Source organism: Clostridium beijerinckii, assembly GCA_003129525.1.
In the GTDB taxonomy this organism is placed as follows: domain Bacteria; phylum Bacillota; class Clostridia; order Clostridiales; family Clostridiaceae; genus Clostridium; species Clostridium beijerinckii_D.
Genome location: CP029329.1, coordinates 3700687 through 3816029 on the forward strand (window position 1 = coordinate 3700687; position 115343 = coordinate 3816029).

The 115343-nt window shown below is 28.9% G+C and carries 104 protein-coding genes, 8 pseudogenes and 1 riboswitch (2 of these 113 only partly in view); of the genes and pseudogenes, 25 read left to right on the forward strand and 87 right to left on the reverse strand.

The window, feature by feature from the left end; translation table 11 throughout:
• The 3 genes from DIC82_16640 to DIC82_16650 form a co-directional block, all read right to left on the reverse strand.
• On the reverse strand, positions 1–939 hold the start of the coding sequence (locus tag DIC82_16640; GenBank protein AWK52524.1) for a phosphoenolpyruvate synthase. The gene continues 1707 nt to the left of window position 1, outside the view; the window shows 939 of its 2646 coding nt (coding positions 1–939); it begins with the start codon at positions 937–939; its stop codon lies beyond the left edge, outside the window.
• Between the two features lie 61 nt (positions 940–1000).
• A complete protein-coding gene (locus DIC82_16645) occupies positions 1001–1615 on the reverse strand; it encodes a TetR/AcrR family transcriptional regulator (protein AWK52525.1) in 615 nt (204 codons plus the stop codon).
• A gap of 438 nt (positions 1616–2053) precedes the next feature.
• Positions 2054–2239: a hypothetical protein gene (locus DIC82_16650; GenBank protein AWK52526.1), complete on the reverse strand. Its 186-nt coding sequence runs from the start codon at positions 2237–2239 to the stop codon at positions 2054–2056.
• Between the two features lie 139 nt (positions 2240–2378).
• Here DIC82_16650 and DIC82_16655 point away from each other — a divergent pair, with 139 nt between their 5' ends.
• Both DIC82_16655 and DIC82_16660 read left to right on the forward strand, forming a co-directional pair.
• Entirely contained in the window at positions 2379–2603 is a 225-nt protein-coding gene (locus DIC82_16655; protein AWK52527.1) for a hypothetical protein, read from the forward strand.
• 139 nt (positions 2604–2742) lie between these two features.
• On the forward strand, positions 2743–2961 hold the full coding sequence (locus DIC82_16660) for a DUF2922 domain-containing protein (GenBank protein AWK52528.1): 219 nt from the start codon (positions 2743–2745) through the stop codon (positions 2959–2961).
• A gap of 79 nt (positions 2962–3040) precedes the next feature.
• On the opposite strand, the pseudogene DIC82_16665 reads toward DIC82_16660, so the two are convergent.
• The 6 genes and pseudogenes from DIC82_16665 to DIC82_16690 form a co-directional block, all read right to left on the reverse strand.
• Positions 3041–3796: pseudogene (locus DIC82_16665) on the reverse strand (phage antirepressor Ant).
• A 200-nt stretch (positions 3797–3996) separates the two neighbouring features.
• On the reverse strand, positions 3997–4248 hold the full coding sequence (locus DIC82_16670) for an AbrB family transcriptional regulator (GenBank protein AWK52529.1): 252 nt from the start codon (positions 4246–4248) through the stop codon (positions 3997–3999).
• A gap of 51 nt (positions 4249–4299) precedes the next feature.
• A complete protein-coding gene (locus DIC82_16675) occupies positions 4300–4926 on the reverse strand; it encodes an AAA family ATPase (protein AWK53116.1) in 627 nt (208 codons plus the stop codon).
• Positions 4927–4975: 49 nt separating this feature from the next.
• Positions 4976–6130 (reverse strand): phage replisome organizer, encoded by a 1155-nt coding sequence (locus DIC82_16680; GenBank protein ID AWK52530.1) that lies wholly within the window; start codon positions 6128–6130, stop codon positions 4976–4978.
• Between the two features lie 211 nt (positions 6131–6341).
• Positions 6342–6548: an excisionase gene (locus DIC82_16685; protein ID AWK52531.1), complete on the reverse strand. Its 207-nt coding sequence runs from the start codon at positions 6546–6548 to the stop codon at positions 6342–6344.
• A 135-nt stretch (positions 6549–6683) separates the two neighbouring features.
• Entirely contained in the window at positions 6684–6884 is a 201-nt protein-coding gene (locus DIC82_16690) for an XRE family transcriptional regulator (protein ID AWK52532.1), read from the reverse strand.
• A gap of 151 nt (positions 6885–7035) precedes the next feature.
• Between DIC82_16690 and DIC82_16695 the strand changes: the two genes are divergently transcribed.
• Positions 7036–7617, forward strand: coding sequence for an XRE family transcriptional regulator (locus tag DIC82_16695; GenBank protein ID AWK52533.1), 582 nt, complete (start codon positions 7036–7038; stop codon positions 7615–7617).
• Between the two features lie 72 nt (positions 7618–7689).
• A complete protein-coding gene (locus DIC82_16700) occupies positions 7690–8868 on the forward strand; it encodes a site-specific integrase (GenBank protein AWK52534.1) in 1179 nt (392 codons plus the stop codon).
• Positions 8869–9029: 161 nt separating this feature from the next.
• Here DIC82_16700 and DIC82_16705 read toward each other — a convergent pair whose 3' ends face one another.
• The 6 genes from DIC82_16705 to DIC82_16730 form a co-directional block, all read right to left on the reverse strand.
• Positions 9030–9230, reverse strand: coding sequence for a hypothetical protein (locus DIC82_16705; protein AWK52535.1), 201 nt, complete (start codon positions 9228–9230; stop codon positions 9030–9032).
• A gap of 1 nt (position 9231) precedes the next feature.
• On the reverse strand, positions 9232–9729 hold the full coding sequence (locus DIC82_16710; protein AWK52536.1) for a sortase: 498 nt from the start codon (positions 9727–9729) through the stop codon (positions 9232–9234).
• Entirely contained in the window at positions 9726–9962 is a 237-nt protein-coding gene (locus DIC82_16715; protein AWK52537.1) for a transcriptional regulator, read from the reverse strand. The genes DIC82_16710 and DIC82_16715 overlap by 4 nt, the downstream gene beginning before the upstream one ends.
• A 632-nt stretch (positions 9963–10594) precedes the next feature.
• Positions 10595–10831 (reverse strand): hypothetical protein, encoded by a 237-nt coding sequence (locus DIC82_16720; protein AWK52538.1) that lies wholly within the window; start codon positions 10829–10831, stop codon positions 10595–10597.
• Positions 10809–11318, reverse strand: a complete 510-nt coding sequence (locus DIC82_16725) for a hypothetical protein (protein AWK52539.1) — start codon at positions 11316–11318, stop codon at positions 10809–10811. Before DIC82_16725 ends, DIC82_16720 begins: the two co-directional genes overlap by 23 nt.
• Positions 11305–11529, reverse strand: coding sequence for a hypothetical protein (locus tag DIC82_16730; GenBank protein ID AWK52540.1), 225 nt, complete (start codon positions 11527–11529; stop codon positions 11305–11307). The genes DIC82_16725 and DIC82_16730 overlap by 14 nt, the downstream gene beginning before the upstream one ends.
• A 307-nt stretch (positions 11530–11836) precedes the next feature.
• Here DIC82_16730 and DIC82_16735 point away from each other — a divergent pair, with 307 nt between their 5' ends.
• Positions 11837–14236 (forward strand): restriction endonuclease subunit R, encoded by a 2400-nt coding sequence (locus tag DIC82_16735; GenBank protein ID AWK52541.1) that lies wholly within the window; start codon positions 11837–11839, stop codon positions 14234–14236.
• 111 nt (positions 14237–14347) lie between these two features.
• On the opposite strand, the gene DIC82_16740 is transcribed toward DIC82_16735, so the two are convergent.
• The 8 genes and pseudogenes from DIC82_16740 to DIC82_16775 all read right to left on the reverse strand — a co-directional run bounded on the left by DIC82_16740 (position 14348) and on the right by DIC82_16775 (position 21638).
• Positions 14348–14803 carry a hypothetical protein gene (locus tag DIC82_16740; protein AWK52542.1) on the reverse strand — a complete coding sequence of 152 codons (456 nt, stop codon included), beginning with the start codon at positions 14801–14803 and terminating at the stop codon, positions 14348–14350.
• 96 nt (positions 14804–14899) lie between these two features.
• Positions 14900–15462, reverse strand: a pseudogene (locus tag DIC82_16745) (ATPase).
• On the reverse strand, positions 15462–15635 hold the full coding sequence (locus DIC82_16750; protein ID AWK52543.1) for a hypothetical protein: 174 nt from the start codon (positions 15633–15635) through the stop codon (positions 15462–15464). The pseudogene DIC82_16745 and the gene DIC82_16750 overlap by 1 nt, the downstream one beginning before the upstream one ends.
• A gap of 1199 nt (positions 15636–16834) precedes the next feature.
• Positions 16835–17935, reverse strand: coding sequence for an IS4 family transposase (locus DIC82_16755; GenBank protein AWK52544.1), 1101 nt, complete (start codon positions 17933–17935; stop codon positions 16835–16837).
• Between the two features lie 537 nt (positions 17936–18472).
• Positions 18473–19003 (reverse strand): annotated as a pseudogene (locus DIC82_16760) (cell filamentation protein Fic).
• Between the two features lie 355 nt (positions 19004–19358).
• Positions 19359–20027, reverse strand: coding sequence for a nucleotidyltransferase domain-containing protein (locus DIC82_16765; GenBank protein AWK52545.1), 669 nt, complete (start codon positions 20025–20027; stop codon positions 19359–19361).
• Between the two features lie 422 nt (positions 20028–20449).
• A pseudogene (locus DIC82_16770) lies at positions 20450–20593 on the reverse strand (galactose ABC transporter substrate-binding protein).
• Positions 20594–20606: 13 nt separating this feature from the next.
• Complete coding sequence (locus DIC82_16775) at positions 20607–21638, reverse strand: putative sulfate exporter family transporter (protein AWK52546.1); 1032 nt, start codon at positions 21636–21638, stop codon at positions 20607–20609.
• Between the two features lie 151 nt (positions 21639–21789).
• Between DIC82_16775 and DIC82_16780 the strand changes: the two genes are divergently transcribed.
• Entirely contained in the window at positions 21790–22683 is an 894-nt protein-coding gene (locus tag DIC82_16780) for a LysR family transcriptional regulator (GenBank protein ID AWK52547.1), read from the forward strand.
• 182 nt (positions 22684–22865) lie between these two features.
• On the opposite strand, the pseudogene DIC82_16785 reads toward DIC82_16780, so the two are convergent.
• The 13 genes and pseudogenes from DIC82_16785 to DIC82_16845 all read right to left on the reverse strand — a co-directional run bounded on the left by DIC82_16785 (position 22866) and on the right by DIC82_16845 (position 36098).
• Positions 22866–25344: pseudogene (locus tag DIC82_16785) on the reverse strand (CoA-disulfide reductase).
• Positions 25345–25748: 404 nt separating this feature from the next.
• Positions 25749–26066, reverse strand: a complete 318-nt coding sequence (trxA, locus tag DIC82_16790) for a thioredoxin (GenBank protein ID AWK52548.1) — start codon at positions 26064–26066, stop codon at positions 25749–25751.
• 159 nt (positions 26067–26225) lie between these two features.
• Positions 26226–27926: a pyridine nucleotide-disulfide oxidoreductase gene (locus DIC82_16795; GenBank protein AWK52549.1), complete on the reverse strand. Its 1701-nt coding sequence runs from the start codon at positions 27924–27926 to the stop codon at positions 26226–26228.
• Between the two features lie 51 nt (positions 27927–27977).
• Positions 27978–28298 (reverse strand): rhodanese-like domain-containing protein, encoded by a 321-nt coding sequence (locus DIC82_16800; GenBank protein ID AWK52550.1) that lies wholly within the window; start codon positions 28296–28298, stop codon positions 27978–27980.
• A gap of 52 nt (positions 28299–28350) precedes the next feature.
• On the reverse strand, positions 28351–29037 hold the full coding sequence (locus tag DIC82_16805) for a Crp/Fnr family transcriptional regulator (protein ID AWK52551.1): 687 nt from the start codon (positions 29035–29037) through the stop codon (positions 28351–28353).
• 141 nt (positions 29038–29178) lie between these two features.
• On the reverse strand, positions 29179–29835 hold the full coding sequence (locus DIC82_16810; protein AWK52552.1) for a 4Fe-4S binding protein: 657 nt from the start codon (positions 29833–29835) through the stop codon (positions 29179–29181).
• 181 nt (positions 29836–30016) lie between these two features.
• Positions 30017–30535, reverse strand: coding sequence for a chromate transporter (locus tag DIC82_16815; protein AWK53117.1), 519 nt, complete (start codon positions 30533–30535; stop codon positions 30017–30019).
• Positions 30525–31073, reverse strand: a complete 549-nt coding sequence (locus tag DIC82_16820) for a chromate transporter (GenBank protein ID AWK52553.1) — start codon at positions 31071–31073, stop codon at positions 30525–30527. The genes DIC82_16815 and DIC82_16820 overlap by 11 nt, the downstream gene beginning before the upstream one ends.
• Entirely contained in the window at positions 31070–31840 is a 771-nt protein-coding gene (locus DIC82_16825) for a prolipoprotein diacylglyceryl transferase (protein ID AWK52554.1), read from the reverse strand. Before DIC82_16825 ends, DIC82_16820 begins: the two co-directional genes overlap by 4 nt.
• Positions 31841–31858: 18 nt before the next feature.
• On the reverse strand, positions 31859–32992 hold the full coding sequence (locus DIC82_16830; protein AWK52555.1) for a sugar kinase: 1134 nt from the start codon (positions 32990–32992) through the stop codon (positions 31859–31861).
• A gap of 220 nt (positions 32993–33212) precedes the next feature.
• Complete coding sequence (locus DIC82_16835) at positions 33213–33608, reverse strand: hypothetical protein (GenBank protein AWK53118.1); 396 nt, start codon at positions 33606–33608, stop codon at positions 33213–33215.
• Positions 33608–35413 (reverse strand): two-component sensor histidine kinase, encoded by a 1806-nt coding sequence (locus DIC82_16840; GenBank protein AWK52556.1) that lies wholly within the window; start codon positions 35411–35413, stop codon positions 33608–33610. The genes DIC82_16835 and DIC82_16840 overlap by 1 nt, the downstream gene beginning before the upstream one ends.
• Entirely contained in the window at positions 35406–36098 is a 693-nt protein-coding gene (locus tag DIC82_16845) for a DNA-binding response regulator (protein AWK52557.1), read from the reverse strand. Before DIC82_16845 ends, DIC82_16840 begins: the two co-directional genes overlap by 8 nt.
• A 164-nt stretch (positions 36099–36262) precedes the next feature.
• On the opposite strand from DIC82_16845, the gene DIC82_16850 reads away from it, so the two are divergent.
• Positions 36263–36781, forward strand: a complete 519-nt coding sequence (locus tag DIC82_16850; protein ID AWK52558.1) for a hypothetical protein — start codon at positions 36263–36265, stop codon at positions 36779–36781.
• Between the two features lie 136 nt (positions 36782–36917).
• Here the strand turns inward: DIC82_16850 and DIC82_16855 are convergent, their stop codons facing one another.
• The 3 genes and pseudogenes from DIC82_16855 to DIC82_16865 all read right to left on the reverse strand — a co-directional run bounded on the left by DIC82_16855 (position 36918) and on the right by DIC82_16865 (position 38967).
• Positions 36918–37679, reverse strand: coding sequence for a nitroreductase (locus DIC82_16855; protein ID AWK52559.1), 762 nt, complete (start codon positions 37677–37679; stop codon positions 36918–36920).
• Between the two features lie 446 nt (positions 37680–38125).
• Positions 38126–38260, reverse strand: a pseudogene (locus DIC82_16860) (sortase).
• A gap of 62 nt (positions 38261–38322) precedes the next feature.
• A complete protein-coding gene (locus DIC82_16865) occupies positions 38323–38967 on the reverse strand; it encodes a hypothetical protein (GenBank protein AWK52560.1) in 645 nt (214 codons plus the stop codon).
• A 545-nt stretch (positions 38968–39512) separates the two neighbouring features.
• Here DIC82_16865 and DIC82_16870 point away from each other — a divergent pair.
• Entirely contained in the window at positions 39513–41126 is a 1614-nt protein-coding gene (locus DIC82_16870; GenBank protein AWK52561.1) for an IS1182 family transposase, read from the forward strand.
• A gap of 342 nt (positions 41127–41468) precedes the next feature.
• Here DIC82_16870 and DIC82_16875 read toward each other — a convergent pair whose 3' ends face one another.
• The 8 genes from DIC82_16875 to DIC82_16910 form a co-directional block, all read right to left on the reverse strand.
• The gene (locus tag DIC82_16875) at positions 41469–42707 is read right to left on the reverse strand and encodes a cell wall-binding repeat 2 family protein (GenBank protein AWK52562.1); all 1239 of its coding nucleotides are present in this window, start codon (positions 42705–42707) and stop codon (positions 41469–41471) included.
• A gap of 332 nt (positions 42708–43039) precedes the next feature.
• Complete coding sequence (locus DIC82_16880; GenBank protein AWK52563.1) at positions 43040–43246, reverse strand: heavy metal transport/detoxification protein; 207 nt, start codon at positions 43244–43246, stop codon at positions 43040–43042.
• A 115-nt stretch (positions 43247–43361) separates the two neighbouring features.
• Entirely contained in the window at positions 43362–45791 is a 2430-nt protein-coding gene (locus DIC82_16885; protein AWK52564.1) for a heavy metal translocating P-type ATPase, read from the reverse strand.
• A gap of 52 nt (positions 45792–45843) precedes the next feature.
• On the reverse strand, positions 45844–46023 hold the full coding sequence (locus tag DIC82_16890; GenBank protein AWK52565.1) for a (2Fe-2S)-binding protein: 180 nt from the start codon (positions 46021–46023) through the stop codon (positions 45844–45846).
• 57 nt (positions 46024–46080) lie between these two features.
• Entirely contained in the window at positions 46081–46347 is a 267-nt protein-coding gene (locus DIC82_16895; GenBank protein AWK52566.1) for a transcriptional regulator, read from the reverse strand.
• A 172-nt stretch (positions 46348–46519) separates the two neighbouring features.
• On the reverse strand, positions 46520–48214 hold the full coding sequence (locus tag DIC82_16900) for a DDE transposase (GenBank protein ID AWK52567.1): 1695 nt from the start codon (positions 48212–48214) through the stop codon (positions 46520–46522).
• A 408-nt stretch (positions 48215–48622) separates the two neighbouring features.
• The gene (locus DIC82_16905) at positions 48623–49723 is read right to left on the reverse strand and encodes an IS4 family transposase (protein ID AWK52568.1); all 1101 of its coding nucleotides are present in this window, start codon (positions 49721–49723) and stop codon (positions 48623–48625) included.
• Positions 49724–49859: 136 nt separating this feature from the next.
• Positions 49860–50963: a glycoside hydrolase gene (locus DIC82_16910; GenBank protein AWK52569.1), complete on the reverse strand. Its 1104-nt coding sequence runs from the start codon at positions 50961–50963 to the stop codon at positions 49860–49862.
• Between the two features lie 370 nt (positions 50964–51333).
• Here DIC82_16910 and ftsE point away from each other — a divergent pair, with 370 nt between their 5' ends.
• Together ftsE and DIC82_16920 are read left to right on the forward strand one after the other, a co-directional pair.
• A complete protein-coding gene (gene ftsE / locus DIC82_16915; GenBank protein AWK52570.1) occupies positions 51334–52020 on the forward strand; it encodes a cell division ATP-binding protein FtsE in 687 nt (228 codons plus the stop codon).
• Positions 52010–52903, forward strand: coding sequence for an ABC transporter permease (locus DIC82_16920; protein AWK52571.1), 894 nt, complete (start codon positions 52010–52012; stop codon positions 52901–52903). Before ftsE ends, DIC82_16920 begins: the two co-directional genes overlap by 11 nt.
• 301 nt (positions 52904–53204) lie before the next feature.
• Here the strand turns inward: DIC82_16920 and DIC82_16925 are convergent, their stop codons facing one another.
• The 3 genes from DIC82_16925 to DIC82_16935 all read right to left on the reverse strand — a co-directional run bounded on the left by DIC82_16925 (position 53205) and on the right by DIC82_16935 (position 56030).
• Positions 53205–54596: a two-component sensor histidine kinase gene (locus tag DIC82_16925; protein AWK52572.1), complete on the reverse strand. Its 1392-nt coding sequence runs from the start codon at positions 54594–54596 to the stop codon at positions 53205–53207.
• Positions 54593–55276 carry a DNA-binding response regulator gene (locus tag DIC82_16930; GenBank protein AWK52573.1) on the reverse strand — a complete coding sequence of 228 codons (684 nt, stop codon included), beginning with the start codon at positions 55274–55276 and terminating at the stop codon, positions 54593–54595. The genes DIC82_16925 and DIC82_16930 overlap by 4 nt, the downstream gene beginning before the upstream one ends.
• A 265-nt stretch (positions 55277–55541) precedes the next feature.
• The gene (locus DIC82_16935; protein ID AWK52574.1) at positions 55542–56030 is read right to left on the reverse strand and encodes a permease; all 489 of its coding nucleotides are present in this window, start codon (positions 56028–56030) and stop codon (positions 55542–55544) included.
• A gap of 465 nt (positions 56031–56495) precedes the next feature.
• Between DIC82_16935 and DIC82_16940 the strand changes: the two genes are divergently transcribed.
• Positions 56496–56768, forward strand: a complete 273-nt coding sequence (locus DIC82_16940) for a Fis family transcriptional regulator (GenBank protein AWK53119.1) — start codon at positions 56496–56498, stop codon at positions 56766–56768.
• A gap of 128 nt (positions 56769–56896) precedes the next feature.
• On the opposite strand, the gene ric is transcribed toward DIC82_16940, so the two are convergent.
• The 12 genes and pseudogenes from ric to DIC82_17000 all read right to left on the reverse strand — a co-directional run bounded on the left by ric (position 56897) and on the right by DIC82_17000 (position 73190).
• Positions 56897–57607 (reverse strand): iron-sulfur cluster repair di-iron protein, encoded by a 711-nt coding sequence (gene ric / locus DIC82_16945; protein ID AWK52575.1) that lies wholly within the window; start codon positions 57605–57607, stop codon positions 56897–56899.
• A 142-nt stretch (positions 57608–57749) separates the two neighbouring features.
• Positions 57750–58166 carry a flavodoxin gene (locus DIC82_16950; protein ID AWK52576.1) on the reverse strand — a complete coding sequence of 139 codons (417 nt, stop codon included), beginning with the start codon at positions 58164–58166 and terminating at the stop codon, positions 57750–57752.
• A 437-nt stretch (positions 58167–58603) separates the two neighbouring features.
• A complete protein-coding gene (locus tag DIC82_16955) occupies positions 58604–59317 on the reverse strand; it encodes a Crp/Fnr family transcriptional regulator (GenBank protein AWK52577.1) in 714 nt (237 codons plus the stop codon).
• 301 nt (positions 59318–59618) lie between these two features.
• A complete protein-coding gene (locus tag DIC82_16960; protein AWK52578.1) occupies positions 59619–61322 on the reverse strand; it encodes a hydroxylamine reductase in 1704 nt (567 codons plus the stop codon).
• Between the two features lie 410 nt (positions 61323–61732).
• Positions 61733–64294, reverse strand: coding sequence for a Ryanodine receptor Ryr (locus DIC82_16965; GenBank protein AWK52579.1), 2562 nt, complete (start codon positions 64292–64294; stop codon positions 61733–61735).
• Positions 64295–64332: 38 nt separating this feature from the next.
• On the reverse strand, positions 64333–64578 hold the full coding sequence (locus DIC82_16970; GenBank protein ID AWK52580.1) for a hemerythrin: 246 nt from the start codon (positions 64576–64578) through the stop codon (positions 64333–64335).
• A 138-nt stretch (positions 64579–64716) separates the two neighbouring features.
• Positions 64717–64848, reverse strand: a pseudogene (locus tag DIC82_16975) (oxidoreductase).
• 117 nt (positions 64849–64965) lie between these two features.
• Positions 64966–66624, reverse strand: coding sequence for a hydroxylamine reductase (locus DIC82_16980; GenBank protein ID AWK52581.1), 1659 nt, complete (start codon positions 66622–66624; stop codon positions 64966–64968).
• 287 nt (positions 66625–66911) lie between these two features.
• The gene (locus tag DIC82_16985; GenBank protein AWK52582.1) at positions 66912–68615 is read right to left on the reverse strand and encodes a hydroxylamine reductase; all 1704 of its coding nucleotides are present in this window, start codon (positions 68613–68615) and stop codon (positions 66912–66914) included.
• Positions 68616–68912: 297 nt separating this feature from the next.
• A complete protein-coding gene (locus DIC82_16990; protein ID AWK52583.1) occupies positions 68913–70517 on the reverse strand; it encodes a ferredoxin--nitrite reductase in 1605 nt (534 codons plus the stop codon).
• Positions 70518–70893: 376 nt separating this feature from the next.
• Complete coding sequence (locus DIC82_16995) at positions 70894–72360, reverse strand: NADP-dependent glyceraldehyde-3-phosphate dehydrogenase (protein AWK52584.1); 1467 nt, start codon at positions 72358–72360, stop codon at positions 70894–70896.
• 56 nt (positions 72361–72416) lie between these two features.
• A complete protein-coding gene (locus DIC82_17000; protein AWK52585.1) occupies positions 72417–73190 on the reverse strand; it encodes an oxidoreductase in 774 nt (257 codons plus the stop codon).
• Between the two features lie 239 nt (positions 73191–73429).
• Between DIC82_17000 and DIC82_17005 the strand changes: the two genes are divergently transcribed.
• The gene (locus tag DIC82_17005) at positions 73430–74662 is read left to right on the forward strand and encodes an FprA family A-type flavoprotein (GenBank protein AWK52586.1); all 1233 of its coding nucleotides are present in this window, start codon (positions 73430–73432) and stop codon (positions 74660–74662) included.
• A gap of 337 nt (positions 74663–74999) precedes the next feature.
• On the opposite strand, the gene DIC82_17010 is transcribed toward DIC82_17005, so the two are convergent.
• From DIC82_17010 to DIC82_17050, 9 genes and pseudogenes are all read right to left on the reverse strand, one after another.
• On the reverse strand, positions 75000–75161 hold the full coding sequence (locus tag DIC82_17010) for a rubredoxin (protein AWK52587.1): 162 nt from the start codon (positions 75159–75161) through the stop codon (positions 75000–75002).
• A 76-nt stretch (positions 75162–75237) separates the two neighbouring features.
• Positions 75238–75675 (reverse strand): annotated as a pseudogene (locus DIC82_17015) (MBL fold hydrolase).
• Positions 75676–75700: 25 nt separating this feature from the next.
• Positions 75701–76921, reverse strand: a complete 1221-nt coding sequence (locus tag DIC82_17020; protein ID AWK52588.1) for an NAD(P)/FAD-dependent oxidoreductase — start codon at positions 76919–76921, stop codon at positions 75701–75703.
• 273 nt (positions 76922–77194) lie between these two features.
• Positions 77195–77833 carry an MBL fold metallo-hydrolase gene (locus tag DIC82_17025; protein ID AWK52589.1) on the reverse strand — a complete coding sequence of 213 codons (639 nt, stop codon included), beginning with the start codon at positions 77831–77833 and terminating at the stop codon, positions 77195–77197.
• 50 nt (positions 77834–77883) lie between these two features.
• Positions 77884–78066: a disulfide oxidoreductase gene (locus tag DIC82_17030; GenBank protein AWK52590.1), complete on the reverse strand. Its 183-nt coding sequence runs from the start codon at positions 78064–78066 to the stop codon at positions 77884–77886.
• Positions 78067–78205: 139 nt separating this feature from the next.
• Entirely contained in the window at positions 78206–78961 is a 756-nt protein-coding gene (locus tag DIC82_17035) for a DUF438 domain-containing protein (protein AWK52591.1), read from the reverse strand.
• A 315-nt stretch (positions 78962–79276) separates the two neighbouring features.
• On the reverse strand, positions 79277–80221 hold the full coding sequence (locus DIC82_17040; protein ID AWK52592.1) for a chemotaxis protein: 945 nt from the start codon (positions 80219–80221) through the stop codon (positions 79277–79279).
• A gap of 581 nt (positions 80222–80802) precedes the next feature.
• A complete protein-coding gene (locus tag DIC82_17045; protein AWK52593.1) occupies positions 80803–82497 on the reverse strand; it encodes a DDE transposase in 1695 nt (564 codons plus the stop codon).
• 141 nt (positions 82498–82638) lie between these two features.
• Positions 82639–83556 (reverse strand): phosphate ABC transporter substrate-binding protein, encoded by a 918-nt coding sequence (locus DIC82_17050; GenBank protein ID AWK52594.1) that lies wholly within the window; start codon positions 83554–83556, stop codon positions 82639–82641.
• Between the two features lie 547 nt (positions 83557–84103).
• On the opposite strand from DIC82_17050, the gene DIC82_17055 reads away from it, so the two are divergent.
• The gene (locus DIC82_17055) at positions 84104–85444 is read left to right on the forward strand and encodes an MATE family efflux transporter (GenBank protein ID AWK52595.1); all 1341 of its coding nucleotides are present in this window, start codon (positions 84104–84106) and stop codon (positions 85442–85444) included.
• A 510-nt stretch (positions 85445–85954) separates the two neighbouring features.
• Here the strand turns inward: DIC82_17055 and DIC82_17060 are convergent.
• Entirely contained in the window at positions 85955–87322 is a 1368-nt protein-coding gene (locus tag DIC82_17060; GenBank protein ID AWK52596.1) for an MATE family efflux transporter, read from the reverse strand.
• 386 nt (positions 87323–87708) lie between these two features.
• Between DIC82_17060 and DIC82_17065 the strand changes: the two genes are divergently transcribed.
• Positions 87709–88359 carry a hypothetical protein gene (locus tag DIC82_17065; protein AWK52597.1) on the forward strand — a complete coding sequence of 217 codons (651 nt, stop codon included), beginning with the start codon at positions 87709–87711 and terminating at the stop codon, positions 88357–88359.
• Positions 88360–88620: 261 nt separating this feature from the next.
• Here the strand turns inward: DIC82_17065 and DIC82_17070 are convergent, their stop codons facing one another.
• A complete protein-coding gene (locus DIC82_17070; GenBank protein AWK52598.1) occupies positions 88621–89163 on the reverse strand; it encodes a reverse rubrerythrin in 543 nt (180 codons plus the stop codon).
• A 621-nt stretch (positions 89164–89784) separates the two neighbouring features.
• On the opposite strand from DIC82_17070, the gene DIC82_17075 reads away from it, so the two are divergent.
• From DIC82_17075 to DIC82_17085, 3 genes are read left to right on the forward strand one after another with little or no spacing between them, the layout of a single operon-like run.
• Entirely contained in the window at positions 89785–90690 is a 906-nt protein-coding gene (locus tag DIC82_17075) for a hypothetical protein (GenBank protein ID AWK52599.1), read from the forward strand.
• Positions 90690–91292, forward strand: a complete 603-nt coding sequence (locus tag DIC82_17080) for a molecular chaperone DnaJ (protein AWK52600.1) — start codon at positions 90690–90692, stop codon at positions 91290–91292. The genes DIC82_17075 and DIC82_17080 overlap by 1 nt, the downstream gene beginning before the upstream one ends.
• Before the next feature lie 50 nt (positions 91293–91342).
• Positions 91343–91837 carry a hypothetical protein gene (locus tag DIC82_17085; protein AWK52601.1) on the forward strand — a complete coding sequence of 165 codons (495 nt, stop codon included), beginning with the start codon at positions 91343–91345 and terminating at the stop codon, positions 91835–91837.
• A gap of 87 nt (positions 91838–91924) precedes the next feature.
• Here DIC82_17085 and DIC82_17090 read toward each other — a convergent pair whose 3' ends face one another.
• The gene (locus tag DIC82_17090) at positions 91925–92947 is read right to left on the reverse strand and encodes a pyruvate kinase (GenBank protein AWK52602.1); all 1023 of its coding nucleotides are present in this window, start codon (positions 92945–92947) and stop codon (positions 91925–91927) included.
• 200 nt (positions 92948–93147) lie between these two features.
• Here DIC82_17090 and DIC82_17095 point away from each other — a divergent pair, with 200 nt between their 5' ends.
• Positions 93148–93627 (forward strand): hypothetical protein, encoded by a 480-nt coding sequence (locus DIC82_17095; GenBank protein ID AWK52603.1) that lies wholly within the window; start codon positions 93148–93150, stop codon positions 93625–93627.
• A gap of 566 nt (positions 93628–94193) precedes the next feature.
• Complete coding sequence (locus tag DIC82_17100; GenBank protein ID AWK52604.1) at positions 94194–95783, forward strand: asparagine synthetase B; 1590 nt, start codon at positions 94194–94196, stop codon at positions 95781–95783.
• A 268-nt stretch (positions 95784–96051) separates the two neighbouring features.
• On the opposite strand, the gene DIC82_17105 is transcribed toward DIC82_17100, so the two are convergent.
• Positions 96052–97017, reverse strand: a complete 966-nt coding sequence (locus DIC82_17105) for an excisionase (GenBank protein ID AWK52605.1) — start codon at positions 97015–97017, stop codon at positions 96052–96054.
• A gap of 227 nt (positions 97018–97244) precedes the next feature.
• Between DIC82_17105 and modA the strand changes: the two genes are divergently transcribed.
• The 4 genes from modA (at position 97245) to DIC82_17125 (ending at position 101129) form a co-directional block, all read left to right on the forward strand.
• Positions 97245–98051 carry a molybdate ABC transporter substrate-binding protein gene (gene modA, locus DIC82_17110; GenBank protein AWK52606.1) on the forward strand — a complete coding sequence of 269 codons (807 nt, stop codon included), beginning with the start codon at positions 97245–97247 and terminating at the stop codon, positions 98049–98051.
• A gap of 276 nt (positions 98052–98327) precedes the next feature.
• Positions 98328–99005 carry a molybdate ABC transporter permease subunit gene (gene modB / locus DIC82_17115; protein AWK52607.1) on the forward strand — a complete coding sequence of 226 codons (678 nt, stop codon included), beginning with the start codon at positions 98328–98330 and terminating at the stop codon, positions 99003–99005.
• Positions 99005–100051 carry an ABC transporter gene (locus DIC82_17120; GenBank protein AWK52608.1) on the forward strand — a complete coding sequence of 349 codons (1047 nt, stop codon included), beginning with the start codon at positions 99005–99007 and terminating at the stop codon, positions 100049–100051. The genes modB and DIC82_17120 overlap by 1 nt, the downstream gene beginning before the upstream one ends.
• Positions 100052–100274: 223 nt before the next feature.
• A complete protein-coding gene (locus tag DIC82_17125) occupies positions 100275–101129 on the forward strand; it encodes a phosphatase (GenBank protein AWK52609.1) in 855 nt (284 codons plus the stop codon).
• A gap of 145 nt (positions 101130–101274) precedes the next feature.
• Here DIC82_17125 and DIC82_17130 read toward each other — a convergent pair whose 3' ends face one another.
• From DIC82_17130 to DIC82_17140, 3 genes are read right to left on the reverse strand one after another with little or no spacing between them, the layout of a single operon-like run.
• Positions 101275–102672, reverse strand: a complete 1398-nt coding sequence (locus tag DIC82_17130) for an aminopeptidase (protein AWK52610.1) — start codon at positions 102670–102672, stop codon at positions 101275–101277.
• Between the two features lie 27 nt (positions 102673–102699).
• Entirely contained in the window at positions 102700–103611 is a 912-nt protein-coding gene (locus tag DIC82_17135; GenBank protein ID AWK52611.1) for an HPr kinase/phosphorylase, read from the reverse strand.
• A gap of 20 nt (positions 103612–103631) precedes the next feature.
• Entirely contained in the window at positions 103632–103817 is a 186-nt protein-coding gene (locus tag DIC82_17140; protein ID AWK52612.1) for a DUF896 family protein, read from the reverse strand.
• Between the two features lie 313 nt (positions 103818–104130).
• Here DIC82_17140 and DIC82_17145 point away from each other — a divergent pair, with 313 nt between their 5' ends.
• Positions 104131–104346 carry a hypothetical protein gene (locus DIC82_17145; protein AWK52613.1) on the forward strand — a complete coding sequence of 72 codons (216 nt, stop codon included), beginning with the start codon at positions 104131–104133 and terminating at the stop codon, positions 104344–104346.
• 438 nt (positions 104347–104784) lie between these two features.
• Here DIC82_17145 and DIC82_17150 read toward each other — a convergent pair whose 3' ends face one another.
• The 3 genes from DIC82_17150 to DIC82_17160 form a co-directional block, all read right to left on the reverse strand.
• A complete protein-coding gene (locus DIC82_17150) occupies positions 104785–105183 on the reverse strand; it encodes a hypothetical protein (GenBank protein AWK52614.1) in 399 nt (132 codons plus the stop codon).
• Between the two features lie 15 nt (positions 105184–105198).
• Entirely contained in the window at positions 105199–105444 is a 246-nt protein-coding gene (locus DIC82_17155) for a hypothetical protein (GenBank protein AWK52615.1), read from the reverse strand.
• A gap of 219 nt (positions 105445–105663) precedes the next feature.
• Positions 105664–106197: an ECF transporter S component gene (locus DIC82_17160; GenBank protein ID AWK52616.1), complete on the reverse strand. Its 534-nt coding sequence runs from the start codon at positions 106195–106197 to the stop codon at positions 105664–105666.
• Between the two features lie 279 nt (positions 106198–106476).
• Here DIC82_17160 and DIC82_17165 point away from each other — a divergent pair, with 279 nt between their 5' ends.
• Positions 106477–107283: an MBL fold metallo-hydrolase gene (locus tag DIC82_17165; protein ID AWK52617.1), complete on the forward strand. Its 807-nt coding sequence runs from the start codon at positions 106477–106479 to the stop codon at positions 107281–107283.
• A 264-nt stretch (positions 107284–107547) separates the two neighbouring features.
• Here DIC82_17165 and DIC82_17170 read toward each other — a convergent pair whose 3' ends face one another.
• From DIC82_17170 to DIC82_17195, 6 genes are all read right to left on the reverse strand, one after another.
• Positions 107548–109956: a homocysteine methyltransferase gene (locus DIC82_17170; GenBank protein ID AWK52618.1), complete on the reverse strand. Its 2409-nt coding sequence runs from the start codon at positions 109954–109956 to the stop codon at positions 107548–107550.
• A complete protein-coding gene (locus tag DIC82_17175) occupies positions 109946–110629 on the reverse strand; it encodes a methionine synthase (GenBank protein AWK52619.1) in 684 nt (227 codons plus the stop codon). The genes DIC82_17170 and DIC82_17175 overlap by 11 nt, the downstream gene beginning before the upstream one ends.
• Before the next feature lie 223 nt (positions 110630–110852).
• Positions 110853–110964: riboswitch (SAM riboswitch) on the reverse strand.
• Between the two features lie 244 nt (positions 110965–111208).
• Entirely contained in the window at positions 111209–112159 is a 951-nt protein-coding gene (locus DIC82_17180; GenBank protein AWK52620.1) for an undecaprenyl-phosphate alpha-N-acetylglucosaminyl 1-phosphate transferase, read from the reverse strand.
• Between the two features lie 208 nt (positions 112160–112367).
• Entirely contained in the window at positions 112368–113009 is a 642-nt protein-coding gene (locus DIC82_17185) for a V-type ATP synthase subunit D (GenBank protein ID AWK52621.1), read from the reverse strand.
• Positions 113010–113012: 3 nt separating this feature from the next.
• Positions 113013–114392, reverse strand: a complete 1380-nt coding sequence (locus tag DIC82_17190) for a V-type ATP synthase subunit B (GenBank protein ID AWK52622.1) — start codon at positions 114390–114392, stop codon at positions 113013–113015.
• Positions 114385–115343, reverse strand: the 3' portion of a protein-coding gene (locus DIC82_17195) for a V-type ATP synthase subunit A (GenBank protein ID AWK52623.1). It continues 820 nt past the right edge of the window; 959 of the gene's 1779 nt are visible here — the last part of the coding sequence; the start codon falls outside the window, past its right edge; the stop codon is at positions 114385–114387. The genes DIC82_17190 and DIC82_17195 overlap by 8 nt, the downstream gene beginning before the upstream one ends.

Sequence of the window (115343 nt, forward strand, 5' to 3'; positions counted from 1 at the left end):
AGTAATAGGACGACTTTGAACAATATATATCTTATCTTCATAGAGACACCATTCTATATCCTGTGGGCGACCAAAATACTTTTCTATTTTTCTTCCAGTTTGTTCAAGCTGTAAAATCTGCTGATCTGTTAGAGTTTGAGTATTCTGACGATCAGCATCAATGTTTCTTTGCTCAGTCCCACCTTGAGGAATTCCATAAATGGCTATCTTCTTAGTAGATATCTTTTTATCTATAATCTTGCCTTCCTTCACTATATATATATCTACATTCACAAGGCCTGACACTAGAGCTTCTCCAAGGCCGTAGCTTGCATCTATAGAGAGAACCTTTCTATTGGCGCTTATAGGATCTGCTGTAAACATAATTCCTGAAGCCACTGGGAAAACCATCTTTTGGATAACTACAGAAAGATATACCTTACGGTGGTCAAAGTTATTCTGCATACGATAGATTACCGCTCTATCTGTAAATAATGATGCCCAGCACATGCTTACATGATGAAGGATAGCATCTTTTCCTATTATATTTAAATAAGTGTCCTGTTGTCCTGCAAAGGAAGCCAGAGGTAAATCCTCAGCAGTAGCACTGGAACGAACCGCATAAGCATTCTTTTCACCAAACTTTTTAATAAATGCTACTATCCCTTCATCTATATCTTTTGGAATAGTGATATCTTCGATTAGTCTGCGGATTTTTCCACTGATTTCACCTATTTTTTCTCTATCTTCTACCTTAAGCTGAGATAATTCTTCTAAAAGCCTATTAAACTCATTATTATTCTCAATTATTTTTTTATAGGCTTCAGTAGTAACACAAAAACCTTCAGGAACCTGTATCCCTTCAATTTTTGAAAGCTCTCCAAGATTAGCGCCTTTTCCTCCTACTACTGGAAGCTGTGATTTATCAATGTCTTTAAAGCTCAATAAATATGAATTCATAACTATTCTCCTCTTAAATATTATTTATTGAAAGTAATTTTACATTCCCTACTAACAGTTTCTACAAATATTCTTCTCTGTAAAAGTTGCTTTTAAGCATATCCAAACATCTATTAAATTCATCCAGCATATTATCAAAATTAATTTCTTCTTTATTAGACATTTCTTTTGTATACCCTTCTGCCATCCACAAGAGCATTTTCATAAGAAGCCTAAGATCTACCCCCTCTTTAAACATGGAGGTATCCATGCCATCAAAAGCTATTTTATTTCTAAAATCTTCTGAACCAGCAAAGATATCTTTTAAATCCTCCTTTACCTCTTCATCATTTTCAAAATAAGCACTAGCTAAAAAGGAAGGTATTGCAGCATGTCTTTTCATGGCTGAAATTTCAATGTTGGATGACATTTTAATCCTGTCAAAGAAGTCAGTAACATTGTTGTCAAACTTTTCATTTACTTCATTTATCATGATAGTGCCGCATAGATTAATCAAATATAAATATAATGCTTTTTTTGTGCCAAAATAGTGAAACACCATAGCCTTTGATATTCCTGCAGCAGCAGCAATATCGCTTATAGAAGTCTTTTTGTAGCCATTAGTGCCGAAAGTTTTTAAGGCAGCATCTATAATCGTGTTTTGCTTTTCTTTGGGCAAATTTGAGAATTTATCCAAAATTCCACCTCCTTCACTTTATCAACCGAATCGGTTAATATGATTATAGCTTCATAAACCGATTCGGTCAATAGATTTTTACTCTAAATTTTTATTTATCTAATATAAAATAATAAGTAAACTTTATGTCATATAACTCTAAATTAGAAAACCGTATTGGATTTCTCCAATACGGTCGTATCTATTCGTGAGTTTCATTGGTGGAGGCGAGCCTCGTTGAACCCCTCACTAAAGAATACATTCTTTATATTATAAATGATCTCAACTTCCAATTATAGACATTCTAAGAATATGGTTTTATTATTATATATTAGACCATATATTCCATTATAATCCACTATTTTCTAATATGAAATAATTATCTCTTTAATCCAATAAAAACTGAAACAAAAATAAAGATGTATCAACATTCATTTAATGCAAATACATCTCTATTTCTTAAATATTATCTTTGTTCATTATATTATTAATTATTATATTCTCTAGATCTTTATTAAAAATCATATACTTTTGGAAATATTTTATTATTCCTATCACATATCCAACTGTTATTAATAATACCACTACACTTCCTGCTAATATAAACAATACTAAATTATATAAATTATTAATTGTCTCAATCATAAATTATCCATCCTTTTTTATCTTAAGTAATTGCCTCTTTAATAAATGTTTATTAATAAAATAATTTCTTTTATGAATGTAATATATACTATTTATCCATATATCCTTTATGAAAATAAAATAAAGGAGGAAAAAAACTATGGCTGTTACTAAAACTATTGACACAGTTTCTTTCAGTATTGAAGTAGAAAAAGCACTTGATAAGGCCGGGGACCCAATTTACGGCAAAAAAACTTTTGCTAATGTCAAAACAAATGCTGCACCTGAAAACGTCTATGATGTTGCTAATGCTATTACAACTGTTTTAGAAGCTTCAACAAGGGATTATTTTGTTAATGAATCTTCTGCTTTAGCAAACGCTTAAGACAGTTAAGAATTCAAAGTTCAGAGTTCAGAATTTTGGTTTAAATCTCTGTAAGATTTCTCAAATTAATTTTTTTGAGATTATACAGTAATCTCTTCCTCAACTCTTAACTCATAACTGAAAGAAAGGTGGTGATTAAATGGAATATACTTTATCAATGACTTTTTTAACTGAATTTGGTGAAAAGAGTACTTTAAGCATTTCTGGTGTTAAAGCTACTCTTACAAAAGCAGAAGTTAATGCTCTTATGGATACCATCGTAGCAAAGAACATTTTCCAAACTAATGCTGGCGATTTAGCTAAGAAATCTGGTGCTCAATTGACTCAAAGACAAGTTACTAAATATGAAGTAGCTTAATCTTTGAATATAAAATGGAGGTTTATCCTTACTCGGACAAACCTCCATTTTTATATCTTCTTATATAAGAATGTTTATATTATTTCTCTCTAATTTTTCTAAGAATAAAATCTATACCTTTTTGAAATACCATTGTTTTTATATTAATTTTAGTTTGGCCATTAGATACTGTATACTTTTGTTCCAATACTCGAAAGTAGCATAAATCTACAAACTGCTGATACGGAATATTATTTTTATCCAGAACTTTCTTCTCTCTAAGCAGAGAAAATAATCTATTTCTTCCCATTCCCTTAATTCCAAGAACCTTTGCAACGTGTCCCATTTCTATAGAGTCTTTTGATCCTGCAACATCATCATAGAATTGTGCTTTTGGTTCTAATAGTTTTACTTTCTTTTCAGCTTCTAATCTTCCTTCCCTTTCTTCTTTTAATTTTATAGCTGCAGCAATAAGTAAATCTGGATTATCTAATAATTGATCTGTTGCATACATTCCTGTTTTTCTTATACAAGGCAATACTTCATCAAAAATCCATGATTCAAATTTTTCTGCTCCTGGTAATTGAGATTTTGCAACCATTCTATAAATATCACCTTCAGGAATAACACTCATTTCTACATTTTGAATAGCATCCGTTCCATCTTTCCTCTTTCCAGTAACTACCCCTACTCCGTGTTTCACGGCCCCCTTGCAATGTCTTGAAATTGCATCGTTAGGCTTTTTATATCCTAAAGATTTTGCTATATCAATTCCAACTGCATAATCTTTATTATTTACTTTAACCCATCTTATTACTCCAAATCTTTCATCTTTGAAAATTCTCAAACCATTCACTTTATTCACCTCTCCCTCAGATTTGATCCAACATAATTTTTAATTGTTAAATTTCCATGAGTAAATTTATTTTTAACTTTTTGTTGTTGTAGAATTATTCCGTATTATGAATTACACTGTGCCATTTTTCATTTCATAACACATATGATTACACCCTCTACACAGTCTGCATAATGACATTAAAACTATATACAAGTAATTTACTTCTTTCGTTCAATGCTTAAAGTCTTTCTACAGCCACTGCAAACAGGCACATTATTAAAATCGCTTATATCTTTATCACTTCCACAAAATATACATCCCTTACTATATTTCCTCAGAACAACATCATTATTAACTTTAACTATTTCTATTGGATCTCCTTCATTAATGTTTAATACTTTTCTCATTTCCTTTGGTATTACAACTCTCCCTAATGGGTCAACATTTCTTATAATTCCTGATGCTTTCATTTAAAACAACTTCCTTTCATACATTAATTTATTTAAAAGTTAATTTTCTCTTCACTTAAGTCTATAGTTATTCCTAATATCCTTCTCAATTTCCACTACATAATCTTTTGACATCTCATATATTCTCGAGGCAACTCCCTCATCAAAAGCCAGTAATCTATCAATAGAAAATTCACTGCTAACTATGATAGGTAGAAAATTCAAGTACCTATAATTGATAATTTCAAAAACTATATTAATATCACTGTCATTGATTTTCCCCTTGAAGAGGTCATCAATAAGTAGGACCTCGCATAATTGATACTTTGAAATGGTCTTGGTATAGTATTCTTCATCAATCATATTTTGCTTTATCTTTGTGATTACATCCCTATAAGGCATGTACACTACTTTGATCCTTTGTTTTAAAAAGTTTAATGCAACTGAAATGCTGCAATGAGTTTTACCGCTGCCAACTTGGCCACATAATAAGATACTATTTCTTCTCTTATCTCTAATTTCATCAAAATCTGTACAATAAGCTACTGCAGTATCCTTTGTTCTTTGTGATGCTTGATTCCAAACTTCAAAACTTGCGAAAGTAAGTTTACTTTGTTCAACATTGATTCCTGAGTACTTCCATTCATTCTTCAGCTTTTCAATTTCCCTGCATTCACAGGATACAGCAAGGGGCTGCATATGTTCCTGCGGCACTAAAATCCATCCGGTATCACTGCATTTACTGCACTTATATGAGGGTTGCTTCAAGTCTCTTTCTTTCAGCTTCTGTAAGTTTTCGTGGTTCCTTTGGCTTGAATCCTGCAAATTCATTTTTATCTGTTGTGTTACTCTTTCTAGTACTTCTAAACTCATTTTTCTTTACCTCCACATCATCTTTTGGATAGCCTTCCCTTCTCCAGTTTTTAAGTATCCCATTAATGTAAGTCATATTTGCTTTATTAACTTCTAAAGCTTTATTTATAGCCTTTTTTACATTTTCATACCCATGCACCTCAACAGCCAGTTTAAGTAGACCTATATTAAGACCACCTAATATTCCTGTTATATTTTCATAATGTCTCAAAAGGTTGGCTGCATATTGAGCATTAGTATCTTTTCTTTCATTAGTGCTAAATTTACACGAGAGTGTTTCTTCATCATTTATCTTTGATACAGCATTTAAACTATTTTCATCAATAGTTTCAATATCACTCTTACTCTCTTTCTTTATCTCCTTCTTAGTCTTATTCTCTTTCTTATTCTGTTCCATTACTGAAACGTTACACTCAAAATTATCAACATTACAAGTAACATTACTTTTATCATTTATATTGTTACTTGTGACATCTTCTGTAGCATTACTATTTTTAATATCTTCATTTTTATCAATTGAAAGCTCTTTTTCTGATTTAATATCTGCATTGCCAGTTCTTTTGCTTTTATTTTCTTTTTCCTCTTCAATTATTTCTAATACATCATTAATGATTTCATCTTCTTTATTATTTTCATTAAGTTCTTTCTTTTTAGCTCTACACTTTGCAACCCTAGCATTATTTAAATGTTTTGATCTCTCCATGCCTTCAACATTTTGATGCTTATCCCAGTTCTTAATTTTAAAAACCTTCTCTTCTGTAAATTCAATCATTTCTAATTTTCTAAGTATCTTAAAAGATGCTTTTACTTCACTAATACTTCTGTTAAACTCTATAGCCAAAGTCTTAATTGTATGTGGAATATTATCTGTTATATATAAATATCCCCCGCAATTTATTTTTCCTGATAAAACAAGAGACCTAGTCCAAACATAATGGTGTAAATCTCTGTTTTCCATACTGTCTAATATTTTAAGTTTAGTGTCATCATACATACCTACTTCAAATTTTACCCATTTGATATCCATCATTTTTACTCCACTCCCACATATAGAAAATTTCAAACTGTCTAAGTCCATTAAACGATGGCGTAACCCCTATTAACCCACAAGTAAATACATAGTATTCAAATATTTTGAAATCCATTATCGTTACCCTCATTCAAAAAATACATTTCTTTTATAAAATCTAATAAATATGTTTTGCAAAACTCAAATAATTCTTCTTACCATATGATTCTTTTCATAATACCTCTCCAATATGATCTTCCAAAAACTCATCTAATTTTGAAAGTATTATTCTAATATCTCTGCCTATTTTAAGTACTGGTGCACCTTCTATATGAGTTATTCTTCTTGCTTTTGCTTCTGAAACATCAAGTATTTTTGCTAATTCCTTAGTATTTATTGTTTTCTTTTTGACCTGTTCTCTATACTCTTCAATATCCATTTCTACCCCTCCAGATTATGCGTTTAGTAATTCTCTCCCCATTTAATTATTTGATTTCAATGTAGTCGTTTAAATGAACTAAAAAATTAAAGTAATTCAGCTTAATATAATTGCTTTTTTGTTTCATTAAAACTGTTATTCATCTAATAATAGCTCTTTAACATCCACATTTAATGCTTTAGCTATTAAGCCAATGCTTTTAAGTGATGGTGCACTACATCCATTAATAATCTTTGAAACTGTTGCTCTCCCAAGTCCAGTTTTTTCAACTAATTCATTAACTGACAAACATTCATTGGCCTGAGCAATTCTTATTTTGTTTACATTTATATTCATTCTCCCACTCCTTCACACATTTGTATGAAATTTCCACACACTTATTATATGTATCCATTTGTATGAAGTCAATATGATTTTAAATATTTTTTTATTTTATTGTTTACATTCGTATGAATTTTCTGTAAAATATTTCTAGGGAGTGATGATTATGACCTTAGGGGAAAAAATCAAATTACATAGAACCAAACTTAATTTATCTCAAGAAGAGTTAGCCAATAAATGCGGCCTATCAAGAAATGCTATTTATAATTATGAAAATAATAAACGGACTCCAACTATATCAATGTTGCAGGTTATAGCACATAATTTAAATTTATATGTTTCTGATTTATTGGAAGATAGCACTAATACACATTATTCAAACAAACTTGGAATCTTAAATGCATTAGACAAAGAAATAAGCAATACTCTAAATTCTGAAAAAGAAAAATGTGATGTGTATGAATTTGAAATGAAGGCTCTTTATGAAAAACACTTTTTTGATTTATTTTACTGGAAAACCTCAAGAATGCAACCTCAAGATTATTTTAAATTTATTTTATCCTTGTCCTCATTTAGTGAATCAGATCATATTACTGAAGAAGATATGGAAGAGTTATCAATCTTATTTTACAGACTTACAACTTTAAAAGCATGTGAAAGAGATTCCCTAAATGAAATGGAAAAAATGACTCCTGGCAATTCTAAAAAATATGAGAAGAATAGATTTGTAACAACAAGCACAAAATAACATTATAGGATTTTAGTTTCAAATGCTATTATCCTAATTTTATTAATTATTTTATCAAGTAGGTGTAAAGCTATGGCAAAAAGGTCAAATGGAGAGGGTTCTTCAGGATGGGTAACAAAAAACGGCCAGAAATATTGGCGCATTATGGTCACTACCGGATATGATCCATTAACAGGCAAGCAAATGAGAAAAGATATTTATGGAAAGACTCAAAAAGAAGCTAAAGTAAAGTTAAAGGAATTTGAAGATAACTTTGCTAATAGAAGTGACAATTCAACTTTGGGTAATTTTTATTATGATTGGTTGTGGAATATTAAAAGACAATCATTAAAAGATTCTACATTTGAAAAATGGGAAGGTATTTATAGAAATTATTTAAAACCAAATAAAGGCCTTAATGAAGCCAAATTAACTGAAATAGATACGTTATCGCTGCAAAAAATAACTACAGCATTATTAAAGAAGCACACTGTATCACAAGTTAAAACAATGAACAGCTGCCTCGGAAACTGCTTTAGATATGCTAAATCAATTAATAAAATTAAATACAATCCAGTAGAAGGATTAGTGTATCCTAAAAATCACAGCGTCATGGAAGAAAAAGAAAATTATATTTCAGAAGATGATCAAAAACGTTTTTTAGCTGCTCTTGAAGGCGACCCACTTGAAGGAATAATATCAATAGGTTTAATGTGTGGAGTCAGACTTGGAGAAGCCATGGCATTACAAGTAAAAGACATTGACTTTAATCATATGAGCGTTAAAATAAAAAAATCTGTTAAATATGTTTGGACTGGTGAAAGAAACAAAGAAGGTAAAAAAATCTATGAAAATAGAGTAACTATTCCTAAAACTAGAACCAGTATAAGAGAAGTACCTCTTCCAAATATGCTTACGCCTATAATAAAAGCACTTATGAAAAAGAATATTGAAAATAAACTAAAATTCGGTGAATTATATTTAAACAATAATCTAATCTTCTGCAAGGAAAATGGTGACTATATTGATAATAAGAAACCTAACAGGCATTTGAAAATTGCATTAAATAAGGCTGGAATTAAATCAGATATTCATTACCATAGTTTAAGACATATATTTATAACAAATTGCTTGAGCCGAGATATAAATCCACGTACGGTTATGGATTGGGTTGGCCATACTGATATTAAAATGACTATGCTCGTTTATGCTGAGATTAATAAAGATAAGAATAAGAAGGAATATGAGAAGATTAATTGTATGTTTGATTAAAGCTAGGCTTCTGCCTAGCTTTTTATTCATTTCTCAATATAAATTTGAGTATTTATATATATATATAATTTATATACTTTTTTGTATGAAATTTTTCTTTTACATAAAAAAGGTAATAAACACTTAATTCACAAATGTCTATTACCTTTACTCATTCTATTTTAATTAATACATCTATATGCAATATTTGCAGCACTTTGAGTATATAGTCCTGTATTTTTTTGATAAAGCATTTTGCATATAGGCGATGTGTAAAATAATTTCATTGATTCATACTTGCTTATAGATTTTAGGCTGCTTATATTTTCAATAATATCATCTACAAGCATAACCATTATTTCATCATATTCATTCATTTTCATATTATTTTACTACCTCCATACCAACATATTTTAAACATTTTTCAATAACTTCTTGATTGTTAATACATACCTGATTATTAGGCAATTTAAACTTTAATCTTTGAGTTGCCACATTAACATCTATCCAACCTCTCGAAAGAAGATTTATTGTAGCAAATACTTGATCATCAGCTACTTCTCCAATAGTTATATCATATGGAGATTTTGAGTTTATATCCTTTCTGTTCATCAATATAAATTCCAGCCACTCATTAGTAACACCTTTATACTCATGCACCTTATAATTACTTTTTGCAAATTCTAAGTCTAATTCATATATTGACACAGTTGGTTTGCCCTCAATCTCACCTTTAAAATTTGTACATTTTCTAAGAGCCCACTTTTCCGCCTGCTCTTTAAACGTGGTTGTATAAAATCCAAACCCAAAGTCTAGTGCTCTGTTAGATTGTATTATTTTAGGTTGATCTATTTCAACATTAGACCCATGATAAATCATCATATTTCTAACTCCTCATCTTTTAATAATTTAATAATTTCACTAACTATATAATCTTCACCTTGAGTATGTAATATATCATAATATTTAATTATATAATCATCGAAGATATTTGTTCTTTCAGAAATTAGTTCATAAACTTCACTAGGATCCATATTTAAATTACGGCTTAAGGCAGTTATACAATATATTGCAAAATATAATTGTTCATTTGTAATATCTCTTCCACTAAACATTTATTCACACCACCATTTTTCTTTATATAAATACTAATTATTTTTGTGTATCACTGTATTATTTAAAATAATAATTTTTACCTATTACTCTTTCTTGTTCTTTTTGCAGTACTATTTCAGATAAAGCAATATAAAAATCTTGTTCCTCTTTTGTTTTTGCCTTTTTAAACAGTTCATTTAAATCTGCATAAGAGTATTTTAAAAATTGATAATATAAATTACTGTTTTCATTTAAATAATACCTTTATTATATTATAGCCTAAGAAATTAACAATATAAACAGTTTAATTGCTTCATTCACGTTATCTTCTTGACCATATCTTGACCACTAAAATAATATCACTTCTTAATTTTAATATTCCATTAATTTATTACTTTAATTTAATTTTCAATTTTATTTTTCAATATTTCTTTGAAGCATTGATATCACTTAGCTACAAGCTGATATCTTTCCCACTACGGCACGAAAAACTACTAAAAACCATAACTACTTGTCTATACACAAAACGGCTTAACGGTGGGCTTTTTATACATTACTGAATATTAGTGTACGTGCTCTTTTCGTATTCCAAATCTCAGCAGTAAATTGTGCATCCATTTGTTCCATATTTCTAATTATTCTTATCACTATATTATTCTTTAGTTTCCCATTCTCTAAGTAATTCATCTACAATAAATTCTGAGCTTTCAGCCCATAAACCAGACTCAGTATTTTGTAATGCTTTATACGTCCTTGATTCATAAAATTCCTTAATAACCTCTTCAAATGTTTTTCCTGTTCTTTCAGATACTATTCTTACAATCTTTTCAATTTTTATTAAAATATCTAATGTTATATCTTGTCCTTTATATGAATATTTGTTCATCATATTCATCTCTCCCTATAAATTCTAATTTACTCAATGCTTTACTAGTATGAAGTGAAACTTGATTATTTGACTTTGAAAACTCTAATTGTTTTAAGTCCATATCTTCATCATAAATTCCTTCAACATATAACGCTACTGTTCTCATTGTATTATCATCTGCTGCAGGTCCAATAACAACATCATAATCATGCTGGATTCCTCCATTAAGTCTATTATTTTTTATCATATTTAGCCATTCTTTATCTAGTCCCTTAAATTCCTTTATTTTTAAATGAGAAATGTTTTTTAACTTGAACCTCATTACATAAATTCCATCTCCACCATATCTAATAAACATATTTTCTGCCCAGCTTTTTGATTGTAATTCTAATGTGGTAGTATAAAATCCTTTTCCAAAATCACGCTTATTCTTAGATTTTTCTAGATCTACTTCATTAAATAATTTGTTAGTTCCATGAAATAGCATTAATTCATTATTGCTTAACATATTCTTTTCTCCTAACTACATCCTCAATAAACCCTATACTTTCCTCTAAACTCTGAGTATGTAAAACATCATACTGAGAGCGTATTAATTTAATAAGATCGTATTTTTCAAATATTTTAAACGCATTACTACTACTTATATTATGATTAAATGCAAAACCTTCAATAGCCTCTATAACTAATAAATTTTTATCATTTTCTATACTATTCATATATTTTCCTCCATAAAAATATAAATTCAAATTTATTTACTTGCATATTTATATTTAATTTATTATTACTCTAATTTTATTTTATCATTATAAACATTTTCTTAATACTATTTTTATTTTATTATGTTCTATCATAAAGATTTTATAATCTTGTCCTGTATTATAAGTGCACATATTGTTTATTTAGTATTTCATCATCTCATTTAATAATTTGTATATAAACGTAATGTATATAAATATACATTATGGTAAAATAATTGCAAATAGAATTGTCAAAATATTATAACTAATTGAAGTAGGTGTTTAATTGAGTAACTATGATGAATTATTAGATGAAAATAAAAAATTAAAATTTGAAATATATACTTTAAGAAAAGAAATAGAAGAATTAAAATCCAATATTTCTACTAGCATTGATAATAAAAAGCAAATAAACAATCACTCAATAAATATCAATTCCACCTTAGAAGAGAAAATTAAGTTATATAGAAGTTTATTTTATGGCAGATGTGATGTCTTTGCATTAAGATTTGATAATGAATCTAAAAATAAACATGGATATAAACCATATTGCATGAATGAATGGAAACATGGCATTTGTAATAAATCTGAAATCAAATGTAGTGATTGTGATTTTAGAAAATTTAAAGTTTTAAAAGATACAGATATTCTAGAGCATCTATCTGGTCAAAAAACAATAGGACTATATCCTCTTTTACCAAATGATAAGTGTAAATTTTTAGCCATTGATTTTGATGGTAACAGCTGGCAAAAAGATTCTTTATTAGTAGTTGATACATTTAACAAATTTAATATTTCTACATATATTGAACGTTCTAGATCAGGTGACGGTTGTCACCTTTGGATATTCTTCAATGAAGAAATCTCAGCTAGAATAGCTAGATACTTTGGAAATTCAATTTTAAATTACACACTTGAAAATAATATAGGATTAAATTTAGGCTCCTATGATAGGTTATTTCCTAATCAAGATAAAATGCCTAAAGGTGGCTTTGGTAATCTAATAGCTTTGCCATTACAAAGGATACCAGCAAAAAATAAAAACAGTTTATTTGTGGATACTAATTTTGAATATTATAAAGATCAATGGGCATATCTATCCAATGTTGAGAAAGTAACTTTAGATGAAGTAAATGCAATAATAGAATTATTAGAAAAGGAACTTAATAATCATTTATCAATAAATAGCAATAAATCTGTAAACAATATTATCTCTGATAAAAAAATATTACGTAACAATAATATAATAGATATGCCTTCTGAAATAAACATAATCTTAAGTAATGGTATTTATATTGATGCCACAATTTTGACAACTGAACTATTAAATCTTATTAAAAAAACTGCTATAATAAATAATCCTGATTACTATAAAAAGCAAGCTTTAAGGTTATCAGTTTACAAAACTCCAAAGATTCTTAATTGTTTCAATGAATATGGAAAATTTCTAGTATTACCAAGAGGCCTTTTACAAGAAGTTTGTAGTATATTTGAAGGAAATAAAGTTAAGGTTAATATACAAGATAAGAGAGTATTCGGAATTAACATTGATGTAGTATTCAAGGGTATATTATATGATTATCAGCAAATTGCGACAGAAGCTATTTTAAAACATGATAATGGTATTCTATGGGCTTCTACTGCCTTTGGCAAAACAGTTGTTGCTGCAAGTATTATTGCCACTAGAAAAGTAAATACTTTAATAATTGTAAATAGTATACAGTTGCTTGAACAATGGGAAGAGAAATTATTAATGTTCTTGGAGCTAAGCAAAGATAATATCGGAAGATTAGGTGGCGGTAAGAAAAAAACAAGCAATATAATTGATATAGCAACTATGCAAACTTTAAACAAAAATAATGATCTCGATGAAATATTAAACAATTACGGACAAATTATTATAGATGAATGTCACCATATAGCAGCATTTACTTTTGAAAAACTTATGAAAGTAGCAAAAACGAAATATGTTTTAGGATTAACGGCTACTCCCTACAGAAAAGATAAATACGATAAAATCATAACAATGCAATGTGGTCCAATAGTCCATAAAGCAGCTAGTAAAGTCGAAAACGAGAAAAAAATTGCACATATGCTTATCCCAAGAAATAATGAACTACAATCTTATATAGATTTATCTAAATTAAAATTATCAGAGCTATATGATGAAATTATGAATGATAAATTTAGAAATGAATTAATTATAAATGATATTATTGAATCATTTAAACTTGGCTCTACCCCACTTATCTTAACGGAAAGAGTTGAACATCTAAATATTTTATCAAACATGCTTAGTGCATATACTGATAAAATTGTGGTACTAAAAGGTGGAATGGGAACTAAACAAAGGAACTTAGCACTTGATATGATAAAATCATTTTCTAAAGAAGAACAATTTATAATACTAGCAACAGGAAAATATATTGGTGAAGGTTTTGACGAATCACGTTTAGATACTTTGTTTTTAACAATGCCCATATCTTGGAAAGGTGTACTACAACAATATGCTGGAAGATTACAAAGACGATATGAAGGAAAAAATATGGTGAAAATATATGACTACGTAGACAAGAATATTCCTCTGTTAGTAAAAATGTATAATAAGAGACTTAAAGGTTATGAAAACCTTGATTATAATATAAAAGAAAATACTGGCGTACAATATGAATTTGATGATATATAAAGCCCCCTCTCTTCTATAATTATAACCATATTAAAATGCTGTACCATTCATTTCGGTGAGTAGTACAGCATTTTAATAAATTGTTTTCAACTATATTATTTAAGGTATCTGCTAATGCATATAGTTTTTTATAAAATTTACAGCACTATCTAAAATATAAATCAAACTTCCACTAAACTCTTTATCATCAATTGCATCATCAAATATTGAGCCTTTAGTCATACCATTCCATCTAGTGCAAAGGATTCTAGAATTAATTATAGGACATTGATCTGAAAATAATGCTCCTGCATTAGTAAGTTTTCCATTTTTACTCACAAGCCCATAAGAAATATAATCTCTATTCTCCATTACCTCTCCAGTTCTTTGTCTATGAGTTGCCTCTAATAAAGTAAATCTATAATCTCCAATATCATATTCAGAAATTATAGAATCGAAAGTCCTATTTTGACCTTTTAATATTAATTTATTTAATATATGTGATGGTGCTGTTACTGATTGATTTCCGACTCTAACAAAAGCTATTTTATTTCTATCATTAGAATAATAATAATATGGTGTTGCCATTCCTGAAAATACCTTTACACAAAGTATTTCTTTCATATCAATAATAATATTATTATTGCACGCAAAAACTAGCTTAATAGAAACATTAAGCTAACTTTACTTTAAAATGTCCCTACTCCATTCAGGAATCATATCTCTTTTCCATCTAATTATTCCATCGCATATATAAGCTACACGTTTAAATTTATTTGTATTATCATATATATTTATTTCATTACATATATCTAATACTTCTTTTAAATTATCTAGTGATTCATAATATCTTCTTTCTATAGTGTCTTCTGGAATTCCATGTCCACCTTTCAAGACTCTAATTCTAACTCTTTCTTTAGCAATATCAGGAGTGTCAACTCCAATATAGTTCATCACTACATGAAAACCTTCTTGCCTTACTTTTTTTATATTTCTAACAATACTTTTACCCGAAAGAGTAATTTCTTGATTAAATGATATATCATTTTTTATATAATAATTTATAAGTTTTACCGCTTCTCTTCCACACTTAACTTGGAGATTATTACCTTTCCATGTACCAACTCTTGCTACCATCTCATCTGTATTTATTCTATTTTCACTTTTATTTTTTTCATAATAAATAGACTTATATATTGTGTTTTTCCAGCACCATTTACACCTGCAAATATAGTATACGTAGCCATCAATTTTTACCTATTACTCTTTCTTGTTCCTTTTGTAGCACTATATCAGATAAAGCAATATAAAAATCTTGTTCTTCTTTTGTTTTTGCCTTTTTAAACAATTCATTTAAATCTGCATAAGAGTATTTTAAAAATTGATCATATAAATTACTGTTTTCATTTATTTTTTCCATACAGCTTCCTCCAATCAAGTAAAACTTGATTCAGATGGGGTTTGATCCCCATCTGAATCTTAGTTGAACTTATCCCCACAAGGAGGACCTCGTACCTTCAAAGGGTACCTCGTCTAGGGTCGTGCCGCTGTTATACAATCACTAATGTGATTTGCATAAGTTCGAGTAACCAAATACAAGATGCCCACAAGGGGAAAGTTCGAGAACCCAAATATAAAATTTGGACTCTCACTTTTGGACTCTTACTTATCTCCCACTTATAGAAGTGGGAATGTTACAGAGGCTAGACATCAGATAAATAATATCTTTATTATATTATAGCCTAAGAAATTAACAATATAAACAGTTTAATTGCTTCATTTATGCGTTATCTTCTTGACCACTAAAATAATATCACTTCTTGATTTTAATATCCCATTAATTTATTACTTTAATTTAATTTTCAATTTCATTTTTCAATATTTCTTTGAAGCATTGATATCACTTAGCTACAAGCTGATATTTTTCCCACTATTTTTCCCACTACGGCACCAAAAACTACTAAAAATCGAAGTTGCTTGTCTATATACAAAACGGCGTAACCATGCGCTTTTCAAGCATTACTGAATACTAGTGAACAAGCTACTTATGTATCCGGCTAGCGGCACCAATTATTTAAAGAAAAGGCTGTATTACTTGGTTTTGATACCTTGTAGTACAGCTTTTTTTATGTGTTTCTCACTTCTGCAATTAAATCTGTTTTTATAGTTTATAAACCTTCTAAATCCAGTCATAGTGTGGCTTGTAGTGTTTTGTAATAATCTTGTGACTAATCCATATTATTTTAATACTTTCCTTTTCTAATTCTAATGATTTATGCTAAATTTATATACAATTTTACTGTTAATTATTAATATATGTATGCCTTCATTGTAATAATTAATTTTTAATATCATAAAGAAAACTTTTTTATGATATATTTCAAAAATATTTCTACACAAAAATGGTGGCTATAAAAAATATAAAAATACGTTGAAAGTTTTGATGTTGCATAAAGACAAAATATTTATAGTATAATATTTGAAACTCCAATCAATAACATTTTATTTGGTTGGAGTTTTATAAATTGTAATATAGATGTTTTTAAGTGATATTATGTATATAAAATATTGTAAAGATACCCCTTGGTTTTTCAAGAAAATTTTAACTTTAATAATTAGTCACAGTAACAAAATATTCCTTAGAGCATATCTTTCTAATATATTAGTCTGAAACTTTCGGAGTACATCAAAAGTGCTTAAATTACTTTTAAATCTATATTTTATTAAAAGTAATAAAATATAGATAATAAGGGCACTATATATTTGTATGGTTATTGCGTTAAGGGTTCTTCCGACCCATTTTTTAATGGTCAGATGTTGTTTTATCCATTTAAAGAATAACTCAATATCCCAACGCTTTTTATAGAGAGATACTATGTCTTCAGCTGGCATATCGAATATGTTAGTAACTAAACGGAATTCTTCGTCGGAGTCCTTAGTAAAATATAGAATCTCTCTATATTTATATTTAGTTTTATTTTTACTATAATCAGACCCCATTGTAACAATATAATCATATAGATTATCTACTCCAGTATAAATGGATAAATACTCCTCCGTAACAGAGTTGCTTTGTTGTCTTGTGATAAATTTATAATTATAATGACTCATCTCATCATACCAAGAGTACTTAAAATATCCCTTATCAAATAAATATATATTTTTATCCGAATTAACATAGCCGTCAATACAACTACGTTCTCCTACTTTAGCAGGGCGGATGCTAATTTTATCAGGTAACTTAGTTCCAAATGATAAAAGAGTACTAATTCTAATAGCAGATTTTTCATCTTCATAATAGAGTTCAGGGGCTAAGCCCTTACCTATACTAACTACTGATGAATCTATTATTTTAATATCTTTAAAGTTTTTTATTTTAACTGAAGAATTCATTTCTTTATCAGCTTTTACCAATAATTCTTCGAAAACATTTCTAAATAAATCTGATGACTTACTCTTATTTAATCTAGATATTTGGGAATAACTTGGCATGTTGAAATCCTTACTTATCTTCGATGAATTTTTATATTTAGCATTAATATCTCTTAAGCCATCACAGCCGGAGATTTGTAAAAACAACATTGTTAGAATATGATCCCGACCTGTATAACACTTTGAGTATTTATATTCATTATTCGCTTTTCTTAATTTTCTTCCAATATTCCCATCAATAAGTTTAATTAATTTTCTAAACACACTTCTATTTGCAAGTTTATCCATAATCAAAAACAACCTCCATTCTTATAATTGAAGGTTGTCCTTGATACTCAATAATTATTCATTGAAAATTGTTGCTTTATGCAACACTAAAACGTTGAAAGTTACTTTTCAATAAAAAATTTCACCTAATTAAAGACATACAACTTTAATTAAACTGCATGTCTTAATTATAAATACATTTTATTTTTTTATTCTATTAAAATACTTCACCAATATGTCGTTCTATAAAATCATTAATTTCATTTAAGTTAACTATTATTTTGTGCTAAAACTTTAAATTCTTCTATAATTAGTTTAGAAAAATACCAAATAAATTACTCACACAAGGGAATCTTATTAATTTTAAATTTACTGCTATCTAGGGGCTTTTAAGTATTTTAATAATTTCTTTTAAGTTTAGTGCCGTCTTTCCCTTAATGGAAAAATTATTTACACATTGTGTTAACTTAAATTCACTCGACATTGCTATATAGAAATGATTTTATATCTAATTTCCATTCTGCATGCCCACTAGGTATCCTTACAGGACATAAATTATTAAAACATATTTTTATTTTCCACTATAAAATCTTTTTGATCTTCTATATATTGAATTAATGGTTTTATTTCATCTTTTGAAGCAGCACCTAATGCTTTTTTATATTCGTCAGCTGATTCACCGTTCATATATTTTAGTGCTAATCTATTATCTAATAATTGTTTTAAATATATAAATCGTCCTATTCCACCATTGCCATCTTGAAATGGATGAATAACTTCAAATTCTAAATGAAATCTTGCTATATTCTCGATTTTTACTTTTTCCAATGAATTAAAATTATTTATTAGAATATTTAACTTATCTTCAACTTCCAAAGGACTTACCGTTTCAAAATCAGCTCCAAGTATTTTATTTTGATATTTTTTAAATATTCCAGCAAGTCCCATATCATATAAGCTAGTTCTATACATTAGACTACCATGCCATTCTTTTATCATGTCTAAAGTTAGTTTTTTATCTAAAGTATCAATTATCATATCAAATGTATAAAATGAATTTATTGTTTCTTGAACATCATCTAGTTTATATTTTAATTAAATAGCTTGTACCTGGAAATCTTTGTTTCCCTTAGGGGTACTTCTGAGACACAAAGTGTTAAAGTTGCTATAAAAAAAATGACTTACTAGGGGAAATAAGTCATTCTAAATATGTGTAAAGAAATTATTTAATAAGGGGTAAATAATTCTTTAACTATTTCTATACTCCATATATCACACTGTATATATGTCATTATTATGACAATTAAGTTCTTTATATGCACTTAATTTTAGTTATGCGACGCAAAAGAAAACCGTAGATTTCACTTGAATAATGCGGTGTTCCTAAAAATTGTTCACTTTTTCAGTTGTAGCTCTAAATAAGAATATTAATGATTAAAATTTGTCAGTATGTTTTCAAAAGAGAACTGCTCCATGTAATTATTTTCTCAGAATATAAGGAAAATTCACCTTCATCTATTTCAATCAATTTTTTTCTATTAATGCAAATATCCATTATCTCTCTATCTGTATCATTTAGTAGTTTTGACAAGTCAATCTTACTATTTATATATTTTTTTGTTTTATCAAAATATTTAGCTTGCAAAATATAAAATACAGATTTGTAAAGTGCTGATAAAATTTCTATATTTCTTTCATAAATAAAATTATGACAGCACGCATGATACAAATTACATGCCCCTATCTTTATAGCACGTTTAATATCCGCTTTACTAATCAACGGCAACAAATAATCTATACTACCGTAGATTGGTTGCGTATCATAATAAAATTGAAACAAATCAGATTTTTCCCAACTTATAATCTCACTTTTTCCAGAAATGAATCCGCATGCCTTTTCTTTGTAATGCATTTGTGAAATTATCGCTTGATATTTTTTTAAATCTTGCATAGTCAGTTCATTTAAAATAACTACAATGTCTACATCACTATTGTCACTCGCTTCTTTACGTCTATAGCTTCCCTGCAAACCAATAAAGGAAAGCTTATCTCCATATACATTTTTTATTTTTAACACAAGTTCTTCTACCCAATTATCTATAGAGAATATCATTTTATCACCCCGTCTATTACTATAATCTTCGCACCACAATATCTTACATTACTATCTAGAATTATATACTAAAGGAATTATAGCATATTGCCTATAACAATCAAATTAATAGGATAAAGCTTTAGAAACAATTTCGCTAAAAACACCACATTATTCAATTCTCAAAGAACATCGTTTATACTTTTTATTTCAGTAGTTGCTTCGCAAAAATTATAATTCAATTGTCTATGCCCTTTAGGGCTTGGATAATTTCCTTGCTGCAGCAGGCAACAATAATTCACTGGGTCGTGCAAGCTATGTAAACCTCAATCTTTAAAAACCTGCGTAATTTATGACATAGCCTGTAATTCGTTTCCTTTGGATGAGAGAAACATTAACCTTTGTCTAAAATTTAAAATTTATAAGAATATTATTATATGATTTTAATCTTCATATTCCTTATATTTTATACGAACTGCAACTCCTGTCTCATCAAATTGATATTGTGTACTCTCAAGAGGTTCTTTATCATAAACTAAATTTGTTCCAATAGCATAACAAGCTTCTGCCATGGCTGGTGCATATTGACAAATATATTATTTATAAAAGTACAGTAATAAGTACAATTGCAGATACTATCTGAACTAAAGCAACTCCTGATGCATAAATTGAAGCTTTAGCCCCTAATTTTATAAGTTCTCTAAAATTTACTCTCATTCCAATCCCTGCAAGGGCAATTATTTCAAAATTATTACTTAGTGATTTTAATATTTTAGAAACTTGTGGTGAAATTATATTTAGTGTAAATAAGAAGCACATAATGAAGAAGCCTATTACATACCAAGGTATCTTTATCTTCGAATTAGACTTTTTAGAGTTTACCTTAGAAGATTTCTTTTTCATTGTTCCTAGGCTTAATACAACAAAAACTAAAAATATTATACGAACTATTTTAAATATAGTAGATAAATCTTTTACTTGTTCATTTACTAAGCTACCACTTGCAACAACTTGTCCTATGGATTGGAGTATTCCGCCTATCAAAGCAGATGTTTTTGTTGTCTCTGATAAAAACACTGTTTTTGCAATAAGTGGAAGAAGAAGCATTAAAACTGTACCTGTAACATTTACTATTGTTATTGCTATACCTTTTTCATTATCATCTGCCTCTATAACAGGTGCAGTGGCTGCTATAGCAGAAGATCCACAAACTGCATTTCCACTTGCCATTAAAAAACTAAAGTTTTGCGAAAAGCCAAGCTTTTTTCCTATTAGAATTGCAAAAGTAATTGTTATAACCATTTGCAATGCTATAAATGCTACTCCTGAAATTCCTAAGTTTAATATAGTTTGTGCACTTAAGGTTCCTCCAAGTAAAACTATAGAATAAGATAATAATTCACTTTCTGCAAATTTAGATCCTTTATCATATATCCTTTTATTACAAAATGTATTTCCAACTGCCATACCTATAAATATTGCTATAGATGCTCCACCTATACTAGGAACATAATTTTCTATATACTTTCCTATCCAAGCAACTATCACACATACTATAAGTCCTGGTAAAATTTTCGAAACTTTATTTAATCTTTTTAATATATCTTTACTTTCAAATAAATTTAATATCATTTATATCACCCATCACCCTTCAAAAACATAATCTCCATATGAAGTAATTTCTTTACATGTTTGAGTATAATAGGTGTATAACCATAAGTAAAATATATATATATTATAATAATCATTAGTTTTCTTAATGATCTTAAAAAGGATGAATTTTATGATAGAGGAACTTAAAACATTTATAGCAGTTGTAGAATATAAAAATTTTACTAAAGCTGCTGAAGCTATTAATTTATCTCAACCAAGTGTAAGCTTACACATCAAACATCTTGAAGAATACTTCAATACAACTTTAATACAACGTTCAATTAAACAAAAAAATATAAATATAACTCAGCCAGGTTATTTACTTTACGAACGTGCAAAACAAATTATTAAATTATTAAATGATACAAAAAATGATTTATTGGATTATGGAAATGTAGTAAAAGGTCAATTGCATATAGGTGCAAGTTTTACTATAGGGGAATATTTTTTGCCAGCTTTTTTAGGGCACTTTGCTAAAGCTTATCCAGATTTAGAATTGGAGGTTACAATTGAAAATACTCATAACATATGTGAAAAAGTTAAAAATTTTCAAGTTGATTTAGCATTAGTTGAAGGTACAGTTCCATCATCTAGCTTTGTTACTGATAATTTTCATACTGACAAAATGGAGGTTGTTGTTCCTTATAATCATGATCTAGTCAATAAAAAATTATCAATTGATGAACTACAAAATCAGACGTGGATTAGTAGAGAGGTTGGTTCTGGAACAAGAGAATATTTAAATCTTTTCTTATCTACTAATAATATAAATGCTAAAAATATTATTGTATTTGGAAGTAATTATTCTGTAAAAGAAGCCGTTAAAAATAACTTAGGTATTATGTTTATATCATCTCTAGTTATTGAAAATCCATTAAAAAATAAAGAAATTTCTATTTTAGAAACTTCTCAAAATTATACTCGTCAATTTTCATATATCATGCAAAAAGGGATTATCCCCTCAAAAGGTACTTTAGTATTTATAGACATGTTGAAAAATTATAATAAAAATATAGGGGACTAAATAAATCAAAGTCCCCTATATTTTTATTATTTTTTAAGTCTATATTATTTATGAGCAATAAATTCTATTTAACACTATAAATAGTTTAAGGTTTTATATAACTATATACTTCACTCTGTCTATTTATAAGTTCTAAAACTCCAACTGGAACAATTTCTATAAAATGCATTAAGTCTTCTTTTTTATATAAATAGATTTAATCCAGAGCCTTCTGTTGATCCTAAATATGAAGCAACTCCCCCTATTTCAACACCATCTATAAATTCTTCTTTTTTTATTCCCATTAAGTCCATACTCATTGCACATGCAACTACTTTAACGCCCATATCTATAGCATTTTTTATTAGAGTTTCTAAATCATCAACATTATGTTTTTTCATTATCTGCTTAATCATTGCAGGTCCCATTCCCATCATATTCATTTGTGATAACGGTAATTTTCCTGGATGTCCTGGAAGCATTACATCAAACATTTTTTCCATAGTATCCTTAGTTACGCTAGGTTTATCTTTGCTCTTTAATATGTTAAGTCCCCAGAATGTAAAGAACATAGTCACTTCTTTCCCCATAGATGCTGCCCCTGTTGCTATTATGAATGAAGCTATTGCCTTATCCAAATCTCCACTAAATACTACTAAGGTTGCTCCATTTTTTTCTACAACTTGTGGTGAAGATGTTTTTTCAGTTGATACTGCTCCTGTTCCCTTTTGTATATAAGCTACAAAGGCCTTTTCTTTATTATCAAATTCTGCTTTTAATAAAGTGTTTCCAGTTGAACTGCACCATGATTTTATATCCTTACTAAACCCAGGATCGCTTGCCTTAACTTGTAGAACATTCCCATCTTCCATTTTATTAATTTCTTCAAATACTCTTTTTATTGGTCCTGGACATTGAAGCCCACATGCATTTAAAGTAACATGAGCATTTATTTCTGTTATATCTAAATCTTCTAATTTCATTACAGCTACCTCATCTTTTATATCTTTATTATTTTTGTATTGATTTTCAATACTTTCTTGTGCTCTCTTTACATATAAATATGTCTTTATGCCTCCATCTATATTTGTACATTTGATTCCATTTTGAGAAAGCATTCTGCAAGCAACATATCCTCTAAGTCCAACTTGACATGTAACATATATATTTTTATCTTTTGGTATTTCGCTAAGTCTGTCACGAAGTTGTCCAAGGGGAATATGAATAGAATTTTCAAAGCCACCTGTAACTAGCTCAAATTCTTCTCGTACATCTATTATTATAGAATTATCTTTATCTAATTTATCTATTTCATACCATTGAATTATTTCAGTAAGTCCTTCTATAATATTTGAAGCATAATATCCAAGCATATTAACTGGATCTTTAGCTGAATTATATGGAGGTGCATAGCAAGGCTCAATGTCTTGTAAATCAAAAACTGTAAGATTACCTTTAATAGCTGTAGCAAGTACATCTATACGTTTTTCAACTCCATCAAGACCTACCCCTTGACCTCCAAATATTTTTCCTGACTTTGGATCAAATAACATCTTAAAAGCTATAGGAAAAGAACCTGGATAATATCCTGCATGAGAGCCTGGATGAATATGGATAGCTTCATATTCTATTCCTAATCTCTTTAATGTTTTTTCATTGTTACCAGTTGTAGCCACTGTATAATCAAAGACCTTAGCTACTGATGAACCAAGGGTACCTTTATATTCAACATTTTTTCCACATATATTATCTGCAACTATTCTTCCTTGTCTATTAGCAGGCCATGCAAGTGGAATCATTGTAGGCTTTTTATTTACAAAATCCATAACTTCTACTGCATCTCCTAAAGCATAAATGCTAGTATCAGAAGTTTTCATAAATTTATCAACTATTATATGCATTTAAGTTAAGATTAGCTTCTCTTGCAATTATTGTTTCTGGTTTAACACCAATTGATAATATAATCATATCGGTTACTATTTCTTTTCCACTGCTTAATATTATCTTTTTCCCATTGTTTTCAAAGCCAGCCACACCATCTTTTAATATTAATTCTACATTTTTATCTATTAAATGTTCATGTATTATACTTGCCATTTCTATATCAAGAGGAGCCATTACTTGCTCGCTTGCTTCTACAAGTGTAATTTCAATTCCTCTAGCATGAAGGTTTTCAGCCATTTCAAGACCTATAAATCCTCCGCCTATTACAGTTGCGTGTTTAGGCTTATAATTATCTACATAATATTTAATTTTATCTGTATCTGGTATATTTCTAAGCGTAAATAAATTATCACATTCATTTATTCCAGGTATTTGCGGTTTTAATGGATGTGCTCCTGGAGATAAAACTAAAACATCATATGATTCTTCATATTCTTCTTCTGTTTTGTGATTTTTTATTTTTACTTTCTTATTTTCTTTATCAATACTTAAAACTTCATTTAAATTTCTTATATCTAAATTAAATTTTTCACTCATTTCCTCTACTGTTTGAACTATCAATTTTCCTCGTTCATCAATAGTTTCCCCTATATAATACGGAAGTCCACAGTTAGCAAAAGATATATATTCACCTTTTTCCACCATGATTATTTCAGCATTTTCATCTAATCTTCTAAGCCTAGCTGCTGTCGATGCACCACCTGCAACCCCACCAACAATAATAATCTTTTTAGCCATAAGAATCTCTCCTTCTTATAAATTTATATATTTTCTAATTATGCTTAATGTTATTAATTTAACAATTAATATCCCAAAAATATGAAATTACTATTACTACAAAAACTTTTATGTATAGTCATAATTTCAGTTTATTAATTGAAATATCTTAATTCAATTTTAGTTAATATAGTTATTATCGTCTGTGACTTTATCACACATATAACTATATTTTAGATTGTACTTTAATATAACATTGCTTTTTGGAGTTTAGATTTGATAATAAGTTAATAAATTTATTCATAGATAAACTTAAAAGGGAAACACATCCTAATTAATCTAGATATGTTTCCCTTTTATATTTGATATTATTATATTAATATTTAATAATACTAAGTCCATAAAAATATTTTATTAAACTATTTCTATAAATATGCATTTACCTTGTTGGTTATATTTTGTTCTGGCATAAAACCTGCCAAGTTTTCTACTGGAACTCCATCCTTAAAAATAATCATAGTTGGAACTGCAGATATTCTATATTTTTGAGCTATATTTCCATTTGCATCTATATCTACCTTAAAGAATTTAGCTCTGTCTCCCATTTTATTACTAACTCCCTCAAACACTGGACCTAACATCTTACATGGTCCACACCAAGTTGCAGAGAAATCAACAACTACTACCCCTTTAGTATTTTCAACATTTTCAACAAATTCATTTCCATTTATTGCTTTAACCATACTTAATTCCTCCAATTCATATTTTCTAATTTTCATTACTTCTTATACTTTAATTATAACTTCATCTTTTTGCTATTTCTGTGACTTAATCACTTAAGTCACTTTCAAAAAATAATAAGTCTATATACTAGTATATTTTATTTTCTATGCCTAATTAATTTATCTAAAATTATATTCTGTAACAATACTTTCTCTATTTTGAGTTACATCATTAAAATATTCATAAAGTGATATTCCCAAAAAGCTTCCTGTTATATTATAAACATTGTTAAATCCTAAATTTTGAAGAGCTAGTGTAGCATTATAACTTCTTTGACCAGTTCTACAGTGAAGATATACTGGTTTATCTTTTGGAATCTCATTAGTTCTTTCTCTTAGTTCGCTTAATGGAATATTAATAGAATTTTTTATATGACCATTAGAATACTCTCCTCTTTCTCTAACATCTATTATAAAAGCATTATGCTCCACAAGTCCTCTAACTAAATCAACATTAACTTGCTTAAAATCTCCATTTAAAAGATTGGAACCAACATATCCTGCATAATTAACAACATCTTTTGCTGTAGAAAATGGTGGTGCATAACATAATTCTAAATCTTTTAAATCTTCCACAGTTCCTCCAAATTTTATTGCAGTCGCAATTACATCTATCCTTTTTGTAACATCACCTTTACCTATTGCTTGAGCACCCAAAATTTTTCCAGTTGGAACTTCATATAATAATTTTAAATGTACGGGAGATGAATCAGGCATAATTCCTACTTTATCAGTAAGTATTACCCTTACAACATCATACTTAATTTTCATATTTAGAACATTTATAAGTGCTTCATTTAATCCTGTTGATGCTCCATTATAATCAAAAACTTTTATAGCAGATGACCCAATATATCCTTTATTTAAACCCTTTTTTCCATTAATATGATCTGCAACAGATCTAGCTTCTTTTTGGGCTGGACCTGCAAGTGATAATTTTGCCATAGAATGAGTTAATGAATTGTAAACTTCTATTGCATCACCAACTGCATATATATTATTATCATTCGTTCTATAATTTTGATCTACTTTTATTGCTCCAGTTTCACCAATTTCTAAATCTGCACCTTTAGCTAAATCAGTTTCAGGAGATACTCCTATAGCCATAACAACAACTTTTGCATTTATTTTTTTACCTGAAGATAAAATTACTGTATCTTTTTCAAATTTTTCAACTTTATCGCCAACTATTAAGTTTATTCCACGATCAAATATCTCTTTATGAAATATTTGAACCATATCAAAATCAAAAGGTCGAAGTATCTGATCCGTTGCTTCTATAAGTGCTACATTATATCCTGCTTCTCTTAAATTTTCTGATGCCTCAACTCCTATATATCCTCCACCAATAACTGCTATATCTTTTATATCAATTGATTTTACATACTTGTTTAATTTATCTATATCAACAACATTTCTAATTGTAAAAATATTTACTTCTTCAATTCCTGATATGTTCGGTACAATTGGCTTAGCCCCAGGAGATAATACTAACTTATCGTAAGTTTCTTTATATGTTTCCCCAGTTTGTAAATTTCTAATGTTTACATATTTCTCTTCTTTGTTTATTGATAAAACCTCATTATTTACTCTTGCTTGAATTTTATATTGAACCATAAACTTTTCAGGACTCATTAGAACCAACTTATCAGCTTCATCTATTACTCCACTTAAATGATATGGGAGTGCGCAATTTGAAAAAGATACATGAGGCCCTTTTTCAAACATTATTATTTCATCTTCTTCACTAAGTCTTCTAAGTCTCGCTGCTGCAGATGCTCCCCCTGCAACTCCACCTACTATTAATATTTTTTTCTTCATAATATTCTTCCCCTTCCTAAATTAAATACTTTTTATAAACCAATCCAATTACTATTTTCTCTTTGTTCCTGCATATGATCCCATTCCGCCTGCAACATTTACAACATCAAAACCTTGTTTTACAAGACTATTACATGCTCTTGCGCTTCTTCCACCAGATTGACACATTATGTAATATTCTTTACTTTTATTTAAATACTTATCTGGTTCATTTAAAAGTTGTCCCATTGGGATATTTTTAGCACTTTTTATACTTCCACCTTTATATTCATATACTTCTCTAATATCAATTAATTCAACTTTTCCAATTAAATTATCAATATCATTTACATTAATTACTTTTCCTTCGTCTTTTTTAAAAAATCCAAACATTTTTATCTCCTCCTAAAATTAATTATTGTACTTAATTTAATATTTACATTATTTAAACTTTCAATATTTCATTTAAATCCTTAAGTATTACGATTTTACCTCGTTCCAATTTTATATATCCTCTTTTTTCAATCCTTTTTAGACTTCTACTAACAACCTCTCGAACTGAATCAACTTCAAAAGCCAATTCATTATGAGTTGCATAAACTATTTTGCTATTTTTCTTAATAAGTAATCTAATAAGTCTTGATTCTAAAGATTCATGAATCATATCTTCTTTATTTTCTAAAACAAGATTAAATTTTCTATATAAATCTTTATACATATATAATAAAAACTCGTTATCTTGAATGAAATGTTTTCCAACTATATCAAAGGGTATTATGCAAACTTCAGAATCTTGAATTGCTTTACCAGCTATATTTAAAGATTCTAAATTTGATAAACAGCTTAGAGCTTCATGGCAAAATTCTCCTTGTTTTATGTTATAAAGATTAGTTTCTTCCCCATCTTTATTAATTTTTTGTATTTTTATTGTTCCCTTTATTACAAATAAAACTCCCGCACAAACTGCATCTGCTGAAGATACATATTCATCAGAATATACAGTCTTAAAAATTGCTTGTGTACTTATAATTTCATTATTTTCTTTATCAATCTTTTTCAATACCGGATACATCTCATACAAAGAATTTATATCTTTTGATCTATTGTCTAATGTTTCACCATAATTTTTCATTTACTCCCCTCCTTGACTTTATTATATAATATTCTTTCACAAATATATGTGACTTAGTCACATATATGATAAAAATTTAAAAAATACAAAAAATAGAGGATAAACTATTTTCTAGTATCCTCTCTTTTAACTCTGAAAAAATTATTTTATAGTTATTTTATTATATCCTATTGCTTTTTTAGGACAAGCACTTACACATTTACCACATTGTATACAATCTGGATGGCTTAATAAATCATCTTTGTAATCATAAGGAACTAATCCTAATGGACATTTCTTTTCACATATTTTACATGAAACACATGATGATGATACATTTAATACTTTTTTACTTTTTCTAAATTTTGATACAACTGATGCCATAGTTCCCATTGGGCAAAAATTACACCATGTTCTATGGTTATAGACTAAAGATAATAAAATACCTATTATAGTTGTTACAACAATTAATCTATAAAATACCATTCCTATACCGTAAAGATTGCCCCAACTTTTACTTACTCCTGAAATAAAAACTGTCATCATAATTGCTAGTATTATAGCTCTAAAATAATAAGATTTAAAAAACTTAGGTGGGTTTCTTTTATTACTAAATTTAGAAACTACATTATCATAAAAGCTTCCCCTTGGGCATAAATTTCCACACCAGAATCTGCCCTTAAAAAATGAAACAATTATAGGTGCTATCATACAAATGGCTGCTACCACTGCAAACCTTAAATCAAACAAACCTAATCCTATAAAAGCAATTAACAGGACAAACGAATACTTTTTCCATAACTTTAAAAATTTTTCCACAAAAATACCTCCGATTTATTATTCTGTAATGATCTAATCAGTTTTTAATATTTATTAATTAGTTCTTTTTTATTATATTCACTATCTCTATTATTCTCTGTGACTTTATCACTTAATTAAATTTTATAAAAAAATCACTCAAGTTATTTAATTCCTTGAGTGATTTTTAGATAAAACATATTTATTTGAACATAATAAACCCTGTTATGCCAGAAAGTATAGCTAGAACAATTGTATCCATTTTAAATCTATAACTTAGTATAAAAGCTACGACAAATATAATTATGCTTTGTATATTTACAAAAACATCTCCCATAAGCATAATAGCAGCAGATGCAATAAGACCGATTGAAGAAAGTCTTATATACTTTAAGACATTTTCAACATATTTATCATGTCTATATTTCATAAAGAGTTTTGCAATAATATAAATTATTATTACAGATGGCAAAACTACTCCAAATGTTGCAAAGATTGATCCTATGACTCCCGCTGTTTTATATCCAACATAAGTAGAAGTGTTAATTGCTAAAGGCCCTGGTGTTACTTGACTAATTCCTACTATGTTTATAAATTCTTGATTAGTTAGCCAATGATTTACGTTCACTACTTCTCTTGTTATTAGTGGAAGCATTGCATATCCTCCACCAAAGCTAAACAGACCTATTTTAAAAAATGTTAAAAATAATTTAAGTAATATCATTTTTATTTCTCCTTTTTACCTCTAATACGCCAATTACAATAGCACCTAAAATAACATATATAGGAGTAATTTTAAATCCTGCAACTAAAATTATAGCTAGTAAAGGTATAATAACATTTCTTCTATTTACATTAGCTGTTTTACTCATTGTTAACGCTGGTACAGCAATGAGTGCAACAACTGCTGGTCTTATTCCTTTAAATACTCTTTCAATTATAGGATTATTTTCTATACCTATAAATACTGACGCTACTAAAATTATTATTATAAAAGAAGGTAATGTAGATCCTAAAACAGCAAATATTAAACCTTTAATTCCACTAATCCTATACCCTACAAATACACTTATATTTACAGCTAAAGGTCCTGGAGCAGATTGAGAAACAGCAACCATATCTAAAAATTCTTTTTCGTCTATCCATTTCTTTTTTTCTATCACTTCTTTTTGAATCAAAGGAAGCATTGCATATCCTCCACCTAGAGTAAAGAGGCCAATTTTAAAAAATGAAATAAAAATTTCTCTTAAAACTTTCATGAATCTCTCCTTATTTTTTTATTATAATTTAAAAATATAAATATAACCCAAATCAAAACCCCACTCAAGCTCATTAATTGAGCAATCCTAATATTTCCTAGCATTAAGCTATCTGTTCTCAATCCTTCAATTAAAAAGCGACCTATAGAATATAATCCAATATATGTGAAAAATACCACTCCATTTTTCTTATTTTTCCTTAATAAAATCATTAATATTATAAATATTATTATGTTCCAAGTAGATTCATATAAAAAAGTAGGATTATAATATGTTCCATTTATATTCATACCATTTTGAATAAACATAGGAAAATGTTTAATAAATTCATAACTGACAGAATCTCCATGAGCTTCTTGATTAAAAAAGTTTCCCCATCGTCCCAATGCTTGTGCAAGTATAATAGAAGGCGCTGCTACATCTGCAAATTTAATAAAGTTTAATTTTTTAATTTTCGTATATATTAATGCTGTTCCTATTGCAAAAATAAGCCCACCGTGTATAGCAAGTCCGCCATGCCTTATGTTAAATGCTTCCATAATATTGTTTTTATAATTTTCAAATTCAAATGCTACATAATATAGTCTTGCACCTACAATACCAATTGGAATAGAAAGAAGTACAATATTTAGTAAATTATCATAATCAACTTCTCTCCATTTACAATTATAATTTGCAATTAATATTCCGAGTGTCATTCCTGTTGCAATTATTATCCCATACCATCTTATATCAAGTCCCATAACTGAAAATGCTGTTGGATTCATAAATTCACGTCCTATCTTTTAATTTTGTAATTTTTGTATAACCATAGCACATGCTCCCATTGCTATGGAGTTATCTTTATAATGTCCACCATTACTAAATTGAATATTATTATTTTTAATATGACATTTTTTAAAAGCTATTTCTTTAGCTATATTATAAAATAAATTTGAATTTTGTATTAATGGACCACTTAATATTATTAACTCTGGATTGAACAATTTCATATAATTTGAAAGTGCTATTCCAAAATATAAAGCTGAATTCTTAATAATATTCATAGCAACTTCATTTTCTCTTTCTGCCAAACTACAAACATCTCTGTAATTAATATTATTTAATTTTTTATTTAAATATGATCCATTAATTTCTTTCATTTCATTAATAAATTTTCTTGTTATATTTGCTATTGATACATAACTCTCTATACACCCATGATTACCACAAGAGCATAACTCTCCATTAGCATCAACAATCATATGACCAAATGCATCTTCTGAATTGTTAATTGTGCGAATTAAAACCCCTGATGAAATAATTCCGGTTCTTATTCCTACACCGCAGTTTATATACGCAATATTTTTTTTACCTTTTCCAAATCCAAAATTATACTCTCCAATAACTGCTGCATTAGCACCATTATCTACACATATTATTGCATCTAATTCTTTATCTAAAACATCATATAAGGGCTTAATGTTAAATCCATCAACAATTCCTATCCCAATTCCAACAATTGATGATTTTTGTATGTGTAATTTTGTACACATATCTTTTATATAAGGAGGTATTATTTCATTTATGTTTTCAATCTCATATTCATGGCTTAATAATCTTTCTTCAATTATTTTTAATTTCAAATTCGTTATAACTATTTTAGTATAAGTTCTCGATATATCAATTCCAATAATATAAAATTCCCTTGGATTCACATCATATAAACTAGGTTTCCTTCCACCTGTAGATTCTCCAATATCTATTTCTACGATTATTTTTTCATCAAGTAAAATTTGAAGATCTCTATTTAGTGTAGTTAATTTTATTTTAGTCTTATCTATCAATTCACTTTTAGTTATAGGACCTTTTTTTTGTACAATATCAAATATGTGCTTGCCTCTATCATTTAATGATTCAAAACTTTTATAAGCTTCCAAAAAACTTCACTTACCTTTCTTAATAATAATATCACCTTTTAACCATTTTAGAAATAAGTTTTAATATTTTAATATAATACTAACTTTCACTTAGTGCAGATATTCTTATGTGGTTTTCTGAACGCTAAAGCATAAATAAAAAAGAGAGGTTAACTATTTTCTAGTATCCCCTCTTCCATATAACGTATATTTTATTATTTTTCATTCTTATTCACTCCCTCTATTTTGTATATTCCTTAAACTCATCATATGATAATTCTCCCTTTGCAAGTTTTTCACATATATTATTATCCCAGTTATTACTTTCAATCGCATTTTTAATATTTAAAAATTCTCTGGTGCCTATGGCACATTGTGCATATCTTTCAAGAAGTATAGGAATAAATTTGTTTGAATATTTTATATCTTCAATAATAGATTTCCTTTCTATATATTCATCCGCAGTTATAATTCCAGAAGCATATTTTACTTTAAGTATATCTATTAACTTTATTGTAAATGGATTTAACGATGGCTTATTTTTTAATAGAATAAATATTAAAATTGAAAAAGCCATTAAAATAAACATTAAAATATAAGATCCATAAAACCCCATTCCCATATGATGACCACGCATCATAATTTCACCTCCAGTGAATCTTTTAAAATTTCAAATGAAATAGTTATTGTTGTACCTTTGTCTAAATCGCTTTCTATAGAGAACTGTCCATTTAAAACTTTTACTAATCCTTTAGCTATTGAAAGACCAAGACCAGTTCCCTCGACTTTTGAGTTTCTTGATTTATCAGCTTTAAAGAATTTTTCTCCTAAGTACTGAATTTCATCTTTTGGTATCCCTATTCCATTATCTCTAATAGTTATATACATATTTTTATTATCTGCTTTTGTAGATACCTCTAGAATACCTTTGTAGGGAGAAAACTTAATTGCATTATCTAAAAAAATTATAAGTAGTTGTTTTAATTTATAATAGTCACTTAATATCGTTGTCACATTGCTTTGCAACGATAATTGTAAATTCATATTTTTATTATTTATTAAAAGTTTAAAGCCTCTAATTGTATCATTAATCAGCATATTAATATCAATAGGAATAAATTCAATCTCTAATGTTCCTGATTCTAACTTACTTAAATCAAGTAGATCTTTAACCATTCTTTCAAGTCGATTAGTTTCTTTTATTAGTGTAACGCAAGTATCTGCTATATCTTCTTGTTGCGTCATCCCATCTACAATAGACTCTAAGTTGCCTTTTATAACTGTTAAAGGAGTCCTAAATTCATGAGAAACATTTGAGATAAAGTCTTTGCGCATTTGTTCAAGTTTTTCTTTTTCACTTATATCTTGAATAAAAATAACACCACCTATAATCTCATTTAAATTGTTCTTTATAGGAGATATAGAGAAATCTAATACTTTTGATTTATGCTCTGTTATAATTGATTTTTTTTCATTGCTATATATAACATCATTAAATTCTTCAATTATATTTAATTTTGATAAGATTTTAATTATTTCTGCATCAGTTTCCATACCTTTGTGAGAAATAAGATTTATCGCTGATTGATTTACATTTATAATATGAAAATTTGGATCCAATGCTAAAATCCCCTCACTCATACTCGTTATTATATTACTTAACTTGTTTTTTTCTTCAAAAAGCTTGCTAATGGTATATTCAAGTTTTAAGGATAATAAGTCAAATGAACTTGATAACTCTCCTATTTCATCTTTTTGATATATATTGGTCTTTATCCCATAGTGACCTCGTGCAAGTTCTAGTGCCGCTACATTTATCTTTTTTATTGGTTTAGAGATACTTTTAGAAAAATAGTACCCCATAAATCCAACAAGGACTATTTCACCTAAAATAGTTAAAATTAAATATACAAAAAATTTGTTCATAGAATCTGATATATCAGATGTATAAGAATTAAGAACTACAGCACCTATTACGCTATTATTTTTGTTTTTAATTGGAACTGCTATAGTCATCATGTTTTCCTTATAATAAGGGTTATAAATTTCAGAATATCCTTCTGTACCAGTTAATACCTTTTCATTAATATCCGTATAGGTTTTATTTACTTCAATATCATTTATGTAAGTAATGCTATCAGTATTGCTGTCTGATGCAGTTATAATACTTTTATCAGAATTGATAATCCAAATCTTTGCGTTATCAATAGCGTCTAATAAATTTATAATTTTCATAAATTCCTTATTATTTGAAGTGTCAGTTATATAAGGTTCAATGGTTTGCGAAATTGATAAAGCATGTTTTTTCATATTATTTTGTTTAATCTCATAAATATTATTTTTAAACATATTTAATGCAATAATACCTATGAAAAGAGTTGAAACTATAACAATTGTTAAAAATCCAAGTGTTAATTTAAAAGTAATATTCTTCTTAAACATCTTTCACCTCAAACTTATATCCCATACCCCAAATAGTTTTAATATCCCAGTTATACTGGCCATTTAAATCAAGTTTTGCTCTTATTCTTTTTATGTGTGTATCCACTGTTCTGGGATCTCCGAAGTAATCTATACCCCAAACTGTATCTAGCAGTGCATCTCTTTTAATCATATTATTGGGAGAGCTAGCAAGCATCCATAAAACTTCAATCTCTTTTTTTGTAAGATTCATATTAGTACCATCTAGTTTTACTGAGTAATTATTAATATCTAATTCAAGTGGTGTATATTTAATTATTGATAGCTTATTGTTTTCAACTGGAGTAATACGCCTAAGTACTGCTTTTATTCTTGCTATTACTTCTCCAGGACTAAATGGTTTTATAATATAATCATCAGCACCAGAGTTTAATCCGAGTATCTTATCTGAATCCTCACTTTTAGCAGTTATCATTATAATAGGAGTATTTGATTGTTGCCTAATTATATTACAAACTTCAATTCCATCCATTAAAGGCATCATAATATCAAGTAAAATTAATTGAGGATTATAATGTTTAAACTTTAGTAGTGCTTCTTCCCCATCAAGGGCGAAAATTACGTTAAAACCTTCCTTTTCTATATAAGGTTTCAAGATTTTAATAATTTCCATATTATCATCAGCAATCAGAATATTTTTATCCATTTTATCCCTCCTATCTTTCTCAAATTATATCATTTATAATACTTGAATTTGTGTCCTAATTGTGTACTTTTATTTCACAATTAGGACACTTCTATATAGGGAAATTGATTTATTATTATAGTATACCCAAGCAGTAATAAATTAAAAATGAGGAGGAAGAAAAAATGAAAACAAAAAAATTAATAATAGCATTAACTATGATTCTTACTATGGGATTAGGTATAACTGCATATGCAAGTACTACACAATCAACTACTGGTACTCACCAAAGAGGTGGAATGATGATGGTTACAGGCATGAGAGGTTATGATTATATAGAATCAGTGTTAAAAAACAAACTTGGCATGACAGATGAGGAAATAACAATTGGGCTTAATTCTGGAAAGACAATGTATGCTTTAGCACAAGAAAAAGGAATGACAGAAGATCAATTTAAATCAGCTCTCCTTGAAGAGAGAAATAAAGTTGTTGATAAGGCAGTTGCAGATGGAACTATAACAAATGAAGAAGGTGTTAAACTTAAGGAAACTATAAAAAATAATCTTGATACTTGCACAGGAGTTCCAAGTCAAAGAACAAGCAGAAATGGAGTTGGACGTGGAAACGGACAAGGAACTGGACATATGTCAGGTGGTGGATTTAGAGGTACAGGTGATTGTTATATCGATAATACTGCAAAATAAATGCTATGAAATAATATGATTAAAGAATGAGACTTAGTGTTTCATTCTTTTTTAGTTAAAGCTTATTCAATTTCTATTAAAAAAGTCTATGTCATTTGGAGTACAGTTCTGAGTAATGTTCATAACGTAACTTTTATTATTCTCGCTTCTTTCCAACGGCAGCAAGGTATATTACAAATTCTTCATCTCCATCTAATTCTAAAAGCTCATCCATCATTTTTTGATCATATATACCTATAGCACAAGTTCCTGACTTAACAGATTCACTAGCTAAATAGAGATTTTGGCATACGTGACCAATATCTATTAGAATTTTTTTATGAGCTGTAATATCAAACTTCCACTCAGAGCGATATGGAATAACACTCCATGCAAATAGAACTGCAGCCTTTTTCGCAAAATTAGGCACAAATGGTTGATCTAATGTAATTGCATCAACTTTCTCTTCTATATTATTTAATTCAAACATAAATAGAAGCTTATGCTCCACAGGAAGATATCTATAGACTCCATTTTGTATTCCTTCCACCTTCATTATAAATAAATATGTTTCAAATGAATGTGTTCCACCGCTTGAAGGTACTGTTCTAAAAGTAATTCCTGCATTATTTGTATCAGTAATACCTTGAGTAGCCCATAATAGATATGATAATTCATCAAGACTCATTGATTCATCACTATAAAATCTTGTGCTTCTTCTTACCTTTATACACTGATATATATTTTGTTCTTCCACAACATCTCTACTTACCTTTGGGAGATTAATAATATTAGCAGATGAATCATAAGATTTAACAATATGTGGTTGAGGTATACCCTTCATTTTATCAGTTTTAATATTTTTAAATTCTCCAAAATTAGACTTTAAAAAACTTCTTTGTTGTTCATATCTTTTCATAACATTTCCTCCATTGTTTTCTTTAATTTATAGCATATCACATTCAATAAAAATCACAGTAACATGTGTTACTATTATTATTTTTTTGCATATTAAATAATTCCTGTAATTGAAAATCTGAAGACTCTTTAATCTTTTATTTTAAATCAACATTGTTGTCTAAATGTGATTTGCATTGTAGAAAGTTCCTAACGTTCCTTCGCAAGAAGAAAAGGTAGCAACAATTTCTCTCCAATTTATCTTTTCATTATTATTTATGTAAATAAACCTCCATTGTCAAAATCTATGTTAATTTTAACAATGAAGGTTTATATTTATCTATCCGTTAATTTTTTTACGCTTACTTTTTGTTCTAGAGAAACTTTAGCTTTTCTTCCCATAAAAATATACTCCCTCCATACTGAGAGTTTTATTATGTTACTTTTTGCAAATTCTAAGTCTAATTAATATATTGACACAGTTGACTTCCCCTCAATCTCACCTTTAAAATTTGTACATTTTCTAAGAGCCTACTTTTCTGCCTGCTCTTTAGACGTGGTTGTATAAAATCCAAACCCAAAGTCTAGTGCCCTGTTAGTCAGATGATTTTATTTAGTATTCATCACAGCGCTTGAAGCTTAATAATTAAGAATTTTAGTGTTACTTACTGTTTAGTATCTAAATGAACTATACTATCCTTTCTTTTTCCATATCGAAGCGGAATCGAAACATTACGATTAAAGACTGTAATAATTGGCCCCATAAAAAAAGCGGTAATAACAGTTCCTATTCCTACGGTAGCACCAAGTGAATAGCCTAATATTGTACAAACTAAATCAGATCCAATTCTGCAATACTGAAAACGTCCCACTTTCTTTTCTGATAAAATAAGAGCAACCGCATCATAAGTCGATACTCCTAAATCTCCAGTAAAATATAAGGAAGATCCAAAACACATAACAATAATTCCTATAATCAAAAATATTATCCTAAATCCGAATGTTGGATTTGGAATCCATGTTTCAAATAACCAAGATGAAAACTGTACCACATATCCTAATAAAAAAACATTAATAAAAGTACCAAGACCAATCTTATATCGATCAATAATAGCAATAAAAATTAACATAATCAAATTTAATATTGAATAAAAAGTTCCATAACCTAATGGTATGTACATGCTGATGCCATGTGCAAACACTTGAAATGGATCCATCCCAAAAGTTGAAAAATTGAACATTCCTACACTAAATCCTGCTATCAGCACACCAAATACAGTCATTATAACTCTTCTGAATTTCTCACTCATTCTTATTCCTCCTTGTTTCAATAAATTTAAATAGTAACATCTTAATAATAGCAACTATTGTATGTCTTCCTTTCATAAGTAGTCTGTCCTTATTATACTCCAATTTTTACATAATATCTTTATTTTTCCTATTTACCTCATTGTTTATAGAATTTACATTCTGCCTTAATTAATACTAAGTCTTTTATAATATATACTGTATAGGAATTATTTAATAGAAAAAATAAAGACTAGAATCTCTACCGAAATTAACATTTGAAGGTTGCAATATTAGAATTATACCATATAAAATTAATATCTATTGCTGAATAATTACTTTTTATTTATGGATTTAGCATGGTACTCGAAAGTTTTTACTATATATCGTGAATTGATTTTTTCCATTTTCTTAGGCTTTTGCAAGAAAGCAGTCAAAAGCATCTAATAACGAAATACTAAAGGGGCTGTTGCAAAACTAACATAGTTAGTTTTGTAGCAGCTCATTTTTTTTAAGAAATAAAAAAATGTGAATTCCGAAGAAATCACATTTATTGTATAATTAAGTTATGTACAAAATAAAGAAATCATACACTAAAGATTATAATGAATTTAATGATAATTTTCAACTTATATTACCATTAAATTTGGAAAATTTAATACCAGAAGATGATTCTGTTCGCTTGCTAAGCCACGTATTGGAGGGATTAGATTACAGAAAGTTGTATAAGGCGTACTCTTCCGTTGGAAGAAAACCGGCAGTGGAACCTAAAATCATGTTCAAAATAATATCGTATGCGTATTCTCAAAATGTTTATTCAAGTAGAAAAATAGAAAAAGCATGTAAAAGAGATATAAATTTTAGATGGCTGCTTCAAGGATGCAAAGCCCCTGATCATGCTACAATTAGTAGATTTCGAAAAGATTATCTTTCAAATGAAGTAATTGAAGAATTATTTTATCAGCAAGTTAATTATTTAGCTGATCAAAATGAAGTATTATTTGAAAATGTATTTATTGATGGTACTAAAATCGAGGCGAATGCCAATCGATATACTTTTGTTTGGAAGAAAGCCATTTACAAAAATGAAGAGAAAATGTTTAATAAAATTCTTACTCTTGTTGAAAATGTCAATCTTGAAGAATTGAAAGAATTTAGTATTCAAAAAGAAACATTGATAAATGATCTCGATAAAATTCTCGAATGGCTTTTATATGAAAAAGAGAAGAGAAACATAGAATTTGTTCATGGAATTGGTAAGAGAAAAACTACAATTCAGAAATGGATAGAGCAACTATTTGAATATAAAGAGAGACAAGAAAAATATAATTTCAGTAAAACCATATTCTCAAATAGAAATAGTTATTCTAAAACTGATCCAGACGCAACTTTCATGCATATGAAAGATGATCATATGAGAAATGGTCAATTAAAGCCAGCATATAATGTACAAATTGCAGTTGAAAGCGAATACGTGACCGGTGTCGGAATATTTGATGATAGAAATGACATAGCAACACTAATACCTATGCTTAATAATATGCAAGAAAAAATTGGTCGTAAATATCTTAATGTGATTGCAGATTCGGGTTATGAAAGCGAAGAAAATTATTTATTTTTAGAATACAATAATCAGACCCCATACATAAAGCCGCAAACTTATGAAAAGTGGAAAAAAAGAAGTTTCAAAAATGATATAAGTAAGCGAGAAAATATGCAATATGATGCTGAATCAGATTTTTATGTTTGCAATAATGGTAGAAAGTTGATTCCGACCTCTATTATTCATAGAAAATCCGCCAGTGGATACAAATCAGAAGTTACTGTTTATGAGTGTGAAAGCTGTGATAATTGTGTTCATAAAGAAAAATGTACAAAAGCAAAAGGAAATAGAAAGATGCAGGTTTCGAAAACTTTTGTAGAAAAGCGTGAAATATCTTATAGAAATATTACAACTGAAATTGGAGCTAAATTAAGAATGAACAGATCTATTCAGGTCGAAGGAGCATTTGGAGTTCTAAAAAGTGACTATGAATTCAATAGATTTTTAACACGTGGAAAAAATAGTGTAAAAACTGAATTTATTTTGCTTTGTTTTGGTTATAACATTAACAAATTGCATTCAAAAATCCAAAACGGAAGAACTCAAAAACATCTTCATGAATTAAAACAATCTGCCTAATTATGGAATAATTTAAGTAGGCTTATTAAAGTGCGCTTAAAACATAAAAATCTCTCAATAATTATTATTCAATTTTAATTATTAAGAGATTTTTTAATTTAAAACGAAAAGAAGTGTCGCTTCTGATTAAAAATTAATCATTTTGCGACACGCCCATTTATGTGATTATCACTTTAAAAATCAAAGTATAACTACTGATGCAAGAATTGTTTATACTTGAATACTTGATTATGAAACTAATATTTTACATTTTGAATTTATTGTTTATCCATCTGTATATAATAAATTCCGATCTAAAATCATTTTGTGAACAATTTAATAATGATTTGAATAAAGATGAATTTAGCCTAGTATTTCATCTATGCTAACTGTTCTATAATTATAATTTAAACGTTCAAGCGTATCATCTTTATTAATTTTTTTGTTACAATTATGAGTCATTTTTTCATGAATTACATCTTCATCGTGATGCAGCGCATGATGCATTTCCATCATGTGATTTGAATGATGAATCATATGCATATCATCCGAATTCTCCATAGTATTCTTCTCCATCATCTCATGGTCAATAGAAAGAATATCTTCAATCATAATCTGTGTATCATAACTAATATCTTCAATATGTCCAAGGATGAATCCATGCATAAATGGAGGCATAGGCATATCTTTAGGTAGCGGTTTAACAGACTTAATATATCCTTCTATAGCTGCTGGTATTCTGTCTTTTCTAATTAAAAGAGAAGGCGTATGTTTACCCATATGAGCAAATAATACTCCTGCTATAATTTTCATTGGATAATTTAAATTTCCAAATGTGAATGCATGACCTTCTTTATAATTTCTATCCCAACCAAATTCAGTTTTAGAATCTTTATACTTAGCAAAATTAACTGATATATCATAAGGAGTTTCACCATCAATTCTATTCAAGTTATTAACATTATCCATTTTAGATAAAGATCTTTCAACAGTCTCTGATACTGTTTTAGTTGATCCTATTATATAAATATTAATATCATTCATTTTTTTAATAACTTCTCCTGTGCAATATGGTATGTTATTCTTTTGTACAAACAAAATAGGATCTCCATGATGTGCAGACCAATATCCAGCCACAATTCCCTCAGAATAGTCTTCACCAGAAATTATAAGAATATTTTTAAGTTCTTCTCTCATACTAGGTATCATACATGCAGTTTCATAATGATTACGACCCTTTATATGATGTGTTCTAAACCCATAATGGTTAAGTTCTGAAGATACATTTTTTGAAATATTACCAACTAAAATTACATGTACACCTTTGTACCCTTTAGGTGATAACCTTTGAATTTCATTTAATGTTTCTTTGCTTAAACTATCACCATCAGTAAATAAAATAGGTGCATTAATTGGATGATGAACTAAAGATGTTGCTGCTATTCCATCAAAGACCTCATTTTCATTTATTAGAATAACGGCATTAGGTTTCATATTTGTAAACCCAATTCTAGATACTTCTATAGATGTATCTACTGAATCAGTACCACAAATCCTTGTAGTGTTTAATGTAAGTGGGCAACTTCCTAAATATCGATTCATTATTTTTCTCCTAAAACTTTATCAATACCTATAATATGATTCGAGAATAAATTTTATCATAATAAAAAAAAGAAATACATAAATTTAAAGTATTTCTTTTATTTCATAGTTATATACTTCTTTATTTAGTTGAATAATATATAGTTACAATTTGCATTTTAATACCATCTGATTCACATGGATATAATTTTACTGTAGCAAATTTACCTGACTTATCAACTTCATATCCAATTCCCCTCTAATCATTCCCGTTCAACGACTAAAGTATATTTATATAAATAGAAAAAACTTTGATAATATTAATTACCAAAGCTTTTTTATTTGCCTATATATTATTCTTCTATATTTACTACATCGTAACCTTCTTCTTCTATTGCATCTTTTAATACTTCATTACTAACATTAGTTTCAGCAGTTGCATATTTTCCTTGCAAGTTAACTTCTACTGATGTTACTCCGTCTAAACCTTCTAATGCTTCCTTTACATGAGCTACACAATGTTCACAACTCATTCCTTCAATTAATATTTTCTTTTTCATAATATTACCTCCATTTATTTTTAGATTTACAATGTACAATTATGGATTAATTTTTTTAAATCCAATTTAACTTTACTCCTTAGTTATACATTGCTAATTGTCCATTGTTAATTGATTATGCTTTAAAATTTTTAAGCCTTAGTGCATTTGTAAGAACTGATACTGAGCTTAAGCTCATTGCAGCTGCTGCTATCATTGGATTTAATAATGGTCCTCCAAATATATGAAGTAATCCCATTGCAACCGGAATACCAAGTACATTATATCCAAATGCCCAAAATAGATTTTGTTTTATATTTTTAATGGTTGCGGTACTTAATTTAATTGCAGTAGTAACATCCATTAGATCACTTCTCATAAGAACTATGTCTGCAGATTCTATTGCTACATCAGTACCTGATCCTATTGCAATTCCTACATCTGCTTGTGCTAATGCTGGTGCATCATTTATACCATCTCCAACCATAGCTACCTTTTGATTTTCTCCTTGAAGTTTTTTAACTTCATTAGCCTTATCTTCTGGCAAAACTTCTGCAAGTATTATATCAATTCCAACTTGCTTAGCTATAGCATCTGCGGTCTTCTTGTTATCTCCAGTAATCATGGCAACTTTTATACCCATTTTATGAAGAGATTCTATTGCACTTTTGCTACTTGGTTTAACAGTGTCTGCAACAGCTACTATTCCGCGTAAAGTTCCATCAATTGAAATATACATAGGCGTCTTTCCTTCACTTGCTAGCCTATCTGATTCCTTTGATAAAATGTCCATTTCTATATCCTTTTGATGCATCAATTTTGTATTTCCGATTAAAATAGTTTTACCATCTATTTTTACTTCTATCCCATGACCTGGAATTGCATTAAATTCTTCTATTAATTTAAGTTCTAGATTTTTTTCTTCTGCTCCTCTAACTATAGCTTCGCCTAAAGGATGTTCTGATCCCTTTTCAGCACTTGCTGCTAAGACTAATATTTCATCTTCTGAAATTTCATTAGTTATAATATCAGTAACTACAGGTTTTCCTTCTGTAATAGTACCTGTTTTATCAAATACAATCGTCTTTATTTGATGTGTTGTTTCTAAAGCTTCTCCGCCTTTTATTAGCACACCATTTTCTGCTCCTTTACCTGTTCCAACCATTATAGCTGTTGGAGTTGCGAGTCCTAGAGCGCACGGGCAAGCTATTACAAGTACTGCTATAAATATTGTTAATGCAAATATTGGTGTTTCTCCTCCAATTAACCACCCTATAGCTGATAATATTGCTAAGATAATTACTGTAGGGACGAAATAAGCTGATATAACATCTGCAAGTTTTGCTATTGGAGCCTTTGAGCCTTGTGCATCTTCAACTAATTTAACTATTTGAGCTAATGCAGTATCTTTACCAACTTTTGTAGCCTTATATTTAATAAATCCAGTTTTATTAATACTTGCTCCAATTACATTACTTCCAACAGTTTTTTCAACAGGAATACTTTCCCCTGTAAGCATTGATTCATCAATTGCTGTACTACCTTCAATAACTTCTCCGTCTACAGCTAGCTTTTCTCCTGGCTTAGTTATGATTATATCTCCAACCACTACTTCTTCAATTGGAACTACTATTTCATTGCCATCACGTATAATGGTTGCAGTTTTAGGAGCTAATCCCATTAATGCTTTAATGGCTTGTGATGTTTTTCCTTTTGAAACTGCTTCTAAATATTTTCCGAGTGTTATTAAAGTTAAGATAACTGCTGCTGATTCAAAATACAAATGCATTGCGTATTCTGTATCACCCATATTTATTTTATAAATACCAAATAATCCATATATAAATGCTGCGAGCGTACTTATTGCAATTAGAGAATCCATATTAGGACTTAATTTAAATAGATTTCTTATTCCAATAGTATAAAACTTGTATCCCATTATCACTACAGGCAATGTTAATATTACTTGAATAATTGCAAAGTTGAATGGATTTTCCATGGAATCTATTATATGAGGTAATGGCATTCCAAGCATATGCCCCATAGTTATTATTAATAGTGGAATTGTAAATATTAACGATACTATAAATCTAATTAATAATATCTGACTTGGCTCTAACTTCTTTTTACCAATTTCCTTTTCTTCTTCTTTTATTAACTTATAACCTGCCTTATCTACAGCTGCTTTAATCTTACCATATCCTATTTCATCTTCATCTATATTTATAGTGAGCTTTTCAGTTGCAAGGTTTACGACAGAGCTTTGAACACCATCTAATTTTTTAGTAACTCTTTCTACTCTACTTGCACAAGCTGAGCATGTCATCCCCTCAACCTTAAAAGTGTAAGTCTTTAAATTTTTCTTAACGCCATAACCTGCTTTTACTACAGCTGATTCAATATTTTCATTTTTTAATTTTTCTTCATCAAACTCCACACTTAAAGTTTCTGTAGCAAAATTAACGTTAGCATTCTGAACTCCATCAAGCTTATTTACTACTCTCTGAACTCTGTTAGCACATGCAGAACATGTCATTCCTTCAATTTTAAAATTCTTCTTATTCATTTTTCTCCTTTCTATTTTCTTAAAATATTATCTAGAATTTTTCTCAACTTTATTATTTCCCTAATAATTCATCAACTATTGCTTTAGCATGTTCTACACACTTACCACAACCACCACTAACTTTGGTAATAGCTTTAACTTCTTCAAATGATTTAGCACCATTTTCAATAGCATCCTTTAATTTCTTTACTGTAACATTATCGCATTGACATATCACTTTATTGTCATTCATTATATTTTCTCCTTTAAATTTCTTAAAAATACTAATTAGCTCTATTGAAATTTAATATTATTTAGATAATATTTTTTCTAAAATTTTATTAACTTCTTCAATCTTTTCATCAGGATTATTATTGTTACAGGCTTCTTTTACACAGTGACGCAAATGTCCTTGTAAAATCATTAAATCTGCCTTTTTTAATAAAGATTGTGCTGCTAAAATCTGATTTGCGACATCTATACAATATCTATCATCCTCAATCATTTTTATTATGCCTTCGATTTGGCCCTTCGCTGTTTTTAATGATTGTAGTGCTTTTTCTCTTTCTTGACTCATATCTTACCTCCTACCTCCCCCTCATGGGGGGTATGCTTATATTATATACCATTGATAATCTTTGTCAATAATAAATACTTTTAATTTTTCCTACGCAACTTATAAATATATGGATTTATATAATTATCCTTGTACAAAATGATTAAACCACAAAAACTATAAAGTATCGTGATTAGTTTGACAGCTTTGCTTCAAATTCTAAAAAATATAATTTAAAACAGTTAATTATTACAGCAACTATACATGCAATTATATTGAGAAAACACTCTATGCCACTTTCAAGAAACTGTTTTAACAGTTTCTTGAAGTTATAGGCTGCGATTTTAAATCCAACCCATAATTTTGAGCGCAATAATCCCCGGATAGGCATGGTATCAATTTTATATCTTCTCCTCAAAACAGAAGGAATACCTTCTATACCAGCCCTTTTATTTGCAAGCTTTATATACTCACTCTCGTGCATTTTTTCTCTTTGAGTAGCTGTATTATAAGCTTTTTCGCTAACTCTTATGGTATTAAATTTCTTTGATATTTTCTTTGGACATTGTGAATTTAAAGGACATTTTTCACATGTACTGGAGTCAAATTTGGCTGTATAAGATTTTGAACTATAATAAGACTCTACAGGTTCGACTCCGTTAGGACAACAACTTATTACATTTTTTTCGTCATCTACAATGAATTTTGAATAACTCAGTTTATCAGTAGATACTTTTCTGCCAACTAGTTGACTTGGAATCATTTCAATTCCTTGTTTTAAAGCATTTTTGGCTTTTTCTTGTTCATAGTAAGCACCATCAACTAGTAGTTTACAGTTTGAATTTTTATTTTGTGAAGCTAAATTAGCAATAACATCATCAGCAAATTTTGAATCGCTGTGAATATTTTGCTTAAGGTCATAGCCTGTTATAACACTGTTTTTATCATTAAATGATTCTTGTATATTAACAACATAACCAACGTTACCACCATATTTTTTTCTGTAGGTTGCATCTTTGTCAGTTGGATTTTGTAAACTAGTTGAAGTTATATCTTTTGAATCTTTAATAACTAAATTTTTTGCAGCATCTTCTGTAGTTTGGTCCTGAATAACTCTATTTAAAAGTTGAAACTCTTCTGTTGAAGTAACTATATCTCCAGCTTTCAGAGCGATATTGTATAGAATTTTAGAATGTTCGATTAAAATTGAAAGTTTTGAATCAGCCTTTAAATCTTGAGTTCTATATATAGTGTCATTTTTATGCCCCTTTTCAAGGTACGGTTTTAGTTCATCACTTATAATAGGTGGATTTATTATATTTAGAGCTTTAATAAGTCTGCTATTTATAGAATATACTAGCTCAATTCTACTTAATTTTTTGCATGATGAACTAACCATTAACGAATCCACTCTAACTTTTTTATTATCAACAGATAAATACTTAGCAATGCTTTCGGATAAAGCTTCAACTTCAGCTTTTATTAAGTCTTCATTAGTTGACGCTTCATATTCAACAAGTCTGTTTCTAAAATTTGTTAGAGTATTTATAGATACTGGTTGTGTTTCATAATTAGTTGTATTTAAAGCATATTGATATCTTACATCGAAATGAATAGAGCCGATAAGCTCTTCATCAGTCTGCTGAAATATTTCTTTTATAATTAGTAAGCCAAGAATAACATTAATAGGTGAATTAGGCCTTGAGGCTTTATTGCTATATAAAACCGAAAAACGCTCCTCATTTATTCGCGGAAAAATATGATCCTTAAATGCCTTAGCCCAACTTTTATTTAAAATATCTTGAAGGTATTTTGGCATTTGGTTGATTGGTTCAAATAATGAAGTTTGTTGAAGGTCATTTTTGCAAAACATAGTAATTCTCCTCATACGTTTAATTTTATAATGCTATTATATCATTAAATTCTAATTGGATGATATTTGTCAGCTTTTTGTGGTCTAATCATAAAATAAAATATAAAAATAGATACTAATATTAAAACATCTGATTGGATAACTTTTATTCAATACATGTAAAAATAATTAGTTTAACTGTAAATACTATAACAAGAAAATATGTAGAACATATGAAGATAATAAAAATACCGCAATTAATGTTTTGATGTTGCATAAAGACAAAATATTTATAGTATAATATTTAAAACTCCAATCAATAACATTTTATTTGGTTAGAGTTTTACAAATTGGATCATAAATGTTTTTAAGTAATATTATGTATATAAAATATTATAAAGATACCCCTTGGTTTTTCAACAAAATTTTAACTTTAATAATTAGTCACGGTAACAAAATATTCCTTAGAGCATATCTTTCTAATATATTAGCCTGAAACTTTCGGAGCACATCAAAAGTGCTTAAATTACTTTTAAATCTATATTTTATTAAAAGTAATAAAATATAGATAATAAGGGCACTATATATTTGTATGGATATTGCGTTAAGGGTTCTTCCAACCCATTTTTTAATAGTCAGATGTTGTTTTATCCATTTAAAGAATAACTCAATATCCCAACGCTTTTTATAGAGAGATACTATATCTTCAGCTGGCATATCGAATATGTTAGTAACTAAACGGAATTCTTCGTCGGAGTCCTTAGTAAAATATAGAATCTCTCTATATTTATATTTAGTTTTATTTTTACTATAATCAGACCCCATTGTAACAATATAATCATATAGATTATCTATTCCAGTATAAATGGACAAATACTCCTCCGTAACAGAGTTGCTTTGTTGTCTTGTGATAAATTTATAATTATCATGACTCATTTCATCATACCAAGAATACTTAAAATATCCCTTATCAAATAAATATATATTTTTCTCCGAATTAACATAACCGTCAATACAACTACGTTCTCCTACTTTAGCAGGGCGGATGCTAATTTTATCAGGTAACTTAGTTTCAAATGATAAAAGAGTACTAATTCTAACAGCAGATTTTTCATCTTCATAATAGAGTTCAGGGGCTAAGCCCTTGCCTATACTAACTACTGATGAATCTATTATTTTAATATCTTTAAAGTTCTTTATTTTAACTAAAGAATTCATTTCTTTATCAGCTTTTACCAATAATTCTTCGAAAACATTTCTAAATAAATCTGATGACTTACTCTTATTTAATCTAGATATTTGGGAATAACTTGGCATGTTGAAATCCTTACTTATCTTCGATGAATTTTTATATTTAGCATTAATATCTCTTAATCCATCACAGCCGGAGATTTGTAAAAACAACATTGTTAGAATATGATCCCGACCTGTATAGCACTTTGAGTATTTATATTCATTATTCGCTTTTCTTAATTTTCTTCCAATATTCCCATCAATAAGTTTAATTAATTTTCTAAACACACTTCTATTTGCAAGTTTATCCATAATCAAAAACAACCTCCAATCTTATAATTGAAGGTTGTCCTTGATATTCAATAATTATTCATTGAAAATTGTTGCTTTATGCAACACTAAAACAATTAATGCGGCATTTTTTAAGTATAGGAATATTTAAAAATTGTTATTTCACTCTTCTTGCTGTAATATAATCTGATCTATCCATTGATGATATTTTTATTACATCACCAGTTCTTGGTGCATGAATATATGTATTATTACCCACATACATTCCCATGTGAGTAGGATCACCATTCTTACCAAAGAATACAAGATCCCCTGCTTGAAGTTCATCTTTTGAAACTCCATATCCATCATTTATTTGATCATAAGTGGTTCTTCCAACCTTAATTCCAAAATGAGCATATACATATTGAGTAAATCCAGAACAATCAAAACCTGTAGAAGGACTTGTCCCACCCCAAAGGTAAGGAGTTCCTAGGAAATTAGACGCATATGCTATTATGTTACTGTCAGAAACAGATGTTTTACCTCTTGAAGGGTTAACTTTAGGGGCTTCACTTCTTATTTTATTTACTTGAACCATAGTTTCATTTACTAATGCTTGAGATTGATCTACTTTTGATGCAAATAATTTTTCCTGAGTTTTAGATTCTTCAACAAGTTTCTTTTGATCAGCTATGTTATTATTTAAACTTGTTAATTTATTTTCATTTTCAGTTTTTAATGCAAGTATTTGATTATACTTATCTTCAAGAGCTACTTTTTTATTTTCTACTTCTGATTTTTTCAGAGCTAAATCGCTTATGACTTTTTTATCACTACTTATGACTTTTGTAATTACTTCTGCTTTTGTTACTAACTCATTAAAGTTTTCTGATTCTAATAAAATCTTTAGATAATTAGATTGTCCATTTATGTACATTGATCTTACTCTTTGATCTAATACATCTTGTTGTATACTTATCTCCTTTTCAACTTTTGAAATTTGTTCTTTAGATTTTTTTATATCGTTTTCAGTTGAATTTATACTTTTCTTATTTTCTTCTATTTTCATCATATAATCTTCAATTTGATTATCTAATTTTTCTATGCTTAGTTCGAGTTCTTGCCGTTTATCCTCTACCCCCTTTAATGCATTTTTATTTTGCTCCAATTGACTCTGTTGTGTTTGAGTCTGATTGGATACTGGGGCCGCATTTACTGAAATCTGAGCTACTAAAGCTAAGGTAACCGCAAATAAAACTGTCTTAGACGTGTTTTTCACTTATATCTCTCCTTTTTATAGAGTAAGGCACTTGAAAAAATAACATTCCAAAGGTGTGCCTAATAGTTCTTCTCTTTTGTAAAGTTATTTTAAATACTACCATAAAGATGTGTAGAAAATATGAAGATTCCACATAAGAATATATTTCCATAAAAAACTACATAATTTCTACATAATAATACGTTATTATATTACATAAATAAAAAAGAATAATTATATATAGTGAAACTTGATTCAGATGGGTTTGATCACATCTGCATCTTAGCTGAACTTATCCATGATTTTAGTACAATTCAACACCAGCTTAAAATGTTGTGTATTAGTAGCAGTTAGCTAATGGATAAAATAACTTATAATCGGAGGATTCCTAATGATTAAATTTGTAGATGTTACCAAAGTGTACGATAACAACACATTGGCTCTTAAAAATGTGAATTTGACTATAGAAAAAGGTGAATTTGCTTTTTTGGTAGGTCCAAGCGGATCTGGTAAATCAACAATTATAAAAATGCTTTTTAAAGAGATTGAACCAACTGATGGTAATTTAATTCTAAATAATACTGATGTAACCAATTTAAAGAAAAATGAAATTCCTTTTTACAGAAGGAAGATCGGTGTAATATTTCAAGATTTCAAACTAATACCAACTCTTAATATTTATGAAAATGTAGCTTTTGCATTAAGAGTTACTGGAGCTAGTAATAAAGATATAAAAAATAAGGTGCCTATAGCTTTATCACTAGTTGGATTATCGAGTAAATTTAAGTCATTTCCAAATGAATTATCTGGTGGTGAACAACAAAGAGTATCAATTGCTAGAGCTATAGTTAATAATCCTGCTCTTTTAATTGCAGATGAACCAACAGGAAATCTTGACCCTGATACTGCTATGGGAATAATGGACACGCTTAATAATGTAAATAGAAATGGTACAACAATTCTTATGGCCACACACGCAAAAGATATTGTAGATGAAATGAGAAAAAGAGTAATTGCTATTGAAAATGGAACTATAATAAGGGATGAAATTAGGGGGACTTACGATTATGATAATTAATTTATTTAAACATTATATTATAGATGCAATAAAGAGCTTGAGAAGAAACAAAACTATAAGTTTAGCCTCTTCTGTTACTGTGACTGCAACATTGTTTATAATGGGAATTTTCCTTATATTAATGCAAAATGTAAATATAGGAATGAGTAATGTACAATCACAAATTGAAATAAAAGTATTTTTAGAAGAAAATATCAATAGTACTCAACAAGAAAATATAGAACAAGATCTAAAAAAAATTTCCGGAGTAAAAGATATTCAGTTTGAAGATAAAGCTGATGCTTTAAAGAAATTTACTGAACAAATATCTGAAAATGATAGTTCTTTATTAAATGGCTATGGTGATTCACATAATCCACTACCCAATTCATATATAATTAAATTGGAAGATCCTCAAGTGTCTGAACAGGTAATAAGTCAAATAAAGACTATGCAAGGCATAGAATCTATTGGTAATGATAAAGAGTTTACAGATAAGTTAATTTCTATATCGAAAAATGTAAAATGGATTGGAATTGTTTTATTCATATTAATGGTAGCAGTTTCAGTATTTTTAATTAGCAATACTATAAAATTAGCTATATATTCAAGACGTAAAGAGATTGGCATAATGAAATTTGTTGGTGCAACTGACTGGTTTATAAGATGGCCCTTTATTATCGAAGGTGCAGTTATAGGACTTATAGGATCCATTAGTGCTAATGTTCTACTATATTATGTTTATAAATCAGCTTTTGTAAAAATAAATGAGAATTTACTTTTAGTAAACTTACTATCCCCTTCGTATATTACTCAAACTCTTCAATGGCAATTTATATTAGTAGGTATTATTATTGGTGGGTTTAGCAGCTTATGGTCTTTATTTAAGTTTTTAAAAGTTTAAAATTTATATGCTAAACTTATAAAGAAAGTGTATTGAAATCTAGTTATTTTACTAGCTTTCAATACACTTTTTTATTATAAAATTTTTCATTCATTTTATTTTATCATCATTAACATGTGTTTTATTGGATTGTGTTTTTTAGCTTCTCCATTTTTATTGTTTCCGTGACAATTCATAACATTTCACTCCCTATATCTTCATTATATATAACTTTTTAAATCAATCCCTCCTTGTATACATCTTAACTAAATAATGTGAAGATTAAATGAAGATGATTATAAATTTAAAGATTTAATACTAACTACCTACTAGTCAATATTTCACTATTTTTATTTAAACATACGGTAAATGTAGTCCCTTTATTTTCCTTACTTTCTACATCAATAGTTCCAGAGTGTAGTGTTAATATCTTCTTCACGATAGTAAGTCCTATGCCACTACCTTCAATTCTTTGTCTACTTTTATCTCCACGATACATTCTTTCAAAAATAAAAGCCAAATCTTCTTTTTTAATACCCATACCATTATCCTTAATTTGAATGATAACAGAATTTATGTCACTACTAAGATTGATCCACACTGTTCCATTAATATTAGTAAATTTAATTCCATTAGATATTAAATTTATAAAAACTTGTTTTAAGTTATCATAATCACCTAGTACTGTAAAGTCCTTATTTTCTTCTTTATTCATAATTAATTCTATATTTTTTTCATCAGCTGCAATAGAAAAGTCGCTAATCACAGTTGAAAGAAGTTCATCCATATTAACCAATCCTAAATTAAGAGCTATTTCATCTGCCTCAATTTCCTTTAATGCATTTAAATTATTTAAAAGCTTTCCGAATCTTATTACTTCATCATTTAAATTATTAAGTTTATCAGGTGTTGTAGGTATTATCCCATCTATCATTGCTTCTAAATTATTTTGCAATACATTAAGAGGAGTTCTTATTTCATGAGATATATCTGAAATAAGTCTCTTTCGGAGCAAATCTTGACTATTAAGTTTGTCACCTAAAGAATTTATACTCTCAGTTAAATTTCTAATTTCCATAATGTCACTTTTTATATTTGATCTGGAATCATAATTACCTCTTGATAGATTTACAGAAGTATTTGAAACTTCTTTTATAGGTTTAGAAAATTGTTTTGATAAAATCAAACTTATTATTGATACTATTGCTAAAGTTAATACACCACTAAATACAATGCCCTTATTAATCTCGATTTTAAAACTTATATCTTCCTTTGAAAGTAAAACAGGTGAATACTGCCCAACTAAAATAGTTCCTACTGTTTTTCCGTTTACATTTATATCGAAATTACTAGAGGTATAAACTCCTTTTTCCTCTGTTCCATTTAACATAATATGATTTTTATATTTTATATCATTTGGATTCATTTCCCATACAACTTTTCCATTTGTATCTAAAAGAGTTAAGCAATAGTTGCTCATATACGCTTCATGCATCATCTCTTCTCCTGAAGTTGAATCCCAATTTCCATCTCTCTTATAAATTTGCTGAAAGTATTCTACCAGCCTTGTATTCCTTTTATTTTGTGTATCCTCCATATAATTATTGAAAGTATTGTTTATAGTTACATTAATTATTACAGCAGATAAAAGTACAGCAACTACAGCGCAAAATATTATAATTATACTTAGACGTTTTCTAATGCTGTGCTTCATTTCTCATCACCAAATTTATAACCAACTTTTGTAACAGTAATAATGTATCTTGGTACTTTACTATCTTCTTCAATCTTCTTACGTAAATTCTTAATATGGACATCAATAATTCTATCAGAGCCATCAAAATCAATACCAAATACTCTTTCTATTATTGCTTCTCTTGTAAATACTTTTCCTCTATTTGAAGCTAAAACATATAATATATCAAATTCATTTGGAGTTAAATTCACTTCTTCTCCATTTAACTTAACAAATCTCTTATCACTATCAATTATTAATTTCTCATCATCAATTGAAAGAATATTATCTTTGCTACCATCTACTCTTCTAAACAAAGCATTTACACGAGCGGTAAGTTCTCTTGGGCTTAAAGGTTTTGTTAGATATTCATCAGCTCCAATATTTAAGCCCTCAATTTTATCGCTTAGAGTAACTTTAGCAGTTAGCATAAAAATGTATACGTCTGATATTCTTCTAAGTATCTTGCAAACTTCTTCACCATCAATATCTGGCAGCATTAAATCTAAAATTACAAGATCAATTCTTTCTTTTCTAAATAATTCTATTCCATCTAATCCACTTTCAGTAGCGTAAACTCCATATCCTTCTTTTTTAAGGTATGCTTTTAAAATATCTGATACACTTTTTTCATCTTCAATTATTAAAATATTATTCATAGCTTCCACCCCATATAGTTTTCTATTAATATTACATTATTATATACTAATAACTTAACATAAACTTATGAATTTTATATGTAAATCAATATATTTTTTCATAATTTTATTTAAATTTTATAGTTTACTTATAGATATTTATAGTCTTAAATTACAAATATGAAAGTTATTCTTTTGAATAGAAATAGAGGCAGAAATAAATCCTACCTCTTAATCTCAAATTAAATTTAAATGCCACTTTGAACATATATAAATAATATATTTATTACATCATAGGCATATTTGACATATTGCTTATAATTTCTGGATTTACCATACCAAATATCATTGCAACATGTGCAACAACTAGAAATCCACTAATAAGAATAAAATGAATTTTCGTTTTTTGTTCTGATGTTTTGTTTTTAAATATTATTCCAAGTTCCATTAGCGAAAGAGGAAGAAGAAAAACAACACCAGATAAATAAAAACCAACGGCTAATACATCTATTATTCCATGCCATCCTCCAGTACTAGTTAATGGGATGACTGCTGTAGAAAATAGATAAATAAAAATACCTGTGAAGAATAATCCATCAAAAATACCAATAATTTTGTTGAATGTTCTTAATCCACCGCTTTTAGTTTTGTTAAATAGTATAAAAAATTCTGAGATTGTAAGTGCTTCAGCACAAATAACTGGTATAGCCATAAAAATAATTAAATTCCAAGGCTGATTGTCTGCAAGTAGTGACATGTAATGTGTCATATTCATAATTAATACCTCCATCTAAGTTTTATTAACTTATTTTACTAAATTCATATGAAGATTTTATGAAGATTTATTATATTGGAATAATTTTTCTTATTTTTCATCAGTAAAATCACTAATAATACTTGTAGCTACCATCCTAATTGATGTTTTAATTTATATTATAAGCTCTTATAATTCATCAAATTCTAGAAATACAGCATCTCAAAAAAAATTCTGTCAAAACACTATAAGTTATTCACTTTTAATTCAACAATAACCTGATACCTTAGTAGGATGTGGAATGCACGACTTGCTCACCTTCTTTTTAATTCAAGAGATATAGGTAATGCATTATTGAAATAGACCTATTTAAAGGTATATAATGTTTCTAGATAATAAAAGAACTATTTGTGAAAAATTTCAAATTACTATTAAACTAACCACAGGAAGGTGATTAATATAAAAACAGAGCATGAAAAAGAAATCATTGATAAAAATAATAATAGATTAGTCTCTGAAACTAAAAATCCAAACATGTTATCAGCTGCCTTTATGATTTTTATTTTCCCAATAATCTCTATATTTTTAGGAGTGTTTGTAGGAGGTTATATAGGGAAATCTATTGGAGCATCTATTAAGTTTTCTGAACTTATAGGAGGATTAGTGACTTTTGCATTGGCAGTGGTAATAATAAAGTTATTTGACAAATCTCTAAAAGCAAATAAAAATACAGAGAAAATTTATTGGGATGATTTATAGTAAACTATTAATTATTAATAATCTTCTTATTGATAATTAATAGCAGTAAAGCTAAGATTTTAATATTAATTTTTAAATTAACATTAAAATCTTTTTTCACTTTATTAAATGCAACTAGAATAAATTCATTATTTCTTTAATTCATAAAGTCTTAGAAATAGTATATTATTTTCTAAATGTATATGCTGAAATAAATCTGATTCCATTTCTTGAAGTTTAGCGTAAGTTATTCTGTAAGTATTGCATCCATCAGCTGGAGCATTATAATCATTAGTTATAGTTCTTAATTCTTTAAGGATATTACCTGCTCCAGTATGCTCATCTTGCAATTGCTCGATTATATTTATTGCTTTATTTAAATCAACTTCGCTATTACTTCTTAAATATGCTTTAATTGCTGGATATTGAATTGTTTCTTCTTCTATTAAATGAGCATCTAATGTCATTTTAATAGTATGAAATAACTTGTGTACTTTTGAAAGTTCAGGATGATGTTCTCCATGTACTCTTAATATTTTAGTTGTTAATTCACTTATTTTAGGAAGGTTCTCGTAAAGATACCCATGATGTACATTTACTATATGATCAACCAATTCATCCAAAGGTACTTCCATCCAATTTCTGTCTTTTAAGTTAATATTATTTTTAAATTTTTCATATGAGCTATTAATTTTTTCCAATAGCTCTGCTTCATTAACTTCGCTCTCTTTTATAGCTGCAATTAATGATCTATCTCCGCCGCAACAAAAATCAATTTTATATTCTTTAAATATATCTGCAGCATTTGGAAACCCAGTTACTATCTCTCCAATTTTTTGATTGCTATTAAATGTATTCATTTATTTATTCCTCCTCTAGTTATATCTTATTAATTTATTGTATTTAGAAACTTAATTATATCTTTGAACTTATTTTCTTTAATATTTTCCTACTAATAAAAACATTTATTCTAAACTCCATAACGTCACGGAAAAATTTCTCTTATTTTGCTATTAATTTTCCGAAATTCATACATTTTTCTTGATTTTCTCCTTCAGGATATTCTTCTGATGTTAAACCTTCACTAATTAATGTGGCTCCATATGATTCCATTCTCTTTTCCCATTCTGTCATCCACTCACCAGTCCCCCATCCAAACGAGCCAAAAAGTGCAACTTTTTTCCCTTGGATATTTCCTTCTAATGAATTAACAAAAGGTTCCATTTCACTTTCTTCCAATTCTTCAACGCCTGAAGCTGGACATCCCAAAATAAGTATTTCTTCATTTTTTACATCATCAAGTGATGCTGATGATACATCAACTAATTCAGCTTTTTTTCCTTCCGATTCTATTCCTTCTAATATTAATCTTGCCATTTTTTCTGTATTTCCTGATTGGCTCCAATAAATTATTTTCATATTAATTCCTCCTAAATCCACTAGTTATTTTTAAATTTATTTTGTAATTTATCTTGTTTAACTTATGATATTATTATAACTTCATTGATTTTAATATAATGTGATTTGAATCAAAACTTAAATTAATATTTATTTTCTCAACTATTGTAGATAAAACAATATTAAAGCTATAAATCTAATAATAATTTTTTATACTAAACTAAGAATAAGAGGTAGGCTTTTTCACAGTATTGCATAAAAAAAATTAGCTGTAGGTTTCTTTTATATTAGAAGTTGTTCCATTCCACACATATGCATGTTTCAAGTTTGCCTTAGATACATGCATTGTTGGCGGAACTTCTAATATTAAAAATCCACAGCTAATTTTTTGGCAATCGTAGAAAAGACCTCCCTCTTATTTGGGTAGTTTCTTCCTTGAGCTTACTTTTAGTTTTATTTTATATATAATCTTTTAAGCCTTCTTGATCTAAAATTATAATCTTTTTTGTTCCTACTATTTTTATTAATTTCTCTTCTTCAAACTTCTTTAATTTTCTACTTATCGTTTCCCGTGTTACTCCAATAAAATTTGCCATATCTTCTCTTGATAGTGGTAATTCTATTGATATATTATTTTCTATAGATACTCCATATTTGTCTATAAAATCCGTTAATAAATAAGCCATTCTTGAATCAACATCATTAGTTGCAAGATTCTGTACAAGACTTTCTACCTTTGCTAATCTTTCTCCTACAGTTTCTAATACTTTTATTCCAATCTCTGGCTTTCTCATAATTATATCTTTCATTTCATCTTTAGTGAGAGTACATATCTTAGAATTTACTATTGCTTTAGAATTAAATCCATACTTGGAAATCTTTATTAGTTCTAATTCTCCAAAAAAGTCTCCTTCTGAAAGTACATGCAATATTTGTTCCTTACCATCTTTAGTGTACTTATATAATTTTATCTTTCCTTCATTTATAAAATAAAGTGTATTTGCAACATTTCCTTCAGTAAAAATAATATCGCCCTTACTATATTCTTTATGATTAATAGTTTTTACAATCTCTAACAATTCTTCATTATTTAAATTTTCAAATATTGGGACTTTGCTTGCACAAAGTCCTCCTCTACAATTATTACAGCAATTGCCACAATTATTATTCATAACATCACCCTCCTTTATTAATTAACGGATTTACCTGAGTTCGGCACAATCAAAAAATTGACCTAATAGGCTTGCTATGAGGCCAATTCACCTCCTTGCCTAATGAAAAATATTCATTACAACTTTTGACTTGTTATTTATTTTCATGTGCCTTATATGTAAATTATACTATATAACTATAACAAATATATGTAATTAAAAACAAATCCTAGCTGCAATTAAGTAGCTAGGATTCTGTATTATATAGATAGAGTCATTTTATATTTTGTATGTCAATTATTTTTTAAACTCATACTATCTATTAAGCTTCCATAAACATCTTCATGTCATCTTCTACATTAGTGATTCCACCAATTCCAAAGTTATCTATTAATACTTTAGCAACATTTGGTGAAAGGAATGCTGGAAGTGTTGGTCCTAAGTGAATGTTTTTAACACCTAAGTGTAATAATGATAATAATACTATTACAGCTTTTTGTTCATACCAAGCTATGTTGTATGATATAGGTAGGTCATTTACACTCTTTAATCCAAATACTTCTTGAAGTTTTAGTGCTATAACAACTAATGAATATGAATCATTACATTGACCTGCATCTAATACTCTTGGAATTCCACCAATGTCACCTAAGTTTAATTTGTTATATTTATATTTAGCACAACCTGCTGTTAATATAACTGTATCTTTAGGTAATTTTTCTGCAAAATCAGTATAGTAATTTCTTGATTTAGCTCTACCGTCACAACCAGCCATTACAAAGAATCTCTTTATAGCTCCAGTTTTAACAGCATCTACAACTTTATCAGCAAGTGCTAAAACTTGGTTATGAGCGAATCCACCAACTATTTGTCCTTTTTCTATTTCAGTAGGTGCTTTACATTTTTTAGCCATTTCTATAAGCTTAGAAAAATCTTTTGTTCCATCAGCCTTAGCTTCTATATGTGCACATCCTGGCATTCCTGTCGCACCAGTTGTAAATAATCTATTTTTGTAAGAATCCTTTGGAATAACTATACAGTTAGTAGTCATAAGAATTACTCCATTAAACTTTTCGAATTCTTCTTTTTGTTTCCACCATGCATTACCGTAGTTTCCTGCAAAGTGACTGTATTTCTTGAATTTTGGATAATATTGTCCAGCAAGCATTTCACCATGAGTATAAACATCTACTCCAGTTCCTTCTGTTTGCGCAAGTAACATTTCTAAATCTCTTAAATCATGTCCTGAAATCAATATTCCTGGGTTAGTTCTAACTCCAATATCTACAGTTGTGATTTCTGGATGTCCATAGCTTTCAGTATTAGCTTTATCAAGTAATGCCATACCATCTACACCAAATTTTCCTGCTTCTAGTGCAAGTCCTACATAGTCATCAACAGTTAAAGTATCATCAATTGTAGCTGCTAATGCCTTTGCCATAAATGCGTGAACTTCTTCATTATTGTATTTTAAGTTCATAGCATGTTTCATGTATGCAGATAAACCTTTTAATCCATAAGTTATAAGTTCTCTTAAACTTCTTATATCTTCATTTTCAGTTGCAAGTACTCCAACTTTTTCAGCCTTTGCCTCAAAGTCTATTGTATTATCAGCAGTCCAAGTAGCAGCCTCTGGCATTATCATTTCTGTAGTTTTCATTCCAAATATTTTTTTGAAGAAACCACCAGTTACTTTTACTTCTCCAACAGTACCACCAGCCTTAACAACTTTAGCTTTTAAAATTTCTCTAAGCTTTAAAGTTTCTCTTACTCTATCTAAAATAGAATCTCTATCAAAATTTGCATTTGTAATTGTTGTAAATAAGTTTTCTGTTACGAATTTATCAACTTTAGCATCTATAACATTAACTTTTCTTCCTTCATTACTTACTATAGCTAGTCCTTTAGTTGCATATATTAATAAATCTTGAGCCTTTGCTACATATTCATCTTTACCGCAAACTCCCACTTTAGTACATCCAGTACAACCTGCTGTTTCTTGACATTGATAACAAAACATCGACATATTATGTCCTCCTATTTTTCTTTAAATATTTTAATATATAAGTTTTAAAAACAATTTACATTTTAATTGTCTATAAGTAAATTAAGTATAAAATATTAATTTACACTTATATGAATTTAATAATTTATTGTTGTTATTTCTCAACTTCAACAATTTAAAGTTTACTATATTCTTTTAAGCATCTATGTAACATACGTTACTAACTTAGATTTAATGTTTTTTTATTTCTATGTTAGCTCTTTGCTACATTTATATATTACTAAAATACTCTGTTTAAATCTGTAACAACGGTTACGTAATTAGAAAAATAAAAAAATGCCGTCCTTTTAGCCACTTAATTCTTTACTAAATACCTGAATAACTAAAAGAGATACTTGATTCCTAGTACTCTGAATCAAATATCTCTTTGCTTATAGTTTAGTTTCACAATAACACAAAAATTTTAATCGTTCTATTTTAAAATTTGATTTAGCTAATATTTCTGGCCAATCCTTAACCATCTTATATACCTTATCTTTCTTATCACTTGATAAATTATCCCAAGTTACAAGTGCAGAATCAGTTTTTTTCGTATTATCTTTAACTTCATCATACTTCCAACCAGACTTTTTCCTATGTCTATACCAACTCATATGTTCATTTTTAGCTAAGACTTCTAATTCTTTAGTTGTAAATTCTATAAATACTTCGCTTTCTTTAACATAAACAACATCATAATTGATTTTGAGTAAAGCATTAGGGATGTTTTTTGCTTGATGCCTAATAGAGTTTTTAAGATCTTCACTTAGTTCCTGCCATGACATAGTATAATCTAAATCCGTGTTTTTATTATTTTCATAAATAGCCTTTGCAAGACTCTCAATTTTCTCACTATAGAATGCATCATGCATTAAATGACGTAAAAATTGTTCTTCATCTACATGTAATTTTAATTGTTCTTTAGACGGTAGATACGATTGTTCCCACTTTTTCGCATTAGTCAACATACTCATTTCTAATATAGCTTCCATAGATCTTGATTCATGTTTATATCTTCTAATTTTAAGTAATGCTCTTAGTACACCATCATCAATTTGAGCTTCTCCATTATCATTTATAAGATGATCTACTTTACGTTCCAATAATGAACGTAGCAACATTGCTCTTCGAATTATAAATAACTGATCCCATTTCTCATCAGTTTGATTCGGTCCAAGAATATTTACATAACCTCTTAGACGACTTACAAAGTCAGGACCTTTTGCCCCTTTAAATCCAAGTAAAAACTGTTTTTGTTCATTTTCATCTTCAAAGTCTTCTCCACAAAATTCTTTAAAAGTGCTACTTGTTCCACCTGCAAATACAAAAATAGCTTTACCTATCGGATGAATAGAGTCTCCTTCTCTAAATGCACCATCTTGCATAGGTGCTAAAAAATACTTTAACCATCCAAGCTTTCCTTCAAGTGCAGAATCAAATTCATCAAAAAATACTAGTGGAATTTTTCCTTCTAATACAATATCTCTTACCTTATGAAAAGAGTTTATTAAATCTAATGGTGTACGGAACTGAGATAAATTAAAATCTAATTTTTTAATTAAAGTTGGTGCAATACTATTAGCCACTTCCAATATACCAAAAGATTTTCCAGACCCTGGTGTTCCAAATACTGCAATAGAAAGAGGCCTAACGGTATTCTTGGTAGATATATACTCTAACATAAGATTTTTAATGCTTCTATAACTTTCTATTTCTGTCTTATCCACTGTTGTTAATTTCCCAAATTGAGCTAATGGTATAAATTTCAGTGCATTTTTTACTCCATTTTTAACTATATCATAAGCTATTTCAGCTAAATTAGTAGAACTTTTATCCTTTAATATGTACCAACAAGAACGACAGTTAGAATTAAGTGAAATAGGCACTAATACATCTTGTACATGATCCTTATGTATAAAATCCTCTTCCTTTTCAATGAATATTGAAGGATTAGGAAATGAATGTTCTTGAATATTTTCTCCAAAGCCTTCAATAAAATATTTCTGAGCTGAGACAATTCCTTGACGTATACCTGTGCCTATTGATTCATATAATTCTTCATTATCTTGACTACCTGAAACAATAGCACTTGCAAGTCCTGCTACAAAACAGGATGTAAGTCCAATCATTTTACCCTGTGTATCTTCAATAAAACTTCCTTCAAATCCATAAGGTAGAAAATACAATCTAGTTTCAGGTATACCTTCATTCCTATAATAGATAGCACCTTCAAGACCAAAAGGTACTATAATATGATGACAATTTGCAAGAAAAGCCAGATTAGGATTGTTACTCATTTGCCAAACAAAATCTTGAGCGGTTCTTTCCCATGACAGACTTTTGCTTATATTAACTCCCTTAGATCGCAAATCATCCCCATTTATAATAACTATTGTTTTTTCATTGTGAAACTTCTGTAAGTGTTTCCAAAGTTCACTGGAATCCATGGGATTATTCATTTTATATAATATAGTTGGTGATGTTTCGACTGATTTTAAAGCTAAAGGCCAAAAATCCTTACTAAAATTAAAGCCATTATTTTCATCATCTAATATAATCATATCTGCGCTCGGATCATCGTCCATAATAGGCAATAACCTCGGCATACCAGACATAGATTCAGTAAATCCCATTAAACGCTTTATTCTATAAACATTGCTACTATTATTTTTATTATCATATTTAGGGAAAATATCTAACTCTGCCGTAGAGCTAAGAAATTCTCTTTGCCAAATTGACTCTATATCACGTATCTGTGGTGAAAATATAGAAGCTCCTGTTGCCAAAGCTACAAGTTTCGATAGAAGTAATGCTTCTCCTGGCTTCAAAGTACTATGCATGTTCAAATGAGTTTGCCAGTTTAAACTTGAATTCGCCATTGGATATGTTACCCACTGCAACATATTTATACATATATCACCTGATACCACAATTTTCATATTTTTATTTTCCATTTTCAAACTCCTATCATAATGAATTCTTGTATAGGATGTTAATTGTGCTTTTGTTTCTTTGTAATTCCTATTCGCCATATTTCAGGTCCTTGTTTTAAATATTCCCACTCAAACTGTTCTGGAAACTTCATCATAAACTGCTGATAAAGCGGACGCGGATCATGATCATTTATAAGTTCCATTGTTTCACCCAATGCTAATTCTTCAAAAGCTTTAAAAATAACTGATTTCTTCTTTCCTTTTTCATAGATTCTAACATCTACACTTGCAGCAAAACTTGACATATTTAATTCCTCCTTAATTACGTTTTATTTCTTTTTATAATATTATAACCATTGCTTTACATTTTTAATGTGATTCATATCACATCATCTAAATTTGCATATAATTCATTTATTAATATTATTTTCAGTTATTTAAAAGAAACCCTTCTTTTCTCTCTTCACACTTATTCTATAAAATTCTTCATTAGAATTTATAGACAATGTATATTGTCGGGGTTTAGTGAAAGTATTATCTTCATTTTTAATTGTAATAGATATAAATTGTCTGCTTTTAACTCAGGGAGTTTACTTCTAGTTAACTTTGTACTTTGTATAAAACATATAGCAAAAAACTATCTCAAAAATAAATTTAAGATAGTTTTTTATTTAAATTCTTATTACCTATAGTTATATACCTTGTTGTAAGCAAGTTTTTAAATCATCATCAGGTTCACTTATTGCTTGTAAGTTAAATGTATCGACTAAATATTGTAATACATTAGGACTTATAAATGCTGGTAGTGATGGTCCAAGGAAAATTCCTTTTACACCTAATGAAAGTAATGCTAGTAAATCTGCAACTGCTTTTTGTTCATACCATGATAAAATTATTGATAATGGTAATCCATTTACACTTGTATCAAATGCATCTGCAAGTGCTGTTGCAATTCTAACTGCTGAATATGCATCATTACATTGACCTACATCTAATAATCTTGGAAGTCCAGCAACTTCTCCAAAATCTAATTTATTAAATCTATATTTACCACATGCGAGTGTTAGGATTACACAATCTTCTGGAACCTTCTTTGCAAATTCAGTATAGTAATTTCTACCTGGTCTTGCACCATCACATCCACCTATTAAGAAGAAATGTCTGATTTTACCTTCCTTAACTGCATTAACAATTGCTTCTGCATGACTTAGGGTTGCATGATGACCAAAACCAACAAGAATTTCCTTTGGTTCTTCGCTTTCTTTAAATCCACCAAGTTCTAATGCTTTTTCTATTATTGGTGTAAAATCTTTATATCCTTCTTTATCAGCTTGAATATATTTTACTCCATCCCATCCAACTACACTTGTTGTAAAAATTCTATCTTTATATGTTTCTCTAGGTCTCATTAAACAATTTGTGGTCATTAAAATACAGCCTGGTATTCCATCAAATTCTTTTTGTTGATCTTGCCAAGCACCACCATAGTTTCCTACAAGGTGTTTATATTTTTTAAGTCCAGGATACCCATGACTAGGTAACATTTCACCATGAGTATATATGTTAATTCCTTTTCCTTCAGTTTGTTCTAATAACATTTCTAAATCTCTTAAATCATGACCAGAAACAACTATAAATGGTCCTTTTTCAATATGTACATTAACTTTGTGAGGACTTGGGTTCTTATAAGTCTCCGTATTAGCTTCATCTAATTTCTTCATAACAGCTACACTCATATCACCAGTTCTCATAGTCATTCGAATTAACTCTTCAACACTTAAATTATCATTCGTTGTACATTCTAATCCTCTAAAATAGAAATTATCAACTTGATCATCATAATAATCTAAACATCTTGCTTGATGTCCATATGCACTTATACCCTTTAAGCCATAAACTATTGTTTGTCTAAGTGATCTTACATCAGCATCTAAATCTTGATCAAACATAATTCCAGCTCTTTTTGAATCCTTAAGCATTTCTTCCTTAGTTTCACTTAAATTATAAGTTGCTTGTTCTGGGTAATCTTTGTCATCACCCACTCTATCTCTCAAATTTTCTTTTATTTTTTGAGAATCTTTAAGCATTTCTACATGAACTTCTGCATCGAAATTAACATTAGTAAGTGTTGTAAATAATGAATTTTCTACAAAACTAACAATGCTTTTGTCTATTTCTTCTCCTTTTTCTATAAGGTCCTTTGCATAACAACTTATTCCTTTGCATTGATATATAAGCAAATCTTGAAGATTGGCTATTTCAGGTGTTTTTCCACACACACCCATTTTAGTACATCCTTTTCCCCCTGCTGTTTGCTCACATTGATAACAAAACATAGGATTTTCATCCATAAATATCACTCCTTAAAATCTTATCTATATTATTATTTGTATAAATCAGCTTTATATTCTCTATTACATAAAATTGATTATAATTCAAAGAATCATTTCTAAAACTTTTAAGTTCTTGATGTTCTACAATCATAGCAAATTCATCTTGCTAAATGTTAATACCTAAAATAAAAAAATCCTAACTACAATTACGTAGCTAGGATTCTGTATTATAAATAATATTATATTTATAGGGTGCAATTTATTATACTTTTTATGTTAATCATTTTTTAAACTTATACTATCTATTAAGCTTCCATAAACATCTTCATGTCATCTTCTACATTAGTGATTCCACCAATTCCAAAGTTATCTATTAATACTTTAGCAACATTTGGTGAAAGGAATGCTGGAAGTGTTGGTCCTAAGTGAATGTTTTTAACACCTAAGTGTAATAATGATAATAATACTATTACAGCTTTTTGTTCATACCAAGCTATGTTGTATGATATAGGTAGGTCATTTACACTCTTTAATCCAAATACTTCTTGAAGTTTTAGTGCTATAACAACTAATGAATATGAATCATTACATTGACCTGCATCTAATACTCTTGGAATTCCACCAATGTCACCTAAGTTTAATTTGTTATATTTATATTTAGCACAACCTGCTGTTAATATAACTGTATCTTTAGGTAATTTTTCTGCAAAATCAGTATAGTAATTTCTTGATTTAGCTCTACCGTCACAACCAGCCATTACAAAGAATCTCTTTATAGCTCCAGTTTTAACAGCATCTACAACTTTATCAGCAAGTGCTAAAACTTGGTTATGAGCGAATCCACCAACTATTTGTCCTTTTTCTATTTCAGTAGGTGCTTTACATTTTTTAGCCATTTCTATAAGCTTAGAAAAATCTTTTGTTCCATCAGCCTTAGCTTCTATATGTGCACATCCTGGCATTCCTGTCGCACCAGTTGTAAATAATCTATTTTTGTAAGAATCCTTTGGAATAACTATACAGTTAGTAGTCATAAGAATTACTCCATTAAACTTTTCGAATTCTTCTTTTTGTTTCCACCATGCATTACCGTAGTTTCCTGCAAAGTGACTGTATTTCTTGAATTTTGGATAATATTGTCCAGCAAGCATTTCACCATGAGTATAAACATCTACTCCAGTTCCTTCTGTTTGCGCAAGTAACATTTCTAAATCTCTTAAATCATGTCCTGAAATCAATATTCCTGGGTTAGTTCTAACTCCAATATCTACAGTTGTGATTTCTGGATGTCCATAGCTTTCAGTATTAGCTTTATCAAGTAATGCCATACCATCTACACCAAATTTTCCTGCTTCTAGTGCAAGTCCTACATAGTCATCAACAGTTAAAGTATCATCAATTGTAGCTGCTAATGCCTTTGCCATAAATGCGTGAACTTCTTCATTATTGTATTTTAAGTTCATAGCATGTTTCATGTATGCAGATAAACCTTTTAATCCATAAGTTATAAGTTCTCTTAAACTTCTTATATCTTCATTTTCAGTTGCAAGTACTCCAACTTTTTCAGCCTTTGCCTCAAAGTCTATTGTATTATCAGCAGTCCAAGTAGCAGCCTCTGGCATTATCATTTCTGTAGTTTTCATTCCAAATATTTTTTTGAAGAAACCACCAGTTACTTTTACTTCTCCAACAGTTCCACCAGCCTTAACAACTTTAGCTTTTAAAATTTCTCTAAGCTTTAAAGTTTCTCTTACTCTATCTAAAATAGAATCTCTATCAAAATTTGCATTTGTAATTGTTGTAAATAAGTTTTCTGTTACGAATTTATCAACTTTAGCATCTATAACATTAACTTTTCTTCCTTCATTACTTACTATAGCTAGTCCTTTAGTTACATATATTAATAAATCTTGAGCCTTTGCTACATATTCATCTTTACCGCAAACTCCCACTTTAGTACATCCAGTACAACCTGCTGTTTCTTGACATTGATAACAAAACATCGACATATTATGTCCTCCTATTTTTTAATTTTTATATAAAAATTAATAATTTCTTTTTATTATTTCTTAACTTGAACAATTTAAAGCTTACTATATTCCTTCTATAACTTCTGTAACATACGTTACTAATTTAAAATTAACATTTTACTTTCTTTATTTCTATTAAAAAAAAAATGAAAGAGATACTTAATTCATGGCATTCTCAATCAAATATCCCTTTCATGATGTATAAGTTAAAGCTTAATTTCACAATTACACGAAAATTTTAATCATTCTATTTTCAAACTCCTATAATAATGAATTTTAGTATAAGATGTTAATTGTGTTTTTCTTAATCTCACTAATTCCCACCCTATTAACAAATTCATTAAAATCCTCATTTTCTTCTTTATTAGCCTTGAAGAAAAGTATTATTGTTTCAAGAATCTCATGAACATCAGTAGCCTTCACCCGATAATTAATATTTTCAGCAAATCTTGCATTAGAATTTAATGTACCACCTAGCCACAAGGTGAACGCCTCTTCACTACCATTTTCAGTTTTTATAAATGCTCCTTGAAGACTAATATCAGCTATTTGCTTTTGTCCACAAGAGTTAGGACATCCTGTAAAGTGAATACGAATAGGAGTATCTAATTTAATTCTAGAATCAAGATATTGCACAACTTTTTTAGCTCTTTCTTTTGTTTCAACAATAGCTAAATTACAATATTCTTTACCTGTGCATGAAATAGTATGTCCAAGAAATAAATTTGGATTTAGGGATAAACGCTTAAAAATATCCTTTTCTAATAAAAATGTTACATCTTCATCACTTATCCCTGTAATAATTAAATTCTGAGAAAGTGTAGTTCTAATTTTACCATCTCCATATTTATCTGAAATATCTGCAATCTCCAAAAGTTCATCACAAGTAATTTCACCTAGTGGCAAATTAATCCCCATATAACTTTTACCTTTCTGCTTTTGAGAATGAACACCAAAGTAGTAAGAAGCATTCCATGAAGATAATTTATCTTCCCCACTATTTTGCATTTGCCCAATGAGTTCTAATAGTTTTTCTTGGAATTTCTCTGTTCCCCAATCTGCTATTAAGAATTTTAAACGAGCACGAGTACGTTTTTCTCTGTATCCATAATCTCTAAAAATAGTACATACACCCTTAGTAACTTTAATTACATCTTCTGGTTTTACAAAAATATTAAGCTTCTGAGCTAAATGAGGACTGGCAGAAAGACCTCCACCTACCCACACATGAAAACCAATTACTTCTTTACCATCAATATTTTTTACTGCTGGAGTAAAAGCAACGTCATTAATTTGAGCATGTGCTGCATTATGTATGTTAGAAGATATTGATATTTTAAATTTTCTTGGTAAATTAGAAAAGTCTTTGTTTAATAAAAAGAAACTATTGACTTCTTCTATAATTCCAGTTGTATCCATAAGCTCATGTTTATCAATTCCTGCAAGTGGATTTCCTACTATTGTTCTAGGACAGTCACCACAAGCTTCAAAAGAACTAAGACCACAAGCTTTAAGCATTTCAAATATACGAGGCAAATTTTCTATTTTAATCCAATGAAATTGTACAGCACCTCTTGTAGTAACATTTGCAATTCCACGACCATAATCCTTGGCAATTATTGCTAAAGTTCTTGTTTGCTCTGAACTCATTATTCCAGAGTTTATACGTACTCTTATCATAAAGTGACCATCTCTAGGCTTTTGTTCATAAACTCCAGCCCACTTAAATCTATTCATATCCTCAGGAGTTATAGAATCATAACCGTCCTTTGAATATTTCTCTATAATTGTTTCAATTACATCTAAACCATCTTTTTCAAGTTTTATAACTTCTACTTCATTTATTTTTTGATTTTTAGACCAAATTGCTTCATAAGACATTAAATTTCCTCCTTAGTAATCTGCAATCACGACAATACATATAACTTTTTCATAGTCCCCCTAAAAATTTTTGTTATTGTAAAGTTTATTACACTACATTTTTAATTCATCTTTTATTTAACTTCAACATTATTATAACTTTAATAATTTTTATAAAACGTGATTAAAGTCACAAACACCATCTAAAATTTATTTTTTTATTATTTTATTTTAAAAGTATTAATTCTTAACTATAAAAAGTAGTGTAAGAAATAAAGTTCACTATTACTCAATAATGTAATAATGAACTTTCATTTTATATATAATCTTTTAAACCTTCTTCATCTAAAATAATACTAATCTCTATTTCTTAAATATTTTCATTTTTTTATTTCTTTCACTTATGCATTGATAAATTTATTACAGTTACCTTAGGCCTAGACATAGATTCAATTGAATATCTTACTCCCTGAGTTCCCATACCAGAAGCCTTTACCCCAAGGAATGGAAAATTATCTGGACCTCTCTCTGTCTTATTATTTACTTGAACTGTTCCTACGTCTAACTTATCAGCCACATAAAAAGCATTATTTATGTTTTCTGTAAATACAGCACTTTGAAGTCCATATTCTGATTTATTAGCTATTTCTATTGCTTCATCTTTATCTTTTACTCGTATTATTGGAATTACTGGCCCAAATGGTTCCTCCCATGCAAGTCTCATATCTGTTGTAACATTATCAAAAAGAGTTGGGTAAATTAAATTTCCTTCTCTATTTCCACCCACAATTAAGTCAGCACCTTTGTTTTTTGCATCTTCTATTAATTCAATAACGAAATCTGCAGCTTTAGAACTAATTAGTGGTACAATATCCACATCTTTTACTATAGGATTTCCTATAGTAAGCTTTTCTATCTTTTCTTTGATTTTTTCTAGTAATTTATCTGCCACTTTATTTACTACTAAGATTCGTTTTACAGCTGTACATCTTTGGCCTGAATATGAATATCCACCTGCAACAATGTTGCTTGCAGCTAGTTCTAAATTAGCATCTTCTAAAACTATAGCAGCATCCTTGCCGCCTAGCTCCATTAAAAGAGGTACCATACTAGTCATCTTAGAAATTCTAGCCCCTATTTCCGTACTGCCTGTAAAATTGATGAAATTTATTCCTTTATGAGTAGTAATATAATCTCCAATTTCACTGCCTTTACCTGTAACTGTATTTAATACTCCAGCTGGAACTCCTGCTTTTTCAAATACTCTCGCTAAGTACAATCCACATAGACTTCCTTGAGTTGCAGATTTTAAGATAACTGAGTTTCCTGCCATTAATCCTGGTGCTATTTTAGAAACTGATAAATTTATTGGGTAATTAAAAGGAGATATGGCAAGTACAACTCCTAGAGGTTCCCTTTTTACAACTGATAATTTATTATTCTTAAAACCAGGGAAACTGTCCCCTGGAATACTTTCACCAGATAAATTCTTCGCTGTATCAGCTGTAAACTTTATAAAATCTGCACTTCTAGAAACCTCTGATCTACAGCTTTTTCTATCTTTAGCAATTTCCATCATCATAAGCTCTGATAATTCATCTATATTTTTTAGTAAAATATCTGCTGCCTTATATAATATTTCTGCTCTTTCACTTATTGTTGTATTTTTCCACTTCCTTTGAGCTTCTTTAGCAGTTTGCACTGCAATATCTACCTCTTCCCTTTCCATAGCTGGAACTCTGCCTAATAATGAATTATCTAATGGTGATTTTATCTCTACAAAGTTTCCACATGTACTGTTAACCCATTCTCCATTTACTAAATTTTTAAAAGTATTATTTTCATCCATTATATTATCAAACATAATATATTTCCTCCTTAGTTATTTATACTTATAGTTGCTTGACCAAGTTTCCGAATTTACTCTTTTGTTATATCTACTCCTGTTTCAAACATTTCAAAGTTTATATATTCCTTTTCAATTCCCATTGATATTAAATTATGATAGATAGTTTTCATAAATGGTATTGGCCCGCAAAAATAAAATTCTCCATCCTTAGGTAAGTTCTCTATCATCCATTCCTTTGATATTCTACCTTTTATATTAAAATATTTTTCTGATTCCTCAGTTTTTGTAGGACGTGTATAGAATACTGTACTTTTGAATTTATTATTATTATGTAATTTTGCTGTTTCTTCTTTAAAACTATGATGTGTTGAATTAGGTATACTGTAAATAAAATGTATTTTTCTGCTACTATTTACTGCATCATAAGCCATTGTAAGCATTGGTGTTATTCCAATTCCTCCTCCTATTAAAACTAGTGGCTTTTCACTATCCTTTAATATGAAATTTCCAAGGGGTGCAGTTATTTGAAGATTATCTCCTGCCTTTATTTCATCACATAGTTTTTTACTTAAGTAACCATGTTCTTCTCTTTTTACACTTATTCTATAAAATTCTTCATTAGAATTCATGGACAACGTATATTGTTTAGGCTTAGTGAAAGTATTATCTTCATTTTTAATTCTGACAGTTATAAATTGTCCTGCTATGAATTCAGGAAGTTTACTTCCATCTAATGATTTTAAATATAATGATGTAACTACATCATCTTCTTTAACTATTTTAAATACCAGAAAGTCTTTAAATCCCCTCCATTTGTTATTTGAAGTTACCTTGGTATCTATCATTAAAATCCCTCTCTTTTCTTTAGTTTTTTATTCTAAGTTTGTTTTTGAATTTGTCTTATTTAATTCATGAGCTTATTATATCTTTGTGAAAATAAATACAATATGATTTCAATCAAATTTTTAAATTTATAACATTTGATTTAAATCATATTTTTATAAATTAAATGGCTATAGAATAAAGTCATAGAAAAACAAAAAGCAGAATACAAAAATAAATTGAAATATTGGAGGAACAGATTATGGAAAAAAATATTATGCTAAGTAAAAATATATTTTGGATTGGTAAAGTTGATGACAGAGATGTACCTTTTCATAGATTGACTTTAACTCAAGGAACTACTTATAATAGTTATTTATTAATGACTGAAAAACCTACAGTAATTGATACTGTTGATATGAGTTTTGGAAAAGAATTTGTAGATAATTTAAAAAATATAATTGAACTTGATAAAATTAAATATATTGTAATTAATCATACTGAACCTGATCATTCTGGTTCACTTAGAAGTTTAGCTTCTAAAGCTACAAATGCTGTAATTGTATGTACAAAACTGGCTGTAAATGAACTTAAAGAAATGTATAAACTTCACGATAGGGAATTTCTCGTTGTAGGGGATGGTGATACTCTAGACATAGGTGGCAAGACTCTTAAATTCATAGAAACTCCATATCTTCATACTGAAGAAACTATGATAACTTATTGTGAAGAAGATAAAATTTTATTTCCTTGCGATATTTTTAGTACCCATGTAGCTAACTATGAATATTTTAATGATATGGCAAAAGAAGATATCAAAGATGACTATATTGGCTATTACAAATTAATAATGCACCCTCATAGAAGATATGTTCAAAACATGATTGAAAAAATCAAAGATTTAGACATAAAAATGATAGCACCATCTCATGGATTTATTATTAGAGATAATGTTCAAAGCTTCATAGATATTTATGCTAATATGAGTAAGAATACAGATTTGGATAAAAAAGCACTTATTCTATACTCTACTATGACAGGAAGCACAAAAAAGATTGCGACTATTCTTAAGGAAAAATTTGAAGATCAAAATATAGTTTCAGAAGTTATGGATGTAAATAAAAGTCCTAGAGAAGATATAATGAAAGCTATTAATGAAGCAAACGTAATTTTATTTGGCAGCTCCACTAGATATGGAGATATGATTGGGAATATGGAGGATATTCTAAAAAATCTTAAATCTTTAAATTTAGAATCTAAATTCGGCGTAGCCTTTGGGTCATACGGCTGGAGTGGAGAGGCTATAGAAGTGATACAAGACTATTTAAGTGAAACTAATCTAAAAGTATTAAACACATCTGATGTAATTAAGTCTACTGGTATGATTGATTTAGAATTTCCAATAAGGATTAGATTTTCACCTAAAGAAAGCAACTTAAATAATATTGAACGTTCAGCCCTTTATACTTCTGATTTATTACTTAGTACAATTTAAAAATACTGAAAGGTATTAAGTCATAATCAAAAAAATAACAAGTCCCTCTGCCTTCTTGCCTGATAAAAAATATTCTTGGCAGCTTTGGACTTGTTATTTTCTTTCATGTGCCTAATTAATCATATATAAATATCACCTCAAGCACCTATGAGATTAAGTATAAGACTATAACTCTGATTAAGGTGCTCTTCAGGTAATAATTAATATGTTATGATTAAAACACAATCTCTAAATCCACTTACTCTACTTCCTTTGAATACATTGGGGATGGATTTGGAGCAAGTATTACAAAACATGACATATCCTTTTAAAACTAATTTTTGTAATATAATTTTTATTATTCTACTTTTTCAAAATCTGATTTTGGCACTCCACATAAAGGGCATACCCAATCATCAGTAATATCTTCAAATTTTGTTCCCGGATTAACACCATTATCAATATCACCTACTGCTGGATCATAAATATAGCCACATACTGTACAAACATAACTGTCCATAATAAACCTCCTCAATATTTTTCTAATTTTGCATTCATACTATTATTTCCAATCTCGTTAACCTTAATACATCTTATATCATCATAGGATCTTTTCTCCATATTATACCGTGACTTGGTGCTATCATATCTACAAGCACTCCAAGCTTCTTAATTTCATCTATTTTCTTTGTTACAAATTTACTAAAGGGAGTAAGAATATTTGCATAATATTTAAGTGCCTCCTGATAAACTTCTGCTTCATCTACCTCATCATTGAAAATACTTGAGGAAGCATAGTGCTGTCCAAAGGCATCATTTGAAAATAATATATTTTCTCCACTAAGGTATGTAAACATACTATCAGGCCAATGAAGCATAGTTGCTTCGATAAATACAAGGTCATTTTTACCTATATTTATTCTGTCACCTGTAGATACAACCTTAAAATTCCATTCTTTATGATAATGTCTTGTCACAGTTTCTAATCCTTTTTTTGAAACTATAATTGTTGCATTTGGAATGTACTCCATTATAAGCAAAAAGTAACTAAGTGAATAGTTACTTTTTTTCATTCCTAATTGTTTCAATAAATTCATCTACTGAATAATGAGCTTCCTTTACAAAATTAACTTCTATCTTATTCTCTATAAGACTCTTAATACTCATGAATTTTTTAGAATCACCTAATACAATAGCTCCTACTATATGATTATTTCGAATAAATAACTTATAGTACCTATGACTATCGTTTTGCATTTCAATAAGTAAATCCGTATCTGGACACTCTTCAATATCTCCCATTGAAAATATAGATATACCAAAAGCATCTAATGACGTAACTGGTGTCGGCAGCTCGAAAATTAAACCTTGATTACATATATTTGCTCCGGCAATTTTCCCTTGTTGCATTGCTATACCCCATAAGCCATAAACTTTGCCGTTAAATTCCGATACATCTCCTGCTGCAAATATATTATTTATATTAGTTTCCATTCGTTCATTCACCACTATTCCGTTACTTACGTTTAGATCAATATCATGTGCAATCTGAATATTTGGCGTAATTCCTGTAGAGTAAATAACCATATCACAAGATCCTTGTACTCCAGATTCTGTGATAAATCCTCCGACCTTTCCTTTTCCTAATATTTCTTGAACCTGAGTATCAATCATAACCTCTACACCTTGAGCTTCAATTGATTGCCTTAATCTATTTGATGCAAATTCATCAAGTTGTCGAGGCATTAAACGAGATGCAAATTCTACAATAATTACTTTTTTCCCACCTTTGGACAGTGCATTAGCAGTTTCTAAATTCTGAACTCCTCCACCAATGAGCACAATTGTTTTGATATTTTTTAAATAATCCAAAATCTTGAATGCTCCATCTAATGTTCTTAGCGTAAATACTCCAACTTTATCTATGCCTTTAACGGGAGGTATAAAATTACTTGCACCATTTGCTAAGAGTAACTTAGAATAAGAGATGCGCGTTCCATCCGTAAGAGTTATTTCTTTCTTCTTTGGATCTAGGCCAACTACCTTCTTATCTAAACAAAGTTTAACGTTATTCTCTGTATACCATTGCTTTTTTTGAACTAAAAGCTTTTCTTCCTCCAAATTACCTAAAAGGCCTTTGGAAATTTTAATTCGGTAGTATGGATAAAACTTTTCCTCACCGAATATAGTAATCTTACTTTGTGGATTTATTTCATGTATTTTTTTAACAGCTGAAATAGCAGCAATACCACTACCAACAATAACAATTTCTTCTTCCAAGGAAAACACCTCTTTTATTTATAAAAATATAGATATATATCTCTATTTAATTCCTTTTATTATACACACTGTATAACTATATTATACTTTAAATCCATTTCATCATATGTGGTTAGAATAAATAAAGATATCTAAAATATATATTTATTTTTCATAACATTACATTCTTTTAGTAAAAACTTTCTTTAGATAATCATATCAAAGAATTCTTCTTAGATGCTTGCTATAGAAAAAGTAAAAGGATGCCTCAAATTACTTTTGAGGCATCCTCTCCTATTGTAGTTTAATGCAGGGTCCATGACCAGTTGCTACAAAACGTGGATTTAATTGCAACAAAGTCTGCTGCAATTTTTCCCGTCTATCAGCATCTGGTACTTGTTCTGATCGAATGTTATTTACTTCTGTGTACCAGTTAAATTCTTTTACAGTACCTATTTCTTCGCCATGACGAAGCATCAAATCACTACTAAAGAATATTCCACGTCTATTTTCCATAGCCAATAATCCATCCCAGAGATGCATTTCTGAAGGGTAACTAAAAAACTCTAGTTCATAATCATCAGTGCTTAGCTTTTCCCCAGCTTTTTTGATAATGACTTCGCTTTTAACTCCGAAACCATTTAACTGACGTGCTGTTACTTCAGAACAAATTACCTTAGCCTTAGGGAATTGTTCTAATATTATGGGCAAACCACCACATTCATCTGCTTCAAAATGAGAAATAAAAATATACTTTAAATCTTTATTATTAAGTGCTACTTTCAACTGAGGTAGCAGAACTTCTGCTTGATTAACATTACCAGTATGAACTAATAGTGGTTCATACGCTAATAACAGATATTGATGAAATGAAAGATTAATCTGTGGAATGTGTGTGCTAAATTGATGTAAATCTTGATTAATAATTGACATATATAGTCCTCCTTAATAATTTAAGTAAAGTCCATATACATTTACTCAAATTATTTATTTAATGCTTCCAATAATTCTTCTAAATTTAGTCCATGAACCTTTGCCGCATCTTCAATTGTTTCTGCTTGAGAAGATGGACATCCAACACATCCCATTCCAAAACTCATTAAAATTTGTGGTGCATCTTCCTTTATTCGTATTACTTCTCCTATTGTTAAATCTTTAGTTATCATATTTACTCTTCTCCTCTACTTTAATATATTTAGTTTTCTTTACTTTATAAGTTTAGTATATTACAAAATCTACTTTTAATCTGTAACTCATGTTACATTTTATTTTTATTTATATTTATTGTGCCTTATTCTTTAAAAGTTATACTTTAGGTGTAAATCCACAATAACCAATTTCATCACACCTTCTCTTCATATCCGACCATATTTCCTTTCCTTTTATAGATTCTATGGCTGTCGGATATAAAATATAATTTTCTTTGAATATGTGATCTCTTAAGTTAAATATAATATATTTTGCTGTTTTATCAACATTCTCTTTAAACTCATTAAATTCTAATTTAGAAACTTCTTCTGCTGTCTTTTTTAAAAACTTCTTTTTTGCTCTTAAATCATCATGTTCCATTCTCATAATTCTAGTTGGACCAGTTATTTCTCTATCTTCCATCTCAGCAAATAATACTTGTTCTTCTCTTTGGTGGTGATTTTCTGCATCTAATATATTATCTGTAACAGTTATTAATGCTTTAAACTCCTCTAAACTACTATCATAGCTTACTAGTTTTTGAATTTTAGAATTAATTTCTTCGAGCTCTGTCAAAAATCCAAGAATTTTATCATGCTCTACAATAAGTGTATCTAGTACATGACCTGGTTCAATTTTTGTTTTAATTTTATCAAGTTCACCCTTTAGAACTTCCATGTGAATATCACAAAGATGCCTTAAATCTTGAGGATTCATTCCCTTTTCTATTAAATTTTGCTCTGCAATTGAAAGCTCAATTGGACTTATATTTGAAACAATATCTAAAGCTTCTTTTCTTAAATCTTCTGTTACCCCGTCATTATTTAATTTTTGTAATACTTTAGTTAATTTTTCTATCTTCTTCTTATCCATTTTTATTTCCTCCTTAATATAAAACTAATTTTCGAATTCCGTCTTTCTATGTCTTAATTCTACTTAACTTTGATTTATAAAAATGTGATTTAAATCAAAATTCAAAAAAATAAATATTTAAAACAAATAAAACTGCTTTATATATATTTTTAGAGGAATAAAAACATAATATAGAAAAAACTACTGCGTTAATGGTCACAGTAGTTTTTATTTTATTATGAATACTATTAAAGATACTAAAAAGGAAAAAAGTATTTTCTTATATTATGACATGTTCTTAGTGGATCTATTGGCGTAACCATAATTAACCTTTCACTATAAGGTGTTGACTGTATTTTTTATTTCTTCTAATTTTCTATCTACAACACTTGCTTCTTCTATGTGACTTATTATAGTTTTTGACGTAATTTTTAAGATATCATCAACATCTATTATTTCATTACTCATGTTCTCAATGTGATGTTTTTGTTCAGATAACAACCCCATTACGCCCTTTACTTCCTGACCTACTTTAGCTACAGACGATAAACTTTCTTCTACTTTTTCTGCAGCATTACCAGAAGCCCTAACTCCTCTAGCAATGACCTCATTAGATTTATCTGAATTATTTAGAACTATCTTCGTATCATTCTCTATACTCCCAATTAAACTCGAAATATCCTTGGTACTTTGTTTAGTCATTTCTGCTAATTTTTTTATCTCCCCTGACACTACTGCAAAGCCCTTCCCCTGTTCTCCTGCTCTAGCCGCTTCAATTGCTGCGTTTAAAGCCAAGAGATTTGTTTGACTTGCAATATTAGTTATTAGTTGAACGACTTCGTTAACTTTACTAAATTTTCTTGCCAATTCATGTATATTTTCAGTATTATTCATGTTCTCTTTTTCTAAAGACTTTATTATTTCCACCATTTCTTCAATGGCATCCTTACCTTCATAAGATTTCTTAACTGTATCTTCTGTAATATCTATAAGGTTAGTTCCTTCTGAATATAATCTATCAGTTAAGTCATTCGTATTTTTTGTTAAATTAGAAATTTCATTCATATGTACCTTTACTTTGTCAGAAAGCTGTCCTAAAACATCATGCTGATTATCTACAATGTGGTGCTGTTTTACAGTTTCAGCTAACAGCTTGCTCATGTCTTGAATAATACCCTTACTATCTTTATAACTTTGAGCCACCTTCGGCACTGTTTCTTCTCCATTTTGAATAAAATTATTTTCTACCTCTTTTGATTTTCCATTTCTAAATATATTCATTTATTCTCCTCCTCGTATAATTCTTATCTCTACATTAAAATATTTCTGGAATTTTCTTAAAACTTATATTTTATCCGATAGCTAGCTATGAAATTCCTCTTCCTAACGTCAGAGTAGTAAGCGATTCACACTAAATCGATTTTTAATGAGTTAACTAAGTTCAAGAAACTAAATCATAGATTTGGACTTTCACTTATCTGCTTAACTAGGAGATAACGGCTGCACACTCCTGAACATTGTGACCCTTGTGGTTATAAGTCCAACTAAATTCAGGTGGAGTATAAAACTCCACCTGAAAAGTTTCACTTTATATTACTTCAATATTTAATTAATCACCCTTACTCTATATTAATGACATAATTAACATTATACAAGCTAATTATGGTAATAACTATATTTTAAATGATTATACTTAGGTAGAATGTGATTTGCATCACATTTTATCATCTTACATAATCTTTTTGATGATTATCCAAAAATGGAATTGTAAAAGGCAATAAACATTTTTTATTTAATAATATTTATTGCCCATTTTTTATATATTAAGATGATTAAACCACAAAAACTATAAAGTATCGTGATTAGTTTGACAGCTTTGCTTCAAATTCTAAAAAATATAATTTAAAACAGTTAATTATTACAGCAACTATACATGCAATTATATTGAGAAAACACTCTATGCCACTTTCAAGAAACTGTTTTAACAGTTTCTTGAAGTTATAGGCTGCGATTTTAAATCCAACCCATAATTTTGAGCGCAATAATCCCCGGATAGGCATGGTATCAATTTTATATCTTCTCCTCAAAACAGAAGGAATACCTTCTATACCAGCCCTTTTATTTGCAAGCTTTATATACTCACTCTCGTGCATTTTTTCTCTTTGAGTAGCTGTATTATAAGCTTTTTCGCTAACTCTTATGGTATTAAATTTCTTTGATATTTTCTTTGGACATTGTGAATTTAAAGGACATTTTTCACATGTACTGGAGTCAAATTTGGCTGTATAAGATTTTGAACTATAATAAGACTCTACAGGTTCGACTCCGTTAGGACAACAACTTATTACATTTTTTTCGTCATCTACAATGAATTTTGAATAACTCAGTTTATCAGTAGATACTTTTCTGCCAACTAGTTGACTTGGAATCATTTCAATTCCTTGTTTTAAAGCATTTTTGGCTTTTTCTTGTTCATAGTAAGCACCATCAACTAGTAGTTTACAGTTTGAATTTTTATTTTGTGAAGCTAAATTAGCAATAACATCATCAGCAAATTTTGAATCGCTGTGAATATTTTGCTTAAGGTCATAGCCTGTTATAACACTGTTTTTATCATTAAATGATTCTTGTATATTAACAACATAACCAACGTTACCACCATATTTTTTTCTGTAGGTTGCATCTTTGTCAGTTGGATTTTGTAAACTAGTTGAAGTTATATCTTTTGAATCTTTAATAACTAAATTTTTTGCAGCATCTTCTGTAGTTTGGTCCTGAATAACTCTATTTAAAAGTTGAAACTCTTCTGTTGAAGTAACTATATCTCCAGCTTTCAGAGCGATATTGTATAGAATTTTAGAATGTTCGATTAAAATTGAAAGTTTTGAATCAGCCTTTAAATCTTGAGTTCTATATATAGTGTCATTTTTATGCCCCTTTTCAAGGTACGGTTTTAGTTCATCACTTATAATAGGTGGATTTATTATATTTAGAGCTTTAATAAGTCTGCTATTTATAGAATATACTAGCTCAATTCTACTTAATTTTTTGCATGATGAACTAACCATTAACGAATCCACTCTAACTTTTTTATTATCAACAGATAAATACTTAGCAATGCTTTCGGATAAAGCTTCAACTTCAGCTTTTATTAAGTCTTCATTAGTTGACGCTTCATATTCAACAAGTCTGTTTCTAAAATTTGTTAGAGTATTTATAGATACTGGTTGTGTTTCATAATTAGTTGTATTTAAAGCATATTGATATCTTACATCGAAATGAATAGAGCCGATAAGCTCTTCATCAGTCTGCTGAAATATTTCTTTTATAATTAGTAAGCCAAGAATAACATTAATAGGTGAATTAGGCCTTGAGGCTTTATTGCTATATAAAACCGAAAAACGCTCCTCATTTATTCGCGGAAAAATATGATCCTTAAATGCCTTAGCCCAACTTTTATTTAAAATATCTTGAAGGTATTTTGGCATTTGGTTGATTGGTTCAAATAATGAAGTTTGTTGAAGGTCATTTTTGCAAAACATAGTAATTCTCCTCATACGTTTAATTTTATAATGCTATTATATCATTAAATTCTAATTGGATGATATTTGTCAGCTTTTTGTGGTCTAATCATTAAGATATAATTTGAGAAGAATATATTTATAAGTTTATTGAAATCAAATTTCAAAATAATAGATTTATTTTACTTTCATTTCAGTGCCTGAAATAAATCCTAAAGTTTCTACACTATCTTTATTATCACTACTTGTTACAAATTCTATAAAGCTCTTAGCTATTCCTGTTGCTTCTCCTTTAGTGTACATATGACCCCATGACCAGAATTTATAAGATCCATCAGTTATATTTGCTTTATCAGAAGCTACTCCATCAAGTTTTACTACGTTTAAAACATCTTGAGCTTCCTTTGAATTCATATATGCAAGACCTAAGTAACTAATTGCACCATCATTTTCCTTCATGGCACTTAGTACTGCACCATTTGAATCTTGAGTTACTCCTAAAGAATCATTTTCTAAAGACTTATCTCCACCAAGTACTGTCTTTTCAAAAGTTGCTCTTGTACCTGAACCTGCTGTTCTATGGATTAGTAAAATTTCTTTATCTTTTCCTCCAACATCTTTCCAGTTAGTAACTTTTCCAGAAAATATGTCTTTAATTTGAGCTGAAGTCAAATTATCTATTCCGAGTGATTTACTTACTACAATACCAAATCCTTGTGCTACAACTTTATGATCAACTAATTCTTTTGCCTTTGCCGCATCTAATTTTTCTTCTGCAAATACATCTGAATTTCCAATATCCACTGTTCCATCTAATACTTGAGTAAGACCTGTACCAGATCCACCAGCTTGAGCTCCAATCTCTGCATTAGGATTTTTTTCATTAAATTTTTCAACTGTTTTTTCCATTAATGGTAGCAATGCCGATGATCCACTAACTGTTATTGATCCGCTTAATTCAGTTGGTGCTGATTTACTATCACTTGTTCCTGATTTACTATCATTTGTTGATGTACTTCCGCATCCTACCATTACGCTTCCTACCATTGCTACGACTAAAGCACTTACTATTAATTTTAATGTTCTTTTTTTCATTAATATTTACCTCCACTAATAAATTATATACTATGTTGTTGTTATCTCTTTCTGATTACATGTTCTATAATATACCTTTTTAGTTAATGTCTAATTAAAGGCATGTTAAGTTATATTAGATTTACGTTAAGAAAATTTAATAAACAATCAGTTATCATTATGGTTGTATGGGTTTTAGGTGAATATAAAAGATTTGAAAGTGACCAAAGAGAATAAACTTAATCAAACTTTAATTATAAATTTAATATTTTTTTATACACAAATAGGTAATTGTAAACATATTCACCTCTTTAAAGCGTTGATATAACACGTCTTATAGTAAAGTTGCAATAAATTTAAAGCTGTATTATTCTTATATGCGGAACATTTACGAGGCTAAACATTATGAAAACTAATCTTTATGCTTTAGAAAAATATGAATAAAGATTTTAGAGTAGTAAATTATATTTATATACTTAGACTATGTAATCATATTAATAACCACATAGTCTAAGGTTGCGGTATTAGTAATTTTTGAATATGAGAAATGAGAAAGAGGTAATAAAATATGAATCAATCGAATGAATTAGAAACAGAAAGTGTAAGAAAACTTCTGTTAAAGTTTTCTATACCAGCTGTTATAGGTATGCTTGTTAATGCTTTATACAGTATTGTAGATAGAATATTTGTAGGGAGGGGTGTTGGATCGCTGGCACTTTCAGGTGTGGCAATAACATTCCCTATCACCAACATAATTATGGGTGTTGGAATGCTTGTTGGTACTGGAGCCGCGGCAGTAGTTTCCATAAAATTAGGACAAAAGAATGAAAAAGAAGCCGAAAAAATTATAGGTAACGCTTTTATGCTTACAATTATACTTTCAATAATTGTAACTATTTTAGGACTTGCATTTTTAGATCCTATCCTGAATTTATTTGGTGCAAGTGCGGAAACTATGCCTTATGCAAAGCAATTTGCTAGCATAGTTCTTGTAGGTACTGTACTTCAAAATGTGGGATTTGGTTTAAATCCTATTATCCGTTCAGAAGGTGATCCAAAGACTGCTATGATAACTATGCTTATAGGTGCTATACTTAACTTGATTATGAATCCTATATTGATATTTGGATTTAACCTAGGTGTAAGAGGATCAGCATTTGCAACTATTATTTCACAGGCTGTTTGCTCAGTATGGATATTTATGTATTTTACAAAAGGCAAAAGTCTTTTAAAATTAAAAAAAATCAATATCAAATTAGAAAAAAATGTTGTTAGAGAAATAGTGGCCATAGGTATATCCCCTTTTGCTATGCAGGTTGCAGCTAGCTTTGTTACAATTATTATTAATAAAAGCCTAGAAAAATATGGAGGAGACCTTGCTATAGCAGCTTATTCACTTATAATGAGTATTGCCATTTTAATAGTAATGCCAATGCTAGGAGTAAATCAAGGAGCACAACCAATAATCGGATATAATTATGGTGCGAAAAACATTAGTAGAGTTAAAAAAGCATTAAAATATTCAATTATTGTTAATACATGTATAGCTTCAGTTGGATTTATAGTAGTTCAGTTATTCCCACTTCAAATAATTAAAATTTTTAATGCAACGGACACTAAGCTTATAGAGATAGGCTCAAATGGGCTTTCAATTTTCCTTTTCATGTTTATGTTTGTTGGAGCTCAGACATCTTGTGTTAATTACTTTCAATCTGTAGGAAAAGCAAAAAAATCTATGCTTTTAAGTTTATTAAGACAGGTTATATTGCTTATACCACTTACACTTATACTTCCGCACTTTTTTAATTTGAATGGTGTATGGATAGCAGGACCAGCTTCAGATTTTGTTTCATCAATTATAACATTTATTGTTATATGGATTGAAATAAAAACTCTAAAAATTCTATAGGTGACATTCACCAATAATTTAGTAGGGTATAATATCCTGCTTATCTCTAAAAAGATTAATACTATCTTTCCTTGACTTTTCTTGTAAAACCATAATCAATAATAACTGGTCTTCCAAAAATAAACTAAAAAAAACAATTCATTGTATTTATAAATTTACTGAATAAAAACTAAATTTACATATATGAAAAAAAATCCCATACATATCCTCCCCAAATCTACAAACAATATAATTACTAATAAAAAATAACTATTTTAAATAGAAAGGAGATTACTTATGAATAGAAATAAAAAAACTAAAAATGTTAAACAGAATAAAAATATTGAATATATTGAATTGACTAATAGTGTTGATACTCATGAATCTATAGATAATAGAGAAAATATTAATAATAATAGTACCAAAAAAGGGAATGATTCATTTAGCTAAAAAAATAGGAATCTTTTTATAGATTCCTATTACACAAAAAGTTTCCTCAATGTATATACTTTATTTAACAATATTTTTTATTTAGACTAAATTTCTAAGCCATATTTTCTTTTTATAACGCCTAAATCCTAATATAAACTTATATACCTCTTCAAATCCCACCATTGCATATACATAATATATAGGAAACCCTAGCATCATTCCACCTAAATAAGCAAACGGTATTCCAACACACCATACTCCTGTAATATCTAGCATCAATGCTGCTTTAGTATCTCCTCCACTTCTAAGAATACCCACAATATTAACCCAATTAAATGCTTTAAACGGTAAGTAAAGTGAAAAAACAAGTAGACATTTCCGTATATCTGCACCTACAATATCTGTTACGTTGAATAACATAATTAATGGATTTTTAATAACAAAACATATTATAGACATAATTAAAGCAAAAATAAACTGTAAAATAATAAAATATTTTGCGTGAATTTCAGCATCTTTTAATTTACTTGCTCCAAGTTCATTTCCTAAAATAACTGCTGTTGCAGCACTAATCCCTTGGAATACTACAGTAATTATTTGTTCAACCGTTTGAGTTATTGTAATCGCAGCAACAGGTCCCTCACCCATTCTTCCATATACTAATGAATACATTGTGACACCTAACCCCCACATAAATTCATTAATAATAACTGGGGTTACAGTTAAGAAATATAGTTTTATAAATTGTTTATTAAAAGATAAAAGTTCCTTAATTTTTGCCGCTGCTGGACCTTTTTCAAAATACACTAACGATAAAATGCATGTACATTCAACTGCTCTAACAATTAAAATTGCAATGGCTTCACCTTGAACACCAAGAGCTGGCATTCCTAAATGACCAAATATTAAGATATAATTTAATCCTATTTTTATAAAAATACAAATTAATGTTATTAAAACAGGCGCTTTTACCTGATTGACACCTCTTAGAAGACCTATGTAAACATTGGTAATTGCTGTTAGTGGATAACTAATTGCAGCAATAGCCAAGTATGATGCTCCTATTTTTATTGTATTTTCACTCGGTGTGAAAATACTCATGACTATTTCAGGACATATTAAACTTGGAATTACGAAAATAATTGATCCTATTAATCCAATAATTAGGGATATACCTAAAACTTTTCTTATACTTTTTATATCATTTTTTCCCCAATATTGAGCTGTTAATATAGATGAACCACTTACAATCCCAAATAATAATAGCGTAAAAACGAAGAAAACTTTATTTGCAAGTCCAACTGCTGCAATAGAACTTTGTCCAAGACTTCCAATCATTACAGTGTCTACAAGATTCAAGCTAGTATTTAATAAAGCTTGTAGTGCTATCGGAATAGTAATCGCTATAGTTTTTCGTATAAATTTTTTATCTTTTGCAATATTCTTTAAATTTTTTGTAATCATCATAGTATTTTTAACCCCATTTGTGTTACACTTTCTTTTATATTAATTTCTATTCTACTTAGTTTATTCCATTGTGTCTAGTAATTTAAAAATCTAATTACTGTGTATCATTTTTATTATTTAGATTTAATTATCTTTATATTTCACTAACTTGTACAAAAAAATGCTCCTTCTCTACTTATATTACTATTTTTAACCATATTATTCTATATCTTTTATCGCTTAAATTTGGTATAATAATAAAAGGAATGTTTAAATCAACAGTGTATAAGTCATAATAACAATAGTATCTTGTAAATTGCATTATTTTATGTTATTTTTCAAATAAGAACTATTATAAGTTTTATATATTAATTGAAACATCAAAATCATGAAAGAGGTGCTTAACCATAAATACAAATTATAAAACTCAAGAAAATAAATATACAACAAAAGATAATCTTACTGAAATCACTGTTTTAAAAAAGGATGGGACTGAGCTTATTTGCAAAATAGATACATTTGATGCAGAAAGAGTTCAAAAGGCAGGAATTTGGTTTGCTGAATGGCATAAAGATTTTAATAGTTATCTAGTTCAAACTTTAATCACAAATAAAGTTGACGGAAAAACAACATCTACTAAACAAACTATTCAATCAGTAATTTTAGATGTTAATGCTAAAGCTCCAATAAAGCATTTAAATGGAAATACTTTAGATAACAGAAAAGAAAACTTAGAATTATATAATAGAAACTTAAGAAATGATTGTACAAAAATCGACCATGAAACTATGGGAATACTTTTAAGAGATAAATTTGGTAACTCTAAAGAAACCGCTTTGATTTCTATAGAAGATGTAGATAACGTAATAAAAGATGAATATAATTGGGTTGTTTATAAAAAGGGTTCTGAAATTATGGTTGTAGCCAATACACCAGAAGGTAGAATCCGTTTAGATGAGTTAATCATGGAGCCTGACGAAACAATGAAGGTACATCATATAAATTTAAATCCTTTAGATAACAGAAGAAAAAATTTAGAAAATCAAACTATTTTATAAATCACGATTTAATACATCTCAAGATACTTAACTTTCAGTAATAATTAAGATTATGAGAACACATACACCTTTTTAATGTATGTGTTCTCTTTTTTGTTGTTTTTTGAATGTTCATAATTAAAACAATTTCTTTTCCTTCTCTAAATACAGGAATATATTCTTCTCCATAAAAAAAGCTTATAACATAGACCTCAACCTAAAAAAATAGCAGATACCCTTCAAATTCTTGGTATCTGCTCTTTTCATATTCATTAAAGCATCTTATGCAAAATATCTGTCTAATAATCCTTTAAAAGCTTTTCCGTGTCTAGCTTCATCTTTACACATTTCATGTACTGTATCATGTATAGCATCTAAGTTTAATTTCTTAGCAAGTGTTGCTAAATCTTTCTTACCTTGACATGCACCATGTTCTGCATCAACTCTAACTTGTAAGTTTGCTTTTGTATCTGCTGCTACTACTTCTCCTAATAATTCAGCAAATTTTGAAGCATGTTCTGCTTCTTCAAATGCTATTCTCTTATAAGCTTCTGCAACTTCTGGGTAACCTTCTCTATCAGCTTGTCTAGACATTGCTAAATACATCCCAACTTCTGTACATTCTCCAGTAAAGTTTGCTCTTAATCCTTCAATTATTTCTGGATCAACACCTTTAGCTACTCCAATTACATGTTCATCAGCAAAATTCAAGTCTCCACTTTGTTCAATAAACTTGTCCGATCCTACTCCACACACTGGACATTTTTCTGGAGCTGTTTCTCCTTCATAAATATAACCACACACTGTACAAACGAATTTTTTCATAATTTATTCCTCCTAAAATTTTAATTTAATTTGTTTACTTTATTAATTATTTCTTTTTATTTAATTTATTAATTTGTTTCTTACTACATTTGTTATTATATAATAATTATTATTAATTGTAAAGAGCTTTTTTAATATTTTTTAATATTTGCCATAAAATATTCTATTAGTTCTACTATATATATATTACACCTTATTTTGTAAACTATCTATCAATCGTATTAATGGCAAGTAAATAAATGTACTCATTTAGCTGCTCTTTCATCATTCCACGTATTATTATTTTATGGTAAATATAAATTTTATTTGAAATTTCTATTATATATCTCTAAACTCTATTGTTTGAATCTTGAAATTTACTGTATAATAAATATATGCTAAATTTTTTATAGCTAACTGTCACTAATGCACTACTCACTTCACTCGTCTAATAAATGGCAGTTAATTTTTGTATATTATGCCCCCAAGGGTACATTATAATAATTAAAATTACTAAGTTCGCCTTGTGGTTAGTATGTACCTCTAGATTGGTGCATTGCGACCTTATGGTTTATAAGTTAAGATTCGGATGCAGATTAAACCTCATCTGATTCAAGTTTCACTTGATAAGGAGTGTTTTTATTGTTTGGATATGTTACTCCACTAAAAGCAGAAATGAAAGTAAAGGATTTTGCTAGATTTAAATGCTATTATTGTGGATTATGTTGTCACATAAAAAAAGATTTTGGTAATATCCCACGAATGTCTCTAAATTATGATATGACTTTTTTAGGATTATTATTAGATGCATTAAACCCAGAAGAATTAGAAGTTTCTATACATAGATGTTCACTTCACCCTACTGAAAAAAAGACTGTAATAGCTAATAATAAAGCTTTGTCCTATGCAGCTGCTATGAATATATCTTTATTTTATTATAAATTATTAGATGACGCACATGATGATAAGAATTTAAAAAGTAAATTTTTTTCTGTTGTTTTATCACCCTATAAAAGAAAATTCGGAGTTTCAATAATTGAAATAAATAATAATATCAAGCAATGCTTAAACAATCTTTCTATATTAGAAGATAATAAATCTTTTACTTCTATAGATGAAATATGTGATCCTTTTAGTAATTTAGTTGGTTTAATCCTCCGTGATTATCCTTACGAATTAAGAGATGATTGCATAGAACTAAGAAATACTTTATACAATTTAGGATATTACATAGGAAAATGGATTTATCTAATAGATGCCTTAGATGATTTAAAATCTGATATGGAAAAAGAAAAGTTTAATCCAATAGATTTTTTATATAATAAAGATTTACTAGGATATGATAAATTCATAGAATTTATCAAACCTAAAATCGAATTCACTATTTTAAATTGTGGGTATAGTTGCAAAGAAAACTTAGATAAATTGCAACTTAATAGAAATAAAGATATACTATATAACATAATTGAACTCGGCTTAATGGATAAATATGTAAATGTTACTAAAAATCCAGAAAGTACAAATGAAACTAAAAGGAGCGATTTATAATGAATCCATATGAAGTATTAGGTGTAAAGCCTGGTGCAAGCCAAGATGAAATAAAAAGTGCTTATAGAAAACTTATCAAGCAATATCATCCTGATAAGTTTACTGATAATCCATTGAAAAATTTAGCTGAAGACAAAATGATTGAAATTAATGAAGCTTATGAAAGCTTAACTAAAAATTCTGGGAACAATAATTATAATTCTAACAGTTCTAGTAAAACTTCTAATTACAGTAGTTCTTCTGATTTCCAAGAAATACGAAGATTTATTCAATCTGGAAATTATGCAGTTGCTGAAAATAAATTAAATTCTATTAATAACAGAAATGCAGAATGGCACTATTTATATGGTGCAGTACTTCTTAACAAAGGTTGGTTTGATTCTGCTCTTGAACATATGACTACAGCTGTTAATATGGATCCAAATAATTTTGAATACAGACAAGGTCTAAATTCTTTAAGACAAAGAGGTAATGGATATTCTAATCCTTATTTTAGAACTACCAACAATAACAATGCTGATATGTGCAACTGTTGTATGAACCTTTGGTGTTTAGATAGCTTGTGTGAATGTGCCGGTGGAGATTTAATCGGTTGTTGTTAGGCACAATCAAAAAAATAATAATTTGCATTTAAGAAAGAGGTGAATACTTTATGAAATCAAAATATATTGCTGAAAGTGGACTATTAGTAGCCTTAACTCTTGTAATACTTTATGCTACTTCTATTATTCCAATAAGTACATTATCAATATTAACAGTTGCTTCTTGCTTAATTCCAATATCTATTATAAGAACTTCAATAAAAAATGCAATATTAGTTTATATTGCCTCAAGTGTCCTTAGTTTATTTTTAGTTCAACTTAATATTGCCATTTACTATGCATTGTTTTTTGGAGTATATGGAATAATAAAATGCCTTATAGAAAAAATTAAAAACATCCCTTTAGAATTATTATTAAAGCTAATTGCATTTAATATATTACTATTTATAATTTACTTAATTGCTAAAAGCTTTTTAGGCATTTCATCTCCTAATTTCCCTTTATGGGCTTTATGGTTAGCTGCTCAAATAGTATTCTTAATTTATGACTATGCACTAACTTTAGTTATATCATTTTTTCTCAAGAGATTTCATAAGATTCTTTAAGCATGTGCAATAAAATAGCAAGTCAGTATGTTGTAAAGTATTCTTTGCAACATACTGACTTGTTTTTTGGGAATACGCTTATTCTAATTAATATTTATATTTTGAAATTAGATTATTTAGAAATTCAACTGTTTTTACAGGTGCTTTTCCTACAGATGTCTCTCCAGCTAAAAGAAAGCCTGTAGCACCCGCTTTTATAAAAAAGTATATACTCTCAACTTCTGAAATTGATGGCATTTTGCCATTTTTCATGCTATTAAAAAGATGGGTTCCTATAATTATATCTTTTTCTTTATCCTTACTCACCTCGTTGATTATTTGTTCTTCATAAATTGGTGTATCTTCTATTGATGTTTCTGGGATCAAATCTCCTCTACCTATAATAATTCCATCTGCTTCACTTAAAATACTTTTAATATTATTTATCCCATTTAGAGTTTCTATCTTTGCCCAAATTTTAGGTTTATATTCATTGGAAATTCTATCATTTAAAAATGATTTTATCTCTCTAATGTCTTCCTTCTCTTCAACAAATGATTGACATATTATATCTACATTATTATTTATCCCCCATATTATAGCATTCTTATCTTTTTCACTTAATAAAATTAATTTTCTCTCTAGACCTTTTATATTGCAACCCTTTCCCTTTCTGACAATCCCTCCTCTTACTGTAACGGCCTTAATAAGACCATTTCTCCTATCTATAACATTGAAAAGCATGGTATTATCTTTTATTCCTATTTGGTCGTAAAATTTTTGATTTAAAATTTTATTTTTTATATTTAATGGGATTATCTTAATTTTTATTCTGTTTATATTATTTTTTATTTCATCATATTTATCTTCTCCACAAAAATAAATTTCTTCATCATCATAAACTTTGTATATATATTCAAAATTGTTAGACACTCTAATCTTAGTTCCTGAAAGATCTAGTATTATCTCTATATCATTATTTATTTCTTTTGCTATTTTTAAAAATTCTACAAATTCTTTCTCGCTTCCATGTATAAAATTAAATCTCAATGCATTTACACCATTATCTATTATTCCCTTGAGTACAGTTCTATCTTTTACATTTGGCCCTACTGTCCCTATTATATACATACTATCCTCCAAATTTATCCTTACTATGTATCATATTATAAAATGTTCTAAATTATCACTTACTATTTTAATTGAAAGTTCTAAAAAATCACTCTATGAATAAATTTATATAAGGCATAATACATAAGATATACTACGCTACTGATTTATTGTTATTTAAATGTATATAATGTAATAAATGTTATTAGGAGGTGTTTTATTTGAAAAAATTAAATTTAATTTTTATACTTTTACTATTACTCTCTACTTTAAATGGTTGTACCTTTGAAAACCCTAAATACATAAACTTTTCTGCTAAACCAAATAATCATTATTATACTGATGAACTTAAAAATAAAATTCTAAATAATGAAACTTTTTCTCTTTATGTATTTGATACTAATATATACAAAGAAATAGAGGTTCCAAGTGAAGAAAATCTCATAATTGAAAATTTTATATCTTCTCTAAGTTCTGATAATTATTTTGATGATCAAGTTGATATTAAAGAACCTTTTAGATTAAAGATAGTTTTTAACGATGATAAATACTTAATTAAAATTTTTAATGATTCTATTATCTCTATTTCTCCATGGGATGGAAATTATAAGGAAGATGTCATCTCTATTAAGGGGTTACCTTTAGGATATAATCTTTTTGATTTTTGTAATCACATTGCTAATAAACCTTCAGCTAAGTAAACTCTAGTAATATCATCATTTATAAAATATTCAAAAAATAGCAAGTTAATATGTTTGCCTATTTTATTTAATATCACTAATATTAAAATCTTTATGACAACTTATCTAGTTTTTAAAGAAACCTTCATAAAAAAATTAATGCACTTTTGGCATACTTATTATCAAGAAACATTTCAGCAGTAATTAACAACTTAGATAAAAAGTATTGACAAAAGATTGTACCCAGTTTACAATAAGTTTTATTAAAGTAAAAGCAATGATGGAGACAAGTAAAAAGAAATTTCACCAACAGTGAATTGGGGATAGTGTAAACCTAGTGGCAGAGTTTTTTTTGAATAACACTCCGGAGCTGCAAACTGAAATATTTGCAAAATGTTCTTTAAACCAAAAGTTTGAAACAAATGTAGATAAAGTAGGTGCGTCGTATTCCATGCGTTATTTGGATACCAGTAGTAGCTGGAAAGAGACCAATATGGTAAATTAGGTGGCACCGCGGATAAGCGTCAATTCGTCCTATTATTTAAGATGAATCGACGCTATTTTTATATCTGAAGGAGGCTATTATTATGTGTACAATTATGTGTTATACAGGAACAGACATGAAACATGGACAATTTGCGGAGGCATTACAAAGAACGGAGTCGAGAGGACCAGATATGACTGAGATTCTCACTTTACCATCAGGTATTTTAGGGTTCCAAAGACTTGCTATTATGGATTTAAGTTTTGGCGGAATGCAGCCATTCACACGAAAAACAGATGCAGCCATCTGTAACGGTGAAATTTACGGTTTCCGTGAAATCAAAAATGAACTAATAGAAAAAGGATATAAGTTTATTTCCGATAGTGATTGCGAAATATTACTTCCTATGTATTTAGAATATGGATTAGACATGTTTTCAAAATTAGACGCAGAATATGCAGCTATCATCTATGATGGAACAAAAGACAGTTTCATTGCAGCACGAGATCCAATTGGAATTCGTCCTCTATTCTATGGCTATTCAGAATCAGGTAAAATCATGTTTGCAAGTGAAGCTAAAAACTTAATCGGACTTACAGACAAGATTATATCATTCCCACCTGGACATTATTATGCTGATGGTAAATTTACTTGCTACTCGGATATTACAGTAACAGAGGGTGAATATTGCAAGGATGATTTAGAAGTTATTTGCAAAGAAATTCATGACAAATTGGTAGCTGGTATAGATAAACGTATGGATGCTGATGCTCCTGTAGGTTTCTTGTTAAGTGGTGGATTAGACAGTTCATTAGTATGTGCTGTTGCACAGAAAATCTGTCCTGAAAAACCAATTAAAACATTTGCCATAGGTATGACTGAAGATGCAATTGACTTAAAGTACGCACAAGAAGTTGCAGATTACATACATAGCGATCATACTACTATATATATGACAAAAGAAGAAGTTCTTGAATCACTTGATGAGGTTATTAAACTTCTTGGAACATACGATATTACCACAATAAGAGCGAGCATGGGAATGTATTTGATTTGCAAGAAATTACATGCAATTTCAGATGTAAGAGTTCTTTTAACTGGCGAAATTTCAGATGAATTATTCGGCTATAAATATACAGATTTTGCTCCAAGTGCGGAAGAATTCCAAAAGGAATCACAAAAGAGAATGCGTGAACTATATATGTACGATGTACTTCGTGCAGATCGTTGTATCAGCTCAAATTCTTTGGAAGCAAGAGTGCCTTTTGGTGATTTGGATTTTGTAAAATATGTTATGGCCATTGATCCTGAAACGAAGTTAAACACATATAACATGGGTAAATACCTTTTGAGACATGCATTTGAAGGCGATTATCTTCCTAATAACATTTTATATCGTGAGAAGGCAGCATTTAGCGATGCTGTAGGACATTCTATGGTAGATCATTTAAAGGAATATGCAGAAACATGCTATTCTGATGATGAATTTGAAATACTATGTGAAAAATATAAATATCACGCTAAACCATTCACAAAGGAATCATTATTATACAGAGAAACCTTTGAAAAATACTATCCAGGACAAGCAGAAATGATAGCAGACTTTTGGATGCCTAACAAAGAGTGGGAAGGCTGTAACGTAAATGATCCTAGTGCCAGAGTATTATCAAATTATGGTGGCAGCGGTAAATAATTAAGATAATAAATATCTCACGCCTTTATAAAACTAACTTAATTTAATATTTTTATATAATGAATATTCAAAAATAGCAAGTCAGTATGCTAGTATATTTTGCACTTCATCGGCATGTTTACCTAATAGTCCGCCCTTAGGCAAACATACCTCCTTGTCTTACGCAAAACATACATCGCATCCTTGACCTGCTATTTTCTTCATATGCCTAACAAAAAAGACACAGTAAAGTTACTGCATCTTTGCACAAAAAATATTATATTATTATCTAAGTTTTGGCAAGTATTTTACCAATATCCCTTAAATCATATCCACCTAAACTTTCAATTTCTTTTTTAAATTCTTCACTTTGTGTAGTATTTATGATTAATTTATATATTGGATATTTTAAATCAGATTCTCTTATAACTAAGTCGTATCTTTCTTCTTGAAGTGGTATAAAGTCAATTTCACTTAATTGAGATGCAACCTTTTCATTTCCTATTCCAACATCCCCCTCACCTCTAGCAATACTTCTTGCTACTGCTGCATGGGATTGTTTTTCTATATTGTATCCATTTACTTGTTCTCTATCTATATTATTTAACCTTAATTTTTCATCTAATAAAATTCTTATTCCAGAACCTTTTTCTCTGTTTATTAGAGATATATTTTGTTTACTTAGATCTTTCCATGTATTTATCTTGCATGGATTTCCTTTAGCTACATAAAAACCAACAGTTCTATAGGCTAAATTTACAAGTAAACATGATATCCCCGGGAGCATTTTTCTAACAAAAGCAGTATTATATTCATTAGTGTCTCCATCCCATAAATGTGCTGATGAAATAGAAATTTTATCATTGTATAAATCATAAAGACTTGAATAACTTCCAACATTAGATCTTAACACTCTTATATCATTAGCTTTCTCTTTAATCTTTTCTGCTAAAACATCTAAAATCACATCTTGTCCTGATATTATAATGTCACTTAGATTATCTAATTTTTTAATATTATTTGAAGTTTCTTCTTTTAATGGTTCATCTTTTAAGCTTTTAAGTTGTATATTATTACTTTTGGTTATCTTTTGATTATTTATATAACTTTCAACATCATATTTATCTATTCTTAACTTTTTTCCTACTTTATATCCAGGTAATTCTCCCCTTTTTACTAATTCATACACTGTGTTTTTAGTTATTTTTAATAGTTCTGCAACTTGTAGTGCCGTTAATGATTGTTCTGAGTCCATAAAATATAACCTCCTTTATACTAATCATTAGTATAGCTATAATTTTAACATTATTTATAAGTTGTTTCTATAAAATGTTAATATATTTTATTGCATTTCATTACAAAACATGTTAATATTGGTTCTAATATAACTTAAACAGTACAAAACATAACAAAACAGTTTAATTACACTTCATTTTCTTATCAATATTTTATATAAACCAAAATTGGATTGGAGTGATTTTTATGAAAACAAGAACATTATTTATATGTTTAATAACCTCAACAGCTCTATGCTTATCTCTAATTGGTTGCAATAGTTCAACAAATGGTACTAATACACAAACTAAAGTAAATGAAGCGTCTCAAATAGAACTAAATATTTCTGCTGCTTCTAGCTTAAAAGAAGCGATGGCAGACATAGAAACTGAATTTAATAAGGTAACACCAAATGTAATGCTAACTGTTAATTTTGGTGCATCTGGTTCTCTTCAGCAACAAATAGAACAAGGAGCTCCTTGTGATATATTCATTTCAGCTGGTCAAAGTCAAATGAAGGCCTTAGACGATAAATCTTTACTTCTTGAAAATACTAAAAAAGATTTAGTTAAAAATGATCTAGTTTTAGTTGGTTCAAAAGACACAACTTTGACTTGCCTTTCCGATTTAACTAGTGATAAAGTTAAAAAAATTGCTGTCGGAGAACCAAAAAGTGTTCCCGCCGGAAAATATGCTGATGAAGTTTTTCAAAAGCTTGGTATTAAAGATGCTATAACATCAAAACTCGTCTTTGCTAAGGATGTAAAAGAAGTACTAGCCTGGTCCGCTTCTGGAAATGCTGAAGTGGGATTTGTTTATAAAAGTGATGCTCTAAGTAGTAAAGATGTTAAGATTATTGAGACAATAGCTGATGACACGCACTCACCTATAACATACCCTGTAGGAGTAATTAAAGCTAGTAAAAATCCAGATGTCGCAAAAGCATTTGAAGATTTCTTATTTACAGATACTTGCAAAATAATATTTGAAAAATATGGTTATGGTATAGCATAAGTGATAAGTGAAAATCCAAAAGTGATGCTCCAAATTTTATATTTGGTCATCAGAACTTTCCCCTTGTGGACATTTTACAATTGGGTTCTAGAACTTCCCTAGTGAGCGCATGCAAATCGGATTTGCTTTAAATATACAATTTCCAATTTAGGCACAGGGAAGAAAATAACAGACTAGAGATACTCTGTTTGTTTTTTCAAGGTGCCTTATATTATATACTTATTTGTAGGTTAACAATTTCATTTTAAAATAAATTTTATACGAGGAGAAATTAATATGGATTATACACCTTTATGGATTTCAATAAAAACAGCAACTATTGCAACAATAATAACCTTCTTTTTAGGTATTTTAATATCTTATTGGATGTCAAATTTCAAAGGAAAATCTAAAGGACTAATTGATGGATTATTTACTTTACCTTTAATCCTTCCTCCAACTGTTGTAGGGTTCTTTTTATTAGTAATTTGTGGTAAAAATGGTCCTATTGGTAAACTATTAGAACTTTTTAATACTTCTTTAATTTTCAGTTGGGCTGCCACAGTACTTGCCGCCATAGTAGTTTCATTTCCAATGATGTATAGAACTACGCGTTCTGCTTTTGAGCAAATAGATATTAATATAATTTCTGTAGCTAGAACCCTTGGTCTCAGTGAATTTAAGATTTTTTATAAAATTGCCATTCCTTTAGCTATGCCAGGTATTATAGGTGGTCTGGTTCTATCTTTTGCAAGAGCTATGGGAGAATTTGGAGCAACACTCATGATAGCTGGTAATATTCCGGGAAGAACACAAACCATGCCTCTTGCTATATTCTTTGCTGCTGAAGGTGGCGATATGAAGAAAGCTATGCTCTGGGTTGTTATAATTGTTGCACTATCGTTATTTTTAATTTTAATATTAAACTATTGGTCAGAAGTACAACTAAAACTTATGGGAAGGAGGACTAAATAATGTCATTATATATAAACATAGAAAAACATCTTCCCTCTTTTGATTTAAAGGTTAATTTTGAACATAAAAGTGGCATTTTAGGTTTTTTAGGAGCATCTGGCTCTGGAAAAAGTATGAGTCTAAAATGCTTATCTGGTTTAGTTACTCCTTCTAAAGGAAAAATAATTGTAAATGATAAAATTTTCTTTGATAGTGAGAAAGCTATTAATTTAAGTCCTCAAAAAAGAAAAATGGGTTACCTGTTTCAAAATTATGCTTTATTTCCTAATATGAATATAATTGATAATATTGAAATAGGAATTTCTAATATGAAAAATGGAGATAAGAAATCATTAAGCAAAGAATACATAGAAAGGCTAGGTCTTGAAGGCCTTGAGAAACATTATCCTTGGCAATTATCTGGTGGGCAGCAACAAAGAGTAGCTCTAGCTAGAGCACTTATAACCTCTCCAGAAATTTTACTTTTAGATGAGCCCTTTTCTGCTTTGGATCAACATTTAAGAAATAATTTAGAAAAAGAGTTAATGTCTATATTAAAAGATTATAGTGGTAATGTTATTTTTGTCACTCATGATATAGCTGAAGCTTATAGAGTTTGTGATGACATAATTGTTTATGAAAATGGAGTTTCTTTAGAAAAAAGAGAAAAGAAAGATTTATTTAAGAATCCTAAAAACCTCTCTGAAACAACTTTAACAGGTTGTAAAAACATATCAAAGGCTAAAAAGACTGGTAAATATACTATTTATGCTGAAAATTGGGGACATGAGTATATTGTTAATAATGAAGTTTCTGAAAATGTTCAATATATTTGTATAAGAGCTCATGATATTGAAGTATGTGCAAATGATAATACCGTAAATACTTTTCCTTATATAATTGATAATATTATAGAAAATCCATTTGAATTTACTATTTACATGAAAAATTATACTAATCACTTAGCTAATATAATAGAATATAAGGTTGAAAAGAAGAATATGAAATTTTCTTTAAAAGATACAGTCTACTTAACTTTTCCACAAGACAATATGTTCTATTTTTAAACATAAATATATTGCTAGAATGTAACTTAATGCACATATCTGCTCCAGCTACTCAATTTATTATAAAAACTATCTACTCAAGTATTTATATTGTAATTTTTTTCTTTCATTGATATAAATAGTGTTAATATCGGTTATTTTTTTATGTGACTACTTCCTATACTTTTATCTACTAATTCATGGTATTATAATATTATAATTTTACAATTGGAGGGTGTATTATATGCTTAAAGTAGATTTTCATATTCATACCACGTCTTCAGATGGAGTTCTCACCCCTACAGAAGTTATTCAAAGAGCTTATAAAAATAATGTTAAATACTTATCTATAACTGATCATGATACTCTAAATGGATTAAATGAAGCTATTAAAGAAAGTCTTAAATATGATATCACTTTAATTCCAGGGATTGAATTATCAACCCAGCATAATAATGAGAGTATACATATTTTAGGCTTTTTTAAAGATGACAGCTTTAAAAATCAAGAACTTATAGAAGAATTAATTAAAATTAAAAATCATAGAATTATTAGGGCAAAAAAAATAATACATAAACTTAAAGAATATTTTAATATAGAAATTAGCTTTGAAAAAATTGTTAAGGACGCTAAAGACACTATTGCTAGACCACACATTGCTAGAGAAATAATTAATTGTGACTATCCTTATACTCTTGACGAGATTTTCAATAAATTTATCGGTAAAGATTGTAAAGCTTATGTTCCCACTTTAAAATTATCTACTAGTGATGGATTAAAACTTTTAAAAAGATATAATGCTCTTGTATTTTTAGCTCATCCTAAATTAATTTTAAATTCTAATATAGATGAGCTTTTAGATATGAATTTTGATGGCATAGAATCTATTTATTATCAAAACACAAATGAGGAAAATGATAATTTTTTAAAATTAGCTAATGAAAATAATTTGTTAATTTCTTGTGGTTCTGATTTTCATGGCAATTTAAAGGCAGATACTCGTCATGGTGATATTGGTTCTATGGAACTTCCATACGAATATTTATCAAAATTACTTTCAACCTTAAATATACCACTAAAACCTAACTCCCAAGAATAATATTATACATAATACTTTTAAGTTCTAATGTAAAAAGAGATATTATATAATAACTTTATTAAGTCATTGTATAATATCTCTTTTGTTACATATTCTTCATATTATATATTTCTCATACTATATATTAACCGTATATAGTAATTTTCTATGCTTCTATTAAGAAAGCTCTATAGCCTTTCATTGTTTCAAATATATCAACTTTACTTGCAACTTCCCATGGAGCATGCATATTATGAAGAGCAACTCCACAATCTATTACTTCCATATTGTATTGAGCTAAGATGTAAGCAATAGTTCCACCACCACCAACATCAACCTTTCCAAGTTCTGCTGTTTGAATTGAAACATCATGTTTTTCCATTATGGCTCTAAGCTCTGCCATATATTCAGCATTAGCATCATTACAACCTGATTTTCCTCTAGCTCCAGTATATTTGTTAAATACCATACCGTGACCAAAGAATGCTGCGTTTTTCTTTTCCATTACAGATGGATAATTAGGATCAAAAGCTGCGCTAACATCTGATGATAGCATCTTTGAATTAGTAAGACATCTTCTTAATTTAAGATCTGAATACCCTTCAACTCTATCAATAATTTCTGCAACTATATTTTCAAAGAATCTTGATTGCATTCCTGTAGCTCCAATGCTTCCTACTTCCTCTTTATCAACTAAAAGGCAACAACAAGTCTTATCTGTTTCTTTTATTTCAAACATAGCTAATAGTGAAGTATATGAGCATACTCTATCATCATGTCCATAAGCCATAACCATACTTCTATCTAATCCATAATCTCTAGCTTTTCCTGCTGGAACAATTTCTATTTCAGCCGATAAAAAGTCTTCTTCTTCAAAATCATATTTTTCCTTAAGTATTTTTAAGATGTTAGCCTTAACAGCTTCTTTTTTAGTCTCTTTCAATGGCATACTTCCAACTAATACATTAAGATCTTCACCTTCAATTACCTTGTCACCTTTTTTACCCATTTGTTCTCCAGCTAAATGAACTAAAAGATCAGATACTCCAACAACAGGATCACTTTCATCTTCACCAATACAAATATCTATTACAGTTTTATCTTTCTTTACCACTACTCCATGTAGTGCTAGAGGTAGAGTAACCCATTGATATTTTTTAATTCCACCATAATAGTGTGTATCAAGTAATACTAATTCACTATCTTCATAAAGTGGATTTTGTTTTAAATCTAGTCTTGGTGAATCAATATGCGCTCCAAGTATCTTTAATCCATTTTCCATTGATTCTTTTCCTATAATAAATAAGGCAACTGTTTTCCCTTTATTATTTGCGAAAACCTTATCTCCTGGTTGTAATTTTTTGTTATCGCGTAGAAAATCTTCTATGTCCTTATAACCTTCTGCTTTTGCTAACTTTATTGCTTCTTTAACACATTCTCTTTCTGTTTTGCATGTGGACATAAAATTTTTATATCCTTCACAAAATTCAAAAACCTCTTTAACCTGTTTATCATTATATTTACTCCATGCATTCTTGTTTAATTCTTTTTCTTCATTTTTCATAATTATTACTCCTTTTTTTGAGAATTTCTAAATTCCATTAAGATCATTCATTCTATTTTCTATTACATCAACCGGTGTAATTTTAGACATTAGTGCATATCTATAGTTAACTGCTGCTGCTTCTATAATAACTGCAATGTTTCTACCTGGCCTAATTGGCACAGTTAACTTTTTCACGTCACTTCCTAGTATGTTCATATATTCATTATCAATTCCTAATCTATCATAATCATTATCATCTTTCCAATGTTCAAAATGCATAACTAATTTTATTTCTTTCTGCTGAACTACTGAACTTAATCCATACAGTGTTGTTACATCAATAATCCCAATTCCCCTCACCTCTAACATACCTATAGTTATTTTAGGAGATCGTCCTATTAATTGTCCATCTATTTCTTTTATATCAACAGCATCATCTGTAACAAGTCTATGTCCTCTTTTTATCAACTCTAATGCAACTTCACTTTTTCCTATTCCACTTTCACCAGTAATTAATATACCTATACCAGAAACATCTACTAAAACACCATGTAATCTTGTTTCAGGTGCAAGTTTATCTGCTAGATATATTGTTGTTTTACTTATAAACTGTGTAGTCACTAGATTACTTCTAACAAACCATATCTTATGTTTTTTTGCTTCTTTAATAAATTCAGGATGTGGTTCTAATCCTCTAGTTATAATCAAACAATTTATATCGAAGCTAAAATACTTTTTCACTCTCTTTTTTCTAAGTTCTATTTGCATATAATCTAAGAAACTCCACTCTGCTTTTCCAATAACTTGGATTCTTTCAGGAGCAAAGTAATTATAAAAACCTGATAATTGTAGTCCCGGCCTATTTATATCATTTACTGAAATCTCTACATCTTCTTTACCTTCCACTAATACTTCTAGATTTAGATCATCTATTAGTTTTTTAACTAAAACTCCCACCTTTTTTATCACCCTTTTTTCTATTTTTTAGGTTCTATCCCCTCTAGTTGTGATCTGAAATTTCTTTTAACATTATCTATATATCTTTTTCTAAGACTTTCTTGTAACTCTTTTTCTTCTTTTGTAAGTTCCCTTTCCTTACTAATTTTGTATAATAAATTAATCTTTTCAACAACATCCTCTATTTTTATCTTTTGAACATCCATTATATTTTCATCCTTTCCATTCCATCTATTTATATAAATTATTTTACCATTTAAAATGATATAATCAACATTAAAATTTTCGACATCACTTGTTTTCTTATAAATTTATGTCGAACACTTGTCTTGTAAAATATATACATTTTTGTTTTTTATTCGGAATACAATAGATAGAAAAATATATTTAAAACCGTTTTGTTCCACTTTTATGCAAGCTTTTGTCATTTATTGTAATATGAAATATTTTTACAAATTTTACTTTCTTGTTTATAATAAATACATGGTAACGACTAAATAAGAAAAACGAGGTGTAATTATGAAATTTTTGGTACTAGCGAAACTTAAATGCAATATCTTATTTAGGAAAGATTTTCTTAATTTATTATTATTGTTCTTTTCACCAAGAAATAAATTTATAATTATCTTATCTCAAAATTTGGACAAACATATTGTTTTATATCAAAAAGAATTACTTTCTGCATATAATTATAAACAACATAATTCCAAATCTATTAAAGAGATAGCTGCTTAGAGTAAATATTTTATTCTAAATATAAATAATAATATTTACGTCATAGCACTTCAAGATAATAAACTTTAAACTTTCTGCTATAACTTACTTCAATTAAATCCCGAAAAACAAATTTGCTCAATTTTCAAGATTGTGTATTTTTCTTATGCGTAAAAAAACACCTCATTACTGAGGTGTTGAATTCAACTATAGTTCCCAACATGCCGTCACTTATATATTCAATACCTGCGCCTCGCAGGTGGGTTAAGCTCAATTCACTCCTGTCCTCTTCTGTCACACTAAGTGATTAAATGAAGCCCGACATTTATGAATGTATTGCGAATCCCGATAATGTCATGTAGGTTGAATATCATAAGCTTTCTCGTACATCTCAGGAATACTATAAGTTAATTATATCATAACTTTTTATATTTTCAAGAATATTTTAACATGAGGTTTTTACTCATAGTAATCGTTTAAAATATCTTCCATTTCTATATCAGTTAATTCATCAGAAAAAGATGCTATAAACTTGAAATAACTAGCATCTCCATTTTCCATTCCAAGTTCTTTATACTTAGCTTCTATTTCAAATTCCTCCATTATATCCTCAATGATTGATTCTACATTATCTACTGCAATATCTCTTAAATACGGAATATAATATTCATTATACCATTCATCACTTTCTGGTTCAAAATCACTTTCTTCAGTTGAATAAGTTTTTGCTGAACTTAATTCTTCTTTATCAAAGTCATAATAAAATCTTATTATTGTATAATTACCTTTTTGTTTTATTTCTTCTATGTCTGCTAAATCATTATCTTCTAAATAGTTTATTATTTCTGAACTCTTCATTAATCTCACCCCTACTTAGTACAATAATTTTTTGTATTCTTTTTTTATTTCTTCAAACACTTTATCATCTTCTACAGCATTTAATTCTTCATTGCCGTTTTCATCTATATCTACTCTAAAAGCAAACATGTCTTCATTTTCTTCACCTATTGGTGATAATAATAAATAGCCTTGTTCTCCTAAATAAATCTTTGCTATTGCCTCAAAATCAACTTTATTTCCATCTTCATCTCTAAATGACATTACTTCTTTTTCTTCCAAAACGTTCACCTCATTTTTTATTTCTAACTTTATTATATGATATTTCATATTTTTGTCTATATTTTTTTAATATTTTTCTACAATTTCTAATTATTTTTTAACTTTTGGGCATATAAATGAAAGTAACAAGTAAAAATTGTAAAAAAGTTCACTGCATTTCTAATATTGCAGTGAACTTTTCAATTTTGAGAGTTATATAAGTTTTTTTATTTTTGGCAACTATAATGCTTTCTGAGTTCTAAATTCTCCAAACACATTATAAATATTTTTATTTCTTGCTTTTGCCATTGCTTTCACTATTGCATATGATATCATACTATCAACACCGTGATGTAATATTGTTCCAACAGCTGTTACTATTAATAATTGATAAACATTAAACCCTATAAAAGGTATTACAACTAACATTTCTAATATTCCATGAATAGGCGCTGTAATAATGGCTGCTTTAGTATAGCTTTTATTTTTCATAATTATTCTTGCTCCAACATACCCTACAACAATATGTGTAGCTGCTCTTGCTACTACAGGCGCTGGTGTTCCCGATATCAAAAAGCCAATTGTAGATCCAATTCCAACTACAATTGCTACAGCTGGTGATATAAGCATTGCTAACATCATCGGTACATGTGCAGCTAGTGTTGCTGTAAATGGTGGAACAATAATCTTTAAGAATCCAAATTGAATAGGAATTATAATTGCGAGCGCTGTAAGTAACCCAGCATATACCATCTGTCTAATTTTATTATTCATTTATTTTACTTCCCCCTTCTTAACTGTATATACACTAGTATACATTATTTATACCACCAAGTAAACATTCCACCCAAAAATTATGTATAATATGCGAAAATTAAATTTAAAAACTTTTATAATGTTGTATTTACAGCACACTGCTTTTATAATATAGTTGTCTTAATTAAATTATATAAAAGATTATAGATCACATTATTTTTATGTAATATATTCATAGAATAAGTGAAACAAATACGTTTAGCATATGCTACACATATATACTAAGGAGATCGTAAAATGGAAAAAATAAACATACTCGGCACTGGTTCTGCTATGGTTACAAAGTGTTACAATACATGTTTAACTTTATCAAGAAATGATGAACATTTCCTTATAGATGCTGGTGGAGGTAATACCATACTATCTAATTTAGAGAAATCAAACATATCTATTAATCAAATACATAATATGTTCATATCACATAATCATAATGATCATATATTAGGCAGTGTTTGGGTTATTCGTGCTGTAGCTCAAAGTATATTAAATAATAAATATACTGGAAACTTAAATATTTATTGTCATGAAACTTCAATTACTGCAATAAGAGCAATTTGTTCTTTTGTTCTTCAAAAGAAATTCTTAAAGTTGTTTGATACTAGAATCTTATTTAATGGAATTGAGGACAACTATACAACTACCATATTAAATAGAACTACGACTTTTTTTGATATACATAGTACTAAAGATCTTCAACATGGATTTAAAACAATATTATCAAATGGTAAATCTTTAACATTTTTAGGCGATGAACCTTACAGAGAAACTGTAAAAATTTATAGTGAAAATGTAGATTATATATTTCACGAAGCATTTTGTCTTTATTCTCAAAGAGAAATATTTAAACCTTATGAAAAACATCATGCTACAGCAAAAGATGCATGTAAAAACGCTAAAGAACTTAATGTAAAAAATATTATTTTATATCATACTGAAGATAAAAATTTAGAAAATAGAAAAGATTTATATATAGCTGAAGGCAAAGAGGAATTTGATGGCAATATCTATATGCCTGATGATTTAGATGTAATAGACCTGGTATAGATTCCTAATGTCTATTTAAAATTATGCTCAAATGTATATAAAACCAGAAATGAAGGTCATGATTTTGCGGAGGTTTTCCATCAGAGTATTTAGCTGTAGATATTTCTTAAGTAGAAGTTGTTCCATTTCCGATTGTCCTGAGTTTGCCTCAGGAGCATGCAGAAATGGGGACAACTTCTACTGCTAGAAATTCACAGTTAAATACTCCGTAAACCTAACAAATGCATGACCTTCATTTCGGTAGTTTATACACTACACTTAATACTACCCTAATATTTTTTTTGCAATTTCTACTGACTCTTTTGCATCTTTTGCATAGAAATCAGCTCCTATTCTCTCCGCTGAATCTGGTGTTAGTACCGCTCCGCCAACAAATATTTTGCCCGCATATCCATTTTTTCTTAAAGCTTTTATTGTTTCTTCCATGCTTTTAACAGTTGTTGTCATAAGAGCACTTAATCCAACTAAAGAAACATTATGCTTTTTCACTTCTGAAACAACAGTTTCAATAGGTACATCTTTTCCTAAATCTATCATTTCATATCCATAGTTTTCCAAAATAACTTTTACTATATTCTTTCCTATATCATGAATATCACCTTTTACAGTTGCTACGATAATCTTGCCCTTTGATATAGACTCAGAATTACTCTTAGCTATTTCAGCTTTTAAAACAGTAAATGCATTTTTTACAGTTTCAGCAGCTTGTATTAATTGTGGTAAGAATAGTTCTCCCTTTTCATACTTATCTCCTACTACATCTAAGGCTGGAATTAAAAATTCATTAACTATTTCAAGTTCTTTATATTCCTTTAAAAGCTCTATAGTTGCTTGTTTTGCTTCTTCCTTTAACCCTTTAACAACTATATATTTCAAATCATGCTCTGAATTAGAATCATCTACATTATTTGAATTTTTGTTATTGGAAGCAACGGTAACTTCTCTATTCAAGTCAATATTAGCATAATTTTCAATATAAACTTCTGCACTCTTATCGTGATTGTATAAAACATTATAAGAATGTATTACGCGAGTCATTCCATTTGCATTAGGATTCATTATAGGTAAATCTAAGCCATTTGCAAGTGCTAATGCTAAAAAGGTTTCATTTATTAATTCTCTATTTGGAAGTCCAAAAGATATATTTGAAACTCCAAGTACAGTTTTAACCCCTAATTTTTCCTTAACCATTCTTACAGCTTTTAGTGTTTCTTGAACTTCTTCTTGCTGTGCTGATGCCGTGAGTACTAAACAATCAATGAATATATCTTCCTTCTTTATTCCATATCCTGCCGCTCTATTTACAATCTTTTCTGCTATTGCAAATCTTTCTTCTGCTTTAGGTGGAATCCCTTTATCATCTAAAGTTAATCCAACAACACTTGCTCCATATTTTTTAACTAAAGGAAGTATTTTATCTAAAACCTTCTCTTCTCCATTCACAGAATTTAATATAGGTTTTCCATTATAATATCTAAGACCAGTTTCTATAGCTTCAGTATCTGAGGAATCTATTTGAAGAGGAGTATCCATTATGCCCTGTATTTCCTTAACTATCTTATGCATCATTTTAGCCTCATCAATTTCAGGTAATCCTACATTAACATCTAAAATATGCGCTCCAGCTTCAACCTGAGAAATAGCTTGTTTTAGAATATAATCTAAATCTTCATTTTTTAATGCTTCTTTAAATAGTTTCTTACCAGTTGGATTAATTCTTTCCCCTATAATTCTTACTCCATCAATTCTTACAACTTTTGATGGTGTACAAATTGCAGAATAATTACTATTTTCTACTCTCTCAAGCTTTTTATCTTTTACTCTAAGGCATAATTCTCTTATATAATCTGGAGTTGTTCCACAACAACCACCAATTACTCTAACACCAGAATGAATAAAACTACATAAAGTATCTGCGAATTCTTCTTTTGTAACATCATACTTTGTTTCATTTCCTATTGATAATGTTGGAAGTCCCGCATTAGGTTGAACCATTACAGGAATATGTGCTAAGCTACATATTCCTTCAATAATAGGTTTTAATTGTTTTGGTCCAAGCGAACAATTGACTCCAAGTGCATCTACTCCCAGACCTTCTAGTACAAGTACCATAGCTTCGGGAGAACAACCTGTAAATGTTCGGGAATTTTCTTCAAAAGTCATTGTACAAAATACAGGTAATTCCGAATTTTCCTTTACAGCAAGTACTGCTGCCTTAAGTTCATATAAATCAGTCATAGTTTCAAGTAAAATTAAATCTACTCCCGATTTAACACCTTGAACCACTTGACGTTTAAAAATTTCGTAAGCTCTATCAAAGCTTAGAGTTCCCATAGGTTCTAGAAGTTCTCCTATTGGTCCAATATCTAAAGCAATATATGTATTACCAATACCCTTTGCCTTTTTAGCAATTTCTACAGCAGCATCTACAACTTTTTCAACTTCTAAATTACAAAGCTTTAATTTAAGTTCATTTGCTCCAAAGGTATTAGTTGTTATTACATTTGCTCCACTGTCTATATACTCTCTATGAATTTCTTCTATTATAGATGGTTCATTTAAATTTAAAACTTCTGGATTCTCTCCAAGCTTTAAACCTTTTTTTTGAAGCATAGTCCCCATTGCTCCGTCAAATATTAATATGTTATCTTTTATATATTCCTTAAGCCCCACAACTTTCGCCCTCTTTTCTAAAGCTACAATTTTCATAATTACTACATTCTTTGCAGCTCTTTTTCTTCTTTTCAATTCCACCATTCACTATTCCTATTATTGCTGTAACAGATTTCCTCGGAAATAACAAATTGTTTTCTGATACTGTAAGTCCTATTTTCTTTTGAGCCTCGAGTGTCCTTAAGAAACTGTTTTGAACATCTAAAGGCAAATCTCCATAACCTGGGCTATATCTAAATGTTATATTCATTCCATCTAAAATAGCTTTTTCCTTAACATCATTTTCTAATATATCACAAACTTCTTCTACTGCTGTTGTAGCACAAGCATCTAATATGAGTGCTTTTGTTAAATTAGTTTTTTCATATAGTCTAGTTCTTTTTTCAACCTCATTGCCTAGTGTCACTGCCATTAATACACATTCTCTTGAATTCTTTAAATGCTCTTTAATATCTTTACCCTTTAAAATCAAATTTGTAGTAATAACTTCTACTCCATCATCGCTTAACTTTATATTTTTATAACTATAAACAACTCTAGGTGTTATTACTTTTTTTATTTCTTCTCTACATTCTTCAATAGTATTACATAGATTTTCATCTATGTCTTGACCTTTGTAACCAAGGTATCTAAGTACCTCTTCTTTATTTATCTCAAGTTCAAAAGCATCCATACATCACTCACCACCTTATTTATATAGATCCCCAACACCTAAGTTGCACCTATTAAATCAAATTGATAATTAAATTTCCATAAGTAAACCTTCACTTTGAGTTTTTTTTCTATAACTTTTACTCTTCTTATATCTACTCCCCTCATTATTATAATATTTTAAGATTATTGTGTAACCAAAAAAGCCTAAAGGTATTCCTTTAGGCTTATAAAAGCTTTTAAACACCTTATCTACCAGTTTTTACACTGCAGGATTTAGCACCATATATATTTTTATAAAAATACATCGGTTGCTGGGTTTCTTCGGGCCAGTCCCTCCACCACTCTTGATAAGTTCTTATATTTAATTTATTATATATTATAAAATTTCATTTGTAAAGATTTTATTCTGACTTTAATCTCTGTTATTAAACCATGTTTTTATCATTACCTAGATGCTCAGTAAAAGCTAAATAATAGAAGTTCATAACATTTTTCCCCATCTTGATAAAAGAAACTTGACTCACAAACCTTGCCTGAGTAAGTGATTCACACTAAATCACTTTTCAAAGAAAGTTAACTAACAAAATTAGTTAACTCCTCATCTTTTTAATAATAATAAAACTATAGAAATCGCACTAAACATAAAGCTTATTAACATTATGTAATTTATAACTTGAACAGTAGAAAAACCTTTTTCTTCCAACCTAAAATGTATTTGACTTCTATCTGCTTGATATACTGGTTTTCCTTCTGAAAATCTCTTGAAAATAACAAATAAATTGTCAAATATCGGTACAGCCAAAGCAAGTATTGGTATAAATAAACTCATAACAGTTGCTTGTTTAAATGCACCATCCAATGCTGTAATACTCAAAATAAATCCTAATAAATTTGCTCCTGAATCTCCCATGAATACTTTTGCCGGATATTTATTATAATATAAAAAACCTAAAATAGCCCCAGTTAATATTATTGATACTAATGCTGATTCAGATTGATTTAATATTATTGCTGCTAAAAAAAATGTTATAGCTGATATTAAAGATAATCCTCCTGCTAACCCATCCATTCCATCAGACCAATTTATTACAGTTGTTACACCGAATATCCAAGTTATTGTGAGCCCAAATTGTATTGTCTGATTTAACTCAGTAAAATTACCTGTAATAGGATTAGTAAATCCTACAAAAACAATACCTGCCTTAAATACTAAAATTGCTGAAAATAATTGAACAACCAGTCTAGGGAATATAGGAAACTCTTTTCCTTTTGTTTTATACCAATCATCTATTAATCCAATTAAGACAATCATAGTTGCTGCTATAAATACAGTTATCTGTTGATTTAAATCATCTCTTACAAATATAAAATAAGAGGTAAAAAAACCAATATATAAAGCTATCCCTCCACACAATGGGGTGGCCCTTTTATGTTGCTTTCTTTTATTGGGTTTGTCTGTAAAATGCAATTTGTTAGCTAGTTTCATAAGAAATGGCATGGTAATTAGTGCAATTAAAAGTGAAACTATCATTGCTAATATATAATCCATCTTTCCTACTCCTTAGTTAAGTCTATGGCAGTAAATTATATCCAACTCTTCCACTTTGGTTTACTTCCTATATGATTATACTATTAAAGATATTTTATATCAATTACAAATTTATTAAAGTTTGAATATAATATTTCACTTTAAATAAAAAAAGTTGCCGTAAAATTATCTTTAAAAATCATTTTACAACAACCTTTTCAAGTGAGAATTAACCTCTTTGTTCAATCATGCTCTTAACTTTCATCAATCTAATTGTAGCCGCTCTTTCATTTTCATCTAATCTCATTCTAATATACTTTATAGTTTCTTGAAGATCTGGAATTGTTCTATATTCAAGAGCATTTACTCGTCTTCTAGTCTTCTCAATTTCATCAGCCATAAGTTGACAAGATTTTTCCACTTCTGCAAGTTCTAGAAGCTGTGGAAGAATTCCATATAGTTTAGAAAGCGTATCATCAAGCTCTGAAGAGGTATTCGCAAATCCATAAGGATATATGCTTCCTTCATCTCCTTCAAACTGTCTCTTGAAATTCATTACCGGAACAGATACACTCATTATATTTTTCTCTTTAACTTCAACTGTAATATGTTCTTTAGGATAAACAATAGCTTCTTCTAAGAATTCAGAACTCATTACAGCTCTTGCCATAACAAAATCTTTTAGTGAACTTTGCAATTGTTCTTCCACTTCTTTTCTTAGTTTATTGTTATATTTAACAAGATTAATGAATTGTCTCATTAACTCATCTTGTTTATCTTTTAAAAGTTTATGACTTCTAGTTGACGCTTGCAATGTCTTTTTTAATTTAGAGAGTTCCATTCTAGTAGGATTGATGTTTAACTTTGCCATAGACTATTCTTCCTCTCTTGGCATGTATTTCTCAAGATATTCATCTCTGATTCTCTTAAGCTCAGATCTTGGAATCATCTTTAATAATTTCCATCCTAAGTTTAGAGTTTCTTCAATTGTTCTGTTTGTATTAAAGCCTTGTGACACATATTCTTCTTCAAAAGCTTCTGCAAATTTGGCTAATTTTTTATCAGTATCTGATAAAGCTGATTCCCCTAAGATTGCTGATAATTCTTTAGCTTGCTTACCTTGAGAATATGCTGCAAATAATTGATTCATAGTATCTGCATGATCTTCTCTAGTCTTGTTCTTACCAATACCCTTATCTTTAAGTCTTGAAAGTGATGGCAAAACATCTATAGGAGGCATTATACCCTTCTTATATAATTCTCTTGAAAGGATGATTTGACCTTCTGTAATATATCCAGTTAAATCTGGAATTGGATGAGTTTTATCATCTTCAGGCATTGTAAGTATTGGAATTTGAGTTATTGATCCCTCTTTACCTCTTATTCTTCCTGCTCTTTCATACAATGTAGAAAGGTCAGTATATAAATATCCTGGATATCCACGACGTCCTGGAACTTCTTTTCTAGCCGCTGAAATTTCTCTTAATGCTTCCGCATAATTTGTAATATCAGTCATTATAACAAGAACTTGCATTCCTCTTTCATAAGCTAAATATTCAGCTGTTGTAAGTGCCATTCTTGGTGTAGCTATTCTTTCTATAGCTGGATCAGATGCAAGGTTCATAAATAGAACTGATCTATCTATAGCACCTGTTGATTTAAATTCATCTACGAAAAATTGAGCTTCTTCAAAAGTAATACCTATAGCTGCAAATACAATTGCAAATTTAGAATCTGAATTTAAAACTTTTGCTTGTCTTGCAATTTGTGCTGCAAGTTGTGCATGAGGAAGTCCTGATGCTGAGAAAACAGGTAACTTTTGACCTCTAACTAATGTATTAAGTCCATCAATAGCTGAAACTCCTGTTTGAATAAATTCTGATGGAAAATCTCTAGCCACAGGATTAATAGCTTCACCATTTATATCTAATCTTTTTTCTGGTATTATATCTGGACCATTATCATTAGCTCTACCCATCCCATCGAAAACTCTACCTAACATATCTTCAGATACAGCAATTTCAAGTGGCTTACCTAAGAATTTAACTTTAGTTCCCTTTAAGTTTATACCAGTAGATCCTTCAAATATTTGAACCATTGCTTTTGATCCATTAATTTCAAGAACTTTACCTCGCCGCATTTCACCAGTTTGGAGTTCTATTTCCACTAGTTCATCATATTTAACACCTTCAACACCTTCAACAATCATCAAAGGGCCAACAACTTCTGTAACAGTTCTATACTCTTTAATCATTTGTTACCCCTCCTTTACTTATAAGATCTTCAATTGCAACTTTTAAATCCACAAAAATTTGATCAATCTTATCTAAATCATCTTCGTGTACATATTTACTTCTTGCAATTCTATCTTTTAGCTCTTCAAGATTTAAAATATCCTTTAAGTAAACTCCGGCTGTAAGCGCTCTTTGAGCTTCTCTTTTATATCCCATAACAAGTTTTAACATCCTATATTGCTTATTTAATGATGTGTAAGTGTCAACTTCGTGGAAACTGTTTTGTTGCAGATAATCTTCTCTTATAGACTTAGCAACGTCAAGTTTTAATCTATCTTGTTCTGAAAGAGCATCAATACCAACAAGTCTTACAATTTCTTGAAGGCTAGACTCTTCTTGAAGCAAAGTCATAGCTTCTAATCTTAAGCTCCCAAAGTCTTCTGCAACATTTTCATTCATCCACTTATCTACCGTATCTGCATATAATGAATATGAACTTAACCAATTAATTGCTGGGAAATGTCTTTGATAAGCAAGTTGTGCATCTAGTCCCCAAAATACTTTTACAATTCTAAGTGTTGATTGTGAAACTGGTTCTGAAATATCTCCTCCTGGAGGCGATACCGCACCAATTGCTGTAATCGATCCTGTTCTTTTATCATTACCTAAGCATTTAACCATTCCAGCTCTTTCATAGTATTCAGCAAGTCTTGATCCAAGATAAGCTGGATATCCTTCATCCCCAGGCATTTCTTCAAGTCTACCAGACATTTCTCTTAAAGCCTCTGCCCATCTCGAAGTTGAATCTGCCATGATTGATACTGAATATCCCATATCTCTGAAGTACTCAGCAATTGTAATACCTGTATATATTGAAGCTTCTCTAGCTGCAACTGGCATATTTGAAGTATTAGCTATAAGAACAGTTCTCTTCATTAAGCTTTCACCAGTCTTAGGGTCAATAAGTTCTG

Coding starts and splice junctions, on each gene's coding strand:
- DIC82_16650 (AWK52526.1), bottom strand. CDS start 2,239: ATGATTGAGACAATTAATAATTTATATAATTTAGTATTGTTTATATTA.
- DIC82_16970 (AWK52580.1), bottom strand. CDS start 64,578: ATGTCAAGTTTTGCTGCAAGTGTAGATGTTAGAATCTATGAAAAAGGA.
- DIC82_16905 (AWK52568.1), bottom strand. CDS start 49,723: ATGGATAAACTTGCAAATAGAAGTGTGTTTAGAAAATTAATTAAACTT.
- DIC82_16895 (AWK52566.1), bottom strand. CDS start 46,347: ATGAGTCAAGAAAGAGAAAAAGCACTACAATCATTAAAAACAGCGAAG.
- DIC82_16925 (AWK52572.1), bottom strand. CDS start 54,596: ATGAAGCACAGCATTAGAAAACGTCTAAGTATAATTATAATATTTTGC.
- DIC82_16730 (AWK52540.1), bottom strand. CDS start 11,529: ATGAATAGTATAGAAAATGATAAAAATTTATTAGTTATAGAGGCTATT.
- DIC82_16960 (AWK52578.1), bottom strand. CDS start 61,322: ATGTCGATGTTTTGTTATCAATGTCAAGAAACAGCAGGTTGTACTGGA.
- DIC82_16845 (AWK52557.1), bottom strand. CDS start 36,098: ATGGATAAAAATATTCTGATTGCTGATGATAATATGGAAATTATTAAA.
- DIC82_16880 (AWK52563.1), bottom strand. CDS start 43,246: ATGAAAAAGAAAATATTAATTGAAGGAATGAGTTGTGAACATTGTGTA.
- DIC82_17055 (AWK52595.1), top strand. CDS start 84,104: ATGAATCAATCGAATGAATTAGAAACAGAAAGTGTAAGAAAACTTCTG.
- DIC82_17190 (AWK52622.1), bottom strand. CDS start 114,392: ATGATTAAAGAGTATAGAACTGTTACAGAAGTTGTTGGCCCTTTGATG.
- DIC82_17085 (AWK52601.1), top strand. CDS start 91,343: ATGAAATCAAAATATATTGCTGAAAGTGGACTATTAGTAGCCTTAACT.
- DIC82_17100 (AWK52604.1), top strand. CDS start 94,194: ATGTGTACAATTATGTGTTATACAGGAACAGACATGAAACATGGACAA.
- DIC82_17030 (AWK52590.1), bottom strand. CDS start 78,066: ATGATAACTAAAGATTTAACAATAGGAGAAGTAATACGAATAAAGGAA.
- DIC82_16855 (AWK52559.1), bottom strand. CDS start 37,679: ATGAAAAGATATGAACAACAAAGAAGTTTTTTAAAGTCTAATTTTGGA.
- DIC82_17050 (AWK52594.1), bottom strand. CDS start 83,556: ATGAAAAAAAGAACATTAAAATTAATAGTAAGTGCTTTAGTCGTAGCA.
- DIC82_16680 (AWK52530.1), bottom strand. CDS start 6,130: ATGATGGATATCAAATGGGTAAAATTTGAAGTAGGTATGTATGATGAC.
- DIC82_16685 (AWK52531.1), bottom strand. CDS start 6,548: ATGGATATTGAAGAGTATAGAGAACAGGTCAAAAAGAAAACAATAAAT.
- DIC82_17180 (AWK52620.1), bottom strand. CDS start 112,159: ATGGATTATATATTAGCAATGATAGTTTCACTTTTAATTGCACTAATT.
- DIC82_16875 (AWK52562.1), bottom strand. CDS start 42,707: ATGAATCGATATTTAGGAAGTTGCCCACTTACATTAAACACTACAAGG.
- DIC82_16755 (AWK52544.1), bottom strand. CDS start 17,935: ATGGATAAACTTGCAAATAGAAGTGTGTTTAGAAAATTAATTAAACTT.
- DIC82_16870 (AWK52561.1), top strand. CDS start 39,513: ATGTACAAAATAAAGAAATCATACACTAAAGATTATAATGAATTTAAT.
- DIC82_17185 (AWK52621.1), bottom strand. CDS start 113,009: ATGGCAAAGTTAAACATCAATCCTACTAGAATGGAACTCTCTAAATTA.
- ric (AWK52575.1), bottom strand. CDS start 57,607: ATGAATACATTTAATAGCAATCAAAAAATTGGAGAGATAGTAACTGGG.
- DIC82_16795 (AWK52549.1), bottom strand. CDS start 27,926: ATGAAGAAAAAAATATTAATAGTAGGTGGAGTTGCAGGGGGAGCATCT.
- DIC82_16805 (AWK52551.1), bottom strand. CDS start 29,037: ATGAAAAATTATGGTGAAACATTAGACAATAGATCAAAAGATATAAAT.
- modA (AWK52606.1), top strand. CDS start 97,245: ATGAAAACAAGAACATTATTTATATGTTTAATAACCTCAACAGCTCTA.
- DIC82_16675 (AWK53116.1), bottom strand. CDS start 4,926: ATGCAGCCCCTTGCTGTATCCTGTGAATGCAGGGAAATTGAAAAGCTG.
- DIC82_16695 (AWK52533.1), top strand. CDS start 7,036: ATGACCTTAGGGGAAAAAATCAAATTACATAGAACCAAACTTAATTTA.
- DIC82_17105 (AWK52605.1), bottom strand. CDS start 97,017: ATGGACTCAGAACAATCATTAACGGCACTACAAGTTGCAGAACTATTA.
- DIC82_17125 (AWK52609.1), top strand. CDS start 100,275: ATGCTTAAAGTAGATTTTCATATTCATACCACGTCTTCAGATGGAGTT.
- DIC82_16865 (AWK52560.1), bottom strand. CDS start 38,967: ATGAGTGAGAAATTCAGAAGAGTTATAATGACTGTATTTGGTGTGCTG.
- DIC82_16780 (AWK52547.1), top strand. CDS start 21,790: ATGATAGAGGAACTTAAAACATTTATAGCAGTTGTAGAATATAAAAAT.
- DIC82_17040 (AWK52592.1), bottom strand. CDS start 80,221: ATGAATATATTTAGAAATGGAAAATCAAAAGAGGTAGAAAATAATTTT.
- DIC82_16990 (AWK52583.1), bottom strand. CDS start 70,517: ATGTCTTATGAAGCAATTTGGTCTAAAAATCAAAAAATAAATGAAGTA.
- DIC82_17070 (AWK52598.1), bottom strand. CDS start 89,163: ATGAAAAAATTCGTTTGTACAGTGTGTGGTTATATTTATGAAGGAGAA.
- DIC82_17160 (AWK52616.1), bottom strand. CDS start 106,197: ATGAATAATAAAATTAGACAGATGGTATATGCTGGGTTACTTACAGCG.
- DIC82_17005 (AWK52586.1), top strand. CDS start 73,430: ATGGAAAAAAATATTATGCTAAGTAAAAATATATTTTGGATTGGTAAA.
- DIC82_16885 (AWK52564.1), bottom strand. CDS start 45,791: ATGAATAAGAAGAATTTTAAAATTGAAGGAATGACATGTTCTGCATGT.
- DIC82_16935 (AWK52574.1), bottom strand. CDS start 56,030: ATGAATATGACACATTACATGTCACTACTTGCAGACAATCAGCCTTGG.
- DIC82_16825 (AWK52554.1), bottom strand. CDS start 31,840: ATGAATCCAACAGCATTTTCAGTTATGGGACTTGATATAAGATGGTAT.
- DIC82_16850 (AWK52558.1), top strand. CDS start 36,263: ATGAAAACAAAAAAATTAATAATAGCATTAACTATGATTCTTACTATG.
- DIC82_17150 (AWK52614.1), bottom strand. CDS start 105,183: ATGAAGAGTTCAGAAATAATAAACTATTTAGAAGATAATGATTTAGCA.
- DIC82_16715 (AWK52537.1), bottom strand. CDS start 9,962: ATGTTTAGTGGAAGAGATATTACAAATGAACAATTATATTTTGCAATA.
- DIC82_17010 (AWK52587.1), bottom strand. CDS start 75,161: ATGGACAGTTATGTTTGTACAGTATGTGGCTATATTTATGATCCAGCA.
- DIC82_16690 (AWK52532.1), bottom strand. CDS start 6,884: ATGAATATAAATGTAAACAAAATAAGAATTGCTCAGGCCAATGAATGT.
- DIC82_16740 (AWK52542.1), bottom strand. CDS start 14,803: ATGGCAACACCATATTATTATTATTCTAATGATAGAAATAAAATAGCT.
- DIC82_16670 (AWK52529.1), bottom strand. CDS start 4,248: ATGAAAGCATCAGGAATTATAAGAAATGTTGACCCATTAGGGAGAGTT.
- trxA (AWK52548.1), bottom strand. CDS start 26,066: ATGGTTAAAGCAATAAATGGAAATGAATTTGTTGAAAATGTTGAAAAT.
- DIC82_16705 (AWK52535.1), bottom strand. CDS start 9,230: ATGAAAATGAATGAATATGATGAAATAATGGTTATGCTTGTAGATGAT.
- DIC82_16725 (AWK52539.1), bottom strand. CDS start 11,318: ATGTTAAGCAATAATGAATTAATGCTATTTCATGGAACTAACAAATTA.
- DIC82_17140 (AWK52612.1), bottom strand. CDS start 103,817: ATGGATGTTCAAAAGATAAAAATAGAGGATGTTGTTGAAAAGATTAAT.
- DIC82_16835 (AWK53118.1), bottom strand. CDS start 33,608: ATGCGTGGTCATCATATGGGAATGGGGTTTTATGGATCTTATATTTTA.
- DIC82_16840 (AWK52556.1), bottom strand. CDS start 35,413: ATGTTTAAGAAGAATATTACTTTTAAATTAACACTTGGATTTTTAACA.
- DIC82_17060 (AWK52596.1), bottom strand. CDS start 87,322: ATGATGATTACAAAAAATTTAAAGAATATTGCAAAAGATAAAAAATTT.
- DIC82_16660 (AWK52528.1), top strand. CDS start 2,743: ATGGAATATACTTTATCAATGACTTTTTTAACTGAATTTGGTGAAAAG.
- DIC82_16920 (AWK52571.1), top strand. CDS start 52,010: ATGATAATTAATTTATTTAAACATTATATTATAGATGCAATAAAGAGC.
- DIC82_17000 (AWK52585.1), bottom strand. CDS start 73,190: ATGATAGATACCAAGGTAACTTCAAATAACAAATGGAGGGGATTTAAA.
- DIC82_16720 (AWK52538.1), bottom strand. CDS start 10,831: ATGATGAACAAATATTCATATAAAGGACAAGATATAACATTAGATATT.
- DIC82_16820 (AWK52553.1), bottom strand. CDS start 31,073: ATGAAAGTTTTAAGAGAAATTTTTATTTCATTTTTTAAAATTGGCCTC.
- DIC82_17090 (AWK52602.1), bottom strand. CDS start 92,947: ATGTATATAATAGGGACAGTAGGGCCAAATGTAAAAGATAGAACTGTA.
- DIC82_17045 (AWK52593.1), bottom strand. CDS start 82,497: ATGAGGAGAATTACTATGTTTTGCAAAAATGACCTTCAACAAACTTCA.
- DIC82_16965 (AWK52579.1), bottom strand. CDS start 64,294: ATGGAAAATAAAAATATGAAAATTGTGGTATCAGGTGATATATGTATA.
- DIC82_16775 (AWK52546.1), bottom strand. CDS start 21,638: ATGATATTAAATTTATTTGAAAGTAAAGATATATTAAAAAGATTAAAT.
- DIC82_16710 (AWK52536.1), bottom strand. CDS start 9,729: ATGATGATTTATCATGGGTCTAATGTTGAAATAGATCAACCTAAAATA.
- DIC82_17145 (AWK52613.1), top strand. CDS start 104,131: ATGAAATTTTTGGTACTAGCGAAACTTAAATGCAATATCTTATTTAGG.
- DIC82_16950 (AWK52576.1), bottom strand. CDS start 58,166: ATGAAAATAATTTATTGGAGCCAATCAGGAAATACAGAAAAAATGGCA.
- DIC82_16765 (AWK52545.1), bottom strand. CDS start 20,027: ATGATATTCTCTATAGATAATTGGGTAGAAGAACTTGTGTTAAAAATA.
- DIC82_17035 (AWK52591.1), bottom strand. CDS start 78,961: ATGGATAAGAAGAAGATAGAAAAATTAACTAAAGTATTACAAAAATTA.
- DIC82_16655 (AWK52527.1), top strand. CDS start 2,379: ATGGCTGTTACTAAAACTATTGACACAGTTTCTTTCAGTATTGAAGTA.
- ftsE (AWK52570.1), top strand. CDS start 51,334: ATGATTAAATTTGTAGATGTTACCAAAGTGTACGATAACAACACATTG.
- DIC82_17025 (AWK52589.1), bottom strand. CDS start 77,833: ATGTCAATTATTAATCAAGATTTACATCAATTTAGCACACACATTCCA.
- DIC82_16900 (AWK52567.1), bottom strand. CDS start 48,214: ATGAGGAGAATTACTATGTTTTGCAAAAATGACCTTCAACAAACTTCA.
- DIC82_16980 (AWK52581.1), bottom strand. CDS start 66,624: ATGGATGAAAATCCTATGTTTTGTTATCAATGTGAGCAAACAGCAGGG.
- DIC82_17080 (AWK52600.1), top strand. CDS start 90,690: ATGAATCCATATGAAGTATTAGGTGTAAAGCCTGGTGCAAGCCAAGAT.
- DIC82_16700 (AWK52534.1), top strand. CDS start 7,690: ATGGCAAAAAGGTCAAATGGAGAGGGTTCTTCAGGATGGGTAACAAAA.
- DIC82_16985 (AWK52582.1), bottom strand. CDS start 68,615: ATGTCGATGTTTTGTTATCAATGTCAAGAAACAGCAGGTTGTACTGGA.
- DIC82_16890 (AWK52565.1), bottom strand. CDS start 46,023: ATGAATGACAATAAAGTGATATGTCAATGCGATAATGTTACAGTAAAG.
- DIC82_16930 (AWK52573.1), bottom strand. CDS start 55,276: ATGAATAATATTTTAATAATTGAAGATGAAAAAAGTGTATCAGATATT.
- DIC82_16995 (AWK52584.1), bottom strand. CDS start 72,360: ATGTTTGATAATATAATGGATGAAAATAATACTTTTAAAAATTTAGTA.
- DIC82_16955 (AWK52577.1), bottom strand. CDS start 59,317: ATGAATAATAATTGTGGCAATTGCTGTAATAATTGTAGAGGAGGACTT.
- DIC82_16800 (AWK52550.1), bottom strand. CDS start 28,298: ATGTTTGGATTTTTTAAAAAAGACGAAGGAAAAGTAATTAATGTAAAT.
- DIC82_17175 (AWK52619.1), bottom strand. CDS start 110,629: ATGGATGCTTTTGAACTTGAGATAAATAAAGAAGAGGTACTTAGATAC.
- modB (AWK52607.1), top strand. CDS start 98,328: ATGGATTATACACCTTTATGGATTTCAATAAAAACAGCAACTATTGCA.
- DIC82_17120 (AWK52608.1), top strand. CDS start 99,005: ATGTCATTATATATAAACATAGAAAAACATCTTCCCTCTTTTGATTTA.
- DIC82_17130 (AWK52610.1), bottom strand. CDS start 102,672: ATGAAAAATGAAGAAAAAGAATTAAACAAGAATGCATGGAGTAAATAT.
- DIC82_16750 (AWK52543.1), bottom strand. CDS start 15,635: ATGGAAAAAATAAATGAAAACAGTAATTTATATGATCAATTTTTAAAA.
- DIC82_17165 (AWK52617.1), top strand. CDS start 106,477: ATGGAAAAAATAAACATACTCGGCACTGGTTCTGCTATGGTTACAAAG.